Origin of the sequence: Pseudomonas sp. HMSC065H01 (genome assembly GCF_001815235.1) — a bacterium.
Classification (GTDB): Bacteria; Pseudomonadota; Gammaproteobacteria; order Pseudomonadales; family Pseudomonadaceae; genus Pseudomonas; species Pseudomonas aeruginosa.
The window spans coordinates 55,832-164,702 of sequence record NZ_KV819834.1 but is presented as its reverse complement, the minus strand read 5'-3'; the positions used below and the strand labels follow the sequence as shown (position 1 = coordinate 164,702).

The 108,871-nt window shown below is 65.9% G+C and carries 111 protein-coding genes (2 of these 111 cut by a window edge); 34 read left to right on the top strand and 77 right to left on the bottom strand.

All coding sequences use genetic code 11. The features are described from left to right. Both HMPREF3014_RS02890 and HMPREF3014_RS02885 read left to right on the top strand, forming a co-directional pair. Positions 1-409 carry the final stretch of an aldo/keto reductase gene (locus HMPREF3014_RS02890; RefSeq protein WP_003158224.1) on the top strand. 581 nt of this gene lie to the left of the window's left edge, so only the last 409 of its 990 coding nucleotides appear in the window; the start codon falls outside the window, past its left edge; the stop codon is at positions 407-409. Positions 410-502: 93 nt separating this feature from the next. Then, positions 503-1,090: a DUF4234 domain-containing protein gene (locus HMPREF3014_RS02885; RefSeq protein WP_003158223.1), complete on the top strand. Its 588-nt coding sequence runs from the start codon at positions 503-505 to the stop codon at positions 1,088-1,090. A 6-nt stretch (positions 1,091-1,096) separates the two neighbouring features. Here the strand turns inward: HMPREF3014_RS02885 and HMPREF3014_RS02880 are convergent, their stop codons facing one another. Together HMPREF3014_RS02880 and dgt are read right to left on the bottom strand one after the other, a co-directional pair. Further along, positions 1,097-1,849: an SIR2 family NAD-dependent protein deacylase gene (locus HMPREF3014_RS02880; protein WP_003112491.1), complete on the bottom strand. Its 753-nt coding sequence runs from the start codon at positions 1,847-1,849 to the stop codon at positions 1,097-1,099. Positions 1,850-1,862: 13 nt separating this feature from the next. Continuing rightward, positions 1,863-3,359: a dGTPase gene (dgt, locus tag HMPREF3014_RS02875; RefSeq protein WP_003112492.1), complete on the bottom strand. Its 1,497-nt coding sequence runs from the start codon at positions 3,357-3,359 to the stop codon at positions 1,863-1,865. A gap of 230 nt (positions 3,360-3,589) precedes the next feature. Here dgt and HMPREF3014_RS02870 point away from each other — a divergent pair, with 230 nt between their 5' ends. Both HMPREF3014_RS02870 and HMPREF3014_RS34980 read left to right on the top strand, forming a co-directional pair. Further along, the gene (locus tag HMPREF3014_RS02870) at positions 3,590-3,910 is read left to right on the top strand and encodes a DUF2025 family protein (RefSeq protein ID WP_003082265.1); all 321 of its coding nucleotides are present in this window, start codon (positions 3,590-3,592) and stop codon (positions 3,908-3,910) included. 132 nt (positions 3,911-4,042) lie between these two features. Next, positions 4,043-4,174 carry a hypothetical protein gene (locus HMPREF3014_RS34980; protein WP_003159768.1) on the top strand — a complete coding sequence of 44 codons (132 nt, stop codon included), beginning with the start codon at positions 4,043-4,045 and terminating at the stop codon, positions 4,172-4,174. A 33-nt stretch (positions 4,175-4,207) separates the two neighbouring features. Here the strand turns inward: HMPREF3014_RS34980 and def are convergent, their stop codons facing one another. Continuing rightward, complete coding sequence (def, locus tag HMPREF3014_RS02865) at positions 4,208-4,747, bottom strand: peptide deformylase (RefSeq protein WP_003112493.1); 540 nt, start codon at positions 4,745-4,747, stop codon at positions 4,208-4,210. A gap of 209 nt (positions 4,748-4,956) precedes the next feature. Here def and yfiR point away from each other — a divergent pair, with 209 nt between their 5' ends. The 5 genes from yfiR (at position 4,957) to HMPREF3014_RS02840 (ending at position 8,624) form a co-directional block, all read left to right on the top strand. Further along, entirely contained in the window at positions 4,957-5,529 is a 573-nt protein-coding gene (gene yfiR, locus HMPREF3014_RS02860; protein WP_003082257.1) for a small colony variant regulatory diguanylate cyclase inhibitor YfiR, read from the top strand. Further along, positions 5,529-6,836, top strand: a complete 1,308-nt coding sequence (gene tpbB, locus HMPREF3014_RS02855) for a small colony variant regulatory network diguanylate cyclase TpbB (protein WP_003082256.1) — start codon at positions 5,529-5,531, stop codon at positions 6,834-6,836. The genes yfiR and tpbB overlap by 1 nt, the downstream gene beginning before the upstream one ends. After that, on the top strand, positions 6,808-7,314 hold the full coding sequence (locus tag HMPREF3014_RS02850; RefSeq protein WP_003082254.1) for a small colony variant regulatory network protein YfiB: 507 nt from the start codon (positions 6,808-6,810) through the stop codon (positions 7,312-7,314). The genes tpbB and HMPREF3014_RS02850 overlap by 29 nt, the downstream gene beginning before the upstream one ends. A 274-nt stretch (positions 7,315-7,588) precedes the next feature. After that, positions 7,589-8,143 (top strand): magnesium transporter, encoded by a 555-nt coding sequence (locus tag HMPREF3014_RS02845; RefSeq protein ID WP_023087676.1) that lies wholly within the window; start codon positions 7,589-7,591, stop codon positions 8,141-8,143. Between the two features lie 106 nt (positions 8,144-8,249). Further along, on the top strand, positions 8,250-8,624 hold the full coding sequence (locus HMPREF3014_RS02840; protein WP_003082252.1) for a hypothetical protein: 375 nt from the start codon (positions 8,250-8,252) through the stop codon (positions 8,622-8,624). A 9-nt stretch (positions 8,625-8,633) separates the two neighbouring features. On the opposite strand, the gene HMPREF3014_RS02835 is transcribed toward HMPREF3014_RS02840, so the two are convergent. Continuing rightward, positions 8,634-9,473, bottom strand: coding sequence for a CvfB family protein (locus HMPREF3014_RS02835; protein WP_003082250.1), 840 nt, complete (start codon positions 9,471-9,473; stop codon positions 8,634-8,636). 254 nt (positions 9,474-9,727) lie between these two features. Here HMPREF3014_RS02835 and HMPREF3014_RS02830 point away from each other — a divergent pair, with 254 nt between their 5' ends. Together HMPREF3014_RS02830 and HMPREF3014_RS02825 are read left to right on the top strand one after the other, a co-directional pair. Then, positions 9,728-12,052 carry an LTA synthase family protein gene (locus tag HMPREF3014_RS02830; RefSeq protein WP_023087677.1) on the top strand — a complete coding sequence of 775 codons (2,325 nt, stop codon included), beginning with the start codon at positions 9,728-9,730 and terminating at the stop codon, positions 12,050-12,052. 103 nt (positions 12,053-12,155) lie between these two features. Beyond that, complete coding sequence (locus HMPREF3014_RS02825) at positions 12,156-12,491, top strand: lysozyme inhibitor LprI family protein (protein WP_003082246.1); 336 nt, start codon at positions 12,156-12,158, stop codon at positions 12,489-12,491. Between the two features lie 2 nt (positions 12,492-12,493). Here the strand turns inward: HMPREF3014_RS02825 and hcuC are convergent, their stop codons facing one another. After that, positions 12,494-14,260: a hydrophobic compound transporter HcuC gene (hcuC, locus tag HMPREF3014_RS02820; RefSeq protein WP_003145485.1), complete on the bottom strand. Its 1,767-nt coding sequence runs from the start codon at positions 14,258-14,260 to the stop codon at positions 12,494-12,496. Positions 14,261-14,732: 472 nt separating this feature from the next. On the opposite strand from hcuC, the gene HMPREF3014_RS02815 reads away from it, so the two are divergent. Both HMPREF3014_RS02815 and HMPREF3014_RS02810 read left to right on the top strand, forming a co-directional pair. Continuing rightward, positions 14,733-14,924, top strand: coding sequence for a hypothetical protein (locus tag HMPREF3014_RS02815; protein WP_003109112.1), 192 nt, complete (start codon positions 14,733-14,735; stop codon positions 14,922-14,924). Positions 14,925-15,024: 100 nt separating this feature from the next. After that, on the top strand, positions 15,025-15,246 hold the full coding sequence (locus HMPREF3014_RS02810; protein ID WP_003082243.1) for a VF530 family protein: 222 nt from the start codon (positions 15,025-15,027) through the stop codon (positions 15,244-15,246). 3 nt (positions 15,247-15,249) lie between these two features. Here HMPREF3014_RS02810 and hcuB read toward each other — a convergent pair whose 3' ends face one another. Continuing rightward, positions 15,250-16,398, bottom strand: a complete 1,149-nt coding sequence (gene hcuB, locus HMPREF3014_RS02805; RefSeq protein ID WP_003112500.1) for a hydrophobic compound transporter HcuB — start codon at positions 16,396-16,398, stop codon at positions 15,250-15,252. Positions 16,399-16,490: 92 nt separating this feature from the next. After that, on the bottom strand, positions 16,491-17,114 hold the full coding sequence (gene hcuA / locus HMPREF3014_RS02800) for a hydrophobic compound transporter HcuA (protein ID WP_003082239.1): 624 nt from the start codon (positions 17,112-17,114) through the stop codon (positions 16,491-16,493). A gap of 112 nt (positions 17,115-17,226) precedes the next feature. Here hcuA and HMPREF3014_RS02795 point away from each other — a divergent pair, with 112 nt between their 5' ends. Then, positions 17,227-17,937, top strand: a complete 711-nt coding sequence (locus HMPREF3014_RS02795; protein WP_003086466.1) for an rRNA pseudouridine synthase — start codon at positions 17,227-17,229, stop codon at positions 17,935-17,937. 4 nt (positions 17,938-17,941) lie between these two features. Here the strand turns inward: HMPREF3014_RS02795 and HMPREF3014_RS02790 are convergent, their stop codons facing one another. Continuing rightward, on the bottom strand, positions 17,942-18,721 hold the full coding sequence (locus HMPREF3014_RS02790) for an AraC family transcriptional regulator (RefSeq protein ID WP_003145488.1): 780 nt from the start codon (positions 18,719-18,721) through the stop codon (positions 17,942-17,944). An 89-nt stretch (positions 18,722-18,810) separates the two neighbouring features. On the opposite strand from HMPREF3014_RS02790, the gene HMPREF3014_RS02785 reads away from it, so the two are divergent. The 3 genes from HMPREF3014_RS02785 (at position 18,811) to HMPREF3014_RS02775 (ending at position 22,193) form a co-directional block, all read left to right on the top strand. Beyond that, the gene (locus HMPREF3014_RS02785; RefSeq protein ID WP_023087678.1) at positions 18,811-19,968 is read left to right on the top strand and encodes a multidrug effflux MFS transporter; all 1,158 of its coding nucleotides are present in this window, start codon (positions 18,811-18,813) and stop codon (positions 19,966-19,968) included. 116 nt (positions 19,969-20,084) lie between these two features. Next, positions 20,085-21,281, top strand: a complete 1,197-nt coding sequence (gene roeA, locus HMPREF3014_RS02780; protein WP_003082226.1) for a diguanylate cyclase RoeA — start codon at positions 20,085-20,087, stop codon at positions 21,279-21,281. Between the two features lie 198 nt (positions 21,282-21,479). Next, positions 21,480-22,193 (top strand): TorF family putative porin, encoded by a 714-nt coding sequence (locus HMPREF3014_RS02775; protein ID WP_003086461.1) that lies wholly within the window; start codon positions 21,480-21,482, stop codon positions 22,191-22,193. A gap of 4 nt (positions 22,194-22,197) precedes the next feature. On the opposite strand, the gene fliJ is transcribed toward HMPREF3014_RS02775, so the two are convergent. From fliJ to HMPREF3014_RS02565, 42 genes are all read right to left on the bottom strand, one after another. Further along, entirely contained in the window at positions 22,198-22,641 is a 444-nt protein-coding gene (fliJ, locus tag HMPREF3014_RS02770) for a flagellar export protein FliJ (RefSeq protein WP_003082220.1), read from the bottom strand. 13 nt (positions 22,642-22,654) lie between these two features. Continuing rightward, positions 22,655-24,010 (bottom strand): flagellar protein export ATPase FliI, encoded by a 1,356-nt coding sequence (gene fliI, locus HMPREF3014_RS02765; RefSeq protein ID WP_003086458.1) that lies wholly within the window; start codon positions 24,008-24,010, stop codon positions 22,655-22,657. Beyond that, positions 24,000-24,806 carry a flagellar assembly protein FliH gene (gene fliH / locus HMPREF3014_RS02760; RefSeq protein WP_003082217.1) on the bottom strand — a complete coding sequence of 269 codons (807 nt, stop codon included), beginning with the start codon at positions 24,804-24,806 and terminating at the stop codon, positions 24,000-24,002. The genes fliI and fliH overlap by 11 nt, the downstream gene beginning before the upstream one ends. 1 nt (position 24,807) lies before the next feature. Next, positions 24,808-25,824, bottom strand: a complete 1,017-nt coding sequence (gene fliG / locus HMPREF3014_RS02755) for a flagellar motor switch protein FliG (RefSeq protein WP_003082212.1) — start codon at positions 25,822-25,824, stop codon at positions 24,808-24,810. Positions 25,825-25,829: 5 nt separating this feature from the next. Next, on the bottom strand, positions 25,830-27,626 hold the full coding sequence (fliF, locus tag HMPREF3014_RS02750) for a flagellar basal-body MS-ring/collar protein FliF (protein WP_023087679.1): 1,797 nt from the start codon (positions 27,624-27,626) through the stop codon (positions 25,830-25,832). A 22-nt stretch (positions 27,627-27,648) separates the two neighbouring features. Next, complete coding sequence (gene fliE / locus HMPREF3014_RS02745; RefSeq protein WP_003082207.1) at positions 27,649-27,978, bottom strand: flagellar hook-basal body complex protein FliE; 330 nt, start codon at positions 27,976-27,978, stop codon at positions 27,649-27,651. Positions 27,979-28,224: 246 nt separating this feature from the next. Further along, positions 28,225-29,646: a sigma-54-dependent response regulator transcription factor FleR gene (fleR, locus tag HMPREF3014_RS02740; protein WP_003082202.1), complete on the bottom strand. Its 1,422-nt coding sequence runs from the start codon at positions 29,644-29,646 to the stop codon at positions 28,225-28,227. A gap of 4 nt (positions 29,647-29,650) precedes the next feature. Then, positions 29,651-30,859, bottom strand: coding sequence for a sensor histidine kinase FleS (gene fleS, locus HMPREF3014_RS02735; protein WP_003082199.1), 1,209 nt, complete (start codon positions 30,857-30,859; stop codon positions 29,651-29,653). 112 nt (positions 30,860-30,971) lie between these two features. After that, on the bottom strand, positions 30,972-32,444 hold the full coding sequence (gene fleQ, locus HMPREF3014_RS02730) for a transcriptional regulator FleQ (RefSeq protein ID WP_003086448.1): 1,473 nt from the start codon (positions 32,442-32,444) through the stop codon (positions 30,972-30,974). 281 nt (positions 32,445-32,725) lie between these two features. Continuing rightward, positions 32,726-33,019: a flagellar protein FliT gene (locus HMPREF3014_RS02725; protein WP_003086445.1), complete on the bottom strand. Its 294-nt coding sequence runs from the start codon at positions 33,017-33,019 to the stop codon at positions 32,726-32,728. A 25-nt stretch (positions 33,020-33,044) separates the two neighbouring features. After that, the gene (gene fliS / locus HMPREF3014_RS02720) at positions 33,045-33,425 is read right to left on the bottom strand and encodes a flagellar export chaperone FliS (RefSeq protein ID WP_003158217.1); all 381 of its coding nucleotides are present in this window, start codon (positions 33,423-33,425) and stop codon (positions 33,045-33,047) included. 58 nt (positions 33,426-33,483) lie between these two features. Then, positions 33,484-33,882: a flagellar export chaperone FliS gene (fliS, locus tag HMPREF3014_RS02715; RefSeq protein ID WP_003086441.1), complete on the bottom strand. Its 399-nt coding sequence runs from the start codon at positions 33,880-33,882 to the stop codon at positions 33,484-33,486. Continuing rightward, entirely contained in the window at positions 33,882-35,318 is a 1,437-nt protein-coding gene (gene fliD, locus HMPREF3014_RS02710) for a flagellar filament capping protein FliD (RefSeq protein WP_023087680.1), read from the bottom strand. The genes fliS (HMPREF3014_RS02715) and fliD overlap by 1 nt, the downstream gene beginning before the upstream one ends. A 77-nt stretch (positions 35,319-35,395) precedes the next feature. Further along, positions 35,396-35,782 carry a flagellar protein FlaG gene (locus tag HMPREF3014_RS02705; RefSeq protein WP_003086436.1) on the bottom strand — a complete coding sequence of 129 codons (387 nt, stop codon included), beginning with the start codon at positions 35,780-35,782 and terminating at the stop codon, positions 35,396-35,398. A gap of 79 nt (positions 35,783-35,861) precedes the next feature. Continuing rightward, positions 35,862-37,046 (bottom strand): flagellin, encoded by a 1,185-nt coding sequence (locus tag HMPREF3014_RS02700; protein WP_003158216.1) that lies wholly within the window; start codon positions 37,044-37,046, stop codon positions 35,862-35,864. Between the two features lie 224 nt (positions 37,047-37,270). Beyond that, complete coding sequence (locus tag HMPREF3014_RS02695) at positions 37,271-40,777, bottom strand: glycosyltransferase (RefSeq protein WP_031633405.1); 3,507 nt, start codon at positions 40,775-40,777, stop codon at positions 37,271-37,273. A 114-nt stretch (positions 40,778-40,891) separates the two neighbouring features. Beyond that, on the bottom strand, positions 40,892-42,508 hold the full coding sequence (locus HMPREF3014_RS02690) for an aldolase catalytic domain-containing protein (protein ID WP_003158214.1): 1,617 nt from the start codon (positions 42,506-42,508) through the stop codon (positions 40,892-40,894). Between the two features lie 3 nt (positions 42,509-42,511). Beyond that, positions 42,512-43,615 (bottom strand): class I SAM-dependent methyltransferase, encoded by a 1,104-nt coding sequence (locus HMPREF3014_RS02685; RefSeq protein ID WP_003158213.1) that lies wholly within the window; start codon positions 43,613-43,615, stop codon positions 42,512-42,514. Next, positions 43,612-44,112, bottom strand: a complete 501-nt coding sequence (locus tag HMPREF3014_RS02680) for a hypothetical protein (RefSeq protein ID WP_003158212.1) — start codon at positions 44,110-44,112, stop codon at positions 43,612-43,614. Before HMPREF3014_RS02680 ends, HMPREF3014_RS02685 begins: the two co-directional genes overlap by 4 nt. Beyond that, complete coding sequence (locus HMPREF3014_RS02675) at positions 44,102-44,869, bottom strand: 3-deoxy-manno-octulosonate cytidylyltransferase (protein WP_014603178.1); 768 nt, start codon at positions 44,867-44,869, stop codon at positions 44,102-44,104. Before HMPREF3014_RS02675 ends, HMPREF3014_RS02680 begins: the two co-directional genes overlap by 11 nt. A 44-nt stretch (positions 44,870-44,913) precedes the next feature. Continuing rightward, on the bottom strand, positions 44,914-46,188 hold the full coding sequence (locus HMPREF3014_RS02670) for a hypothetical protein (RefSeq protein ID WP_003158210.1): 1,275 nt from the start codon (positions 46,186-46,188) through the stop codon (positions 44,914-44,916). A gap of 127 nt (positions 46,189-46,315) precedes the next feature. Continuing rightward, positions 46,316-47,389, bottom strand: a complete 1,074-nt coding sequence (locus HMPREF3014_RS02665) for an FkbM family methyltransferase (RefSeq protein WP_014603180.1) — start codon at positions 47,387-47,389, stop codon at positions 46,316-46,318. A gap of 76 nt (positions 47,390-47,465) precedes the next feature. Then, a complete protein-coding gene (locus HMPREF3014_RS02660) occupies positions 47,466-48,086 on the bottom strand; it encodes an LbetaH domain-containing protein (protein WP_003158207.1) in 621 nt (206 codons plus the stop codon). Then, positions 48,083-49,213, bottom strand: coding sequence for an aromatic ring-hydroxylating oxygenase subunit alpha (locus HMPREF3014_RS02655; protein ID WP_003158206.1), 1,131 nt, complete (start codon positions 49,211-49,213; stop codon positions 48,083-48,085). Before HMPREF3014_RS02655 ends, HMPREF3014_RS02660 begins: the two co-directional genes overlap by 4 nt. A 17-nt stretch (positions 49,214-49,230) precedes the next feature. Continuing rightward, entirely contained in the window at positions 49,231-49,863 is a 633-nt protein-coding gene (locus HMPREF3014_RS02650; protein WP_003158205.1) for an acetyltransferase, read from the bottom strand. A gap of 10 nt (positions 49,864-49,873) precedes the next feature. Next, positions 49,874-50,641 (bottom strand): SDR family NAD(P)-dependent oxidoreductase, encoded by a 768-nt coding sequence (locus HMPREF3014_RS02645; RefSeq protein ID WP_003120610.1) that lies wholly within the window; start codon positions 50,639-50,641, stop codon positions 49,874-49,876. Positions 50,642-50,666: 25 nt separating this feature from the next. Continuing rightward, positions 50,667-51,707: a ketoacyl-ACP synthase III gene (locus HMPREF3014_RS02640; protein ID WP_003086420.1), complete on the bottom strand. Its 1,041-nt coding sequence runs from the start codon at positions 51,705-51,707 to the stop codon at positions 50,667-50,669. Between the two features lie 2 nt (positions 51,708-51,709). Then, the gene (locus tag HMPREF3014_RS02635) at positions 51,710-51,934 is read right to left on the bottom strand and encodes an acyl carrier protein (protein WP_003086419.1); all 225 of its coding nucleotides are present in this window, start codon (positions 51,932-51,934) and stop codon (positions 51,710-51,712) included. A 54-nt stretch (positions 51,935-51,988) separates the two neighbouring features. Beyond that, complete coding sequence (locus HMPREF3014_RS02630) at positions 51,989-53,125, bottom strand: DegT/DnrJ/EryC1/StrS family aminotransferase (protein ID WP_003123166.1); 1,137 nt, start codon at positions 53,123-53,125, stop codon at positions 51,989-51,991. Between the two features lie 288 nt (positions 53,126-53,413). Next, on the bottom strand, positions 53,414-54,715 hold the full coding sequence (flgL, locus tag HMPREF3014_RS02625) for a flagellar hook-associated protein FlgL (protein WP_003086414.1): 1,302 nt from the start codon (positions 54,713-54,715) through the stop codon (positions 53,414-53,416). A gap of 38 nt (positions 54,716-54,753) precedes the next feature. Further along, positions 54,754-56,802 (bottom strand): flagellar hook-associated protein FlgK, encoded by a 2,049-nt coding sequence (gene flgK, locus HMPREF3014_RS02620; RefSeq protein WP_003158204.1) that lies wholly within the window; start codon positions 56,800-56,802, stop codon positions 54,754-54,756. 18 nt (positions 56,803-56,820) lie between these two features. Next, on the bottom strand, positions 56,821-58,023 hold the full coding sequence (flgJ, locus tag HMPREF3014_RS02615) for a flagellar assembly peptidoglycan hydrolase FlgJ (RefSeq protein WP_003082172.1): 1,203 nt from the start codon (positions 58,021-58,023) through the stop codon (positions 56,821-56,823). A 10-nt stretch (positions 58,024-58,033) separates the two neighbouring features. Further along, a complete protein-coding gene (locus tag HMPREF3014_RS02610; protein WP_003082169.1) occupies positions 58,034-59,143 on the bottom strand; it encodes a flagellar basal body P-ring protein FlgI in 1,110 nt (369 codons plus the stop codon). Positions 59,144-59,154: 11 nt separating this feature from the next. Then, a complete protein-coding gene (flgH, locus tag HMPREF3014_RS02605; protein WP_003082166.1) occupies positions 59,155-59,850 on the bottom strand; it encodes a flagellar basal body L-ring protein FlgH in 696 nt (231 codons plus the stop codon). Positions 59,851-59,895: 45 nt separating this feature from the next. Continuing rightward, positions 59,896-60,681 carry a flagellar basal-body rod protein FlgG gene (flgG, locus tag HMPREF3014_RS02600; RefSeq protein ID WP_003082164.1) on the bottom strand — a complete coding sequence of 262 codons (786 nt, stop codon included), beginning with the start codon at positions 60,679-60,681 and terminating at the stop codon, positions 59,896-59,898. 46 nt (positions 60,682-60,727) lie between these two features. Beyond that, the gene (flgF, locus tag HMPREF3014_RS02595; protein WP_003082159.1) at positions 60,728-61,477 is read right to left on the bottom strand and encodes a flagellar basal-body rod protein FlgF; all 750 of its coding nucleotides are present in this window, start codon (positions 61,475-61,477) and stop codon (positions 60,728-60,730) included. A gap of 217 nt (positions 61,478-61,694) precedes the next feature. Continuing rightward, the gene (flgE, locus tag HMPREF3014_RS02590; protein ID WP_003082154.1) at positions 61,695-63,083 is read right to left on the bottom strand and encodes a flagellar hook protein FlgE; all 1,389 of its coding nucleotides are present in this window, start codon (positions 63,081-63,083) and stop codon (positions 61,695-61,697) included. A 27-nt stretch (positions 63,084-63,110) separates the two neighbouring features. Continuing rightward, the gene (gene flgD / locus HMPREF3014_RS02585) at positions 63,111-63,824 is read right to left on the bottom strand and encodes a flagellar hook assembly protein FlgD (protein WP_003082153.1); all 714 of its coding nucleotides are present in this window, start codon (positions 63,822-63,824) and stop codon (positions 63,111-63,113) included. A gap of 12 nt (positions 63,825-63,836) precedes the next feature. Further along, positions 63,837-64,277 carry a flagellar basal body rod protein FlgC gene (gene flgC / locus HMPREF3014_RS02580; RefSeq protein ID WP_003082150.1) on the bottom strand — a complete coding sequence of 147 codons (441 nt, stop codon included), beginning with the start codon at positions 64,275-64,277 and terminating at the stop codon, positions 63,837-63,839. 5 nt (positions 64,278-64,282) lie between these two features. Then, positions 64,283-64,690, bottom strand: a complete 408-nt coding sequence (flgB, locus tag HMPREF3014_RS02575) for a flagellar basal body rod protein FlgB (protein ID WP_003120614.1) — start codon at positions 64,688-64,690, stop codon at positions 64,283-64,285. Positions 64,691-64,942: 252 nt separating this feature from the next. Then, complete coding sequence (locus HMPREF3014_RS02570; protein ID WP_003082140.1) at positions 64,943-65,305, bottom strand: DUF5064 family protein; 363 nt, start codon at positions 65,303-65,305, stop codon at positions 64,943-64,945. Between the two features lie 66 nt (positions 65,306-65,371). After that, positions 65,372-65,689 carry a DUF2288 domain-containing protein gene (locus HMPREF3014_RS02565; RefSeq protein WP_003086400.1) on the bottom strand — a complete coding sequence of 106 codons (318 nt, stop codon included), beginning with the start codon at positions 65,687-65,689 and terminating at the stop codon, positions 65,372-65,374. Positions 65,690-65,987: 298 nt separating this feature from the next. Between HMPREF3014_RS02565 and HMPREF3014_RS02560 the strand changes: the two genes are divergently transcribed. The 5 genes from HMPREF3014_RS02560 to HMPREF3014_RS02540 all read left to right on the top strand — a co-directional run bounded on the left by HMPREF3014_RS02560 (position 65,988) and on the right by HMPREF3014_RS02540 (position 71,011). After that, positions 65,988-67,109 carry a branched-chain amino acid ABC transporter substrate-binding protein gene (locus tag HMPREF3014_RS02560; protein WP_003082136.1) on the top strand — a complete coding sequence of 374 codons (1,122 nt, stop codon included), beginning with the start codon at positions 65,988-65,990 and terminating at the stop codon, positions 67,107-67,109. A 260-nt stretch (positions 67,110-67,369) separates the two neighbouring features. Then, a complete protein-coding gene (gene livH / locus HMPREF3014_RS02555) occupies positions 67,370-68,293 on the top strand; it encodes a high-affinity branched-chain amino acid ABC transporter permease LivH (RefSeq protein WP_003086391.1) in 924 nt (307 codons plus the stop codon). Then, a complete protein-coding gene (locus HMPREF3014_RS02550; RefSeq protein ID WP_003082131.1) occupies positions 68,290-69,543 on the top strand; it encodes a high-affinity branched-chain amino acid ABC transporter permease LivM in 1,254 nt (417 codons plus the stop codon). The genes livH and HMPREF3014_RS02550 overlap by 4 nt, the downstream gene beginning before the upstream one ends. Then, positions 69,540-70,307, top strand: a complete 768-nt coding sequence (gene livG, locus HMPREF3014_RS02545) for a high-affinity branched-chain amino acid ABC transporter ATP-binding protein LivG (RefSeq protein ID WP_003082125.1) — start codon at positions 69,540-69,542, stop codon at positions 70,305-70,307. Before HMPREF3014_RS02550 ends, livG begins: the two co-directional genes overlap by 4 nt. Positions 70,308-70,309: 2 nt before the next feature. Beyond that, entirely contained in the window at positions 70,310-71,011 is a 702-nt protein-coding gene (locus HMPREF3014_RS02540; protein ID WP_003086389.1) for an ABC transporter ATP-binding protein, read from the top strand. Positions 71,012-71,086: 75 nt separating this feature from the next. Here the strand turns inward: HMPREF3014_RS02540 and HMPREF3014_RS02535 are convergent, their stop codons facing one another. The 3 genes from HMPREF3014_RS02535 to HMPREF3014_RS02525 all read right to left on the bottom strand — a co-directional run bounded on the left by HMPREF3014_RS02535 (position 71,087) and on the right by HMPREF3014_RS02525 (position 76,341). Further along, positions 71,087-73,381 (bottom strand): tetratricopeptide repeat protein, encoded by a 2,295-nt coding sequence (locus HMPREF3014_RS02535; protein WP_003082116.1) that lies wholly within the window; start codon positions 73,379-73,381, stop codon positions 71,087-71,089. Between the two features lie 36 nt (positions 73,382-73,417). Beyond that, positions 73,418-75,328 carry an ATP-binding protein gene (locus tag HMPREF3014_RS02530; protein ID WP_073647914.1) on the bottom strand — a complete coding sequence of 637 codons (1,911 nt, stop codon included), beginning with the start codon at positions 75,326-75,328 and terminating at the stop codon, positions 73,418-73,420. 98 nt (positions 75,329-75,426) lie between these two features. Continuing rightward, complete coding sequence (locus tag HMPREF3014_RS02525) at positions 75,427-76,341, bottom strand: LysR family transcriptional regulator (RefSeq protein WP_003116312.1); 915 nt, start codon at positions 76,339-76,341, stop codon at positions 75,427-75,429. A gap of 105 nt (positions 76,342-76,446) precedes the next feature. Here HMPREF3014_RS02525 and HMPREF3014_RS02520 point away from each other — a divergent pair, with 105 nt between their 5' ends. Beyond that, on the top strand, positions 76,447-77,046 hold the full coding sequence (locus tag HMPREF3014_RS02520; RefSeq protein WP_003112511.1) for a short chain dehydrogenase: 600 nt from the start codon (positions 76,447-76,449) through the stop codon (positions 77,044-77,046). Positions 77,047-77,056: 10 nt separating this feature from the next. Here the strand turns inward: HMPREF3014_RS02520 and HMPREF3014_RS02515 are convergent, their stop codons facing one another. After that, positions 77,057-77,455 (bottom strand): DUF488 domain-containing protein, encoded by a 399-nt coding sequence (locus HMPREF3014_RS02515; protein ID WP_003116310.1) that lies wholly within the window; start codon positions 77,453-77,455, stop codon positions 77,057-77,059. Between the two features lie 94 nt (positions 77,456-77,549). Between HMPREF3014_RS02515 and HMPREF3014_RS02510 the strand changes: the two genes are divergently transcribed. After that, on the top strand, positions 77,550-78,215 hold the full coding sequence (locus HMPREF3014_RS02510; RefSeq protein ID WP_003082099.1) for a COG3650 family protein: 666 nt from the start codon (positions 77,550-77,552) through the stop codon (positions 78,213-78,215). 28 nt (positions 78,216-78,243) lie between these two features. Here HMPREF3014_RS02510 and HMPREF3014_RS02505 read toward each other — a convergent pair whose 3' ends face one another. From HMPREF3014_RS02505 to HMPREF3014_RS02455, 11 genes are all read right to left on the bottom strand, one after another. Then, entirely contained in the window at positions 78,244-78,495 is a 252-nt protein-coding gene (locus tag HMPREF3014_RS02505; protein WP_003082096.1) for a hypothetical protein, read from the bottom strand. Beyond that, on the bottom strand, positions 78,492-79,013 hold the full coding sequence (locus HMPREF3014_RS02500) for a GNAT family N-acetyltransferase (protein WP_003082093.1): 522 nt from the start codon (positions 79,011-79,013) through the stop codon (positions 78,492-78,494). Before HMPREF3014_RS02500 ends, HMPREF3014_RS02505 begins: the two co-directional genes overlap by 4 nt. Before the next feature lie 10 nt (positions 79,014-79,023). Continuing rightward, positions 79,024-80,121: a PLP-dependent cysteine synthase family protein gene (locus tag HMPREF3014_RS02495; RefSeq protein WP_023087682.1), complete on the bottom strand. Its 1,098-nt coding sequence runs from the start codon at positions 80,119-80,121 to the stop codon at positions 79,024-79,026. Between the two features lie 10 nt (positions 80,122-80,131). Then, positions 80,132-81,037 (bottom strand): DMT family transporter, encoded by a 906-nt coding sequence (locus HMPREF3014_RS02490; RefSeq protein WP_003082086.1) that lies wholly within the window; start codon positions 81,035-81,037, stop codon positions 80,132-80,134. Positions 81,038-81,150: 113 nt separating this feature from the next. Next, complete coding sequence (locus HMPREF3014_RS02485; protein WP_003082083.1) at positions 81,151-81,498, bottom strand: Na+/H+ antiporter subunit G; 348 nt, start codon at positions 81,496-81,498, stop codon at positions 81,151-81,153. After that, the gene (locus tag HMPREF3014_RS02480) at positions 81,495-81,764 is read right to left on the bottom strand and encodes a K+/H+ antiporter subunit F (protein WP_003082079.1); all 270 of its coding nucleotides are present in this window, start codon (positions 81,762-81,764) and stop codon (positions 81,495-81,497) included. The genes HMPREF3014_RS02485 and HMPREF3014_RS02480 overlap by 4 nt, the downstream gene beginning before the upstream one ends. Beyond that, positions 81,749-82,273, bottom strand: a complete 525-nt coding sequence (locus HMPREF3014_RS02475; protein WP_003082074.1) for a Na+/H+ antiporter subunit E — start codon at positions 82,271-82,273, stop codon at positions 81,749-81,751. The genes HMPREF3014_RS02480 and HMPREF3014_RS02475 overlap by 16 nt, the downstream gene beginning before the upstream one ends. Beyond that, positions 82,270-83,769 (bottom strand): monovalent cation/H+ antiporter subunit D, encoded by a 1,500-nt coding sequence (locus tag HMPREF3014_RS02470; protein ID WP_003082071.1) that lies wholly within the window; start codon positions 83,767-83,769, stop codon positions 82,270-82,272. The genes HMPREF3014_RS02475 and HMPREF3014_RS02470 overlap by 4 nt, the downstream gene beginning before the upstream one ends. Beyond that, positions 83,766-84,104, bottom strand: coding sequence for a Na+/H+ antiporter subunit C (locus HMPREF3014_RS02465; protein WP_003082068.1), 339 nt, complete (start codon positions 84,102-84,104; stop codon positions 83,766-83,768). Before HMPREF3014_RS02465 ends, HMPREF3014_RS02470 begins: the two co-directional genes overlap by 4 nt. Further along, complete coding sequence (locus HMPREF3014_RS02460; protein WP_003082059.1) at positions 84,104-86,905, bottom strand: monovalent cation/H+ antiporter subunit A; 2,802 nt, start codon at positions 86,903-86,905, stop codon at positions 84,104-84,106. Before HMPREF3014_RS02460 ends, HMPREF3014_RS02465 begins: the two co-directional genes overlap by 1 nt. Positions 86,906-87,233: 328 nt before the next feature. Further along, entirely contained in the window at positions 87,234-87,698 is a 465-nt protein-coding gene (locus HMPREF3014_RS02455) for an outer membrane lipoprotein (RefSeq protein WP_003082056.1), read from the bottom strand. A 187-nt stretch (positions 87,699-87,885) separates the two neighbouring features. Between HMPREF3014_RS02455 and HMPREF3014_RS02450 the strand changes: the two genes are divergently transcribed. Further along, a complete protein-coding gene (locus HMPREF3014_RS02450) occupies positions 87,886-88,128 on the top strand; it encodes a hypothetical protein (RefSeq protein WP_003082053.1) in 243 nt (80 codons plus the stop codon). Here the strand turns inward: HMPREF3014_RS02450 and HMPREF3014_RS02445 are convergent. The 8 genes from HMPREF3014_RS02445 to dinG all read right to left on the bottom strand — a co-directional run bounded on the left by HMPREF3014_RS02445 (position 88,107) and on the right by dinG (position 99,515). Beyond that, on the bottom strand, positions 88,107-89,252 hold the full coding sequence (locus HMPREF3014_RS02445) for a glycerate kinase (protein ID WP_003082051.1): 1,146 nt from the start codon (positions 89,250-89,252) through the stop codon (positions 88,107-88,109). The two genes, HMPREF3014_RS02450 and HMPREF3014_RS02445, sit on opposite strands and share 22 nt — an antisense overlap. 41 nt (positions 89,253-89,293) lie before the next feature. Continuing rightward, entirely contained in the window at positions 89,294-90,652 is a 1,359-nt protein-coding gene (locus HMPREF3014_RS02440; RefSeq protein WP_003086363.1) for a GntP family permease, read from the bottom strand. Positions 90,653-90,810: 158 nt separating this feature from the next. Next, entirely contained in the window at positions 90,811-91,923 is a 1,113-nt protein-coding gene (locus tag HMPREF3014_RS02435; RefSeq protein WP_003112517.1) for a CdaR family transcriptional regulator, read from the bottom strand. A gap of 7 nt (positions 91,924-91,930) precedes the next feature. Continuing rightward, positions 91,931-92,578 carry a pyridoxamine 5'-phosphate oxidase gene (pdxH, locus tag HMPREF3014_RS02430; protein ID WP_003082041.1) on the bottom strand — a complete coding sequence of 216 codons (648 nt, stop codon included), beginning with the start codon at positions 92,576-92,578 and terminating at the stop codon, positions 91,931-91,933. Between the two features lie 98 nt (positions 92,579-92,676). Then, complete coding sequence (locus HMPREF3014_RS02425; protein WP_003082037.1) at positions 92,677-93,558, bottom strand: OmpA family protein; 882 nt, start codon at positions 93,556-93,558, stop codon at positions 92,677-92,679. 205 nt (positions 93,559-93,763) lie between these two features. Further along, a complete protein-coding gene (locus HMPREF3014_RS02420; RefSeq protein WP_014603184.1) occupies positions 93,764-94,909 on the bottom strand; it encodes an EstA family serine hydrolase in 1,146 nt (381 codons plus the stop codon). A gap of 109 nt (positions 94,910-95,018) precedes the next feature. After that, positions 95,019-97,292, bottom strand: coding sequence for a beta-agarase (locus HMPREF3014_RS02415; RefSeq protein ID WP_073647913.1), 2,274 nt, complete (start codon positions 97,290-97,292; stop codon positions 95,019-95,021). Positions 97,293-97,370: 78 nt separating this feature from the next. Next, complete coding sequence (gene dinG, locus HMPREF3014_RS02410; RefSeq protein WP_023087684.1) at positions 97,371-99,515, bottom strand: ATP-dependent DNA helicase DinG; 2,145 nt, start codon at positions 99,513-99,515, stop codon at positions 97,371-97,373. Positions 99,516-99,644: 129 nt separating this feature from the next. Here dinG and HMPREF3014_RS02405 point away from each other — a divergent pair, with 129 nt between their 5' ends. Continuing rightward, a complete protein-coding gene (locus tag HMPREF3014_RS02405) occupies positions 99,645-100,109 on the top strand; it encodes a CopD family protein (protein WP_003082024.1) in 465 nt (154 codons plus the stop codon). A gap of 38 nt (positions 100,110-100,147) precedes the next feature. On the opposite strand, the gene HMPREF3014_RS02400 is transcribed toward HMPREF3014_RS02405, so the two are convergent. The 3 genes from HMPREF3014_RS02400 to HMPREF3014_RS02390 form a co-directional block, all read right to left on the bottom strand. After that, positions 100,148-100,957 (bottom strand): hypothetical protein, encoded by an 810-nt coding sequence (locus HMPREF3014_RS02400; RefSeq protein WP_003112523.1) that lies wholly within the window; start codon positions 100,955-100,957, stop codon positions 100,148-100,150. Further along, positions 100,950-101,249 (bottom strand): DUF1145 domain-containing protein, encoded by a 300-nt coding sequence (locus HMPREF3014_RS02395; protein WP_003082018.1) that lies wholly within the window; start codon positions 101,247-101,249, stop codon positions 100,950-100,952. The genes HMPREF3014_RS02400 and HMPREF3014_RS02395 overlap by 8 nt, the downstream gene beginning before the upstream one ends. Positions 101,250-101,364: 115 nt before the next feature. Beyond that, complete coding sequence (locus HMPREF3014_RS02390) at positions 101,365-101,997, bottom strand: OmpA family protein (RefSeq protein ID WP_003082015.1); 633 nt, start codon at positions 101,995-101,997, stop codon at positions 101,365-101,367. Between the two features lie 130 nt (positions 101,998-102,127). On the opposite strand from HMPREF3014_RS02390, the gene HMPREF3014_RS02385 reads away from it, so the two are divergent. The 4 genes from HMPREF3014_RS02385 (at position 102,128) to HMPREF3014_RS02370 (ending at position 104,121) form a co-directional block, all read left to right on the top strand. Further along, positions 102,128-102,625 carry a DUF6231 family protein gene (locus HMPREF3014_RS02385; protein ID WP_003086343.1) on the top strand — a complete coding sequence of 166 codons (498 nt, stop codon included), beginning with the start codon at positions 102,128-102,130 and terminating at the stop codon, positions 102,623-102,625. A 2-nt stretch (positions 102,626-102,627) separates the two neighbouring features. Continuing rightward, on the top strand, positions 102,628-103,101 hold the full coding sequence (locus tag HMPREF3014_RS02380; RefSeq protein ID WP_023087685.1) for a YchJ family protein: 474 nt from the start codon (positions 102,628-102,630) through the stop codon (positions 103,099-103,101). Continuing rightward, positions 103,101-103,418 carry a hypothetical protein gene (locus HMPREF3014_RS02375; RefSeq protein WP_003082000.1) on the top strand — a complete coding sequence of 106 codons (318 nt, stop codon included), beginning with the start codon at positions 103,101-103,103 and terminating at the stop codon, positions 103,416-103,418. The genes HMPREF3014_RS02380 and HMPREF3014_RS02375 overlap by 1 nt, the downstream gene beginning before the upstream one ends. A gap of 82 nt (positions 103,419-103,500) precedes the next feature. Continuing rightward, positions 103,501-104,121, top strand: coding sequence for a trimeric intracellular cation channel family protein (locus HMPREF3014_RS02370; RefSeq protein ID WP_003081997.1), 621 nt, complete (start codon positions 103,501-103,503; stop codon positions 104,119-104,121). A gap of 119 nt (positions 104,122-104,240) precedes the next feature. Here the strand turns inward: HMPREF3014_RS02370 and HMPREF3014_RS02365 are convergent, their stop codons facing one another. Then, positions 104,241-104,801, bottom strand: a complete 561-nt coding sequence (locus HMPREF3014_RS02365) for a hypothetical protein (protein WP_003081987.1) — start codon at positions 104,799-104,801, stop codon at positions 104,241-104,243. 314 nt (positions 104,802-105,115) lie between these two features. Between HMPREF3014_RS02365 and HMPREF3014_RS02360 the strand changes: the two genes are divergently transcribed. From HMPREF3014_RS02360 to quiP, 4 genes are all read left to right on the top strand, one after another. After that, positions 105,116-105,610, top strand: a complete 495-nt coding sequence (locus HMPREF3014_RS02360; protein WP_023086511.1) for an LEA/WHy family protein — start codon at positions 105,116-105,118, stop codon at positions 105,608-105,610. Between the two features lie 7 nt (positions 105,611-105,617). Further along, entirely contained in the window at positions 105,618-105,818 is a 201-nt protein-coding gene (locus tag HMPREF3014_RS02355) for an SEC-C metal-binding domain-containing protein (RefSeq protein ID WP_003081984.1), read from the top strand. 166 nt (positions 105,819-105,984) lie between these two features. Then, on the top strand, positions 105,985-106,626 hold the full coding sequence (locus HMPREF3014_RS02350) for a glutathione binding-like protein (RefSeq protein ID WP_003112525.1): 642 nt from the start codon (positions 105,985-105,987) through the stop codon (positions 106,624-106,626). 122 nt (positions 106,627-106,748) lie between these two features. Further along, positions 106,749-108,871: the 5' portion of an acyl-homoserine-lactone acylase QuiP gene (gene quiP / locus HMPREF3014_RS02345; protein WP_003112526.1), read on the top strand. It continues 421 nt past the right edge of the window; the window shows 2,123 of its 2,544 coding nt (coding positions 1-2,123); the start codon lies at positions 106,749-106,751; its stop codon lies beyond the right edge, outside the window.

Genomic DNA, 108,871 nt, shown 5'->3' with positions numbered 1-108,871 from the left:
GCGTAACGGCATCGTCGTGCTGGCCTACGGAGCGCTGTGCCGCGGCCTGCTTTCCGGACGGATGAACGCCGAGACCCGCTTCGATGGCGACGACCTGCGCAAGTCCGACCCGAAGTTCCAGCAGCCCCGCTTCGCCCAGTACCTGGCAGCGGTCGCGCAACTGGAGGAACTGGCTCGCGAGCGCTATGGCAAGTCGGTGCTGGCCCTGGCCATCCGCTGGATTCTCGATCGCGGCCCTACGGTGGCGCTGTGGGGGGCGCGCAAGCCGGAGCAGTTGAACGGCATCGCCGACGCCTTCGGCTGGCGCCTGGACGACGAGGCCATGGCCCGCATCGAGTGGATCCTCGCCGAGACCATCCAGGATCCGGTCGGTCCCGAGTTCATGGCGCCGCCCAGCCGCAACGCCTGATCGGACGGCCGGGGCGGCACGCCCCTGGCCGCTGGCCTGACGGAGCGGCGGAAGGCAAAATGGCGGTTTTTCTCAAGGACTGCCGGATCAGTTATGGAAAACGTCTACAAGACCCCGGAAGCGCCCCTGGTGGAAACCCGCGGCGCAAAGCGGGCGCATTTCTTCGTCACCTCGCTGGGCAAGATGAGCGTGCTCTTCCTCCTCACCCTGGGGCTGTACGGCGTGTACTGGATGTACAAGCACTGGAAGGCCCAGCAACCGCAGATGGAGCGGCGGATCAGCCCGGTATGGCGGGCGATCTTCGGCATCTTCTTTTTCCACGCCCTCGCCCGGCGGATCCACCAGGCCCTGCCGGAAGAGCGCCAGGCACTATGGAGCCCGAGCGAGGATGCGACCTGGGCGGTGCTGCTGACGGTCGCGGCGAACCTGATCAGCCATCTCACCGACGTGGTCCCCGCGCTGGAGCCCTACTCGCTGCCCTCGCTCCTGCTGCTGCTCACGCCGCTGATCCCGATGCGCAACATCCAGCGCCAGGCCAACCTCGCCAGCGGCGACCCGCAGGGCACGGGCAACGCCGGCTATTCGGGCTACAACCTGCTGTTCATCGTGCTCGGCGCGCTCTACTGGCTGCTGATCCTGATCGGTTCCGCGGTGATCCTCTTCGGCTCGTCCCAGGGCTGAGCCGCCTCAGCCGGGAAACGCCCGGCGCAACAGTTCGGGCAGCACCTCGCCAGCCGGACCGACGAGACAGTGTTCGCGCGGATGGCGGGTGCGCACCGGTTGCGGGTTCACATGCACGACGCTGGCACCGTGCTCCAGCGCCAGTCCGGGTATCCGCGCCGCCGGCTGCACCACGCCGGAAGTGCCGACGCTGAGCAACAGGTCGCACTCGCAGGCCGCGGCGAAAGCCTCGCGCAGCGCCGCCTCGGGCAGCGCCTCGCCGAACCAGACCACGCCCGGCCGGACCTGTCCGCCGCAGGCCGGACAACGCGGCGGCTCGATCCGTCGTCCCTCTTCCGGCTCGACCGAATCGGGCAAGGCGTCCCGGTAGGCTGCCGCGCAGGTTGCGCAACGCGGCGCGTGCAGGCTGCCATGCAGGTGAAGGACGTCGCGGCTGCCGGCGCGTTCATGCAGGTCGTCGACGTTCTGGGTGACCAGCCGGGTGTTGGCGATTCGTCCGCTCAATGCGGCAATCGCCCGGTGCGCGGGATTCGGCTGGACACCCAGCACCTTCAGGCGGCGCCACTCGTACCAGCCCCAGACCAGCGCGGGATCGTCGGCGAAGGCCGCGGGCGTGGCCAGGGCCGCCGGATCGTAGCGCGCCCAGAGACCGCCAAGGGCATCGCGGAAGGTGGGAATCCCGCTTTCCGCCGACACCCCGGCGCCCGTGAAGATCACCAGGCGGCGGGCGCCGGCGAGCAGTTCGACGACAGCGCGCATCTCGCTCCTCCGCTTACAGCGCGGACAACGCGCGGTATTCGTCCTGGGCATGCTGGTCGGTCATGCCGCTGACGAAATCCTGGAGCATGCGGCAGCGGTGGTAGAACTCCCACTGCCGCTGCAACGGGTCCTCCGCCACACCTTTCATGGCCTCCAGGTAAGCCTTGATCTGCTGGCTCGGCAGGCGCCGAACCAGCAGTTGCGGATGCGGCGCGGCGGCCTGGCGACCTTCGGCGAGGGCCTGGAACTCCTCGGCCGGCAGGCGCAGCAGCGGCGCGTAGAAATCCAGCAACCCCTGAATGATGCGGTAGCCCTGCAATTCCAGGGTTTCCACCTCCGGATGGCAGAACACCCATTCCATGGCCACGTCCTTGAACGTCTGGACGATGGCGTGCGGCAGGCTGCCGTCCTCCATCAGCGCGCGGCCGAGGGTGCCGGCATGAACCGCTTCGAAGTTGTCGATGAACTGCTGGGCGGCGTGCTGGACCAGCGGGTGGATCATTTTCACCCGCAGGCGGATGAAGAATTCGCTGACCTTGTTGATCGGCTCCCGCTCGGCCTTTTCCAGCGAGTAGTCGACCATCCGCTGGAAGCTCATGTTGTCCGCGTCGCCGGGAATCGGCGCGTCCGGCGAATGGTGGACGGCAAACTTCTTCACCAGCAGATCCGCCAATTGACGGATGTCGAGGATGCCTTTTTCCACCGAGTCTTCGATATCGGCCAGGCAATAGGAGATATCGTCGGCCGCTTCCATGATGTAGGCCACAGGGTGGCGAGTGCCCGGGCGCATGCCGAGGACTCGGCGCAGTTCGTCGACGAAGGCTTCCTCGGAAAGATAGAAGCCCGGCTTCTTGTTCAGGTAGTGGTTCGCCGCCGCCTTGTCCGGCTTCGGCTCGTAGGCCGGACGCACGTACTTGAGCAGGCCGGCGGTCTGGGTGTAGGTGAGGTTCAGGCGCAGCAGCTTCACCACCAGGCGGATGGCCTGGGCGTTGCCTTCGAAATGCTTGAGGTCGGTGAGCATGCGCTGCTGCAACAGGCCGTCGCCCTGGCCCGGCGGTATGCGGCGCTCGAACAGGGCGTCGAGGTTGCGTTCGAACCAGTCGTTGATGGCGTACTCGCCGAAATGACCGAACGGCGGATTGCCGACGTCGTGCATCAGGCAGGCCATTTCCACCAGGCTTTCCAGCGCGCCTTCCAGCCCGTCCAGGCCGACCTCCGCGGCACGCGGGCCCAGTTGGCGGAACAGCGTGCGGACGATGAAACGCCCGGTCTGCTGCACTTCCAGGGAATGGGTCAGGCGGCTGCGCACCGCCGCGTTGCGCTCCAGCGGGAAGACCTGGGTCTTCTGCTGCAAGCGACGCACGGCGGCGGAATTGACGATGCGCCCGCGGTCGCTTTCCAACTGGTAGACGATGTCTTGCAGATCGGTATTCCCGGCATGTCCGTAGGTTTCCCTGTCGTGCGGACGCTGGCGGGATATCCGCTCCTTGAAATCCACGGCCCCTGGCATCTGGCGCTGTTCTCCACTCGGTCGGCTGCGAACCCCGAGCCTAGCGCGTGGCGGCGGTTTAACCAAGGTCGCGACAATCCGTCCCACTACCGTTCGCGATCCGTCCTCTTCCCCGGGCGGCGGCAACTGGCAGAATACCCCGCTCGGCACCAGCGACCCCCGCCGCAGAACGGGGGCGCCGCCGATCATGCGTGCGCCCAGAGAAACAGGAACGTTCAGGGAGGTTCCGCATGAGCATCACATCCACCGACATCTGCCAGGCCGCCGATGCCCTCAAGGGGTTCGTCGGTTTCAACCGCAAGACCGGCCGCTACATCGTGCGTTTCAGCGAAGACTCCTTCGGCATGGACGTCGCCGACGACAGCATCACGCCCACCAGCGAGTTCGTCTGGAGTTCGGTACGCGACGACGTCATGCGCCTGGGCCGCGAGCAGTTGCAGATCCTGCTGGAACAGAACATCAACGAACGACTGAACATCGGCGAGCCGCTACTGGTCTATCTGCGCCGCCAGGACCTGCCGGAAATCACCGCACAACGCCAGTTGCGCTGAGCGCCGTCGATCGCCGCCCGCGCCGGGCGCTGCGCCACGCATTATGCTGGAAGCGTCCGCCGCCGTCCGGCGCCGCGGACGCCATCGGCCATCCGGCGCGCCACGCAGGTGCTGCGTGGTGAGGTGAACGCCATGAGCAAGGGACTGAACGCGAAGAAGGAAACTCGTAGGAAACCGCTGAAAACCGCCCAGGAGAAACGCCTGGCGAAACGAGCGAAAAAACACGCTCCGGCGGTGCCGCTCGGCACCCCATCGCGGAGCTGAGCCAGGCCGGAGCAGAGCCGCAGGCGCAACCGCTCAATCGTCCGCGGCGGGGTCCAGGTCGGGGAACAGCACCTCGGTGAAGCCGAACTTGCTGAAGTCGGTGATTCGCGAGGGATACAGGCGGCCGATCAGGTGGTCGCACTCGTGCTGCACCACCCGCGCATGGAACCCTTCGACGCTGCGGTCGATCGGCTGTCCCTGCGGGTCCAGGCCCTGGTAGCGGATGCGCCGATGGCGCGATACCGCGCCGCGCAACCCCGGCACCGACAGGCAGCCCTCCCAGCCCTCTTCCATCTCGTCGTCCAGCGGGGTGACCCGCGGGTTCAGCAGGATGGTCGGCGGCACGGCCGGGGCGTCCGGATAGCGCTCGCTGCGCTCGAAACCGAAGATCACCAGCTGCAGGTCGACGCCGATCTGCGGCGCGGCCAGCCCTACCCCGCCGACGTGATGCATGGTTTCGAACATGTCGTCGATCAGCCGTTGCAGCTCCTCGCTGCCGAACAGTTCGGACGGCACCGGCTGCGCGATGCGCAACAGGCGCTCGTCACCCATCTTGAGGATTTCCCGGATCATGCCGCCCCCTGATAAAGGTCAGTAACGCCCTACATGCTCAGCCAGAAAACCAGACAGGACAAGACGCAAAGCGCTTCCATCTCCGGCAATTGCGCCATTGATTTGACACCGAACGGCTTTCTTTCCCGGCACATCCGGTAATATTCGCCGCACACCGACTACACTGGCCAGTCGTGCCACCCCGCTACGTTTTCCTGGAGGAAACCTTTTTGCCTTCGTTGCCCACCTTGCAGCCCCTCGACCTCTACAGGCGCACCCTGGCCTGCCTGGTCCTGGCGGTTTCCTGCCTGGGCGGCGGAGGCCTGTGGGCGGACGACGCACGGACGTCGGTCGAGCAACGCAGCAATGCGGTCAGCCAGGTTCTGCTGGGCATATTCAGCTACGTGCGCTGGCCGAAGGAGCCGGCGGTCCTGCAACTCTGCGTGGTCGGACCGACCGAGTACGCCGACGGCCTGCTCCGCGGCATGGTGCAGGCCAATGGCAGGCGCGTGCATGCGGAACGCCGCGCGGTGGACAACCCGGACCTCGGCACGCTCTGCAACGTGATCTACCTCGGAGTGGTCGACGAGCGCGAGCGCCAGCAGGTGTTCCGCAGCCTGGCCGGGCATCCGGTCCTGTCCATCAGCGAGCGTGGCACCGAATGCAGCGTCGGCAGCATGTTCTGCCTCAACGTCGGCGGCCCGCGCATCACCTTCGAGGCCAATCTCGACTCCATCGCCCGCAGCGGCGTACGCGTGCACCCGAGCGTATTGAAACTGGCAAGGCGGCAGGCCACTCCGTGATGAACCGTCGTCGTCGCTATACGGGTTCCAATCCATCGCTGCGCCGGGTGCTCTATCGCGCGCACCTGGGCGTGGCGCTGGTCGCGGTATTCACCGCCGGGCTGGCGGTGACCCTGGTCGGCCTGCTGACCCTGCGCGCCTATGCCGACCCCAACCAGCAACTGATCGCCCGTTCCATCAGCTATACCGTCGAAGCCGCGGTGGTCTTCGGCGATGCCCAGGCCGCCGAGGAGTCCCTGGCGCTGATCGCCTCCAGCGAAGAGGTCTCCAGCGCCATCGTCTACGACCGCCAGGGACAGACCCTGGCCAGTTGGCATCGGGAAAGCACCGGGCCGCTGCACCTGCTGGAACAGCAACTGGCGCACTGGCTGCTCAGCGCGCCGACCGAACAACCGATCCTGCACGACGGCCAGAAGATCGGTTCGGTGGAGGTGAAGGGCTCCGGCGGCAGCCTGCTGCGCTTCCTGCTCACCGGTTTCGCCGGCATGGTCCTGTGCCTGCTGCTTACCGCCCTGGGCGCCTTCTACCTGTCGCGGCGGCTGGTACGCGGTATCGTCGGCCCGCTCGACCAACTGGCGAAGGTCGCGCATACCGTGCGCCGCGAACGGGATTTCGAGAAGCGCGTACCGGAAGCCGGCATCGCCGAGCTGAGCCAACTGGGCGAGGACTTCAACGCCCTGCTCGACGAACTCGAATCCTGGCAGGCGCGCCTGCAGGACGAGAACGCCTCGCTGGCGCACCAGGCCCACCACGACAGCCTGACCAGCCTGCCCAACCGCGCCTTCTTCGAAGGCCGCCTGAGCCGGGCGCTGCGCGATGCCAACGAGCATCGCGAGCAATTGGCGGTGCTGTTCATCGACAGCGACCGCTTCAAGGAGATCAACGACCGCCTCGGCCATGCCGCCGGCGACACCGTGCTGGTCAACATCGCCATGCGCATCCGTGGGCAGTTGCGCGAAAGCGACCTGGTGGCGCGCCTGGGCGGCGACGAATTCGCCGTCCTGCTCGCACCGCTGGCGTCCGGCGCCGACGCCCTGCGCATCGCCGACAACATCATCGCCAGCATGCAGGCGCCGATCCGGCTCAGCGACGGCAGCACGGTGAGTACCTCGCTGACCATCGGCATCGCCCTCTATCCCGAGCATGCGGATACCCCGGCGGCGCTGCTCCACGACGCCGACATGGCGATGTACATCGCCAAGCGCCAGGCCCGCGGCAGCAGGCGCCTGGCGGAACTCAACGACCCCCGCATCCTTCAGGAAGAAAAGGAGATAGACAGTGCTACCCCAGAGGCTCCACCCAAGTAGATTGCTTGCCCTCGCCCTGTTCAGCCTTGTGCTGGGCCTGGCCGGTTGCCAGACCAAGCCGCCGCAGACCGGCCTGAGCGCCGAGCAGATCGCCGTGCTCCAGGAGCAGGGCTTCGAACTCCGCGACGAAGGCTGGGAGTTCGGCATGTCGAGCAAGGTGCTGTTCGGCAACAATCTAGACCGTCTCAATCCCGACAGCCGCAACACCCTGACCAAGATCGCCCGCGCCCTGCTCGCGGTAGACATCGACAAGGTCCGCCTGGAAGGCCACACCGACAACTACGGCGACGAAGGCTACAATCAAAAGCTCTCCGAACGGCGCGCCGAATCGGTGGCCGCGGTATTCCGCGAAGCCGGCATGCCGGCGGCCAACATCGAGGTCCGCGGCCTTGGCATGAGCAAGCCGGTGGCCGATAACAAGACCCGCGCCGGCCGCAGCGAGAACCGCCGCGTCGCCATCATCGTTCCCGCCGAGTAATCCTGCGCTCGCGGGCTGCGTACGGCCCACCCGTACCTGGCCCGTCCATCGCCCGGCCCCGCCACTACCCCGCTTCCGGCCTATGTTGAAGGAAGAAGCCAGCAGACCGGCGTACCGGCCGCCGCTGCCGCGGATGCTAGACTGAATGCTGCGCAAGAAACCGACAATCCCGGCCGACCTGCCGCTTGCGGGTGCTCCGGGATTCACCGACAGGGGGTATCGACCTTTGCCTGTTCGCCCAAGGAACAGGCCGTCAGACGATGGGAGGCATGCCATGAACCGGCATTACTACATCAGCGACAACCTCGACGAGCTGGAACGGCTCGAAGCCGAACTGGAAGCCAGCGGCATCGCCACCGAGCAGATCCACGTCCTCAGCGAAAAGGACGCGAAGACCGGCCAGCGCCATCTGCACGAAGTCTCTCCGTTCATGAAGAAGGATGTGGTCCGCTCCGGCCGTGTCGGCCTGCTGGTCGGCCTCGTCCTGGCCATCGTCGCCGTGGCCTTCGCCTATGCCAGCGGCTGGACGGAAACCGCCGCCGGCTGGATTCCGGTGATCTTCCTCGGCGCCGTGCTCTGCGCGTTCTGCCTGTGGGAAGGCAGCTTCTTCGGCCTGCAGCGCACCAACCGCGCCTTCCGCCCCTTCGAAGAACGCCTGCACCAGGGGCAGCACCTGTTCTTCGTCGATGTGAAGAACGCCCAGGAGCCGATCCTGGTCAACGTGGTCAGCCACCACCCGCGCCTGCAGGACGCCGGCACCGGCCCCGCGGTCTCTCCGCTGCTGCTGGGCTGGCAGCAACGCTGGCGGCAGTTCCGGCGGATGGTCTGAGCGGCGGGGCCTGCGCACCGCGCAGGTCCTGCGGCGTCCCTCCGGCTGCTAGAATATCCGGCTACCCGCCCGCCATCCCGGCCGGCGCGGCCCGTCAGGAAACTCCATGAAACTCGATAAAGCGGCAGCCATCGCACAGCTCAACCAGGCCTTGGGCATGTCCGTGCTGGATGCCGGCAACACCCTGCTCGCCCGCTTCAACAAGAGCAAGAACGTCTGGTGGTTCGATATTCCGCTCAGCCAACTGAAGGCCGGCAAGTTCCTCAACCTGCTGCTGGCGAACCCGGCCGGCGATGCAGTGGAGCACCTGAAGGTGCCCACCGGTTTCCTTCGCCAGCAGCAGGACAGCCTGGAACTGCGCGACAAGAACGCCCGCCGGCCGACCCTCAGCCTGGAGCTGAGCGCGGACCCCGGCAAGCGCCTGCGCGACGTCCGCCCCGGCGGCGCTGGCCTGGACTTCGCCCCGTTCCTCCAGCCCTGAGCGGAAACCTCAGCGCGGCAGTTCGATGCGTTCCGGGTGGATCAGGATCAGGCCTTTCTTGTAGAGGCCGCCGATGGCCTTCTTGAAGGTCCCCTTGCTGACCCCGAAGAGCCGGTGGATATCTTCCGGCGAACTCTTGTCGCTGAGCGGCAGGCTGCCGCCGGCCTCCAGCAGCCGGGCGAGAATCTGCTGGCTCAGCTCGACGGCGGCCTCGGCGCCGACCGGCTGCAGGCTCAGGGCGATCTTGCCGTCCGCGCGCAATTCCTTGATGTAGCCCTGTTCGCGCATGCCGCTGCGGAGGAACTTGAACGCCTCGTTCTTGTGGATCAGGCCCCAGTGCTTGCCCTCGATGATCGCCTTGAAGCCCATCTCGGTACGCTCCACCACCAGCAGGTCGACCGCCTGGCCGACGCTGTAGCGCGGCGGCAGGTTGTCCAGCTGGCGGTCCAGGCGTGCGGTGGCGGTGATGCGGTTGGTGCGCTTGTCCAGGTAGACGTAGACCACGCAGTAGTCGCCGACCTGCAACGGACGCTTCTCTTCCGAATGCGGCAGCAGCAGGTCCTTGGGCAGGCCCCAGTCGAGGAACAGGCCGATCCGGTTGATCTCCACGACCTTCAGGCTGGCGAAACCGCCGACCTGGACCTTGGGCGTCTGAGTGGTGGCGATCAGGCGGTCGTCGCTGTCCAGGTAGATGAACACGTTGAGCCAGTCGCCCACTTCGCTGGGCTGGTCCTTCGGCACATAGCGCTTGGGCAGGAGGATCTCGCCGTGCTGGGTACCGTCGAGATAGAGCCCGAACTCCGTGTGCTTGACCACCTGCAGTGAATTGAAACGCCCGATGACCGCCATGTTGTCTCCCCCTGTCGAAGGGGCGGCATTCTACCGGGCGCCACGCATGCGGGCGGAAGTTTTTGCCGGTACGCCGACGCCGCTCATCGCCTTGCCGGCCATTCGCGCCGAAACATCCTGAACCACGCGGACATTTCCCAAATGCCGACTGTCTACTGGCAGTAAGCACAACGATGTTTCAAAATCGTGAACCCTAAAGACTTTTTTGGAACATCCTTATCAAGGATTCTCGCTGCCGCTCATCAGGAGTTCCTGTGCGTCCACTCAGCCGTTGGCTCTCATCTTGCGGCTCGCTTCTGGCGCTGGCCGCGCTGTTCCTGGTCGTTCCCCTCGCCGGCCGCTACTGGCTCGGCTGGTCGACGCCGTTCGGCTATCTCTCGGACCTGGCCCTCGGCAGCCTGCTGGTGCTGCTCCTGCATCGACGCTCCCTGTGGTTCGCGCTCCCGGTCATGCTGCTCTGGTGCCTGTTCCTGATCGGCAATGCCGAACTGGTCGGCGCGGTCGGGCGCATGCCGGAACCTTCCGACCTCAAGTACCTGCTGGATCCGCAGTTCGTCAGCAGCTCCACCCAGGGCGGCGGCCTCGCCCACCTGCCACTGGCGCTCGGCCTCGGTGGCGCGACATTGCTTTGCGTGCTGCTCTGGCGTCGCCGCGGTCCGCGCCTGCCGCGCTATGCCTACGCGCTGCCGGCGGCGTTCCTGGCGGCGCATGTCGGCCTGCAATACCTGCGTCCGAGCGACGCCGACCAATGGCAGCAGTACAACCTGCCGCACAAGCTGCTGGCCAGCGCGCTCAGCAGTGGCCAACTGGCGGTCGAAGACTGGCTCGCCGACGACCGTCCGGACACCCCGCCGGACGTCGCCGGGCTCAACCAGCTCGACCTTTCCGGAACGCCGCTGCTGGCCGGCGGAGGGCGCGCGCGCAACGTCCTGATCGTGGCCATGGAGGGAATCCCCGGCGCGTATATCGCCGCCAACCGCGCCGCCATCAACAGCAGCTACCACGAAGCGCCGATGCCCAGACTGAGTGGCTGGGCCGAACGGGCGATGACCACCCCGGACTACGTGCTGCACAGCCACCAGACCATCCGCGGCCTCTACGCCATGTTCTGCGGCGACTACAGCAAGCTCGACTCGGGCACGCCGAAGGGCGTCGAGCTGCTCAACAACCCGGCCCGGGCCAGGGAGTGCTTGCCCGCCCAGCTGCGCCAGCACGGTTTCAGCACGCACTTCCTGCAGGGTGCCGGCCTGCGCTTCATGGCCAAGGACAAGGTCATGCCGCAGATGGGCTTCGACAAGACCCTCGGGCGCGACTGGTTCCGCAACACGTCCTACCTGGAGTTTCCCTGGGGCATGGACGACAAGGCCTTCTTCGAGGGCGCCGCGACCTACGTGAAGCAGCTGCGCCAGCAGAAGAAACCCTGGATGCTGACCCTGCTCACCGTCGGCACCCACCAGCCCTACTCGGCGCCTGCCGACTACCTGGCCCGCTACCCGAGCGCCAAGCAGGCCGCGGTGGCCTATCTCGACGACGCGATCGACGCCTTCCTCGCCGACCTGGAGAAACAGGGCGTGTTGCGCGACACCCTGGTGGTGCTCACTTCCGACGAATCCCACGGTGTCGACCAGGTGCGCCTCGCCTCGGCCTGGGGCTTCAACCTGGTACTGGCACCGGAACAGGCGGCGCTGCCGCCGATCAAGAGCGGCGTCTACGGCCACGTCGACCTCGCCGCGTCCGTCCTCGACTATTTCGGCTACCGCGTGCCGGCGGGGATTTCCGGGCGCTCGCTGTTCCGCGACTACGCCAGCGGCCGCGAAATGATGTCCTACACCAACGGCATGCTGCGCCACCACGACGGCAAGGACACCTTCGTCGAATGCGATTTCCAGCAGGTCTGCCGGCGCTACCGCAGCGAGGGCTTCATCGCCGACGAAGCCGAGTTCCTCGGTCGCTTCAGCGGTCGCCAGGCACGCCTGGTCAGCCAGCGCGCCGCCGTCCTCGACCACTCCGTGCAACAGGCCGGCCAGTTGGGCCAGGAGTTCCAGTTCGCCACCCACGAACGCATCCGCCTGAAGCCGGAAACCCACAACGACTGGACCGACAACCTGATCGGCGCGCAATACCTGGAGATGCCGAAGAACAGCAGGACCACGGTCACCCTGAAGATCCGCGCCTTGCAGATGGACCGCAACGGCGCCCGGGTGACGCTGAAGACCAAGGAGTTCGAACGCGACGTTCCCATACCGGTACCGGACATCCCGCGCCTGCTCAAAGGCAAGCCGCTGGACATGAGCTTCACCTTCGACAACCCGGAAGCGCGCAAGGCCTTCTCCTTCCACTTGCTCGCCGAGGGCCGCGGGATCATCGAGATCAGCGACTTCCACGTGGTCACGGCGGCCAACCCGGAACCCGTGGAAAGCCGCAGCCAGGTCGCCGAAGCGGCGAAGGAACAGCCGCTGCTGAGCACCCTGAAAAGCCTGTTCGCCAACCGCCCCGAAACCGAGGAAGCGGAACGCGCGGACGCCCCTCGGGAGCGCACCGTCATCCCCGAGCAGAAGGCCCTGATCCTTTCGCACTGACCGCGCCGGAGCGGCCCGCCCGGCCGCCGCGCGCTCCCCGCTGAACCCAGCGCCGTCGCGGGCGTCGAAGATTCGCAAGCAACCAGGCGAAACGGAGAACGGCATGAAGCACCTGGCATTCCTCGCCCTCGGCGGACTCCTGCTGGCGCCCCTGGCCGAAGCGGCCAGCTTCGATTGCGAAAAGGCTGAGCGAGCGGACGAAAAGGCCATCTGCGCGAACCGGGCGCTGAACGACAAGGACGTCGAGATGAGCGTCAAGTACCACTTCCTCCGCGGCCTGTTCGCCATGGGCGGCCGCGGCGCCATGCAGGACCGGCAGCAGGACTGGCTGCGCCAGCGCCGGCGCTGCGGTGGCGACACCGACTGCCTCTCCCGCGCCTACGCGCAGCGTATCGACGAGCTGGACAAGCAGTACGCGGGCATCGACAAGCCGCTCTGAAGCTAGCGTCCGCCGGCAGCGAACTGCAGTTCCGCCAGGCGCGCATAGAGCGGGTTCTCGGCGATCAGCCGGGCATGGCTACCAATGGCCACCAGCCGCCCCTGGTCGATCACCGCGATGCGGTCGGCGCTCTGTACCGTGGCCAGGCGATGGGCGATCACCAGGGTGGTACGTCCGCTCATCAGGCCTGGCAGGGCCTGCTGGATCAGGTGCTCGCTTTCCGCATCCAGGGCGCTGGTCGCCTCGTCGAGCAGCAGCACCGGCGCGTCTACCAGCAACGCCCGGGCGATCGCCAGGCGCTGGCGCTGGCCGCCGGACAGGCCGATGCCGCCCTCGCCCAGGTGGGTGGCGTAGCCCTGCGGCAGACCCAGGATGAACTCGTGGGCATGCGCGGCACGCGCTGCGGCCTCGACCTCGGCGGCGCTGGCATGCGGACGGCCGTAGCGGATGTTTTCCTCGACGCTGCCAAAGAACAGCGCGGGGTTCTGCGACACCAGGGCAAAGCTGCGGCGCAAGTCGGCCGGGTCCAGTTCGACGATCGGCTGCCCGTCCAGCAGCAGCCGTCCCTGCTGCGGATCGAAGAAACGCAGGAGCAGATCGAACAGGGTCGACTTGCCGGCGCCGGAAGGTCCGACCAGGGCCAGGGTTTCCCCCGGTTCGACGGCCAGGCTGATGTCGTCGATGGCCCAGTGTTCGGGACGGGTCGGATAGGCGAAGCGCACCGCCTGCAATTCGATCCTCCCGCTCACCCGTGCCGCCAGCTTGCGTGGTTGCGCTGGCGGGCGGATCTCGCTGCGCGCCCTGAGCAGCTCGGCGATGCGCTCTGCGGCGCCGGCGGCGCGCTGCAATTCGCCGATCACCTCACTGAGGGTGCCGAAGGCCATGCCGACGATCAGGCTGTAGAAGACGAACGCGGCCAGTTCGCCGGCCGAGATGCTGCCGGCGATCACGTCGCGGCCGCCGACCCAGAGCATGACGCCGACCGCGCCGAGCACCAGCACGATCACCACGGTGATCAGCCAGGCGCGCTGGGCGATGCGCTTGCGCGCGGTGTCGAAGGCGCGTTCGACGGTGCCGGCGAAGCGCTGGCGATCCTGCGCCTGGTGGTTGTAGGCCTGCACGGTCTTGATCTGACCGAGGGTTTCACCGACGTAGCTGCCGACGTCGGCCACCCGGTCCTGGCTTTCCCGCGACAGGCTGCGCACGCGGCGGCCGAACAGCAGGATCGGGGCGATCACCAGCGGCAACGCCAGCACCACGATGCTGGTCAGCTTGGCGTTGGTGACGAACATCAGCAGCACCCCGCCGACCAGCATCAGGGCATTGCGCAGGGCCATCGACAGCGAGGAACCGATCACCGTCTGCAGCAGCGTAGTGTCGGCGGTCAGGCGCGACTGGATCTCGGAGCTACGGTTGGTTTCGTAGAAACCGGGATGCAACTCGATCAGGTGGTCGAACACGCGCTTGCGGATATCGGCGACGAAGCGCTCGCCGATCCAGGACACCAGGTAGAAGCGCACGAAGGTGCCCACGGCCAGGCCGAGCACCAGCACGAAGAACAGCAGGATGTAGCGATTGAGCAATTCGGGCGAGGCGGTGAGGAACCCCTGGTCCACCAGCAGGCGGATGCCCTGGCCCAGGGACAGGGTGATCGCTGCGGTGAACAGCAACGCCACCAGGGCCCCGAGCATGCGCCAGCGGTAAGGCGCCATGAAGCGCCAGGCCAGGCGCAGGGCGATACGTTGGCGGGAGGAGAGAATGGCTGGCATGCGGCGCTCGCTCGGCGGCTGGGGTTCCGCAGGTTAGCACCGGGAACGCAGCGAGGCGATGCATGCCCCGGCCGGCAGCGCGATGATATCGACGTATATATCCGGGCAACTTAGCCGATAACTAATCGTGAACTTTTCATTATTCTCGATATAGGTGAGATAGAGGCCCGGAGAACTTTCTCGCATCAACTAATGCAAACATTGGAATTCATGCCGGGATGCGCGAAGGGAGTTATCCACCTGGCGGTATCCTGCGTCGCCCGGGGTCGGCGGAACATCCAGCCGCGGAGACCTCGAGCAGTTCACCGCCGGATCGCCAATGCCGCAGCGCCTCGCTCGGGTATTGCCTAACGGACTTTATAGAAAACAGCAGGTTACGTCCGAAATCTGATCGACAATATTCAAGATGAAATAAAACGCCGCTTCGGTTATAATGAACGGCCATATTTAATGCAGAGACAGGTCCCCGGATATGGCCATCATGAAGAAAACCGTCGCGCCGAAAGCCGCCAAGCCGGCTCCCGCGGTCGAAACCCGCGAGTCCATCGAAGCGCAGGTCGCCGCCTTCCTCCAGGCCGGCGGCGAGATCCAGAAGATCGCCAAGGGCGTCAGCGGCCAGGTCTACGGCCCGTCGCGGCAGATCACCATCAGCAAGAAGCGCTGAACGCCCGCCCCTCGCCGGGGACTACGAAGGGGATGGCAGGCCGGCACGCAGATGTGCCACGCTCCATCCCCTTTTTCATTGCCTGAATCCCGAGCCCTTCATGCCTGGCCATCCCGATCCACTGCACGGCGTCACCCTGGAAAAACTGCTCACCGAACTGGTCGCCCACCACGGCTGGGCGGAGCTTGGCAAACGGGTCGACATTCGTTGTTTCAGGAACGACCCGAGCATCAAGTCCAGCCTCGCCTTCCTGCGCAAGACGCCCTGGGCCCGGGAAAAGGTCGAGGCGCTCTACGTCCAGCTCAAGCGCAACCAAGGCTGAAGGCTAGCGCGCCAACCCCAGGCGCAGCAATTGCCCGTCCTTCTGGTCGGTGAGCAGGTAGAGATAGCCGTCCGGGCCCTGCCGCACGTCGCGGATGCGCACCCCGAGATCGCCCAGCAGGCGCTCTTCGTGGACGATCCGGTCGCCATCCAGTTGCAGGCGGATCAGTTCCTGCGTCGCCAGCGCGCCGATGAACAAATTATGCTGCCAGGCCGGGAAGCGCTGCGCATCGTAGAACGCCATGCCGCTGATCGCCGGCGACTTCTCCCAGACATGGTGCGGCGCCTCGGTACCTTCGACGGCCTTGCCCCTGGCTTCGGGGATCGGCAGCAGGGTGTAGTTGATTCCATGGGTCGCCAGCGGCCAGCCGTAGTTCCCGCCGGCCTGGGGTATGTTGATCTCGTCGCCGCCGCGCGGGCCGTGCTCGTGGGTCCAGAGCCGGCCGGTCCAGGGATTCAGCGCGGCGCCCTGCTGGTTGCGGTGGCCATAGCTCCAGATCTCCGGCCGCGCGTCGGCACGGCCGACGAAGGGATTGTCCTTGGGAACGCCGCCGTCCGGATACAGGCGGACGATCTTGCCCTGCAACTTGTCCAGGTCCTGCGAGGTGCTGCGCTGGTTGTTCTCGCCGAGGGCGATGAACAGGTGGCCCTTGCCGTCGAAGACCAGGCGCGAGCCGAAGTGATGGCCGCTGGAAAGCTTCGGCAACTGCCGGAAGATCACGTGGAAGCCCTCCAGCCGTCGCTTGTCCGCCGATAACCGGCCACGTCCCGCCGCCGTTCCGGCGCGGCCGTCCTCGCCGGCCTCGGCATAGGTCAGGTAGACCAGCCGGTCCTCGGCGAACCCCGGCGACAAGGCGACGTCGAGCAGTCCCCCCTGGCCGCTGGCGAAGACCCTGGGTACGCCTTCCAGCGGCGCCGACAACTGTCCCTCGGGACTGACGAAACGCAAGCTGCCGGGCCGCTCGGTGACCAATATGCCCTGGTTGTCCGGCAGGAAGGCGACGGCCCAGGGATAGGCCAGACCGCCAACCACCGGGGTGACCTCGACGGCGCCCAGCTCGCTGTCGTGGCGACCGGCGTCCACCGCCTCGACCGACGGAGCGAGCAGCGCGACGGCGCTCAGCAGGATGGCATTCAAAGACAGGCCCGGCATGCGTTCTCTCCTTCCCCAAGCGAAAAACACCACTCTAGTCGCAGATCCGCCGCGCCTGGCGGTCCGCACACGGGCTGTAACAAACCCGCCCCTCAAAGCAAGGCGACCATTTCCTTGAGAGTCACCGCCCAGGTGCCCTTGGCATTGATATAGCGATAGCCGAACCGGGAACCATGCGCCTCGCTGGTGATCACCGCGTTCCAGGCCTGCCCGCGCGGCAGGTCGTGGGCCGGGTCGAGGAGCAGGAAGGCGCGCTCGCTCATGCCGATGGCCAGGCCCCAGTGGCGGATATCGCTGCCCTTGCGGCCGTGGAAACCGAGCACTACCGGAAAGCCGGCCTCCAGGTATTCGCGGGTGTGCCGGACCAACCTGCGCCCCTCGCCCTTGAGGGCGAAATGCTCGGTATCGTTGATCTCGGCCAGCAGCTCCAGCAGGTCGACGCCGGTGGTGCCGACGCGCAGCAGCGGGCCGTGCTGGTCCAGCGCCTTCATCAGGCGCCCGTAGCGACTGCGACTGTCGACCCGCTCCAGGCCCTTGGCCTGGCGCCGGCGCAGTTGGCCGCGGACCAGCATCGCCATGACCAGGCAGTAGGGCCCGCAGGCGCCGTCCATGTCGCCCTGGCGCAGATGGACCTTGTCGCCATGGACGTTGCACAGGCCGCCGCTGCCATCCTCGTCCAGGTCCCATTCCAGGCCATCGATCAGGCGTGACTGCATGAGGGTCTCCTCTCCGGTTCCTTAAGTTGGGACCGAGCGGGCGCCGAATCATTCCTCGGCGCCCATCGCCACAACGAGTAAACTGGCGGTCTTTCATTCCAGTAGCCTCGCCATGACCGACCCGATCCGCCTGTCCAAACGCCTCGCCGAACTCACCGCCTGCTCGCGCCGCGAAGCCGAGCTGTACATCGAGGGCGGCTGGGTCAGCGTCGACGGCGAAGTGATCGAGGAGCCACAGTTCAAGGTGCTCGACCAGCGCGTGGAGCTGCTGCCGGGCGCCCGCGCGGAAACGATCGAACCGGCCACCCTGCTGTTGCACAAGCCGGCCGGCTGGCGCCACGACGATTTCGAAGGCCTGCTCGCTGCGGGGCGGCGCTGGAGCGATGACCCCAGTCCCTTGCGAGCGCTGAAAAAACACTTCGCCCGCCAGCGTCCCACCCTTGCGCTGGACAGCGAGGCTTCGGGGCTGGTGGTGTTCAGCCAGCAGCACGGCGTACTGCGCAAGCTGGTGGACGACGGTGCACGGCTGGAGCAGGAATACCTGGTCGAGGTCGCCGGCGACCTGGCCGCCGGCGGCCTCGAGCGCCTGCGCCACGGCCTCGCCTACCAGGGCCGCAGGCTATCGCCGTGCAAGGTCAGTTGGCAGAACGAAAGCCACCTGCGCTTCGCCCTCAAAGACGTGCTGCCCGGCCAGTTGCGCTTCATGTGCGAAAGCGAGGGGCTGGAAGTGCGGAGCATCCGCCGCCTGCGCATCGGCGCGCTGTCGCTGGCCAGGCTACCGCTCGGCGAATGGCGCTACCTCGGCCTCCACGAACGCTTCTGAGCGCTCATTCGAGGCCACGCAGGGCGCGCCCCGGCGACTGCCCGCAGACCCGCCGGTACATGGCGATGAACGCGCTGTCGCTGGCGTAGCCCAGGGCGTGGGCGACCTCGGTCACCGAGCGGCCTTCGGCCAGGCGCCTCCGCGCTTCGAACAAGCGCGCCTGGGTTCGCCAGCGGGAGAAACCCAGGCCGGTCTGCTCGGTGAACAGACGCGCCAGGGTCCGCCCGCTGGCGCCGACCTCACGTCCCCATGCCTCGATGCTCCAGTCCAGCGCGGGTTGCGCCAGCAGCGCCTCGGCCACCTTCAGCGCCCGCGCATCGCGCGGCATCGGCAGGCTCGCGGCGTGTGCCGGCGCGCTCGCCAGTTCATCGAACAGTGCGCGCAACAGCGTCAGGTGCGGCCCTTCCAATTGCAAGTCGGCTGCCCAGCCGGTCATGCGCAGGATCAGTTCGCGCATTAGCGGCCCGACTTCGAGGACCTGGACGCTGTCCGGCAGCTCGGCGAACGCCGAGGGTTCGAAGTACAGGCTACGGTAGGCGAAGCGGCCGTGCAGGACCGTGCGATGCGGCACGCCGGCCGGCAGCCAGGCGGCCTGGAGCGGCGTCAATTGGCAAATGCGCTCGGCGAAATACAGCGTGACGCTACCGGCCGCCATGTACAGCAACTGCGCGCGCCGGTGGCAATGCCAGTCGCTGCGGTGGCCGGTGCTGTCGACCTCGAGGCCGACCACCGGGCAGCGGGCGAAATCGGGATCCTCGACCCGTTCGTAGGGATAGCGCGGCACCTTGTCCTCTTCGCGATGTTTTCCGTCCTGACCGCAGCATTCTGCCAGGCGCAGGCGGCCTAGGCTTGGCTCTTTTTTCCGGAGCCATCATGCCTGACCGTCCTCGCCCTCCCCTGCTGCTGGTGCTCGCCCTGCTAGCCCTGCCGCAAGTCGCCGAAACCATCCTTTCCCCCGCGCTGCCGGCCCTGGCCAGCCACTGGCGACTGGACGACGCTACCAGCCAGTGGACCATGGCGCTGTTCTTCGTCGGTTTCGCCCCCGGCATCTGGCTCTGGGGCTTGCTGGCCGACCGCCTCGGCCGGCGCCCGGCTCTGCTCGGCGGGCTCGGCCTGGCGGCCCTGGCGACCTTCAGTGCCTGGGCCAGTACCGACTATTCCTACCTGCTTGCCTGTCGCCTGGTCCAGGGCCTCGGCCTGGCGACCTGCTCGGTGACGGTGCAGGCCAGCCTGCGCGATGTGCTGCAAGGCCCGGCGTTGATGAGCTATTTCGTCACGCTCGGCGCGGTGCTGGCCTGGTCGCCGGCAGTCGGCCCCCTCGGCGGCCAGTGGCTGGCCGACCTCGGCGGGCACCCGGCGGTGTTCGCCACCCTGGCGGTGCTGCTCGCCTCGCTGGCGGCGCTGGTCGTCCCGGCCTGGCCGGAAACCCGTCCGCTGCTGGCGGGCACGCCCGAGCCCGCGACCCTGGCGATCTTCCGACGGGTCCTGGCCGACCGCCCGCTACAAACGCGCGCACTGCTGGTGGCGGTGCTCAATGTGCTGGTGTTCTCCTTCTACGCCGCCGGGCCGTTCATGGTCGGCGACCTGCCCGGCCTGGGCTTCGGCTGGATCGGCCTGGCCATCGCCCTTGCCGGGAGCCTCGGCGCCTTGCTCAACCGACGCCTGCCGCGCACCTGGAACAGCGCTCGCCGGGTACGCCTGGGCCTAGCGCTGGCGGCCGCCGGCGCGACAGCGCAGACGCTGTTGGCCGCCGTCGGATACGCCGAAGGCCTGTACTGGGCGCTGCCAGCCCTGCCGATCTTCATCGGCTTCGGCGTGGCGATTCCCAACCTGCTGGGTCCGGCGCTGCACGCCTACGACGATTGCCGGGGACGCGCCGGAGCCCTGTTCGGGCTCGCCTACTACCTGCTGATCGGCCTCGGACTGGGCGCGTCCACCCTGCTACCGTTCGACCGTCCCTGGCCGCTGGCCGCGTACTGGAGCCTGCTGGGCCTGGTCGCACTGCTGCTGGCCAGGCGGCTGCCGGAATGAAAGCGGCGCCAGGTACGCCCGTGCAAACCGGACGACCGGCCCGGAAAGCCGGATAGGGCGGCCGTCGCGACGCTGCTATGCTGTGATGGCACAGCGCCCATGCGGACCCGCAGAACGTGGCCAGAACGACGCTCGAATCGATCCAGCACGCCATCGAGGTGAATTCGTCCCTGGCCCTTCCCATCGCCCTGGAGAATCTCTCGCGTCTGACCCACCTCGCGCTGCTGACCGTCCCCTTCAACCTGATCCACATCCTGGTGTTTTCCCTGAAGGACTTCCGCCCGGACCTCGGCCATCAGCTCTGGCGCCAGGAAATCATGTACGCCCATGGCGCCATGGCCCTGCTCTTCGGCGGCATCGGCCTGCTCGCGCTATGGCTGCGCCGCCAGCCGCCCAAGCTGTGGCGCATGCGCCTGCTGATCCTGCTGGGCGGCGCAGGGATCATAGGCTTCGGCGTCGCCATCGCCTGCATCGACCAGCGCATCACCAGCAACATCACGCCGCTGCTGCTGGCCTGTTTCGCCTGCGCCATGTTCATCCTGATCCGCCCGGCCTACGCGGTGCCCTTCTACGGTCTGGCGATGCTGGCCTTCGAGGTGGCGATGGACCACGCCCAGGCCGACCCGCAACTGCGCCTGTCGAACCAGGCCAACGGCCTCACCGCGTTCGGCCTCGGCCTGCTGCTGTCGCTGATCCTCTGGCACGGCCACGTGCGCAACCTGCGCCAGCAACGCAAGCTGGAGTTGCAGCGGCAGGAGCTGGAGGAGAAGAATCGCCAGTTGGAGTACCTGGCCGGTCACGACCCCCTGACCGGCCTGTTCAATCGTCGCGAGTTCGACCAGTTGGTGCTCATGGAGCTCGCGCGCATCGCTCGCCAACCGCAGCCGCTGAGCCTGCTGATGGTCGACCTGGATCACTTCAAGTACATCAACGACCGCTATGGGCACCCCTTCGGCGACGAGGTCATCCGCCATGCCGCCAACCTGCTGCGCGGCAATACCCGTAGCAGCGACAGCGTGGCGCGCCTGGGCGGGGAAGAATTCCTCCTGCTCCTGCCCGACACCGCCGAGCAGCAGGCTCGCAGCCTTGCGGAAAAACTCCGCGAACGCCTCGAAGGTACCCCGCTGGCGACGCAGGACGGCGTGCTCTGCCTGACCGCCAGCTTCGGCGTGGCCAGCCTCGACGGAGGCGGCCAGGCCAGCTACGAGCAGCTCTACAGCGCCGCCGACCAGGCTCTCTACCGGGCCAAGAGCAGCGGTCGCAACCGGGTGGAAGTGATTCGCCTGGCCAGCCTCGCGGAAAGCCTGCGGTAACAATTGATCGGCCGGCCCTGACGAGCGGTCGGTCAGCCGCCCGAACCTTGGTTAAGATGGTCCGTGGCGCTCTAGCTCGCCGCTCTTCCTGCCCTTCCGACCTGCCCGACCTCGCCCGGCCCCATGCCGCGGCCTTGCCGTTGGCGTCGTGCGGGAAGACCGGCGCAGCGCCGTTGTCCGCATTACCAGGGGAGAACCATGCTCAAGCACCTGCTCGTGCTCACCTGTGCCCTGCTCGCCAGCTCCTCGGCCCTGGCCCAGGTGATGGCCCGCGACCTGGGCGATTTCGAACTCAAGCTGGCCACCAGTCCGACCCGCAGCATGGCCCAGGGCCTGGTCACCCCGGGCAGCTCCGGCAGTTTCCACGGCGGCCTCGACCTAAGCCACGAAAGTGGCTGGTACATCGGCAACTGGACCTCCAACCTCGACCCCGGCAAGCCCACCGAGATCGACTCCTACGCCGGCTTCAAGCGCCCGCTGAACAACCGCCTGGGCTACGAAATGGGCCTGATCCGCTACAGCCGCCCGGAGCAGCCGGCCAACGACGCAGCCGAACTCTACGGCGGCCTGTCGATCTTCGGCAGCCGGCTCGGCGCGGCCCTGAGCAGCGACCCGGGGCGCAACGACACCACCCTGTTCGCCGACCTCGGGGTCAACCCGCCGTTCGGTTTCGACGTCACCCTGAAGTACGGCAACCATCGCCTGGACAACCCGGCGAGCCTCAGCGGCGGGGGCTACGTGAGCGTCTTCAACGACTGGTCGGTGAACCTCTCGCGGCCCTGGCTGGGCATCGACCTGAACCTGTCCTACAGCGGCACCAGCCTGACCGGCAGCGATTGCAGCGCCTACTCGGGACACAACAGCTACTGCGACACCACGTTCATGCTGAAGGCGTCGCGTCCGTTCTTCTGAGTCGTCAGTCGTCCTGGCGGCGGGTACGCTGGGCGAGTTCGTCGAGCTGTTTCTGCTCGCGCTTGTCCTCGGCCTGGCGCGCCTCTTCCAGGTAGCGCTCGACCAGCTTGCGCAGCCCTTCCAGGCGGGCGTATCTCTCCTGCCAGTTGAGCCGCGCCTTGTCCACCGCCTCGCGGTGCCAGGTCACGCTGTTGGCCTGCTGGGCGACGGCGGTCTCCAGTTGCGAGAGGAAGCGCTGGTAGTTCATCAGCCACTGGCCACTGACGCCCTTCTGGCCCTGGCTGATCCATTGCTGCTGGTAGTCGTTGCGGTAGCGTTCCAGCTCCGCCAGCTTCTGCTGTGCCGCGAGCAATTGCTGCTGGCACCTGCCCAGCTGGGTCGCGGCATCCCGCTCGGCCTTGCTGGCCATGTCCACCACCGGCGCCAGCCGCGCCGCGCGCTTCTCCATGCCTCAGGGCGCCTCAGGCCTGCCCGCCGGCGAGCAGGCTCGCCAGCCGCGCACGGCTTTCCGCCAGGCTTTCGCTTTCGTCGAGGCCCTGGCGCAGGAACTGGCGCATGACCGGGAAGCGCGCGATGGCCAGGTCGGTCTCGGGATCGCCGCCGGCCACGTAGGCACCGACGCTGATCAGGTCGCGACTCTGCTGGTAGCGCGACCAGAGCTGCTTGAAGCGCTGGGCGTCGCGCAGGTGCTCGGCCTCGACCACCTGCGGCATCACCCGGCTGATCGAAGCTTCGATATCGATGGCCGGATAGTGGCCTTCCTCGGCCAGCCGCCGGGACAATACGAAGTGCCCGTCGAGCACGCCGCGAGCGGCGTCGGCGATCGGGTCCTGCTGGTCGTCGCCCTCGGAGAGCACGGTGTAGAACGCGGTGATCGAGCCGCCACCGGCTTCGGCATTGCCGGCGCGTTCCACCAGCTTCGGCAGCTTGGCGAACACCGATGGCGGATACCCCTTGGTCGCCGGTGGCTCGCCGATGGCCAGGGCGATCTCGCGCTGGGCCTGGGCGTAGCGGGTCAGCGAGTCCATCAGCAGCAATACGTTCTTGCCCTTGTCGCGGAAGTACTCGGCGATCCGCGTGCAGTATTGCGCGGCACGCAGGCGCATCAGCGGCGCGTCGTCGGCCGGCGAGGCGACCACCACGGAGCGCTTGAGGCCTTCCTCGCCGAGGATCTCGTCGATGAACTCCTTCACCTCGCGGCCCCGCTCGCCGATCAGACCGACGACGATGATGTCGGCCCTGGTGAAGCGGGTCATCATCCCCAGCAGCACCGACTTGCCCACCCCGGTACCGGCGAACAGGCCGAGGCGCTGGCCGCGGCCGACCGTGAGCAGGCCATTGATCGAGCGGATGCCGACGTCGAGAGGTTCGCTGATCGGGTGGCGCTTGAGCGGGTTGATCGTCGGGCCGTCCATCGGCACCCAGTCTTCGGCGCGCATCCCGCCCTTGCCGTCGAGGGCGCGGCCGGCGCCGTCGAGCACGCGGCCGAGCATCGACATGCCCATCGGCAGGCGCCCGGTGTCCGGCAGCGGCACGACCCGCGCGCCGGGCGCGATGCCGGCGAGGCTGCCGACCGGCATCAGGTACACCTTGCTACCGGAAAAGCCCATCACTTCGGCCTCCACCTGCACCGGGTGGTAGCCGCTTTCGTTGATCACGTTGCAGCGGCTGCCGACCGCGGCCTGCAGGCCTTCGGCTTCGAGGGTCAGGCCGACCATGCGCAGCAGGCGGCCCTCGACCACCGGCTGCGCCGGCAGCGAGACAGCCTCGGTGTAGCCCTCCAGGCGCCTGGCGAAACTGGTTCGCTCAAGGCGCATCGACGTCTCCGGGGGCGTCGAGGTCGATCCGGATGTCGCTGGCCAGCGGATGGGTCGCCTGTTCGCGCTGTTGCTCGAACAGTTGCTTCACTGCCTGCGCCAGGCGCGTCTCGATGGTCGCGTCGATGCGACTGTGCTCGGTCTCGATGCGGCAGCCGCCGGGCAGCAACGAATCGTCCTCGAGAATCCGCCAGCTCTCTTCGTGGCGCTCGCGCAGCGCCTTGACCCGCTCGAAGTCCTGCGGGTTGACATGGATACGGATGTTCGCCGCGCCCATCGGCAGCAGCTTCAGAGCCTCGCGCAGGACCTGGCGGACATGGCTGGAGTCCATGTGCAGTTCGCGCTGGATCACTTGGCGGGCAACGTGGTTGACCAGGTTGACCATGCCCTGCTCGATCAGGGCGTCCTGCTCGGCGATGGGTTCCAGAAGCTGCGTCATCAGACGCTCGAGACTTTGCAGGCGCTCCTTCAGCGCCTCCTCGGCTTCCTGCCGCGCCTTCAACTGGCCGGCGTGGAAACCGTCGCGCTCGCCGGTGGCGAAGCCTTCGTTGTAGGCGTCCTGGCGGATCGCCTCGATCTCCTCCAGCGTCGGCGGCTTGACGGTCTCCAGCTCGACCTCTTCCACCGCCGGCGGCGCCGGCGCGGGTTCGGCGACCGCGGGCACCTGCGGCGCGGCAACGGCCGGCTCGTCGCGCGGCTCGTCGAAGCTCGGCAACGACCAGAGGCCGAAGGCCGCCACGTCCTTGCCGCGGATCAGTTCGCTGGGATTGTCTTTGTCCTTGTCGTGGGGGACCACCTCAGATCATCTCCTCGCCACCCTTGCCGCCCAGCACGATATCGCCGGACTCGGCCATGCGCCGGGCAATGGTGAGGATTTCCTTCTGCGCACCTTCCACTTCGCTGACCCGTACCGGCCCCTTGGCCTCCAGGTCGTCGCGCAGCAGCTCGGCGGCACGCTTGGACATGTTCTTGAAGACCTTCTCGCGGATCGCCTCGTCGGAGCCCTTGAGCGCCAGCACCAGTACGTCCGAGGAGACTTCCCGGAGCAGCGCCTGGATGCCACGGTCGTCGACGTCGGCGAGGTTGTCGAAGACGAACATCAGGTCCTCGATCTGTCCGGACAGGTCTTCGTCGACCTCGCGGATCGAATCCATCAGCTGGCCTTCGATGGAGCTGTCGAGGTAGTTCATGATGTCCGCCGCGCGCTTGACCCCGCCCATGGTGGTGCGGGTGGCGTTGGAATTGCCGGCGAACTGCTTCTCCAGGATCAGGTTGAGTTCCTTCAGCGCCGAGGGCTGCACGGTGTTCAGCGAGGAGACGCGCAGGACGATATCCAGGCGCACCTTGTGGTCGAAATGGCTGAGCACCTCGGCGGCCTGGTCGGGATCGAGGTAGGCGACCACGATGGCCTGGATCTGCGGGTGTTCGTAACGGATCACGTCGGCCACGGCACGCGGCTCCATCCACTTCAGGCTGTCCAGGCCGCTGGTGCTGCCGCCGAGGAGGATGCGGTCGATCAGGTTGTTGGCCTTGTCCTCGCCGAGGGCCTGGGTGAGCATCTTGCGGATGTAGCCGTCGGCACCGACGCCGAGGCTGGTCTGGTCGCCGACCACTTCGACGAACTCGCCCATCACCTGCTCGACCTGTTCGCGATGCACGTTGCGCATCGACGCCATGGCCACGCCGACCCGCTGCACCTCTTTCGGTCCCATGTGCCGCAGCACCTGCGCCGCGTCGGTCTCGCCGAGCGACAGGAGCAGGATGGCGGCCTTGTCGACCTTGGTCAGTTTGGCGGCGAGACGATTCTCACTCATGGCGCTTACTCATCGGCGTTGATCCACTCTTTCACGACCTGGGCGACGCGGCCCGGGTCCTGTGCGACCAGGTTCTTGATCGCGTTCAATTGCGCATCATACCCCTCCGTGGGGCTCGGCAGGAGGATGCTCGACGGCCCGCCGATGCTCACCCGGTCGTCGGCCAGCGAGCCTTCCAGGCCACTCTCGCCCAGCGCCAGGTCGCCGTCGCGACCGCCGCCGCCGGCCAGCGACTTGCCCTTGCCGCCGCCGGTGATGTTGCTCAGCACCGGACGCAGCACACCGAACACCAGGACCAGGATGAACAGCACGCCGAGCACCTGCTTGACGATGTCCCAGAACCACGGCTGCGAGTAGAACGGAATGCTGTCGATCTCTTCGGCCTGGGCCGGGGCGAACGGCGCGTTGATCACGCTGACGCTGTCGCCGCGGCTGGCGTCGTAGCCCACCGAATCCTGTACCAGGCGGGTGAAGCGCGCCAGTTCGTCGGCGCTCCAGGGCTGGTGGCTGACCTCGCCGGTCTTCGCGTCGACCTTCATCTGGTCGTCCAGCACCACCGCCACCGACAGTCGGCGCAAGCGCCCCTGCTGCTGCTTGGTGTAGCTGATCGAGCGGTCCAGTTCGTAGTTGCGGGTGGTCTGGTCGCGCTTGTCGGTCGGGTACGGCGCCAGCTCCGGCTTGCCGGTCTTCGGATCGATGATGGTCTGGCCGTTGGCGTCCTTCAGCGGCTGGCCCGGCGCGACGTAGTCGGCCGGCGCGCTGGCGGTGGCCTGCTGCGGCGCGCTGGCCGGGCCCGGCGGCTGGTTCGACAGCGCCCCCGGCACGCCCTGCGGGCCGGACGAATTCTGCCGTTCCTCGTTGTTGCGTTGCTCGCTGCGCAGGGCCGGCTGGTCCGGGTTGTACATCTCCGAGGTCGACTCGACCGCGCTGAAGTCAACGTCGGCGGACACCTCGGCCTTGTAGCGACCGTTGCCCAGCACCGGTTGCAGGATATTGTGCACGCGCTGGGTGAGCAGGCCTTCCATGCGCCGGGTAAAGTCGAACTGCTTGCCGGCCATGGTCAGCTCGGAGAGTTCCTGCTGGTCGGAGAGCAGGTTGCCCTTCTGGTCGACCACGGTGACCTGCGACTTGTCCAGCTCCGGCACACTGGTGGCGACCAGGTTGACGATCGCCATCACCTGGCTCGGCTCCAGGCTGCGACCCGGATACAGCTCGACCAGCACCGAGGCGCTGGGCTTGCGGTCGTCGCGGACGAACACCGAACTCTTCGGGATCGCCAGGTGCACGCGGGCGGCCTTGACGTTGTTCAGGCTCGACACGGTGCGCGCCAGCTCGCCTTCCAGGCCGCGGCGGTAGTTGGTGGCTTCCATGAACTGGCTGGTGCCCAGCGCCTGTTCCTTGTCGAGGATCTCGAAACCGACGTTGTTGTCGGTCGGCGCCACGCCGGCGGAGGCCACCTTCATGCGTGCCCGGCCGAGGTCGTCGGCCTTGACCAGCAGCGCGCCGGAGTTGGGTTCGACCTTGTAGGGAATGTCCGCCGCGGTCAGCGCTTCCACCACACGGTTCGCGTCGACCCCGTTGAGGCTGCCATAGAGCGGCTTGTAGTCCGGCTGCTGGGACCAGAGCACGACGGCGAAGCCGATCGCCACGCTGGCGGCGAGACCGACCAGCAGGCCGATCTGGCGCAGCATGGTCATCTCGGAAAGGTTGTCGAGGAACGACAGTCCCGGGAAGGATTTCTGCAGCATCCCGGCACCGCCGCTCTTGGCGGGAACCTGGCTGTCGATCAGTGCATCGGCCATGAACTAGTTATCCTCGCGCCGCTCAGACCGGCATCTGCATGATGTCTTGGTAGGCCTGGACCAGCTTGTTGCGCACCTGGGTCATGGCCTGGAACGACACGCTGGCCTTCTGGCTGGCGATCATCACGTCGGTCAGGTCGACGCCGCTCTGGCCGACCTCGAAGGCGTTGGCCATCGCGGTGGAGGCCTGCTGGGTCTCGTTCACCTTGTCCACGGCCTGGGAGAGCATTTCCGAAAAGCTCGGCGCCCCCGCTTCGGCCGGCGCCTGAGCCGGTTTGGCCTTGGCCATGGCTTCCATTTGCATGGAACGCATTTCCAGCATCAGACGATTGAACTCGACACCCTGACTCATGACTCTTCCTCCAACAGCCGCGGCTTTTTTGACGCCGCCCGGCACTTTGCAGAGGAGTTAGCAACAAGGGTGCCAAGTCGCCCCCAAGGCCCGGCATCGGCGTTCGCCGCCAATGCCCGCGACCGCAGCAGGGTCCGTCCCTGCTCCGGTTATCGGCAGGCGCGCACGCTCGAACAGCCCCGGGCGACGACCGGCGGCGGACGCAAAAGGCCCGCACGAGGCGGGCCTGGGGAACATGGCGAGCCCTCAGATGGCGTAGAGATAGGCCTCCACGTCCATCCCGGCGTCGCGCATCTGGGCGAGCTTGTAGCGCAGGGTCCGCGGGCTGATGCCAAGGCGCTCGGCGGCCTCCTTGCGGCGGCCGCGCTCGGTGCGCAGGGTATCGATGATCACCTGGAATTCGCGGCGGCGCAGGTCGTCGCCCAGCGCGCCGCTAGCGTCCTGGCCTGCGGCCGGCGACGGAATCTCGACGCTCGGCGGGGTGGCCGGTGGCATTGCCGGCATGGGCACCGGCACCGGGGCCGCGAGCGGCATGCCGATCGGCGCGGTGAGGCACAGGTCGGCGGGCTGGATCAGGCCGCCCTGTTGCAGGATCAATGCACGCTGGATGGCGTTGTCGAGTTCCCGTACGTTGCCCGGCCAGGCATGCCGGACCAGGCACTGGGCGGCCTCGGGGCCGAGCGCCACCGCGCCGAGGTTCATCTTGCGGCTGTGCTTGCGCAGCAGACGCTCGGCCAGCGGCAGGATGTCCGCAGGGCGTTCGCGCAGCGGCCGCCAGGCCAGCGGGAAGACCGACAGGCGATAGTAGAGGTCCTCGCGGAAACGCCCCGCCGCGACTTCCGCCGCGAGGTCGCGGTTGGTCGTGGCAAGCACGCGGATATCCAGGTTGATCGGTTTGCGCGCACCGACCCGCTCCACCTCGCGCTCCTGCAATACGCGCAACAGCTTGGCCTGCAGGCCGAGGGGCATTTCCGATATCTCGTCGAGAAGAATGGTGCCGCCGTCGGCCAGCTCGAACTTGCCGGGCTGGGCGGCAATGGCGCCGGTGAAGGAACCTTTCTCGTGGCCGAACAGGGTGGCCTCGAGCATGTTGTCCGGGATCGCCGCGCAGTTGATCGCAATGAACGGCTTGCCGGCACGCGGCGATTGCTGGTGGATATAGTTGGCCAGGACTTCCTTGCCGGTCCCGGACTCGCCGGAGATCAGCACGGTGGAATCGCTGCGCGCGACCCGCGCGGCCAGTTCCAGCAACTGCCGGCTGGCCGGCTCCAGGGCCACCGGACCATCCTCCTCGCTGCCCGGCAACTGGCCCAGCGCATGGCGTGCCACCAGGTCGAGCAGCGCCCGCGCCTCGAACGGCTTGACCAGGTAGTCGGCGGCGCCCTGGCGCATCGCCTCGACGGCGCGATCGACCGCGCCGTAGGCGGTCATCAGCAACACCGGCAGGTGCGGGTAGCGTGTACGGATCAGGCCGAGCAACTGGTGTCCGTCCATGCCCGGCATGTTCACGTCGCTGATCACCAGGCTGAAGGCTTCGCGGGCCAGGACCGGCAGCGCCGCCTCCGCCGAGTCCACGGCGACGAACTCGTGACCGCCCAGTAGCAGGGTGTCGCTGAGGGCTTCGCGTAGTGCGCGGTCGTCTTCGACCAGCAGGACTTTGGCTGCCATGGGGTTACTCCTGAATCGCAGAAAGAGGCGCCGCCGGAATCAGCGGCAGGATCAAGGTGGCGCAGGTGCCGCGCCCCGGCCGAGAGCGCAACTGCAATTGCCCCTGGTGGGCGCGCGCCACGGCCTTGACCACCGCCAGGCCGAGCCCGGTACCGGTGGTCTTGGTGGTGAAGAAGGGTTCGCCCAGGCGCGCCAGGGTCGCCGGGTCCATACCCGGTCCGTTGTCGCTGACGCTGAGGCGCAGGCTGTCGGCGCGGGCATAGAGATGCACCTTCAGGCGCAGTTCGGGCCCGCAGGCCTGGATCGCGTTCTCCACCAGGTTGAGCACGGTGCCCACCAGGGTGTCGCGATTGCACAGCAGCTCGCCGCCGCGCGCCTCGCACTGCCAACGCACCTGGAGCCCCTGGACATGGACTTCGGCCGCCGCGCGCAGGCTGTCGAACAGCGCCTTCGGCGCCACCCGGTCGGTCAGTGGCAGCTCGCCGCGGGCGAACACCAGCATGTCGCGTACCTGATGCTCCAGTTCGTGCAGGCGCTCCTTCAGGCGCCCGGCGAAGCGTTGCTGCTGGTCGGTCGGCAGCGCCTGCTCGCTGAGGTGCCCGGCATAGAGCAACGCCGCCGACAACGGCGTGCGGATCTGGTGGGCCAGCGAGGCGACCATCCGCCCCAGCGCCGACAGGCGCTCGTGGCGCGCCAGTTGCTCCTGGAGACGGCGGGTATCGGTGAGGTCGTTGAGCAGGATCAGTTGCCCCGGTTCGCCGTTCAGCGAGCGGGTGGCGATGGACAGGCGACGTCCGTCGCGCAGGGAAATCTCGTGACCGTCATCCTCGCGCGGAGCGAAGCAGCGGGCGATCACCTCACGCCAGAGCATGCCCACCAACGGCTCGCCAAGCAGGCCCAGGGCCGCCGGGTTGGCCTCGCGGACCACGCCATGGGCATCGATGACGATGACGCCGCCGGGAAGCAGGTCGAGCAGGCTCTGCAAGCGGTTCGCCAGGCGCTCCTTTTCCGCCAGCTCCTCCATGCGCTGCGCGCTGACCAGGGCCAGTTGCCCTTTCAGCTCGGTAACGCGCTCCTCCAGCAGGCTATAGGACTCGCTGAGCTGGCTGGACATCTGGTTGAACAGCGCGAAGGCCTGCTCGAGGCCGGCGCGGCTGGTGGCCTCGGCCGTATCGGCTGGCTGCTCGGGGAAGGCGTGGAGGGCTGGTTGCATTGCGTTTCTCTCGGTCGGCGCGACGTCATGGTTCTGTCGGTCGACGGAGATATAGCAATACCCGTGCCTAAATTTTTTTCATTTGAAAATCAAAGCGTTGCGAAACGACCTGTCAATCATCCGACAGGTCGTCGTCGCGCCGGCTCATGCCGTACTTGCGCATCTTCTCCACCAGCGTGGTGCGACGGATGCGCAGGCGTTCGGCGGCCCGCGCGACCACTCCGCCGGCGTCGTCGAGGGCCTGCTGGATCAGGCCCTGCTCGAGGTTGGCCAGGTAGTCCTTGAGGTCCAGGCCTTCGGCCGGCAGCATCGCCGGCGCGTCCATTCCCGGCAGCCCGGCGTTGATCGCCGCGCGCTCTTCCAGCTCTTCGCGCAGGCTGCTGGCGAGTTGCTCGTCCTCGTCGTCGACATGGCGGAATTTCTTCGGCAGTTCGCCGACCCCGATCACCCCGTAGGGATGCATGATCGCCAGGCGCTCCACCAGGTTCGCCAGTTCGCGGACGTTGCCCGGCCAGTCGTGGCGGCAGAGCGACATGATCGCTGCCGAGTTGAAGCGGATCGACCCGCGCTTCTCATGCTCCATCCGCGAGATCAGTTCGTTGAGCAGCAGGGCGATGTCTTCCACCCGCTCGCGCAGCGGCGCCATCTCGATGGGGAATACGTTGAGGCGGTAGTAGAGGTCTTCGCGGAAAGTGCCGTCCTCGATCATCTTCTCGAGGTTCTTGTGGGTCGCGGCGATGATCCGCACGTCGACGTTCTGCGTCTTGTTGCTGCCGACCCTTTCGAAGGTGCGCTCCTGCAGCACGCGCAGCAGCTTGACCTGCATCGGCAGCGGCATGTCGCCGATCTCGTCGAGGAACAGGGTGCCGCCGTTGGCCAGCTCGAAACGTCCGGCACGGCTGGTGATGGCACCGGTGAAGGCGCCCTTCTCGTGGCCGAACAGTTCGCTTTCCAGCAGTTCCGCCGGGATCGCCCCGCAGTTCACCGGGACGAAGGGCCCCTCGCGGCGCTTGGAATGGTAATGCAGGTTGCGCGCCACCACTTCCTTGCCGGTGCCGGACTCGCCGAGGATCAGCACGCTGGCATCGGTATCGGCGACCTGCTGCATCATCTGCCGCACCTGCTGGATCGCCCGGCTGGTGCCGACCAGGCTGCGGAACAGGTTCGGCTCGCGGGAACGGCCGCGCTCGCGGGCCTGGTCGTACATCTCGCGGTAGACCTGGGCGCGATGCAGGGAGTCGAGCAGCTTGTTGTAGCTGGGCGGCATCTCCAGGCTGGCGAGCACCCGGCGGCGCAGCTCTTCCGGCCAGTCGGCCGGGGCCGGCTCGCCGATCAGCAGGATCGGCAGGTACTCGTCCCAACTGGCCAGCTGCTTCAGCAGCTCTACCGCCCCGCCCTTCGACTCGACGCTACCGAGCAGCACGCACAGGGCTTCGCGACTGTTGCTCAGGCCCGCCGCTACCTCTCGCCAATCCTCGCTGTTGCAGGTCAGCTGATCTTCGCCGAGGAAGTTGAGAATGACTGCCAGGTCGCGACTGCGATCGAGATTGTCGTCAATCAGCAAGAGTTTGGTTTCGCGCCACATTTTGATCAGCTGCCTTGCATCGAATGGGTCTCGCTCGACCCGAAAGAGGGCTGGGACTAATGCCTATTTCTAATAAGCAGCCAGCATTTGGCCACTAGTTAAGTCAAATGTGAACGATTAGTCAATTTTATGGCGTGTTTTTTTTGCTGTTTCCGACAGGGAGAGGCAATAAAAAACCCCTACAGACCGCATGGAAAGCAGTACTGGCAGGGGTTTTGGGGGATATGTAAATTTTTCCGAAAAGCCTTGCGCCAAAGTAACGGCACAAAGCCATGAAAAACTTATCCGAACATCTGGTAGACCTTGGCGCCTTGCTTCGACTGGTTCAGCTGGATCAGATCGGTGGCCAGCTTGCGCTGCTCGCCCTGGCAGACATCGATCAGCTCGCGATACAGCGCCAGCAGCTCTTCCATCCGCGCCCGCAAGGTGGCTTCGTCCTGTACATCGAGCATCGCCTCGTCGACGGCCTGGCGGCAACGCTGGTCGAGTTCACCGATGGCCTCCCAGTTCTGGCTGGCCAGGGCAACGCGCAGGGCGCTACCGGTTTCTTCAAGGATCTGTACAGCTGCACTCATTGCTTGGTCCCTCTGGGGATGCCTCTCAGGGGGCAATCGCATCCCAACCGGATTTGATGTTGCGCAACAGCTCGGAAACTTCCTCGAGCTTGCCCGCGTCGTTCTTCAAGTTGGCTTCCGTCAGGCGCATCGACATGTAGGCGTAAAGGCGGTCGAGGTTGGCTGCCAGCTCGCCGCCCGCCTCGAAGTCGAGCCCTTCGCGCAGGCCACCGACGATGGCGATGGCCTTGCCGATCAGCTCGCCCTTCAGCGCCACTTCGCCGCGCTCCAGGGCTCCGCGGGCCTGCGCCATCCGGGTCAGGCCGCCTTCCATCAGCATCTGGATCAGGCGATGCGGGCTGGCATCGATAGCCTGAGCCTGGGTACTGACATTCTGGTATTGCCGCATGGCTGCCATTGCGTTCATCGACGGTTGCCTTGTTCGGTGACTGATACGCTCTATATCGGTCGGCTACCGCGATTCTTTAGCGCCGTTCGCTGTCTTCGCCCTGCGCTTCGGCGCTGCCAATGGCATCCCAGGCCTGCTTGATCTGGCCCAGCAGCGCCTCGACCTCGTCCAGCGGACGCGGTGTGTCGTCCAGCGCGACACCAGCCAGGCGGCGGGTCATGTAGTCGTACAACGCATCCAGATTGCCGGCTATCTCGCCGCCCTGCTGGTGATCGAGGCCAGCCTGCAAGGCGCCGATGATCGACAACGTGGTGCCTACCGCTTCGCCGCGCAGCGCCGGGTTGCGCTCCAGCACCGCGCGCCGGGCCAGGGCGATGCGTTCGAGCGCGCCGTCCAGCAGCAGCTTGACCACCTGGTAGGGCGGGACGTCCTGTGCGCTGCCTACCTGCCGGTAGGTATCGATAGGACGCGACATCAGCTTTTCTTCACAAGGCCAGGCAGGCTGCTAAGAGCCTGGGTCATGCGTCCGCTGGTCTGGTTGAGCTGGCCGATCAACTGGTCCATGGCGGTGAACTGCTTGAGCAAACGATCCTGCAACTGCTCGACCCGGCGATTGAGCGCTTCGCGCTGGGTATCCACCGACTTGATGGTGTCCTGCAATCCATCCAGGCGCTGCTGGAGCACACCGCCGGTCTGGGTGTAAGGCGTGAGCTTGTCGTCGAGACGCTTCATCAGGCCGGTATCGCCGGTGAACAGAGCGGAAACCGACTCGAACTTGTCCTTCAGAACCTTGTCGAGTTTCTTGTCGTCGATTTCCAGGGTGCCGTCTTTCTTGGTGGTGATACCCATGTCGGCGAGCATGCGAACATCGGTACCTTGCCCCGGCTGGACCATCTCGTTGCGCATGGTGGTGAGCAGGTTGCGCACGCTGCTGTCACCGACCAAGGCACCGACCACGGGAGCCTTGTCGTCGCCCACCTTGGTCACGCCGGTCAGTTCCGAAGTCACGCCGACCAGCTTGTTGTAGGCCTCGACGAACTTCTTGATGTTGTCCTTGACGCCGCCACGGTCCTGCTCGACCGAGATGGTGATCGGCTTGTTGGTGTCGGTGACCGTCTTCAGCTCGAAGGTGACGCCGTTGATGACCTTGTCGACCGTATTGGTCGGACTTTCCAGGGTCAGGCCGTCGATGCTGAACTTGGCATTCTTCGCCTGGGTGATATAGCCGCTGCTGCTGGAGGAGGTACCGTCCAACTGGGACAGGGTCAGCTTGCCATCGGCGCCGACGCTGCCGATGTTGAAGTTCTCCAGGCCGGAACTGCCCTGGACGAACACGTCCTTGCCGGCGCCGGAATCCTTGCCGGTGAAGACCAGTCGCGAGGTTCCGTCTCCAGGGTTGTTGACGATGTTGGCGGTGATGCCCTTGTCCTTCAGCTGCGCGTTGAGCGAGTCGCGCACTTCGGCGAGGGTCGCGCCCGCCGCGACGTTTACCGTGACACCGGCATCGTCGGCACCCTGCTTGATGGTCAGGGTTCCGCCGGAAGTGGTCTTGTAGCCATCGGCAAACGACGCGGTGGCCACCTTGCTGACGCTGGCCAGCTGGGTCACTTCGAGCTTGTAGATACCCGGCAGGGCGTCCTTGGTCGCGGTGGCGGTGGCGAACTTCTCGTCGCTGGTACTCGCCGAGCGCTTCTGGAACAGCTCGGGCTTGTTCAGTTCCTTGAGGATGGTCTGCAGGTCGGAGATCGCGCTCTTGAGCTGGCCGATGCCGGTGAACTTGGCGGTGGTGTCGCTTTCCAGACGCTTGAGCTGCGCCTCCTTCGGCGCCTTCTCGGCCGCCACCAGGGTGGAAACGATGTTCTTGATATCAAGGCCCGAGTTGTAGCCGTTGATCGTCGTACTGTTCGCCATCTTGCTTCACCTCGTCAGCTCATTGACGCTTTGTCCTTCCAATTCCAACAGACACTCAAAAGACGTGCCAATTCCGCTCAGGCTTCCGCCTTGAACAGCAGGCTGCGCGCTTCGTCCAGTCGCTCTGCCAGGCGCAGGGCCTCTTCGGAAGGGATTTGCCGGATGACTTCTCCGGAAGTCGAATCGGTCACCTTGACCACTACCCGCCCCGTGGAGTCGTCCAGGCTGAAACTCAGATCACGGCGGATGCTCTGGGTGAACTTCTCGATGGAGGAAACCGCCTCCTCGACCGCAGCGCGTTGCTCCTTGTCGCCCATCCTGACGTCGCCCGTCCGTTGCGCGCTTGCGCTGGCGGCCGCCTCGCCGGCCTGGCCGGCCGGGCGTGCGCCATCGGAAGAAGACGCCGAGCCGAACAGCCGGATTACCGGAGCAGCCGTCGAATTGTTGACATTGCTGACGTCCATCGTCGCTACCTCTCAATGAGATACGAGGGGAAGCGCGCCAGCGCTCCCCCTCGTGACTTCACCTTGACCTCGCCGAAGCTTAGCGCAGCAGGCTCAGAACCGACTGCGGCAGCTGGTTGGCCTGGGCCAGGATCGCGGTGCCGGCTTGTTGCAGCACTTGGTTCTTGGTCAGGTTGGCGGTTTCGGCTGCGAAGTCGGTGTCTTCGATCCGGCCGCGAGCAGCCGATACGTTCTCACCGATGTTCTTCAGGTTGTTGATGGTGTTGTCGAAGCGGTTCTGCACCGCACCGAGGTCGGCACGCTGGGCGTCGATCTGCTTGATCGCCTCGTCGATCACCAGCACGGCGGACTGAGCGCCCTTCGCGGTGGAGATGTCGATCTTGGCGACGGTGTCGTTGGTCTTGGCGAAAGCGGTAGCGGAAGGGGCTACGCCAGCCGCGGTGCCTACGCCGGTGCTGCCGGTGTCAGCGATGACAACGCCGGAAACCGCGCTAGTGATCGCACCGGAGCCATCCTTGCCAGCTTTGGAAACATAGCTGATGGTATCGCCGTCGCTGAAGGCACCGATGCCGACGTTGGCGTCGTTGACCGCTGCGGCGATCTTGGCAGCCGCCTGCTCGGCGGTTTCGTTGCCCTTCATGTCGACCTTGACGTTCACGGCGCTGCCGCCGGTGATGCCGATCGCGATGTCGACGGTGCCCGAAGCGGTTGCAGCAGTGACCGCGCCGCCGCCGTCAGCCTTGAAGTAGGTGCCGTTCAGCGACTCTGCGCTCATCTCGTCGATGCCGACGCTGATGATTTCGTTGGCGGCCGAACCCACCTGGAAGCTGGCGACGCCGAAGGAACCGTCGAGCAGCTTGCGGCCACCGAAGGTGGTGGTGTTGCTGATACGATCCAGTTCTTTCTGCAGTTGCTTCACTTCGCCGTTCAGAGCGGTACGCTCGGAGTCGCTGTTGGAGCCGTTGGCCGACTGCAGGGACAGGTCACGCATACGCTGCAGGATGTTGGTCGACTGCTGCAGGGCGCCTTCAGCGGTCTGCGCCAGGGAGATACCGTCGTTGGCGTTCTTGGTAGCCACGTTCAGGCCGTTGACCTGGCTGGTCAGACGGTTGGCGATCTGCAGGCCGGCGGCGTCGTCCTTGGCGCTGTTGATGCGCGAACCGGTGGACAGACGCTGCAGCGAAGTGTTCAGCGACGCGGAAGAGTTGTTCAGGTTCCGCTGAGTGTTCAGCGAAGCGATGTTGGTGTTGACGGTCAAGGCCATCTTGATGCCCTCCAAGGACGATATGTTTGCCTGAGCTTGCGACCTCGGGTGGGCATCGCCCAGGCACCCCTAAAGTTCGCATTCGTGATCTTTATCGGCGCTTCCCTGGGGAGCTTTAGGTTTTTTTTTGACCATCCTCGTTTTTCATGCATCGGCCCCGTCGGAGGGGTTCGCGCAAGGCCTCCCGAGCGCTGCGGACAGCGACGGAAAGCCCCGCCGGCCGCTCAGTCCGGCATCCAGGCACGATACCAGGCGCGCAAATGCTCGCCGTCGAGCATCCAATCCGCCAGCACCCGTTCGCGCAGGTTATCCCCTGCCCTGGCCGCGGCATCCAGGTCGCGGGTATGCATGCGGATCGCCTCCACCCAGTCGCGGAAACGGTTCTTCACCCGCGTCACCGGCAGATCGTCCTGGTAGCAGCGCACGTCGCTGCAGACCACCGGGAAACCGCAGGCGCCGTATTCCAGCAGGCGCAGATTGCTCTTGCACTCGTTGAACAGGTTCTGCTCCACCGGCGCCAGCGCCAGGTCGAGATCGAGAGCCGCCAATGCCCGCGGATAGCGTTCGATAGGCACCCCCGCATGCACTTCCCTGACGAAGGGACGGATGGACGGCGGGCACATGCCGAAGAACACCCAGTCGACTTCGTCGGCCAGTTCCCGGACCACATCGGCGATCAGTTCCAGATCGCCGGTATGGCTCGAGCCGCCCGCCCAACCGACACGTGGCCGCTCGCCGCGCCGCCGCTGCGCCCGCAGCCCCTGCCACCACCCCACCGGCAGGCGGTTCTCGATCACCCGGATATCCGGGTGGAGACCGGCGAAGGCCTCTGCCAGGGCCGGCGTCGACACCACGAAGCGGTCGACGTAACCCAGCCCGCGACGCAGCGTGCGCAAAATGTCCTTCGGCAGGTGCTGGCGATGGGCGCTCTTGAGGGGCACGTTGGGCAGATAGTCGTCCAGCTCGTAGACCTTGAAGGCCCGCGAGAACGCCTGCATCCGCCGCATGGCCTCGAGACGCTCCTCGCCGACCTGGCGCTGCAGCACCAGTACATCCGGGTCGTAGCGCTCCAGATCGGCCACGTGCATCAGGCCGATCGACAGCGCGCCATCGATGGATGCCGACTCGCGCAACGCGCTGAACGGCTGGATCACCCGGTAATGGCCGCAGCCGAACAGGTCGGCGGGGTGCGCCAGGACAGTGGGCAAGGGCCGCCACCCCTGCAACGGGCGCCAGGCCAGCTGCGGGTCGGCCAGCTTGAAACCGCCTTCGGCCTGCAACGAAAAGCCCGGGTTATAGGCGGGATCGCGTGCCAACAACGGTAGCCAGCGCGCGTACAGCGCATCTTCTTCCTCGACGCTCGCCGCCGTCGTGGCAGGCGCATCGAGCAACAGCCGCGCACGCGGCGTCCATACGTTCAGGTAGCCCGCCTGGACCGCCCGCAGGCAGATGTCGACATCGTCCCAGCGCGTCAGCGCCTCGTCGAAACCGCCCAATTCGAGAAACAACTCGCGGCGCATCAACAGGCATTCGCCAGCCACCGCCGAGTAGTTCTGGTCCACCTGCAGGCGCTGCAGGTAACCGGCGTCCTCGTGCGAACGCCCTTCGAAGGCCCGCCCGGCCGGTCCGCATAAGCCGAGCAGCCAGCCGGCGTGGCAGACCCGTCCGTCCGCCGCCAGGAGCTTGGCGCCTACCGCGCCGACTTCCGGACGCTGGCCATGGTTGAGCAACTGCTGCAGCCAGTCCTTGTCGAGGATGCCGCTGCCGGCATCGAGCCAGAGCAGGAATTCGCCACGCGCCCGGGACGCCGCCAGGTTGCGCAGAGCCCCACGGGATAACTGCCCATCGCCTCGCAGCACCCGCACCTGCTCGACACCCATGCCTTCGACGGCGAGCAGCCATTCGCGAACGTCGGCCGCTTCGCCACCCTGTTCCAGCAGAAGGATCTCGTAGTTGGGATAGGCGGTATTCTCCAGCACGGTTTCTACGCAACGCTGGAGCTGCGCCAGGCGCTCCCCGGCCAGCACCAGGATGCTGACCGGCGGTTGCCCGGCGTGGCCGTAGTCCAGCTCGTAGCGCCCCGGCAGCCGGCTTCCGACTGTCGCCTGCGCGTAGCCACGGGCACGCAGGTGGCCTTCGATCGCCGCACGCTCGGCGGTGCTGTCCTGCAGGCGCAGCGCTGGGCCAGACAGCAGTGGCTCGCTGATGTGTCCGATACAGCCCAGGCCCCGCTGCTCGACGAGACGCAACTGGTAGGCCAGCTCGAAAGCCTCGCCGGCGGTCTCGTCGAATCCGCCCGTGGCAAGCAGCGGCTCGCGGCGGAACAACCAGTGCCGGGACAGGCCGGCGGGGAAACTGAGCAGAAGGTCGAGATTCAGGTCCGGGCGCAACGCCGCGCCCAGCTCGCCGTCATCCAGGCGCATGAGTTCGTCGGCGTACACCGCCTGGCAGCTCTCCGGTGCCGCCAGCAGGTCCAGCGCCGCCACCAGCAGGCCGCTGACAGTGAATTCGACGCCCGCTTCGACCAGGAGCAACCAGTCGGTATCAAGCCGGGCAAGCGCCTGGTTGATCGTCGGTATCGGCCCCGCGGCAGGATCGAAGAGCATCGCTCCGTTCCGCGGACTCGTGCCCAGCGGCGCGAACAGGTGGCTCTCGACACGTGGATACGAATTGACGTGCTCCAGGCTCTGCAGGGTACGCTCCACGGCCTCGGTATCGCCGTGGGCATCGAGCACCAGCACCGCGAAGCGCGGCCCACCACCCTGCTCCTGCAGGAATCGATCGATCAGCACCTTCTGCACCGCATCCGGCCGCCGCGCCTCCAGCCAGGTCGACAGCGTGACGCTACCGAAGCCCGCCGCCCGCCTCAGCGCGGCGAGCAGGTTGACCGGCTTGAAGACACGGGCGTCCAGGCGGGTGATCGGTGCCACCCGGACGAAGCGGTTGTCGCCGGCCTGGCGATACCAACCCAGTTCGCGGATAGCCAGGCGGAAGTCGGCATGGCCCTGCTCGCCGATACCGGGCTGGTCGCGCCCGACCTGGCTGAACTGCTGGCGGGAGACGCGGAAACGGGTCAGCGGCCGCGACAGGAACGCCAGGTCGCCACGCTGTAGCAACTGCGCACACATGGCCAGGTCGCCGATCCAGTCGATGGCCCGGCCGTTGAGCATCATCAGGCGTTCGCAGATCTGCAGCAGCGCATCGCGCCGGGCCATCAGACAACTGGGTTCGCCGATGAAGTTGATGGTGTGGTCGGCGAGGAACGAGACCAGCTCGCGACCGTCGATCAGGACGTCGCCGGCGAACGGGAAGCAGGTCGCCAGGATGTCCGGCAGCGGCTGCCCTTCCTCGTCGATACGCAACCGCCGCGACGAGGCCAGGACCACGTTCGGCTCGCGCTCCATCGCTCCCACCAACGCCTCGACGCATTCGGGAAGCAACACGTCGTCGTCGTGGAGAAACTTGACGTACTCGCCCTCCGCCAGGCGGATGCCTTTCGCCGTGCTGCCCAGCTCGCCGAGGCGCGTCTCGTTGCGGAAGTAGCGGATCGGGAATGCCGCGGAGGCGCGCTTCTGCTCGACCAGCGTGGCGATCCGCTCGTCGCTGCTGTCGTCGCAGATGATCAGCTCCAGGGCCAGATAGGTCTGCCCGAGCACGCTGTCGAGGGCGTCCTCGAAGTACTCCAGCTTGTAGGTCGGCATGACGATGCTGACGAGAGCCTGTTCACCCATATTCATTGACCGTTGTCGAAATTGAAGAGCATCGATTCGCCAGGCTAGTCTCTGTCGGGCCTTGCCTTTGGGAATCATCCATAGCCGCGGGCTGCTGTCCGGGTGCGTGTGTCGCTACATGCCGTAAATACTCGTGCAAGGAATGTCATAAGCCGTCTCCGTGACGGAAACCATGCCGGGCACGCTTTGCCGCGCACAGAACAGATTGAACAGTTCCTGCATATCCTGGTTGCGCGAGTCTCCCGGCGGATAGCCATCGAAACCGGCCAGGAGAATTCGTCGCGCTCTGCCGCTGGCGGCCACCGCCAAGGCATAACCGATGACCAGTGAGTTCGGAGCGACGCAGCCCTGAGGGAACACTTCGAACCTGCCGGACCTCACTCCCAACCCGAAATCCAGAAGTTGCTTATCGTGCAACGACATCAGTAATTCGGTAGGCAGGCTCGAGACAGGGGTTATGAGAGGCTGCGGCAGGCGCGCATGGGTTTCGCAATCCGCAAGCAGGCGTACTGGATGGCAGGCTACGCGGAGATCAATCAGGCTGGCGTCGAGATCCGACTGGGTATTCAACGCGACTACCACTGGCCGGGTACGCCGGATATAGGACTCGAGGGCCTGGCGGTGCCTGACCACGCCTGCGCCAGCCCCCAGCAGCAATACTTCCCTGCCTTCCAGCCAGTCGCATGGGGACCAAATCCCTTTCGGCGTTTCATCATAGAGATGACGGGCACTGACGAGCATGTCGCGACGGAAGCTCTGTCCACCTTGCCGACGTAGATAGTCGATAGCGGCAAGCACGTCCTCTTCGCCATAGCGCGGGTCGCCCAGCATTTCCTGGACATAGGTCGGGTGGATGGCATGCTTCCCGGAAAGGTAGTAGAACGCGTTGGTCCCCCAGCCATGCCGCACCTTCAAAGGGGCGAAGTATTCTCCGATCAGGGCCAGCAAGGGGACCAGGTTGGCCCGCGGCTCGGCAAGCTCGATCAACAGTTCCTCGATGCGCACATTGCCGGGGCCGCGTCCCATTCCGGTGATGGTGGCATCCAACCATTCGACGCCCTCGGTCCGCGCGGTCAGGGTGTTCTGTAACGCCAGGCCCATGTTGTCGTGCGCATGAAAACCCAGCGCCCCCGACCAGCCTTCCCGCAGCCAGGCCACGGTCTCGCAGACATCCGCGGGCTTCATGCTGCCCGTGCTATCGGCGAAGTACAGCACGTCGACGGGCCAGTCACTGGCCGATGACGCAAGGCGACTCACCTCCTCACGGGTATGGCCGGCCATTTGCATCAGGTTGAAGCCAACGGCATAGCCTCGGCGCTTCAGCCAGTCGCACGCGGGCAATACACGCTCGAACTCGTGGAAGTGGCAGGCGATGCGCACCATCTTCAGCGCGCTGGTTTCCGCGCTCTCTGGAACCAGTTGTTGCAACGCTGCCTCCAGGCCCATCTCGCCCAAAAGGTCGGCGCCGTTGAGCATCACCGCCAGGGCCAACCCTTCGGGAATGGCAAGGCTGCGGATGAAGTGGTCGGTGGTGTAGGCACAGGCTCCCTTGAACCCTTCGTTGCGCAGAAACCGGAAACCCAGCTCCACGACGTCGACCCGCGCCGCACGCATCGCATCGAGATAACGCTCGATGATCGTGGTGGGGAAGTCCCAGGCGGTGTAGTAGCCACCATCACGGAGGGTACAGTCGAGCACCTTGCTGGTGATCGCCGACAATGGCTGGACCATCCATCAGCTCCTGAGCGTGCAACGCATGTGGCTGCTCGCACCTAGCACTTTCAGCCATTGTTGGAATATAGCCAGGTGCTCCCTGGGCAACTGGTGGATGTGTATAAAAGGAGAGTCCATGGCGTCCTTCGGCAACCAGTTGGCAACCATGTCGACATCGAAATTTCCAGGAGTGTCCATCTGAACGATGCTGTAGCCCGAACGCATGGCGAAATGCCCGATATTTTGCGGAGTGAAAGCCTGCAAATGCATCGGCGGAAAAATACCATGGGCCAGCGCACGAAAGCTGTTGTAACCCAGTGCCTGGTTGTCCATACCGAGCGCGTTAGGTGTATGGAAATGATGGAGCCCTCCATCGCTCATGAGCTTCTTCGTGGCGACCATAAAACCGTGAGGATCGAACAGATGCTCGATCAGCTCGAAATGGATGATCAGGTCGAAGACCCCGCCACTACCGGCAGCAAACTCCTCGGCACTGGCAGCATGGAGCGTGAGGTCGCGGTCTTCGTTCCTAGCGATGGCCGAAGCGTCGATATCAATGCCGGTCAACTCGCATCGGTGCAGGAGATCGCTGGCGTGAAGGGCAGCCTTCAACTCGGATAACAAGCCGCCCGAATTGCAGCCGACCTCAAGGATGCGTATCCGCGCCCGGCCCAGCAGATACTCATCGATCAGAGTGAGGAGAAAGCGCACCCGATCGGAAATTATCCGGTCGCCTGAGCGCTGACGCGCCTTCAACAGGTCGCCGAGCATGCCGTTGCAGCGGCACTGGCTGTAATAATGACCAAGTACCGCCGGCGGCGGGCAAGGCGTTACATACGCGGTGGTGCAGCGCATGCATTTGGCGACACAATAGATACCCTGGAAAGGTTCGAGGTCGGCGCGCTCCTGCGCTCCGCAACAAGGACAACACCTTTCCACGAATGCATGAGAAAACTCCGTGTAAATCGCCAACGCATCGGCGATACGCTGCTCATAGATCGCCAACGCCTGTTCCCGGGTCCGGTTCTGCTGCAGGAAGCTGACATAGGCGGGCACGGAATAGAGCCCCATGCTGCTTTCAACTACCCCCTCTGCAGCCGAGTGGACGTAAGGAGATTCGCTCATGAGTCGCTCCGCCTATAGACCAACTCGTCCCAATCGGTAGGCAGCCTCTTGGGACTTTTCGATAGATTGGCGATATCCCACAACGCGAAGCCGATATCATCCATCTGCTGGAAGGCCTTCGCGGAGATATCACTCCTGCCGCAGAAACCGAAGAGAGACGCTTCGATGGCTATGTAATCGACTTGCCCAGGGGAGACAGCCTCCATCTCCTGGCACTCGTAGCCGTGCATGTCGATGTGGGCGTTACGCAGACACTCGCAATCCTCAACGCTATCGAGACCTGACTCGAGAGAATCCAGTCTGCACCCCAGGTCAACAAGCTTGGAAAACCACAACGACTCGCCAGGCTGTGCGTCGATGCCAAGTATGGTCGGAGCAATCGAGGACGCCAATTGCTCACAGAAGCGCCGAGGCAAATAGGTCCGAGCATAGTCGGCATCGCACCACTCGAAAGTACCGCAGCGAGACGAGTAGGCCGCCGAGTCGTCACGGGGCATGCTGGTCACCTCCAACGCTAGCGGTTCGCGGCTTGCGCTGGAGGATTGCGTCCAACACCCGCTCCACATCCTCGAGGTTATCCACTGAGATGGACTGGTCGCTCATTTCGATCATCTTGACTTCCCAACCCAATTCGAGAAAGCGCAGAATCTCGATGTCCTCGACCTCCTCCAGTGAAGTTTTCGTCGGCCTGGCTGCGAACGCTCGCAGCGCCTCACGCGGAAAGGCGTAGGCACACACCTGACGCCAGGCCCGACTAAACTCGCCTTGTTTGGTCGTCGGAATGGCTGCCCGCGACATGTAGAGCAAGCGTCCATCCGGACGAAAGACCACCTTAGGGACCGATGGGTTGCGAAACGTCGTTTCGTCAGCGATGCCACAGTAGCCATTGATAATCGCTTCCGGGCTCGCCTGGGCTGCATCGATCAGCTTGCGCAGATCGTCAGGATTGAACAGCGGCTCATCGCCCTGAACATTGATGAAGATTTCCGCTGAGACCCGTCCGGCCACTTCGGCGACCCGGTCGGTTCCGGTCAGGCAACGGCTCGAGGTCATGAACGTGCGAATCCCCTCGCCTTCGCAGACTGCGCGGATGCGTTCGTCGTCGGTGGCAACCAGCACATGCTCGGCGTCCACCGCCTGGATGCATTGCCTGTAGGTCCTGACGATCATCGGCACGCCGCATAAGTCGAGCAAGGGCTTGCCTGGCAAGCGTGTCGACGCATGGCGTGCGGGAATGACAACGGCGTACTTCATGGAGTCCCTCATCCGATGGGCGGAAACTGCGTTTTCCGCGACATTTAACCGACCCTACCCCGCCAGAAATCCCGCGAGTTCATGGCAAGTCGGCTGGCGGCCTCCGCCCGCAGCAGAGCTCCATCGCTATCGGAAAACAGGCGGTTCCAGCTTTCAGCGGAAAACGAATAGAACGTGTCACGCTCCAGGTTGAACAGCGCGGTGAACTTCAACGAGTACCAGCTCATATACGGCTCAAGGGCCAGGAGGCGCGCCTGTGCAAAACGGTAAGAGTCGGCCAGGGACTCCACAGGAAAGCCCAGACGCCGGGCATAATCTCGCCAGAGCGCAGATTCGAAGGTGTACTGAGACAGCTCCTGGTAATGCCGCTCCGGCGACAGTTCCAGCCGATCGGACAGCTCGTCGGCGGCCCAGTCTGCCGGACGCGGATCCTCGGGCAGGGACCAGAGCGCCAGCATATCCTCGGTTCTTGCAATCATCGCTTTCTCCGAGAAGTGGAACGGCATGTACTGCCAGGAAGCACCCAGCGAAACCGCGATCTTCCCGGCATTGCGGCCATGCGAGAAGAGTCCGTTGAGCGCCTGGTGAAGCGAACCATGAAGAATGTTGTCGCTGCGGCAACGAACAGCGAACTCGATCCCCTTGTCCGCCAGGCGCTGTACACCCAAGCGTGCCGAACGCAGGATCACATTGCGGTTCATCAAGCCGAGATTCTCCGGCTGTGGAACCAATATCAACTCATCCAGCCAGGGGCGGCAGCGCTCGAGCAATTCGCTGGACTGATGGTCCCAGGTCACCATGCACTGGTAGGCGGACGGGAAATGCGAGCGGTTCCAGGCCAGCACCAGCGGCGTGAAGTCGAACGCCAGGCCCTGGACGAAAATACCCATCCGACTGGAAGGCAGATCGCGCCTCATCGTCAGACTTGGGAGCAGCTCGGCGACGTCCTGCATTTCATCGAGCAGCGCCACGTTGCCCGGATCGAAATCGATAGCGCGTACCGTGCGGAACCTGCCATGAAACTGACTGATCTGGTTCATCACTTCGGGGAAGTGGTTGGCCATGACCACGATCACGGTGTGCTCCAGCGATTCCTGTTCGAGTGCAGACGGCGCCCGAACTTCCACGCCGTGGATGCGCTTCCCCTGATTTTCGGGATAGGGACAGATAGTGTATTGCAGGTTCAGGTACTCGCTCACACACGGGTAGAAATCCTGGAAAAACTGCCCCGCCCCCCATCCGACTAGGCGAACCTTGGAGAGGTCCAGGTCAGGGTACTTGAGGCGTGCACGCAGCAAGGTTCCGGTAACGATAGACATGTTCAAGACTCTTCAGATTACGAGACGAGCATTCGACGTCCACGACGACATTCATCCGCTGGAAGGTCATGTCTTACCCTCCGGGCCATGGAACGGAAGCCATAGGTGTCGATAGGGAGACGGCCTTTCATGCGGAATACTCCGGCCAGTCGACATACAGAATGGTGTCGTAGAAAAACATCGAATAGTGCCGTAGCCGCAACCGAGCCCCCGGGGCGATCTCATCGATCGCAGCGACAATCTCCAGCAGGTCCGCCACGTGGTGATAACAGGTAATGGCCATGCGCGGCCGGCATTCGCCGATCAGGCGCGCTGCGCCGCGGAGGACCCGCGCTTCGTGGCCCTCCACATCCATTTTGAGCAGGCTCATACGGTCCAGGACGTCGTCCAGGCGCACACAACGCACTTGAACCGCACCATCCGCCTGGACCCGACTGCCCATGGTGCCGTGCGCAGCGAACGCAAGATAGCCCTCATCGTCGGACACGGCCAGGTTGTGCAGCTTCAGCCTGGCATGTCCGTTTAGGGCCGCGTGCATGCGCTGGTAGTTCGCTGGGTCGGGCTCGAAGGCGTGGATCGAGGCGTATCGATGACGGGCTGCCAGCATGAATTTCTTCACCGTATCACCGTCGAAGGCGCCGATATCCACGTAGTGCTCGTCGGTTCGCAGGTCGATCGGATGTCCGGCGCCGCGGTATAGGGAAAAGTATTCCTGCTCTCCCGGACACACGACATCCAGCAGAGCGGAACGGTTTCCATCCAGGCGCAAGCGCATGATGGCATCCAGGGTCTTGCGGCTTGGCTCGTCGGCCAGACGCTCGCGCAGCGAGACGAACTCGGCATGATATTTCACGGCCAGCTCGCGAGTCAGCGCACCGGTCTGGTAGACCAGCGGAATATCCAGCAGATAGAGGAGTTCAGGTAAGTCGAGGGTGGCGCATTTCGCGGCGCTTGAGAGACGGTCCAGCGTCAGCCATGCAGACAGCGAATAGGCGCAGTTCACCGCCGGCCTCCCGGCATGACGGGGATCGCTCAGGTGAGCAGTGGGGATCACTTCGTCGAAGCCATCGACAGTAGTGCCTTCCCTGAAGAGCACATCATCGACGGCGACCAGGCGCACATCAGGCAGGCGCCTGGCCAGGCCGGACGCGATATGGGGTCGATAGATACGCCCGAGATAGGAGCTAGGCACCAGCAACATGAGATATCCACTCTGTTCGCAACGCGCTAGAAAATCCGCTTGTGCAATGCTGCCACCATCCACCATCGACCACCCCTCAATTGTTCAGGATGCGCGCCCCATCGGGCATGAGTTCATCGTAAAAGGAGTAATTGGGCAGCTCCCGGGGAAGCCTGCCCGGCAACAACCATTCGCAGTGTCGCCCCACCCGGGTGTCGGCGAGCGCGACGCTGCCCGCACCCAGCGTGCTGCCCTGGCCGATCTCCACTCGCCGTCCCAACTGCACGCCAGCGAGCAGCGTGCTACAGGTTCCGACCCGGCAGTCCTCCTCCACCAGGACCTGCAGCTCCAGCCAACTGCCAGTGCCGATGCGGGCACGACCGGCGAGCACGCAACCGGCGCCGACGAACACGTTGCCCAGCAGTCGCACGCCTTCGCCGACGATGGCCTGAGGCGAGACGATATCGAATAGCCGGTAGCCCGCCAGGCGGATGTCCGCGATGAGCTTGTGGCGGGCGTAGTTCACCGCCCGCTCGTCCAGCGCCACGAATACTTCGCTTTCCGCAGCGGGGTAGCGTTCGAGCAGAGGCGCAATATCGAAGTTGTGTCGATCCGCAGCATTCAGCTCCAGGACCCGGTGTTCCAGTCCCCGTTCCCGCGCGGTACTGTCCGCCCGTTCGAGCGCGCGCCCTTCCCCGACGATGATCGCTTGCTTCATGCCCTCTCCCCCAGTACCTGCGCGCGATACCACAGGTGCTGGCGCACCAACTGCACCTCGTAGTCGCCGTGCATGAACGGCGGCGAATGTGCACCCAGTCCCTCCTGGAGGCGTTCCAGGACCAGGGTGTCCTCGCCGATCACGTTACGCTCGCCGCGAATCAGGGTGCTCAGCAAAGCGCTGAAATCGGTCTTCGGATCCTTGCGCCGGGCAGTCATCATCCACAGGTGGTAGTCGGTCTCGCCGGGTGCCACCGGATCGTACTGCTGGAGCAGGAAGTGCTCGCCACGGACGCTGCAGAAGTTCACGTTCGGGTAGATGAACCAGTTGTAGTAGGCGTGCTCGTCGCCGTAGCCCTCGCAGAGGTCGGAGAACCAGCTCTTGTAGGGCTGGATCGGCGCCTTGGTGGGGAAGCTCAGCGAACGCAGCTCCGGCGTTTCGCCTTCCTGCAGCAGGCGCAGCACCTCGGACGGCACCGCAGCCTCGCGTGCCAAACCGCGCACCGGAGCGGTCATCACCGGGAGGAAGGTCTTCGGATGGACGAAAGGAACGTGGTTGTAGTCTTTCACGTTCTCCATGTTCAGCTTCCAGTTGTAGCGCACCTTGTGGCAGCTGTAGATCAGCCGCGTATCCAGGTGCGAGGAGACCTCCCGCAAGGTTTCCAGGAATCCATCATCGAACTGCTCGCGCAGCGGCAACGGGTCGTCCGCCAGGTTGACGAACAGCAGTTGCCCCACCTCTTCCAGGTGCAGCTTGCGCAAGCCGATCCGCGCCCGCTCCTCGGCGCTGAACTGGTACAGGCTGGAGTTCGGAATGCCCTGTAGCTGCCCCTCGGCACCGAACGACCAGGCATGGTACGGGCAGACCAGCGGTCGCTGGCCGGTGCATTCGGTCTGGATCGCCGACAGACGATGCGGACACTGGTTGAGAAAGGCCCGAATGCCGGACTCGGTACGCTGCACCACGACCGGCACGCCGGCGATCTTGCGGGTGAAGAACTGGTTGCGCTCGCGCACCATCGAACTGAAGCCGACGAAGATCCAGAGCCTGCCGAACAGCCTTTCGCGCTCCAGCGCGAGCGTCTGCGGCTCGGTGTAGTGCGCTGCGTCCAGCGCATGGCGAGTCATGTCCACATCCACAACCTTCACTTGCTGAAAATAACCCGGGCCGGATTGCCGACCACGGTCTGTCCGGCCGCCACGTCCTTGAACACCACCGCGCCCATGCCCACCACGGCGTCTTCGCCGATACTGACGTCGCGGGCGATCATCGCCCCGGAGTTGATCACCGCGCGATCGCCCACCTTCACGTAGCCAGCCAGCAGGCAGCGCGGGCCGATGTGTACATAGTCGCCGATGACCACGTCGTGGCCGAGCATGGTTTGCTGGTCGATGAAACCGTAGGCGCCGATACGGCAGTCCACGCCGCTGCTCACGTCGTAGCCGAAGAAGGTCGGGCCGTAGCTGGTCCGCACGCCAAGGGTGCAGCGGGTGCGGATAGCGACGAACTCGGCGCCCTTCGCCAGCAGGCATGCGACCTGCTTCTGGCGACTGAGCGGATCGCCGACCGCGGCGACGAACAGTTGGTCAGGCTCGGCGACGAAGCTCTCCGGATACCCGAGCCACGGATAGTAGAGCGACTCCGCGACCGCTTCGGGGCCGCGCTCGTCGAGAAACCCGCCGATCACCCAGTCGATGCCGTGACCGTAGTCGACCTGCAGCTGGGCCAACACCTGACGCCCCAACCCACCGGCGCCGAGGATGATGATCCTCTTCATTGCATCGTCCTCAACTGATGGTCAGGCCGCCGTCCATCACCAGGGTCGTGCCGGTCACCCAGCGGCTGGCATCGGAAAGCATGAAGATAGCGGCGTTGGCGATATCCTCGGGCTTGCCGAAGCCCAGCGGATAATTGTTGCGCTCGGTGTCCATGGAACCCACGACCTGGGCCGTAGCTTCCAGCAGCGGTGTTTCCACCAGCGCCGGCGACAGGCAATTGACCCGGATCCGCCGTTTCACCACTTCCATGGCCAGGCAGCGGGACATGGCGATCAGAGCGGCCTTGGTTCCCGAGTATGCGCCCACTCCGGCAACCCCGATGTGGGCGGCGATGGAAGCGATGAACAGGATCGAGCCGCCGGCCGCGATCAGGTTGCGCTTCAGCAGCGCCTGGGTAAGCAGCATCGGCGAGTCGACATTGATCGACTGAACCTCGCGCAGGTGCGCTTCGCTCATCATACGGACCGGACATAGACGGGAGATCCCCGCGCTATGCACTACCCCATGGATTTCGCCATCGAGCGCCGCGACCAAGGCGGCACGCTGCTCGGCGACCGTGAGATCGACCTGGATCGCCTGGTGCGACAAATCGGAAATCGCCTGCAACGCTTCCAGGCTGGCGCCCAGGCGCTGTGGGTCGCGACCGCTGACGATCAATTCGGCGCCCATCCGCGCGCAGCTCTGCGCGATGGCCAGGCCCAGGCCGGAACTGGCGCCGGTGACCAGGATGCGCCTGCCCGACAGGCTGAAGGGATTGAAGGAAGTCTCGTCGTTCACTTGGCTGATTCCGCGTTCAAGGCACTCAGGATTCGATCAGATCGGGGAACTTCGCCCCTTCGATATCCACCAGGCAGGTACCCCAGGACAGGCCGATACCGAAGCCGCAGAGCAACACGCGATTGCGGCCGGCCTCGAGTTCCCGGTTGATCCGCGCGGTCATGGTCACCGGCAGCGAGGCGCCGCTGGTGTTGCCGAAGTCGCGCAGGGTCGAAGGCACCTTCTCTACCGGCAGGCCGAGCTTCTTGCGGATGGTCTCGTTGATCATCCGGTTGGCCTGGTGGAAAACGAAGTAGTCCACTTCGTCCTTGCTCGCACCGGCATAGTCGAGCAGCTTTTCCACCGCCGGCGGTACGCGCTGGGTGGAGAAGCTGAGTACGGCGGTGCCGTCGAGCTGCAGGTCGATGGCACGGTGCCAATGGTCGTTCTCGTCCTCGCGGAACGGCATCAGGTGCTGCACGCCGACCGGTTCGCGATGGCCGCCCACCGGCAGGATGATGGCCTTGTAGCCGCTGCCGTCGCTGTTCAGGTCGAAGTGCATCGGCGGCGCGCCTTCGCAGAACTCCAGCGCCGTCGCGGTGCCCGCGTCGGAGAAGATCGGATCGTTGACACTGGCGCCGCGGTCGCCGACCAGCACAAGGCCCTTCTTCACCCCGCCGGCGGCAATCAGCGAACCCAGCAGGTTGAGGGCGAACGGATAGGCCGAGCAACCCAGGTTGACGTCGAAGGCCACGGTGGAATGCGGCAGCCCCAGGCGGTCCTGGAGGATGATCGCGGTAGCCGGCGCCAGGTAGTCGGGAGACTGGGTCACGACGATCAGCGCATCGACCTCCTCGCGCTTCCACTCCAGGCTTTCCAGCAGGCGCTCGGCGGCGTCGAAGGCCAGGTCGGAGAAGCACTGCCACTCCTGCGCCATGCGCCGCGTCTCGATGCCGATGTTGCGCACCAGGCGTTCGCGCTCGGCGCGCAACTGCGGCTTGCAGTCGGTCAGGTTGGAGATAACGCGCTTGGGGACGCAGGTCGCCATCCCGGCGAAACGGACGTTCTTCAGCGTGGAGGTGGCCATGGTCAGAGTCCGAGCATCTGGTAGAGGTCGCCCACCGTGCGAGCCTTGATCAGGTCTTCGCCGGTGATGGTCTTGCCGTATTCCATGTCGAACATGACGATGACCCCGAGCGCGGCCAGCGAGTCCCATTCCGGCAGGTCTTCGAGCTGGGTGTCCATGCTGACCTCGACGGGATTCTGGAAATCGGTGGCGGAAAGGAAGTCTTCGATGAATTTTGCTTGGCTCATTTATTGTCTACCTGAGTGAGGCGGTTGTTCATTCTGTTATCGGTCGCGACGGGCTCAACTTGATGCTCGCCGCCGCGGCATGGCGGCGGAAGCGATCAGGCCGGCGACGAACTCGACGTCTGCGGCGGCCAGCCCGGGATAGATCGGCAGGCACAGCACCCGCGAGGAAATCGACCGCGCCACCGGAAGATTGGCGGGCGCCGCCGAGGGCAGCGAATGGTACATGGGGAAGTCGCTGATGAGTGGGTAGAAGTAGCGCCGCACCAGCACATCCCTGTCGCGCAGGCGCTGGTACAGCTCGTCACGCGAAAGCGGAAAATCGACTTCCACCAGGATCGGGAAATAGGCGTTGTTGGCGAAGGTCTGGGTACCAGGCCGGAGGCACTGGATGCCAGGGACGCCGGCCAGCAGGCGCCGATAGCGCTCGGCGATCTCCCTGCGCTGCTCCAGGGCCTGGTCGACGTGCTTGAGTTGCAGCAGCCCGAAGGCAGCGCCGACCTCGTTGAGCTTGCCGTTGATGCCGGGCATGACCACCGTGACCTCGTCGACGAAGCCGAAATTCTTAAGGTGGTTGAGGCGTTGCCGGGTGTTTTCGTCCGAGCAGATGATCGCACCGCCCTCGAAGGTGTTGAACACCTTGGTGGCATGGAAGCTGAGGATGCTCAGGTCGCCGTGGCGCAGCACGCTGCCGCCGGCGTCGCGCACGGCGAAGGCATGCGCGGCATCGTAGATGACCTTCAGGTGGTGGATATCGGCGATCCGCTGGATCGCCTCGACATCGCAGGGGTTGCCGTAGCAATGCACCGGCAGGATCGCGGTGGTCTGCGGGGTGATCGCCGCCTCGATCCGCGACGGGTCGAGATTCATGGAGTCCTGATCGATGTCCACGAAGATCGGCTTGAGCCCGTTCCACAGCAGCGCGTGGCTGGTGGCGACGAAGGAGTACGGCGTGGTGATCACCTCGCCGGTCACCCGCAATGCCTGCAGCGCGGTGATGAGCGCCAGGGTGGCGTTGGCGAAGAGCACGATGTGCTTCACCCCCAGGTATTCGCACAGGGCCTCTTCCAACGCATGGTGCATGTCGCCCCCGTTGGTCAGGAAGCGGCTCTCCCAGATCTTTTCCAGGTAGGGGATGAACTCTTCCAGGGGCGGCAGCAGCGGGCTGGTGACCGGGATCGTCTTGTTGTTCATGTAGGGCCCTGATGAATGGATACTCAGGCGAGTAAAGGGCGAAAAACCCGAGCACGCCACTCTATGCAAGGCCCGTACCCAAAGAGCCTGATGCAGGTCAAAGCCCCTGGTCGCGCGGCCCCTGGCTGTTCCACAGGCGCTGCGGCGCGAATCGGCAGTCAAACTTCTGACAAATTCTCCCGTGTTTCCGTAGACCTTGCGGAACATACCCTCCAGCGACACAGGTCCAGTCCCTGCGAACGAAAAGGCCCATGACGGAGTCATGGGCCCTGTTTCACAGAGGGACTGTCACTTCAGGTAGTTGAACAGGCTCAACCCCTGGATCTTCACGTAGCTCTGCTGCGCGGCATCCATGATGGTGGACTGCAACGACAGCCGCGACAACGCCTCGGCGTAGTCCAGGTCCTGGATCTGCGACATCACCGACGCATTCACCAGCTTCACATCGTCGATGAAGGTCTCGGTGCTTTCCACGGTATTCAGGCGCGCGCCGATCTTGCCCTGGCCGCCATCCACGGCGGCAGCCACGGCGGAGAGGTTGGTCAGGGCCACCGCCGTCGCATCGCGGATGGCGTCGTTGCCGGCCTGGTTGTCGGTGGAGCTTTCCAGGGCCTTGCGCAGGTCCGACACCACGTTCAGCAGGCTGCGCTTCTCGCTGCCCGGCTTGTAGTTGACGTTGAACTCGTCGCCCGCCTTCGGCGTGCCGTCGATCGTCACGCTGACGCCGGCGTAGAGCACCTTGTCGATGGTCTTCGGGTCGTCGTCGATGGCGCCCTTGGACAATTGCCAGGCCGGCGGCGAATTCGGATCGTAGGTGGTCCAGTCATAGCCCGGAGGCAGGCTCTTCGGATCGTAGACCACATACTCCTTGTCGCTGACGAAGTGGATGTTGAAGCCGTCGGTTGCCGCAGGCGGATTGCTCGCCGGGAACTGGCTGTCGAAGGCCAGCTCGTCCTCGACCAGGCCGACCGAGATGCGACCGTCGCCGGTATTGCCAGCCGCCGCCTTGGTATCGAGACGAGCGGCATTGACGATGTCCTCGAACAGTACCTTGCCGCTGTCGCTGACCGGAATCCGCGTGCTGCTGGCGATCTGCACCTCGCGCTGGCTCTCGTCGCCCATGTAGCTGTAGGTGCCGTCCTCGTTGCGCACGAACGGCTGCACCGAGCCCTGGGACCCGGAAAACAGGTATTTGCCACTCGCGTCGCGGCTGTTGAGCAGGTTCAGCAACTCGTCCTCGCGCTGGCGCAACTCGCTGGCCAGCGACTTCTTGTCGTTGGAGTCCAGTGCGCCGTCGCCGGCCTGGCCGGCGATCTCACGGATGCGCTGGAGGACGTTGCCAACCGAACGGAGGATGGTTTCTTCCTGGCTCAGGCTGTTCTTCGCCTCGGTCATGCCGGTCTTGTACTGCTCGTTCAACCCCTGCTCCTGGTCCAGGCGCAACAGGCGTACCGAACCGACCGGGTCGTCCGCCGGTGTCAGGATGCGCTTGCCGGTGCTGATCTGCTCGAAGGTACGGTTCAGGTCCGCGTAGTTGCGGGAAATCCCGTTGACCGAGTTGTTGAAGGCCTGGATGGTGGAAATGCGCATGGTGGCGGTCTCGCTGGCTTAGGCCCCGTCGAGAGAACTCAACGGAACGCTCCAATCAGGGTATCGAACAGAGTGCGGGCAACTTGAATCACCTGGGCCGAGGCACCGTAGTACTGCTGGAACTGGATCAGGTTGGCCGCCTCTTCGTCGAGGCTCACCCCGGACAACGAATCGCGGCTGTCCTGGGCCTGCTTCAGCACCGTGGCGCTGGCCTCGCTGCTGGCACGCACCTGGGCGGTCAGGGTGCCGACCCGCTCGACCAGGCCACCATAGGCCTCGTTATAGGTGGAACCGGTGTTGTCGGTGCCGCCGACGGTCGGCTTGGTCTGCAAGGCCAGCAGGTTGAGAGCGTTGCGGTTGTCGGAAATACCCTTGTCGTTGAAGCCCAGCTTGAAGCTGTCGGAGTTCTGCGGTACGCCGCTGAGCTCGAATTCGTAGCTGTATTTCTGCCCGCTCGGGTCGGTGAACGCCATGCGCACGGTATTGGTATTGCCGCTGGTCAGCGTCGGGCTGCCGGTCAGGGCGTTACCGTCCTTGTCGACGTAGCTCCAGCCGGCCGGCAACGGCGAGGACAGGGTATAGGTCTTGCCGTCGGCGCTGAGCGTCGCGCCCAGGCTGATCCCGTTGGGCCCGAACGCGCCCTGTAGCACAGTCGGATCCACCGGCGACGGACCGCTGGTGAGGGTCGGCGCGCCGATCTTGCCGGTGCCGCGGTTTTCGGTGGTCGACTCGGTACGCGCGGTACCGGCGAACGCCAGTTGCGAGGCATTCTTCAGCGTCGCCTCGATATCCGCCGCGCCACGCCGGGTCGGCTGCAGGGTGAAGCGGTCGCCGGCAGCCGGGAGCTGGTCGAGGGTCAGGTTGAAGCCCTGGTCGACGCCGTTGGCATCCTTGAACGAGAGGGTGTAGGGACCGGTACCGCTGACCGTGACCTGCATGCTTGCGTCGTCGCCCAGGCGCCGCGCGGTAAAACTGGTGCCGTCGAAGTCCAGGCGGAAATCGCTGGAATTCAGCTTGCTGGTATCGGTGATGTTCAGGTTGGCGTGGACATTACCGGTGTTGCCATTCTTCGCCAGGACCCGCAGCGCGGTGATGTCCGGATCGTTGATGTCGCCGAACAGGTTGGCGCCGGCCTTGCCGGCTAGGTCGAGGCCCTGCCCCAGCTGCTTGTTGATGGTATCGGCGAGGGTGATCGCCAACTGCCCGAGCTTGTTGTAGCTGCTGTCCAGGGCGCTGTTGCGGTAGGCCAGCAAGCCACCCATCTCGCCGCCGGACACCAGGCCGGTGACGTTCTGTATGGAGTTGCCGTTGCTCAGTTGCACCTGGTAGCGGGTAGGGTCATCCAGCCCGGGCACCACGCTCAGGGTCGACACGGTATTGCCCACCACCAGCGGCTGGCCGCTACCGATGAACAGGCTGACGCTGTTGTCGTCCTGGGTGACCGCGGTCACCCCGATCATCTCGGACAGCTTGCGCACGGCTTCGTCGCGCGCATCCATCAGGTCGTTGGGCACCGCGCCCGCCGACTTGGCCTTGGCGATGGCATCGTTGTAGCTGGCCACGCTCTGCGACAGATGGTTGACCTGCGAAGCCAGCGCGCCCAGTTGCTGGTTGATCAGGCTGTTCTGCTTGTCCAACTGGTCGTAGAGGGTATTGAAGGTCTTGCCCAGCCCCTCGGCCTGGGCAAGCACTGCCTCGCGCGCTTCGGTCGAGGAGGGATTGTTGGCGGCGGCCTGCAGTGCGGCGAAGAAGCGCTGCATGGCCGGGCTGACGCCGGTGGTGGTGTTGGACAACAGGCCGTCGAGCTGCTCGATCTGGCTACGGAATGCGCTCAACTCGCTGTTCTGGCTGGTGGCGTTGCGCAACTGGCCGGTGAGGAAGTCGCTGGCCAGGCGGCGCACGTCGACGATCTGGCTGCCCGAGCCCATGTAGCCGGCACCGCTGAACTGCGGGACCTGGGTCTGCTGGATGGCATCCTGGCGACTGTAGCCCGGCGTCTTGACGTTGGTGATGTTGTGCCCGGTGATGGTCAGCCAGGTCTGGCTGGTGCCGAGGCCGGACAGGCCTATCGAGAGTAGGTCGGACATGGGTCAGTTCCTCCTTGCTCAACCCAGAGGCGGCGTGCCGGCGGCGGCGACGGCCTGGTAGGTCTGCATCTGTCTGGCGATCTGCGCCACCTTGCGGGCGTACTGCGGATCGGTGGCGTAGCCGGCGCGCTGCAGTTCCTGCATGAAGCGCTCGGGGTTGGCGGCGCTGTCCAGGGCGTTCTGGTAGCGGTCGTTGCCCTGGAGGAAGCTGACGTAGTCGTGGAAGCTCTGCTCGAACGACGAGTAGGAGCGGAACGCCGCGACTTCCTTGACCGCCTTGCCGCCTTCGTATTCGGTGGTGAGAGCGCGCGCCGAGGCACCATCCCAGCGGCTGCCGGTCTTGATGCCGAACAGGTTGTGGCTGCTGCCGCCATCCTGCTGGCGGATGATCGATTTGCCCCAGCCGGTCTCCAGCGCGGCCTGGGCCACCAGGTAGCGGGCATCGACGCCGATCCGCTCGGCGGCCTTCTGGGCCATCGGCAGCATGGTGGCGATGAACTCGTCGGCCGAGGCGAACATCGACTTGCCCCTGGCCAGCGGCGGCTGGGCGATGCGCCGGCTGCCCTGGCTGTCGACGCCATCGGTGGAGAAACCGCGGCGGCTCGCCGCCGGGTAGCTCTGCGCCGGCAGGTAGCTGTCCTGGCCCAGGCTCTGCATCTGGCTGGCGGCCGGCGAGGCGGAGGGAACGATGCCGGCGAGCATGCGCTCGGTCAGCTTGCCCGGCAGCGCCAGGCGCCTCTGGTTGAGCAGCTTCGAGTCGTCGCGGCCGGCTTCCGGCATCGGCAGGGCCTTGCCGGCCTGCGCGCTGGGGTTGCTCGGCCAGCGACCGGCGCCGTTCTCGGCGACCCGGGCGAACGGGTTTTCGCCGTTGCCCCTGGAGCCTTGCTTCATCTTCGACAACTGGCGCACCAGCACGTCGGCCAGGCCGATGCCGCCGGCATTCTTCGACAGGCTCACCGACAGTTGCTGGTCGTACATGTCCTGGTACTGCTTGGTGGTCTGGCTGTTCATGAAATTGCCGTCGCCCAGCGCTTCGTTGGCCGAACGCATGGATTTGAGCATCTCGTTGAGGAACAGCGATTCGAATTCCTGGGCGACCTTGCGGATGTTCGCCTCGCCGTCGCGGTCCTTGCCGACCTTGAGCTGGTTGAGGCGGTTGAGATCGGTATAGGAGCCGCTGTCGGGGCCTGCGCCGATACCGCTGAGCAAACGGGAATCCATGGCGTCGTCCTCAGATCACGATCAAGTCGGCCTGCAACGCGCCGGCCTGCTTCAGGGCTTCGAGGATCGCCATCAGGTCGCTCGGCGCGGCGCCGACCTGGTTCACCGCGCGGACGATGTCGTCCAGGGTGGTGCCGGGACCGAACTTGAACATCGGCTTGGTCTCCTCCTCGGCGTTCACCCGCGAGCGTGGCACCACCGCAGTCTGGCCGTTGGAGAAGGCACCGGGCTGGCTGACGATCGGGTCCTCGGTGATGCTCACGGTCAGGCTGCCGTGGGTGACGGCGGCCGGCGATACCTTGACGTTCTGGCCGATGACGATGGTGCCGGTGCGCGAATTGATGATGACCTTGGCCACCGCCTCGCCCGGCTGCACGTCGAGGTTCTCCAGGATCGACAGGTAGTCGACCCGCTGGTTCGGGTCGAGCGGCGCGCTGACCCGCACCGAGCCGCCGTCCACCGCATGGGCGACGCCCGGACCGAGCAGTTCGTTGATGCGGTCGACGATGCGCTTGGCAGTGGTGAAGTCCGGGCGGTTGAGGTTCAGCGTCAGGCTGTTGCCCTGGTCGAAGCCGCTCGGCACCGCGCGTTCGACGGTGGCGCCGGCCGGGATACGTCCGGCGGACGGTACGTTGACGGTGATCTTCGAGCCGTCGCGGCCTTCGGCGTCGAAGCCGCCGACCACCAGGTTGCCCTGGGCGACCGCGTAGACCTGGCCGTCGATACCTTTCAGCGGAGTCATCAGCAGGCTGCCGCCGCGCAGGCTCTTGGCGTTGCCGATGGACGACACGGTGACGTCGATCGGCTGGCCCGGCTTGGCGAACGGCGGCAGGTCGGCATGCACCGATACCGCGGCGACGTTCTTCAACTGCACGTTGCCGACGTTGGCCGGCACCTTGATGCCGAACTGCGCCAGCATGTTGTTGAAGGTCTGCAGGGTGAACGGCGTCTGCGTGGTCTGGTCGCCGCTGCCGCTCAGGCCGACCACCAGGCCATAGCCGATCAACTGGTTGGTCCGCACGCCCTGGATGCTGGCGATATCCTTCAACCGCTCGGCCTGGGCCGCGCCGGCGGCCAGGAGCAGCGCGGCGAGGGCCAGCAGGTGCTTGAACTTGGTCATCGCGAGCGTCCTCAGAACGGCCACAGCGGGCTGAGGAAGAAGCGGTCCAGCCAGCCCGGCTGACTGGCATCGGCGAAGGCGCCGGTGCCGGAGTAGGTGATCCGGGCGTCGGCCACGCGGGTCGAGGACACGGTGTTGTCGGTGGCGATATCGTCGGCGCGGACCAGGCCGGCGATGCGCACCAGCTCGTTGCCGGTGTTCAGGGTCATCCACTTCTCGCCGCGCACGGAGAGGATGCCGTTGGGCAGCACCTCGGCCACGGTCACGGTGATCGAGCCGGTCAGGCTGTTGCTCTGCCCCGCCTGGCTATCGCCCTTGGCGTCGCGCGAGCCGCCGTATTCGGCGCTGAGGCTGAGGTCGCCGCCGCCGATCGGGTTGTTGGTGGTCATGCCGCTGCCGAACAGCGAGGTCAGCCCCATCTTGGTCTTGCTGTCCTTCTGGATATCGGAGTTGGCTTTCTTGCTCGCCTGGGTCTTCTCGTTGAGGGTGATGGTGATGATGTCGCCCACGCGGAAGGCCTTGCGGTCGTCGTAGAGGTTCTGCTCGAAGCCGGCCTGGTAGATCGCGCCGTTGTTCTGCGCGGCGGGCAGCGGGGTGCGCGGCAGCACCGGCGCGTAGTACGGATCGTTCGGCTTCGGCGGTGGATTGACGCAACCGCCCAGGGCGGTGGCGATGCCAAGCAGGGAGACGATCATCAGCCGGTTCATATCAAGCTACCTCGCGGCGTACAGCCAGGGCCCGGTCAGGGCCCGTCAAAGATTCTGGGTGACGAAGGACAACATCTGGTCGGCGGTGGAGATGACCTTGGAGTTCATCTCGTAGGCGCGCTGGGTGGTGATCATGTTCACCAGTTCCTCGACCACGTTGACGTTGGAGTTTTCCAGGGTGTTCTGGGCAACCGTGCCGAGGCCGTTGAGACCCGGCGTACCGACCTGGGGCGCGCCGCTGGAGCCGGTTTCCAGGAACAGGTTGTTGCCGATGGCCTGCAGGCCGGCCGGGTTGATGAAGTCGGCGGTCTGGATGTTGCCGATCACCTGCGGCTGGGCGTTGCCGGTGGTGGTCACCGAGACGGTGCCGTCCTGGCCGACGGTGAAGGTCTGGGTCTCGTTGGGCACCACGATCGCTGGCTCCAGGGCGAAGCCGTTGGAGGTGACGATCTGCCCGTCGGAGTTCAGGTGGAAGCTGCCGTCGCGGGTGTAGGACACGGTGCCGTCCGGCAGCAGGACCTGGAAGAAGCCGCGCCCGTTGACCGCCATGTCCAGCGGCTGCTCGGTGGTCTGCAGGCTGCCCGGGGTGAAGATCTTCTGGGTGCCGACGACGCGCACACCGGTACCCAGTTGCAGGCCCGAAGGCAGCTCGCTGTCCTGGGTCGACTGGCCGCCCGGCTGGCGCCGGATCTGGTACAGCAGGTCCTGGAACTCCGCGCGGTCGCGCTTGAAGCCGGTGGTGGATACGTTGGCCAGGTTGTTGGAAATGGTGGTCAGGTTCATGTCCTGGGCGGACAGACCGGTCTTGCTGACCCACAGTGCCGATAACATCGTCGTGCTCCTCGGGTGCCGGTTTTATGGCACCACGCTCAAGTGATTAGCTGATTTGCAAAACCCGCGCCATGGCCGCCGAATCGTCCTCGGCGGTGCGCATCATCTTCACGTGCAGCTCGAATTGACGGGACAGCGAGAGGATCGCGGTCATCTCTTCCACCGCGTTCACGTTGCTGCTTTCCAGGAAACCGGAGACCACCTTCACGTTGGCGTCGGCCAGCGGCGCCTGCTCGCCCGGCTGCGGCTTGTAGTGCAGCAGGCCGTCGGTACCCTTCTCCATCTGCTTCAGGTTCGGGTTGACCAGTTTGATCCGGTCCACCACGGCGACCACGTTGGGGTTCTCGCCAAGGGCGCGGATGCTGATGGTGCCGTCCTGGCCGATCTCCACCTTTTCCTCCGGCGGCACGGCGATCGGCCCACCGTTGCCGAGCACCGGCAAGCCGTCGCCGGTGCGCAGCATGCCGAGGGCGTCGATATGCATGCCGGCGGTACGCACGTAGGCCTCGCTGCCATCCGGCGCCTGGACCGCGACGAAGCCGTCGCCGTCGATGGCGATGTCCAGCTCGTTGCCGGTTTCCTGGAGGCTGCCATGGCTGAAATCGGTACCGGGCCGCTCGCTCATGGCGAATACCCGCGCCGGGAAGCTGTCGCCGAACACCTGCATCGAACGCGCCTGCTCGAAGTCGCGACGAAAGCCGCTGGTCGAGATGTTCGCCAGGTTGTTGGCATGAGCACGCATCGCCAGGGTGTTCTGGCTGGCCCCGCTCATGGAGACGTACAGCATCTTGTCCATCGAATCCTCCAGGCACCGGCACAATCCGCCGGGCTTTCTTGCAGGTTATCCAGCAAGCACCGTGCCAGAATTCGAAAAAACAATTAATACATTGATTTAAAAGGATTTTATAAAACAGAAAGCCTCCTTTCGGAGGCTTCGGGGGCAACCCCTGGCCAGGGGTTGCCGCTGGCGGCAAGGGCCTTGCCGGTGCCCGGACGGCACCGGCACGCCGTCATCAGCGCAGGTTGATGATGGTCTGGGTCACCGCATCCTCGGTCTGGATGGTCTTGGCATTGGCCTGGTAGTTGCGCTGGTGGACGATGAGGTTCACCAGTTCGTTGGAGATGTCCACGTTGGACGCTTCCAGCGCGCCGGATTGCAACGCCCCCAGGGTGCCCGAGCGCGGCGCGCCGACCGCCGGCTCGCCGGACTCCGAGGACTGCACCCAGGAGGTCTTGCCGATCGGCGTCAGGCCCTGGATGTTGGCGAAGTTGGCCAGCACCACCTGGCCCTGCACCTTGGACTGGCCGTTGGTGTAGCGGGCGAAGATCACCCCGGTGTCGTCGATTTCCAGGCCTGCCAGCTGACCGGTGGTGTAGCCGTCCTGGATCGGGTTGCTCTGGGCGAACGCGGTGGAGTACTGGGTGGTCTTGCGCATGTCGAAGGAGATGCCGCTGGCGGCACCGGTCGCGCCATTCCAGGCGTAGGTCGGCGGGGTCTTGCCGTCCGAGGCCGCCGGAATCCAGCCGGTGCCGGGAGTCGGCGGATTGCCGGTGGCCGGGCTGAACTGGATCACGTTGGTGGTCGCGTCGATGCTGAAGCCCGGCCCGCTGGTGCTGCCGTCCGGAGCCCGTACCGAGGTCATCTGGCCGCTGGCGTCGAAGGTGACGTTGAAGCTCATCGGCGTCTTGTTCGACGGGTCGAGCGGATTGACCCCGTCGATCAGCACTTTCATGGTCCAGCTGTTCTCCGGAATCGGCGGGGTCGCATTCGGATCCGGCTCGTTCTTGATGAAGAACTGGCTCATGGTGTGGGAGTTGCCCTGGCTGTCATAGATGCCCAGCGAAGAGGACGAGTTGTAGGTAGCGGCGTCGGACGGATCGAACGGCGTCACGGTCGGCGGCTTCAGCGTCGAGTTGAGGTTGTACGACTGCTGGATGCTCGAGGTGGCCTGCGGCGCCTGATTGGCGCGCTCGACCTTGAGGTCGGTGACCACGCCGTTCTGCAACTGGCCGTTCGGCCCGACGGCATAGCCCTGCAGGCGGTAGCCGTTGTTGTCGACGATGAAATCCTGCTTGTCGGTATTGAAGTAGCCGGCGCGGGTGTAGCTGATCGCCCCGTTGTTGCTGGTGACGAAGAAGCCGTTGCCGTTGATGGCCAGGTCCAGCACGCTGTTGGTCGAGTCGATGTTGCCCTGCTTGAACATCTGCGAGACGTCCGAGAGCAGCACGCCGCTGCCCTGCGGGTTGCTGCCCGAACCCAGCACCGAGGCGGCGTAGACGTCGGCGAACTCCGCGCGGGATTGCTTGAAGCCTACGGTGCCGGCGTTGGCGATGTTGTTGCCGGTGACGTTCAGGCCGCTGGAGGCCGCCTGGATGCCGCTCAGGCCGATGTTGAAACTCATGGATAGCTCCTTGCCGGAAACGCCGGCTTACTGGCCGATGATCTGTACTTTGGACAGCGCGATGCTGCCCAGGCCTGCGAGGTTGAGCATCAGCTCGCCGCCGTTCTGCCCCAGGGTGACGCTGTCGACGTTGGCCGGCAGGTAGGTCTGGAGCCCGTAGGTCTTGCCGTCGATCGAGGTCTGCGCCTCGAACTTGTAGGTGCCCGGCGGCATGATGTTGCCGCTGCTGTCCTTGCCGTCCCACATGAAGCTGACGCTGCCGGCAGCCTGCTGGCCGAGGTTGATGCGATTGACCACGGTGCCCTTGTCGTCGTAGACGTTGACCCATACGTTGCTGCTGGAGACCGGCAGGTTGAGGGACGCCTTGAAGGTGTCCTTGGTGTCCACCACCGACTTGTCGGTCGCCACGATGACCTTGCGCCCCACCAGCGACGAGGCTTGCAGGGCCTGCGACGACTGGTAGTTGGAGAGAATGCTCTCCATGCTCTTGTTCAGCGACTGCACGCCTTCCACGGTGCTGAACTGGGCCAGTTGGGCGATGAACTCGCCGTTCTGCTGCGGCGACATCGGGTCCTGGTTCTTCAACTGGGCCACCAGCAGCTTGAGGAATTCGTCCTTGCCAAGGTTGCTGCTGCCCTTGACGCTCTGCCCGGTCTCGGTGGCGCCGCTGCCGGCGGCACGCTTGCTGCCGTTGACGTTGCCGGTGTTGCTGCTGGTGCCGCTGACGTTATCGATGCTCATGCTCTACTCCGCTCACTGACCCAGGGTCAGGACCTTCTGCATCATCTGTTTGGCGGTATTCATCATTTCCGCGTTGGTCTGGAAGGCACGGCTGGCGGAAATCATGTCGGCCATTTCCTCGACCACGTTCACATTGGGGTAATACACGTAGCCGTTGGCATCCGCGGCCGGATGGTTCGGCTCGTAGCGCGGCATCAGCGAACTCTGGTCCTCGACGATGCCCAGCACCTGCACGCCGGCGCCGGAGCTGTCCTGGTCGGCGAACAGCGAGCCGCTGTCGCCCTGGGCCTGCTGGAACATGGTGGAGAACACCGGATGGCGGGCGCGGTAGGTCTTGTCGACGCTGGAGGAAACCGTCTCGGCGTTGGCGATGTTGCTGGCCACGGTGTTCAGGCGGGTGCTCTGGGCGCTCATGCCGCTACCGGCAATGTTGAAGACACTGGCGAGGGACATGGCGGTTACTCTCCACGCAGGGCGCTGACCAGCCCTTTGAATTTGCTGTTGAGGAAGGTGAAGGACGCCTGGAAGTGCATGGCGTTCTCGGCGTAGTTGGCCTGCTCGATCTGGGCGTCGACAGTGTTCTGGTCGATCGACGGCTGGACCGGGATGCGGTACTGCAGGCTGCCCTCGCCCATGCCGAAACCTTCGGCGGCGATATGCCGCTCGTTGGTGGTGCGGATGGCGAAGGTACCCTTGGCGGCCTTGTCCTTCTGCTCGGCGAGAACCGCGGCGAAGTCCAGGTCGCGAGCCTTGTAGTTCGGGGTATCGGCGTTGGCCAGGTTGTTGGCCAGCACTTCGGCGCGCTGGGCGCGGAAGCTGAGGGCCTGCTGGTGGATACCGAGTGCTCTGTCGAAACTGATGCTCATGGCTGCGAACCTGTTTGCCGGTGTGGCTTTCGTCGCCAACACTTCAGCAAGGCCCGTGCCAAATTATTAAAAACCTTTATATTCAATAACTTGAGTTTATTTAAGAGCAACCCGGAAGCGGCAAGCGGCAAGCCGTTTCCGCTTGCCGGCAAGGGTGGCAAGCCCCTGGAACGGCCTCTCCGGCAAACGAAAAAAGGCCCGATATCGTCGATATCGGGCCTTTCCCATGCTTCCGGCCGCCGGGGACACGGCTCACTCGTGGCGAATGATCCGCTCGAGATCCACCGGTTCGCCGGGATGGGCATGCAGCTTGGCGCGAATATCCTCGAACATCGCATCGTATTCCTTGTGCACCCGGGTGATCGCGCCGAACTTCGGGTGCAGGCCGTGCTTCTGGGCGACCCGCGTGGCATCGCTGGCGAAGTTGAAGGCGGTATCGCGCGGCAGCTCGAAGGAGTCGCTGAACGGCTTGCCGTCGATCTCGCCGTCCATGTCGAAGTGCACATAGGCGCCGGATTCGGCGTTCTGCCGCACCTCGTAGCGGATATGGATATTGATGTCCTGCTGGTCGAGGCCGGGCAGGCTGACCAGATGGAGGTGGCCTGGTTCGAACATGACGAATCTCCTGGTGGGAATCGGAATCAGTCTAGCCAGGGTCGAGCGAAAGAAAACCGCCCTGGATCAGTGCAACGTCGCTTTTTCCGCGCGTTCCTGAATGACCACCCAGGGCGCCACCACCACCGCCCAGAGGGTCGGGTCGCGTTCGAGGAAGTCCTTGGCCGCATCCTCCCCGACCTTGCTCAGGCCGCCGCCGGAAAGCCAGGCGGCGACCTTCTCGCGGTCGTCCCCGGCCAGGGCCTCGGCGACTTCCACCAGGTCCAGCGCGGCATCGACCTGGAGCAAGGCGCCACGGGCGAAAAACGGTTGCAGCTCGGCCCAGGAAATGACCGCGGTCTCGCCGAGCAGCTTGGCATAGAGGGTGCTAGTTTGTTCTGTCATGGGATCTACCTGGATTGCATGGGCGCCATGATAACGCCCGCCGGTAGCCCACGACAGCCGAAGGGAAACCGGGCCCAGGGAGGTGAGGCAGGTCCGCGCCGTTTTTCTATACGTTTATGTCAACCAGGCGACACGACTCACGGGAGCTCGCCGTGCCGTGCTTTTCAAGCGACGAAGCGCCGCTCTACACTGTACCGGTACAGTTCCCGGGGTCCGTCCATGACGATCACCCGGTCTCCTCCGGCCCCCGCGGCCGCGAGACTACAACAATGACAACACACAAGAAGAGTGGAGCACTATGAAGAAGGGTACTCAGCGTCTATCCCGCCTGTTCGCCGCGATGGCCATTGCCGGGTTCGCCAGCTACTCCATGGCCGCCGACACCATCAAGATCGCCCTGGCTGGCCCGGTCACCGGTCCGGTAGCCCAGTACGGCGACATGCAGCGCGCCGGTGCGCTGATGGCAATCGAACAGATCAACAAGGCAGGCGGCGTGAACGGCGCGCAACTCGAAGGCGTGATCTACGACGACGCCTGCGATCCCAAGCAGGCCGTGGCGGTCGCCAACAAGGTGGTCAACGACGGCGTCAAGTTCGTGGTCGGCCATGTCTGCTCCAGCTCCACCCAACCCGCCACCGACATCTACGAAGACGAAGGCGTGCTGATGATCACCCCGTCGGCCACCGCCCCGGAAATCACCTCGCGCGGCTACAAGCTGATCTTCCGCACCATCGGCCTGGACAACATGCAGGGCCCGGTGGCCGGCAAGTTCATCGCCGAACGCTACAAGGACAAGACCATCGCGGTACTGCACGACAAGCAGCAGTACGGCGAAGGCATCGCCACCGAGGTGAAGAAGACCGTGGAAGACGCCGGCATCAAGGTTGCCGTCTTCGAAGGCCTGAACGCCGGCGACAAGGACTTCAACGCGCTGATCAGCAAGCTGAAGAAAGCCGGCGTGCAGTTCGTCTACTTCGGCGGCTACCACCCAGAAATGGGCCTGCTGCTGCGCCAGGCCAAGCAGGCCGGGCTGGACGCGCGCTTCATGGGCCCGGAAGGGGTCGGCAACAGCGAAATCACCGCGATCGCCGGCGACGCTTCGGAAGGCATGCTGGCGACCCTGCCGCGCGCCTTCGAGCAGGATCCGAAGAACAAGGCCCTGATCGACGCCTTCAAGGCGAAGAACCAGGATCCGAGCGGCATCTTCGTCCTGCCCGCCTACTCCGCGGTCACAGTGATCGCCAAGGGCATCGAGAAAGCCGGCGAGGCCGATCCGGAGAAGGTCGCCGAGGCCCTGCGCGCCAACACCTTCGAGACTCCCACCGGGAACCTCGGGTTCGACGAGAAGGGCGACCTGAAGAACTTCGACTTCACCGTCTACGAGTGGCACAAGGACGCCACCCGGACCGAGGTCAAGTAAGCATCGTTGCAGTACGGAGCCCACGTCACCCACCGTGGGCTTTGTTTTAGTACCCGCATGATTCCGCGAGCGGCGGCCCGGCAAGGGCAGGCGAAGACCGGCAGCGTTCACTCCTGGTGGACGGGAGCGCGGCTTTCCCCTGCCTCCCGCCGGCCCGCCGCGCGCCGGATCGTGACGGGTCTCAGCAGCGTTCCGGCCCCACACCCGCGAGCCGAACGTCTACCTGCCGTACAACGGCGGGCGTTTAGCGAGAGAGTCCCATGCCCGAGATTTATCATTACCTACAACAATTGGTTAACGGCCTGACCGTCGGCAGCACCTATGCGCTGATCGCGATCGGCTACACCATGGTCTACGGCATCATCGGCATGATCAACTTCGCCCACGGCGAGGTGTACATGATCGGCTCGTACATCGCCTTCATCGCCATCACCCTGCTGGCGATGATGGGGCTGGACAGCGTTCCGCTGATGATGCTCGCCGCATTCGCCGCCAGCATCATCGTCACCAGTGCCTTCGGCTACAGCATCGAGCGGGTCGCCTACCGCCCGTTGCGCGGCGGCAACCGCCTGATCCCGCTGATCTCCGCGATCGGCATGTCGATCTTCCTGCAGAACGCCGTGATGCTCTCGCAGGACTCCAAGGAAAAGGCCATCCCGACCCTGCTGCCCGGCAACTTCGTGTTCGGCGAAAGCAGCATGAACGGCGTGGTGATCTCCTATATGCAGATCCTGATCTTCGTCGTCACCTTCCTGGTGATGTTCGGCCTCACCCTGTTCATCTCCCGCTCCCGCCTGGGCCGCGCCTGCCGCGCCTGCGCCGAGGACCTGAAGATGACCAACCTGCTGGGTATCAACAGCAACAACATCATCGCCCTCACCTTCGTCATCGGCGCCGCCCTGGCCGCCGTCGCCGCGGTGCTGCTGGGCATGCAGTACGGCGTGATCAACCCCGGGATCGGCTTCCTCGCCGGGATCAAGGCGTTCACCGCCGCGGTGCTCGGCGGCATCGGTAGCATCCCCGGCGCCATGCTCGGCGGCCTGCTGCTGGGCGTCGCCGAAGCCTTCGGCGCCGACGTGTTCGGCGACCAGTACAAGGACGTGGTGGCCTTCGGCCTGCTGATCCTGGTGCTGCTGTTCCGACCTACCGGCATCCTCGGTCGTCCGGAGGTGGAAAAAGTATGAGCCAGTCCCTCAAGCGCGCGCTGTTCAGCGCCCTCCTCGTGATCCTGGTGTCCTATCCGATCCTAGGCCTGAAGCTGCGCACCGTCGGCATCAAGCTCGAGGTCCTCGGCGCCGATGCGCAGACCCTCTGGACCATCGCCGCGGCCGCCCTGGCCATGTTCGTCTGGCAGCTGTTCCGCGACCGCATCCCGCTCAAGCTGGGTCGCGGCGTCGGCTACAAGGTCAACGGCAGCGGCCTGAAGAACTTCCTCAGCCTGCCATCGACCCAGCGCTGGGCGGTCCTCGCCCTGGTCGTGGTGGCTTTCGTCTGGCCGTTCTTCGCCTCGCGCGGGGCGGTGGACATCGCCACTCTGATCCTGATCTACGTGATGCTCGGCATCGGCCTGAACATCGTGGTCGGCCTGGCCGGCCTGCTCGATCTCGGCTACGTCGGCTTCTACGCGGTAGGTGCCTACACCTACGCGCTGCTCGCCGAGTACGCCGGGTTCGGCTTCTGGACCGCCCTGCCGATCGCCGGGATGATGGCCGCGCTGTTCGGCTTCCTCCTCGGCTTCCCGGTGCTGCGCCTGCGCGGCGACTACCTGGCGATCGTGACCCTCGGCTTCGGCGAGATCATCCGCATCCTGCTGCGCAACATGACCGAGATCACCGGCGGCCCCAACGGCATCGGCTCGATCCCCAAGCCGACCCTGTTCGGCCTGACCTTCGAACGCCGCGCGCCGGAAGGCATGCAGACCTTCCACGAGTTCTTCGGCATCGCCTACAACACCAACTACAAGGTCATCCTGCTCTACGTGGTGGCCCTGCTGCTGGTGCTGCTGGCCCTGTTCGTGATCAACCGGCTGATGCGCATGCCGATCGGTCGCGCCTGGGAAGCGCTGCGCGAGGACGAAGTGGCCTGCCGCGCTCTCGGTCTCAACCCGACCATCGTCAAGCTCTCCGCCTTCACCATCGGCGCCAGCTTCGCCGGTTTCGCCGGCAGCTTCTTCGCCGCCCGCCAGGGCCTGGTGACGCCTGAGTCCTTCACCTTCATCGAGTCGGCGATGATCCTTGCGATCGTCGTACTCGGCGGCATGGGTTCGCAGCTCGGCGTGATCCTCGCCGCGGTGGTGATGGTGCTGCTCCAGGAAATGCGCGGGTTCAACGAATACCGCATGTTGATCTTCGGCCTGACCATGATCGTGATGATGATCTGGCGTCCCCAGGGACTGCTGCCGATGCAACGCCCGCACCTGGAGCTGAAGCCATGAGCCGACCGATTCTCGAAGTGAGCGGCCTGACCATGCGCTTCGGCGGCCTGCTGGCCGTCAACGGCGTCAACCTGAAGGTCGAGGAAAAGCAGGTGGTCTCGATGATCGGCCCGAACGGCGCCGGCAAGACCACCGTGTTCAACTGCCTGACCGGCTTCTACCAGCCCACCGGCGGCCTGATCCGCCTCGACGGCGAGGAGATCCAGGGCCTGCCCGGTCACAAGATCGCTCGCAAGGGCGTGGTGCGGACCTTCCAGAACGTCCGCCTGTTCAAGGAAATGACCGCGGTGGAGAACCTGCTGGTCGCCCAGCACCGCCACCTCAACACCAACTTCCTCGCCGGCCTGTTCAAGACCCCGGCATTCCGCCGCAGCGAGCGCGAGGCCATGGAGTACGCCGCGCACTGGCTGGAGGAAGTCAACCTTACCGAGTTCGCCAACCGCAGCGCCGGCACCCTCGCCTATGGCCAGCAGCGACGCCTGGAGATCGCCCGCTGCATGATGACCCGCCCGCGGATCCTCATGCTCGACGAGCCGGCCGCCGGCCTCAACCCGAAGGAGACCGACGACCTCAAGGCGCTGATCGCCAAGCTGCGCAGCGAGCACAACGTGACGGTATTGCTGATCGAGCACGACATGAAGCTGGTGATGAGCATTTCCGACCATATCGTGGTGATCAACCAGGGCGCCCCCCTGGCCGACGGGACGCCGGAGCAGATCCGCGACAACCCGGACGTGATCAAGGCTTATCTGGGGGAAGCGTGAGCATGCTGAGTTTCGACAAGGTTTCCACCTACTACGGCAAGATCCAGGCGCTGCACGACGTCAGCGTGGAAGTGAAGAAGGGCGAGATCGTCACCCTGATCGGCGCCAACGGCGCCGGCAAGTCGACCCTGCTGATGACGCTCTGCGGCTCGCCGCAGGCGGCCAGCGGCAGCATCCGCTACGAAGGCGAGGAACTGGTCGGCCTGCCCTCCTCCACCATCATGCGCAAGAGCATCGCGGTGGTCCCGGAAGGCCGCCGGGTCTTCTCCCGCCTGACGGTGGAAGAAAACCTGGCGATGGGCGGCTTCTTCACCGACAAGGACGACTACCAGGTGCAGATGGACAAGGTGCTGGAACTCTTCCCGCGCCTGAAGGAACGCTACGAACAGCGCGCCGGGACCATGTCCGGCGGCGAACAGCAGATGCTCGCCATCGGCCGCGCGCTGATGAGCAAGCCAAAGCTGTTGCTGTTGGACGAACCTTCGCTCGGCCTGGCGCCGATCATCATCCAGCAGATCTTCGAGATCATCGAACAGTTGCGTCGCGAAGGCGTCACCGTGTTCCTCGTCGAGCAGAACGCCAACCAGGCGTTGAAGCTCGCCGATCGCGCCTACGTGCTGGAGAACGGCCGGATCGTCATGCACGACACCGGCGCCGCCCTGCTGACCAACCCGAAGGTGCGCGACGCCTACCTCGGCGGCTGAGCACCGTCCCGCCGGAGACTTCAGCGCATACGAAAACGGCCCTCACGGGCCGTTTTTTATGCCGAGGCGTACCGGCTACAGGCCGTAGCGCTCGATAGCGTCCAGGTGCGGCTGGGTGTCGACCTCCGCCGCTTCCGCCAGGCGCAGCCAGCACATGCGGTGCGGCCATTGCCCGGTGGCCTCCTGCAACGCCTGGTGCAGGTCGCGCGGCGCCTGCTGCGCGGGTGTCGCGACGGTGAAGTAGATCGCCCGCAGTTCCTCGCCGCTGCTGGCATCGGTGACCTGGTAGTCGCGGTTGCTGTGCACCCAGACCTTCCAGCCGCGCGCGTCGAGCGTTTCGCGGAAGGCGTCGAAGGCCTCGTCGCCCGGATAGACGCCGTCCACCAGCCAGCTCGGCGAGTAACCACCGCTCTCGAGGACGTGCACCACCGCATAGGTGGGAACGAAACGCTTGCGTTCCTCCTCATCTTCCGGAGCCGGATAGATCAGGCCGGCGTCGAACACCACCCAGTCACCGACCCGCTGGCTGCGGTTGCCCGGCGCGTTCTCGAGGACCCGCGCGGTCACCGGGCCGGTGCGCCGGGCGTAGTAGTCGAGCGCTTCGCCATCCTCGATGTAGCGGACGATCACCCAGCCCCAGTCTTCCTCGATCGGTCCGTCGCCGGCGGCGAACTCCATGCCCATGCCGGCAGCGACCTCGCGCAGCATCGTCCAGTCGCGCGCGGCGCTGGCGGCGGTCATCTGGTCCCACTGCACCGACTGCGGCTCCTCCAGCTTGCCGGCCAGACGCTGGTAGGCCAGCGCCGCCTCGGCGAAGCGATCCTGCTCCATCAGCGCCTTACCCAGCAGGCTGTGGGCTCCCAGCGAGCCGGGAGAAATTTCCAGCACCGATTGGCAGGCGCGCTCCAGCTCCGGCCAGTCGTTGAGTTTCTCGGCCAGCTTGACTTCGCTCCACAGCGCGATCAGCGGCACGCTGTCGGCGTAGAGCCGGCCGAGGCGCTTGACCTGGTCGTACTCGCCGCGGGCCAGCAAGGCATTGAGCAGGTAGTAGGCCAGTTGCTGCTCCTCGTCGGTGTGGCGCTCGACGTACTCCCAGAGCAGGTCGATGGCCTCGTCGTCGGCGGAGCAGGCCTGTAGCGCCGAGGCGGCCACTTCGCGCAAGGCGGTGTCGTCGGGCCGCTCGGCCAGCGCCTGGAGCAGCCACTGCACTTCTTTCTCCGGGTTGCGCGGCGCGTCTTCGCTGCCCTGCGCAGCCAGCCAGTCGAGCAACTCCGCAGCCGGCACCGGCAGCTCCTGCTGCTGCGGCGCGGCATCGATCTCCTCCCTCAACCCGGCGAGCAACTGGCTGGCGCCCCGATCGCGCTGCAACTGTTGAGCATGCTGTTCGGCCAGCGCCAGGTGGCGCCTGGCGCTCCATACCGAACCGCGTTGCAACGCGAGGCGGATGGCCTGGCTGGCAACATCGATGACCACCCGGTGCGCGCCCTTCTGCGAGTAGTGTTCGAGCATCTGCTGCAGGCGCCCGCCGAAGTCCCAGGTGTTGCGCTCAGGGGTCCGTTGCAGCAGCAGGTAGACGGCGCGCAGCCAGATCGTACGATAGCGCGGGGCAATCTCGGAGAACGGCAGCAGCGCCTCCAGGGCCTCCTCGTCGCGCCCCAGCAACGCCAGGCCGTGGGCCTTGTACAGACGCCGCGGCTGGCTGATGTTGTTCCACTCCGCGCCCTCGACCTTCTCCTCCATCTCGCCGATCAGGGCCAGCGCCTGTTCCGCGCGCCCCAGGTTCAGCAGGATCGCCACGCGCATCTCCAGGAGGCTGTCGAATACCTCCTCGCCGGCGGCGAGGATCTTCTTCTCCTGTTCGGCCAGGAAGGCCAGGGCATCTTCGCCGCGCCCGTCGTCGAGCAGCGCCTCGGCCTTCTCGTTGCTCAGACAGTGGAAGCAGGCCCAGGTCGGGTCGATCCGCGCCAGGGTCTCGTCGCACACCTCGATGCGTTCCTCCACCCAGCCCGGGCCGTCGACGTTGGCGTAGCACGACGCCAGGTCCTGGGTCACGCAGACCGACTGCGGGCAGGCCTGGGTGTCGTCGCGGTTGGCCAGTTCGAACAGGGAAACGGCGTCGGCCAGGGCGGTCTCACCCTCCAGTTGGTTGCCGACCCGGTTACGCATTTCCCAGTGGCGGACGAAGATTTCCAGCCACGGGTTGTTCAACGTCCGGCTCAGCGCCTTGACCTCCGGCAACAGCGCCTCGGCGCGCTCCACCTCGAGGTCGCAGACGTACGCGGTGAGTTCGTCGATCAGCCGCGCACTCTGCTCCTGGCCGGCCTCACGCAGGTCGGCGCGGAGCTTCTCCACCCAGTTCCAGATATCCATATGCTTCAGTCTCCATCAGGCGTGTTGCGAATTTTCTTATTGCCCCAGCAGGCGCTTCACCGAATCGGCGAGTCCGGCCAGGGCCTGGTTCAGCGAGGTCGCGGGCTGGCCGCGTCCCTGTCCGGCGATGATCACTTTGAACGAGCGCAGCAGCAACGCCGCATGGGCCGCTTCGTCGCGTTCCTCGCCGACGGCCGCGAGCAGCGCCTGCACCGCCGGATTGTCGAGGTTGACGTAGAGCCGGCTCGGCTGGCAATTGTCGAGCTTGCGGGTGAACTGCCGGGCCAGGCGCAACGCCGCGGTGGAAATACGCTTGTCGGCCTCGTCGTCCTCCAGTCGCCGCTTGAGTTCGGCGTCGCGGTCAGGCACCACCACAAGCGGCAATTCCTCGGGGCTGAAGCGGGCGATCACCAGCTGCTCCTCGGCGCCGCCCAGGTGTTCGGCCAGCCAGCCGGTCTCGCGCTCGGGCAGTCGGTCGAGGCGGAACAACTGGCGGTTGCCCTGCTCGGTGCCCAGCTCCACCAGGCGCATCCCCTTGGCCTGCGCCCAGCGACGGAGGAAGGGTACTACCGCATAGCGATTGCCATGGGCCACCGGTACGCCCATGGCACGGAACAGCATTTCCTCGAAGCCGCTGTCGTTGTCCAGCAGCACATGCACCGCTCCGCGCGAAAGGAGTTCGGAAGCCGGGAGGTCGCCCTGGGAGGTGGGTACGCGCAGGCTGTCCATCATCAGCGCGAACAGACGCTCGTCGCACAACGCCGCTCCCAGCAGGGCCTCGTTGTGCCGCAGCAGGACCCGCCGCCAGGCCTCCGGCTGCTGCCGCGCCACCTCGCCGAGCCCGGCGATCAGCGCCTCGGCCAGCGCATGCTGGATCGCCGCGTAATGGTCGTCACGCTGCAGGTCCTCGCGGCTGGCGGTGGGCGTCAGGCGGTTCGATTCGATCACCCCGCCGACGAACCCGGCCCAGGACGGCAGCAGGTCGCGGGCGTCATCGTCGAGCAGCATGCCGCGAAGGAATACCGAGAGATTGCGGTTGTCGCTGGTGCCATAGGTGCCGCCGTCCTGAATCCACAGCAGGCCCTGCACGTCGACCCGCTCGTCCGGGCGCACCGGCAGGCAGCAGATCGGCTCGAAGTCGTGCTCGAAGCGTGCGGCGAACTCCAGGTCGCGGCGCTGCCGTTGCAGCGGGTGCAGCGCGGCGTCGGCGGCCAGCCGCCACGGCGGCGGCTCCGGGTTGATCGACTGGGCGTCGCCGCCGACGTGGATCGGCTCGCGCAGCAGCACGCAGTAGCGTTCGAGGATCTCGCGCAGGCGCGCGGCCTGGGTCAGCGCACTGTATTCGTCCTGCATTTCGAGGGTGATCTCGGTACCCACCGGGCGCGCCGGCATCGGCGTCACGCTGTATTGCTCGGCGTTGCTGGAGACGTAGCAGAAGCCCAGTTCCGGCTGCTGGTAGGACGTGGTCCGCACGCTGACCCGGCGGGCCAGGACGAAAGCGGAGAGGAAGCCCAGGCCGAACATGCCGATCAGCCCGCTGTCCTCGTGGCCGGACTGGCGCAGTCCGCGGGTGTAGCCGACGCCGACGGTGGCCAGGTAGGCGTGGATTTCGTGCTCGGTGAGCCCGGCGCCGGTGTCGACGATGCGCACGGTGTTGCTGGCACTGTCGCCGATCACCTCGATTCGCGACGGCCCTTGCCAGTCGGGCTGCTCCAGGCGGCGACGGAGGATCGAGTCGTGGGCGTTCTGCACCAGCTCGCGCAACGCCACGGTGGGCGTGGAATAGAGGTGCTTGCTGAGCACCGACATCACGCCGTTGAGGTCGACTCCAGCGCGACGGATCTGGGGAGTGTTCGATTGCGGAAAGCTGCTTTGCATGTCCCTATCCAAGCGTTCGATGAATGGCGTCCGCTCGCACGCGAGCGGTCCGGTGCGGGATTCTGCCACGTTCCGTCACGTTCCTTGTGCAACGACGTGCCCGCGATGAGCTTCAGGCCGCATGGAAGCGGCCCGGAGTGCAATAGAGCCGCGTCGCGGCGAAATGTTCAACCCTCCAGGCCGATCAATTGTCGCCGGCTGCGCTCGAACCAGTCGAGCAGGTAATCGGCGAGTACCTGGGTGCGCCGCGGCAGGCCGCCCTGGAACGGATGGACGAGGAACATCGGCGTGCTGCGCGTCTGGTAGTCGCGCAGCAACCAGGCCAGGCGGCCGTCGCCCAGTTCGTCGTGGACCATGTATGACGGCAGCCGGGCGATGCCGGTGCCGGCCAGCGCGGCCTTCTTCAACAGGCTGTAGTGGTTGCTGGCGAGAAAGCCGGAAACCCGTACCCGCTCCAGCCGATGGCGGCGGTGATAGAGCCACTCCTCGTGGCCGCTGTAGTGCGAGTTCAGCAGGCACTCGCGCTCGGCCAGCTCGGCCGGGCGTTGCGGCTCGCCGTGTCGCGCCAGGTAGGCGGGACTGGCGCAGGTGATTTCCTGCAGGACGAACAGCGGCCGCGCCACCAGCCGGGCGTCCTGCTCGACCCCAGAGCGGATCGCCAGGTCGAAGCCCTCGCCAACCAGGTCGCGCAGGCCGTTGTACAGGTCCAGCTCGACACGCAGCAGCGGATGGCGCTCCTGGAAGTCCTCCAGCAGTGCATCGAACAGGGTCTCACCCAGCGAGACCGGGAGGGTCACCCGCACCCGTCCTTCCGCTCGCTCCTGCAAGCGCGCCACCGCCTGCCGCGCGCGCTCGGCCTGCACCAGCAAGGCCTGCGCCTCGGGCAGCAGCGCGGCGCCGGCGGCGGTCAGCGAAAGACGGCGGGTGGTGCGGTGCAAGAGGGTCACGCCGAGCTTCTGCTCGAGGACGCCAATGCGCTTCGACAGTTGGCCCTTGCTGCAACCGAGGCGCTCGGCGGCGCGGGTGAAACTGCCCAGGTCGTGGAGTACGGCGAAGGCGGCGAGATCGTCCAGGTCCTTCACGATTGTTTCCCTATGAAAACGGTAGGTTGTCGATTGACAGGATTATCCATGGCAAAAGCGACTCTACACTGGAAACCACTCACCTTCACTCAACGAGAGGCCTGTATGAAAATCATCCTGATCGGCGCCAGCGGCACCCTTGGCAAGGGTATCGACAAAGAACTCGGCGAGCGCCACGAGATCGTCCGGGTAGGCCACAGCAGCGGCGATTTCCAGGTCGACATCAGCGACTCAGACTCCATTCGCGCCCTGTTCGAGAAAACCGGTCGCTTCGACGCGCTGGTCGCCGCGGTCGGCAAGGTGCACTTCGGCGCCCTGGAGGAAATGGGCGAGGCGCAATACCAGCTCGGCCTGCGCGACAAGCTGATGGGCCAGGTCAACCTGGTACTGCTCGGCCGCGAGTACGCCAACGACGGGGGCTCCTTCACCCTCACCAGCGGCGTGCTCGCCGAGCAGCCGATCCGCTTCGGCAGTTCGGCGAGCATGGTCAACTGCGCCGTCGAGGGCTTCGTCCGCGGCGCAGCCCTGGAGTTGCCGCGCGGCCTGCGCATCAACGCCGTCAGCCCGACCGTGGTCAGCGAGGCGCTGCCCGGCTACGCGCCCTACTTCCGTGGCTTCAAGCCGGTTCCGGCGGCGGACGCCGCGCTGGGTTACGCACGCAGCGTGGAAGGCGCGCAGACCGGCCAGGTGTACCGCATCTGGTAAGCGATATTTCTCAGGAGAGGCGGTCGGCGTAGCAGGTCGGCGAACTACCCGGCTGCTGGCGGTCCAGCTCCTCCTCGAGGAACTCGGCCAGCACCACGGCATTGTTGTGCTGCTGGTCGTGGGCGCCGTAGAGCAGCGTCAGGGTGCCCTCGCGAGCGCTGTCGAGCAGGCCCCACCAATGTTCCGGGTGCGCCTGCAACTCGGCGCGGTAGTGTTCGCGGAAGCTGTCGAAGAGTGCCGGATCGTGGCAGAACTGCTTGCGCACCTCGTTGGAGGGCGCCACGTCCTTCAGCCAGTCGTCCATGGCCAGGGCTTCCTTGCGGATGCCGCGCGGCCACAGCCGGTCCACCAGTACGCGCCGGCCATCGGCGGGCGACGCCGGTTCGTATACACGCTTGCATTGGATCATCGATCGACTCCCTGGTTGCGATGAAGTCCGATCCGGACTTGAGCTAGGCCCGGACGCTCGGTAACGTGGGCGCATTTTCGATGGAGTCTTCCCTATGCGCCCTGCCCGTCTGCTGGTCTACAGCCTGCTCCCCTTGTTCGCCGCCTGCCAGGTGTGGAAGCCCGAATCGCCGAGCACCAGTGTAGACACCCGCTTCCAGGGCGAACTGGTGAAGATCAACGGCGCGCTGCAATTCCGCCCCTGTACCGAGAAGCGCCTGTTCAGCATCGAGGACGTGGCCAATACCGGCCTGCGCCGCGAAGCCGACAGCCTGTTCGACGACGGCGCCCAGGGCCTGTTCGTCGACCTGCGCGGCACCATGGGACCGGCCAAGGTCCGCGGTACCGACGGCAAGCTGGAGGTCAGCCGACTGTACCGCGTGCAGAACGAGGGCCCCGGCTGCGACGACCCGAACTTCAAGCTGCTGACCTTCGCCGCCAACGGCAACGAACCCTTCTGGAGCGCCAGGGTGAACAACCAGGGCCTGCGCCTGGACCGCCCCGAACACGAGACCCTGGCCTTGCCTTACGTCGCCGAGGAACTGCCGAACGGCAGCACCAGCTATTCCAGCGAGGCGAACGGCAAGAAGGTCGAATTGTGGATCGCCCCGTCGTCCTGCACCGACAGCATGAGCGGCGCCTTCAGCAGCTACTCCGCCGAACTGCGCATCGATGGCGAGACGCTGCGCGGCTGCGCCTATCCGGGCGCACTGGGCAAGTGAAGCGAGGGGCCGCGCGACGGCCCTTTCCCTACAAGAGCAATCCGGCCTGCTCCAGGCGCCGCCGCAGCGCCGTCAGGCCGCCCTCGTACTCCCAGTAGGCGACGCGCCCGTGGGAGGCGCTGACCAGCAGGTATTTCTCGCTGATCGACTGGATCCGTTCGATGCGCAGCAGTTTCTCGACGAAGCGTTCCTCGCCGATCTGCTCGACGATTTCCCGGTTGTCCGCGTCGTAGCCGTGGACCATGAAGGCGGCGCGCACCTTGAGGCGGATGAAACTCATCGCACGGCTCTGCGCTGGAGGGAAAGATTGCGATGGCACACTGTCGAGCGCCCCGAGCCGTTCGGTCGCCGCGCCGGATCGGCGTAGGTTTCCAGCTCGACGAAGCCGGCCTTGCGCATCATTCCCGCCGACGCCAGGTTCTCTTCGTGACGATCGATATAGACGTCCTCGATGCCTTCGTCGGCCAGTTGGGCCAGCACCGCCTCCAGCAACGCGCTGCCGAGCCCCTGGCCGGCCGCCGCCGGATGCACTACCGCCTCGCAGATGTAGGCCCGCGGCGCATCGGCACGCTGCGGCTGGTAATGGGCGAAATCCTCGGTGCGACGGAAGCTGGCGAACCCCAGCAGCCGATCGTCGCGCTCGGCCAGGACGGCACGTACCTCGCCGTCGGCGATGGCTCGCAGATGCGCACGCACCCCCTCCTCCGGCAAATGGTTCCAGGGATTCGGCCCGTGGCGCAGCAACAGGTCGGTCATGGCCTCGATATCGCCGGTTTCGGCAGCTCGCAAACGGTGCATATCCACTCCTTCAAAGTCCAGCCACCAGCAGCCCGTCGGGCAACGCCACGCCCCGCTCGATGCAGGCAGCCAGCGCCTCGACCAGGGGTTCCAGCGCATAGCCCTGCCTGGCCAGCCAGACCGGATCGTAATAGGTGGTCACATAGCGTTCGCCGCCGTCGCAGAGAATCGCCACCAGCGAACCCTTCTCGCCGGCCGCGACCATTTGCCGTGCGGCCACCAGGGCGCCGATCAGGTTGGTTCCGCTGGAGCCGCCGACCCGCCGCCCCAGGCGTCGGGCCAGGTAATGCATGGCCGCCAGCGACCAGGCGTCCGGCACCTTGACCATCGCGTCGATCACTTCCGGCAGGAAGGACGCCTCGACCCGCGGCCGGCCGATGCCCTCGATCCGCGAACCGCAATCCAGGGTCAGGCCACGGTCGCCGCTGACATAGGCGTCGAAGAACACCGAACGCTCGGCGTCGGCGCAGAGTACCCGGGTGCAGTGCTGGCGATAGCGCACGTAGCGGCCGAGGGTCGCCAGGGTGCCGCCGGTACCGGGGCTGGAGATCAGCCAGGTCGGGGTCGGGTACGGCTCGTGGCGCATCTGCTGGAAGATCGATTCGGCGATGTTGTTGTTCGCCCGCCAGTCGGTGGCGCGCTCGGCATAGGTGAACTGGTCCATGAAATGGCCACCGCTCTCCCGCGCCAGGCGTTCGGACTCGGCGTAAATCTGGGTGGGGTCCTCCACCAGGTGGCTCTGGCCGCCGTAGAAGGCGATCTGGGCGATCTTTTCCTTCGAGGTGCTGGCCGGCATCACGGCGATGAAGGGCAGGCCCAGCAGGCGTGCGAAATAGGCTTCGGAAATCGCCGTGGAACCGCTCGATGCCTCGATCACCGGCGCGGCCGGCCTGAGCCAGCCGTTGCACAGCGCATAGAGGAACAGCGAGCGCGCCAGGCGATGCTTGAGGCTGCCGGTGGGGTGGCTGGACTCGTCCTTGAAGTACAGTTCGACGCCAGGCAGGCCGGGAGTCTCCAGGGGGATCAAATGGGTATCGGCGCTGCGCTGGAAATCCGCTTCGATGATGCGGATCGCCTCGCGGGCCCATTGGCGGTGGTCGACGGTCATGGAAACTCCTTCAGTTCAGGACGCCGGCCGGAGGCGGCGGCGGAGCGCTGCGCCACTGGCTGATGGCGACGCCGATGAAGACCAGGCCGGCAGCGAGCATCTGCGGGCCGTTGAGGGTTTCGCCGAGGAACAGCGCGGCGAATACCAGGGTGAAGACCGGGATCAGGTTGATGAAGCCCGAGGCCTGGCTGGCCGGCAGTCGACCGACGCCGAAGTTGTACAGGCCGTAGGCGCCCACCGTGACCACCACGCCGAGATACACCACCGCCTGGATCCCCAGCGCGCTGGGCTGGCTCGGCAGGTCGGCGCTGGCCAGCGCCAGCGGCAGGAAGAACAGCGTGCCGACGAAGGCCTGCATGGCGGTCAGGGCGAATGCCGAGTAGCGCGCCGAAAGGTGCTTCAGCAACAGGGTATAGCCGGTGGCGCAGAGCATCGCGAGAAGTTCGAAGAAGTTGCCCAGCAGCGGCTGCGGCGCGTGCAGGTCGGGCTCGCCGGCGAGGCTCAGCCAGATCGAACCGAGCACCGCCAGGCCAAAGCCGATCCAGGTCATCCGGCCGATCCGTTCGTGCAGCAGCAACCAGGCCCCCACCGCCACCAGCAACGGCAGCAGCGCGGTGATCATCCCGGCCTGGGCCGCGCTGGTGTATTGCAGGGCGAAGGATTCGCAGAGGAAGTACAGGCAGGGTTCGCAGACGGCCAGGCCGAGCAGGTACTTCCAGTCGCCCGGGCGGTAGTCGATGCGTCCGCGCCAGCGCCAGGCAACGAGGAACACCAGGCTGCCGAGGGCCATGCGACCGAAGATCACCCAGAGCGGCGGCAGTTCGCGGAAAGCGACCTTCAGCACCACGTACGAACTGCCCCACAGCGCCATCGCCAGGATCAGGCAGGCCAGGGCGAACCAGCGCGTCCGAGTCAAGGGAATCTCCACCACGGGCGCCGCCGCGGCGCCGGAAAAAGGACTCCCAGTATAGGCAGCCGGCTAGCTGCGCCGACAGGCACAGAAAGCGGGCAAAACTGTTGCGCCGGGCCTCACTGCTCCCAGGGCTTGCCGCGAGTCTTCTTCTCCAGCGGCAACTGCTGCAGCACCGCGGCCTTGGCCAGCATGTAGGCGCTGACCGGGGCGCTGATGAAGAGGAACAGGCTGATCAGCAATTCGTGCAGGCTGATGCCCGCCTGGCGGTTGGAGAAATAGATCAGCGAGGCGACGATCACCCCGCCGACCCCGAGGGTGGTGGCCTTGGTCGGCCCGTGCAGGCGCATGAAGAAGTCCGGCAGGCGGTACAGGCCGATCGCGCCGATCAGGACGAAGGCGCTGCCCAGCAGGAGGAACGCCGAGACGATGATTTCCAGCCACAGGCTCAGGGGTTCGCCAGTCATTCGATGATGTCTCCGCGCAGCATGTATTTGGCCACCGCCACCGTACCGACGAAGCCGAGCACCGCGATCAGCAGCGCCGCCTCGAAGAACAGGTCGCTGTCGCGCCAGATGCCGTACAGCACCAGCAGCGCGATGGCGTTCACGTAGAGGGTGTCCAGCGCCAGCGCCCGGTCCGGCAGGCACGGCCCCTTGACCAGGCGCGCCAGGGTCAGCAACAGGGCCAGGCCGAGCAGCGCCAGGCACAGCGGGATCACGTAAGCGAGCATGGGAAGATCTCCTTCAGCGGCGCTTCGTAGCGTTGCTTGATCTCGGCGATCAGCGCCGCCTTGTCCGGCACGTCGAGGCCGTGCACCAGCAAGGTCTTGCGGTCGTCGCTGAGGTCCGACGACACCGACCCCGGGGTCAGCGAGACGATGCTCACCAGCACGCTGATGGCGAGGTCGTTCTCCAGCTCGATCGGCACCTCGACGAAGGCCGGACGCAAGCGCTCGATCGGTCCGAGGGTCAGGCGGGCGACCTGGATGTTGGCGACGAGGATGTCCCACATCACCAGCGCCAGCAGCTTCAGCAGCAGCAACGGATGCCACTCCTGGCTGCGCCCGACCAGCAGGCGGTTGGTCAGCAGCGGAATGCACACGCCGAGGAAGGCGCCGAGCAGCCAGTGGCCGATGGCGAAGGAATCCACCAGCAGCAACCAGACCAGCAACAGCAGGACACTAAGCACGGGATGAGGCAGTACGCGAAGAAGCGGACGCGGCAACGAGCGGCTGATCATGCGGCACCTCCGCGGGTGATGATCTGGCGATACAGGTCGAGGTCGTGCAACTGCGCCGCGGTGGCCTGGACGTAGGCCAGCAGCGGCTTCGCGGCGAACACCAGCAACGGGCCGGCGGAGAGCAACAGGATGCAGGCGAACAAGCGGCCGTGGTCCAGTTCGGCGCTACCGAGCACGGTATGCCCGGTGCGCCAGAACAGCGTGCTGCCGGCCCGGCTCAACGCCACCAGCGCCACCAGGCCGCTGCCCAGTACCACGCTCCATAGGGCCAGCGCCTGGCTGCCGGGAGCGACCGACTGCAAAAGCATGACCTTGCCGAAGAACCCCGACAATGGCGGCAGACCGGCAACGGCGATGGCGCCGATGAAGAAAGCCCCGCCGAGCAACCGAGGATTCTGCAACGCCGGGCCCTGGACTAGGTCGCCGGCCTTGTCGCCGCGCTGGCGGGCGACCAGGTCGGCGAGCAGGAACAGGCCACCGGCGATCCAGGTACTGTGCAGCAGGTAGTACAGCGACGCCGCCAGCGCCCGCTCGCTGCCCAACGCCACGCCAGCCAGGAGGGTTCCGGCGGAGACCACCACCAGGTAGGCCAGCAGGCCTTGCAGGGTCCGCGCCGCCAAGGCACCGATCGCGCCCAGGCCGAGGGTCGCCAGGGCCAGCGGCCAGAGCCAGGCCTGCGCCAGGTTGGCCAGCTCGCCGGCGGCATCGCCGAAGACCAGCGTGTAGACCCGCAGGATCGAGTAGATGCCGACCTTGGTCATGATCGCGAACAGCGCCGCCACCGGCGCGCTGGCCGCGGCATAGGCGCGCGGCAGCCAGAAGTACAGCGGCAACAGCGCCGCCTTCAGGGCGAACACCACCAGCAGCAGGAGCCCGGCTGCCGCCAGCAGCGGCGCGCGCTCGGCATCTGCCATGGCGATCTTCTGCGCCATGTCGGCCATGTTCAGGGTGCCGGTGAGGCCATACAGGGTACCCACGGCGATCAGGAAGAACGCCGAGCCGACCAGGTTTAGGATCACGTAGTGCAAGCCCGAGCGTACCCGCTCCGCGCCGCCGCCATGCAGGAGCAACGCGTAGGAGGCGATCAGGAGTATCTCGAAGAACACGAACAGGTTGAACAGGTCGCCGGTCAGGAAGGCGCCGTTGATACCGAGCAGCTGGAACTGGAACAACGCGTGGAAATGCTTGCCCAGGCGGTCGTCGCCACGCAGCGCGTAGATCAGCGCGGCGCTGCCGAGCACCGCGGTGGCCAGCAGCATCAGGGCGGCGAGACGATCGAGCATGAGCACGATGCCGAACGGCGCGGCCCAGTTGCCCAGGGCATAGACGCTCAGGTCGCCGCTGGCGGCCGTACGTATCAGCAGCAGGCTCAGGGGGATCAGCGCCAGCGCCGCGAGCAACGACAGGCCGCGCTGCCAGCGCTCGGCCAGCGGTAACAGCAGCAGGCTGCCGGCAAACAGGGGGAGCAGGATCGGCAGGATCAGCCAATGGCTCATGGGCGCGGCTCCTCCTCGTCCGGGCGTCCATCTACGTGGTCGCTGCCGAGGTCACCGAGGCCACGCAGGGCCAGGACCACGACAAAGGCGGTCATGGCGAAGCCGATGACGATGGCGGTCAGCACCAGCGCCTGCGGCAACGGATCACCATACTCCCCGGGAGTGCCGATCACCGCGACGCTGCCGCCGAGCCGGCCCATGGCGAACAGGAACAGGTTGACCGCGTAGGAGATCAGCGTGAGACCGAGCACCACCGGGAAAGTCCTCGCCCGCAGCAGCAGGTAGACGCCGCTGGCGGTGAGCAGGCCGAGGGTGATGGCGAACAGGGCTTCCATCAGAGCGCCTCCTCTTGTGCGACGGGTTCAGGCATCAGGCTGAGCTTGCCGAGGTAGGACAGGATCAGCAGCGCGGCACCGACCACGGTGAGGTACACGCCGAGGTCGAACAGCATCGCCGTGGCCAGCTCGATCTCGCCGATCAGCGGCAACTCGAAGTGGCCGAACGCGGAAGTCAGGAACGGATAGCCGAACAGCCAGCTGCCGAGCCCGGTGAGCCCGGCGATCAGCACTCCGGCGCCAGCCATGGCCGCATAGTTCAGCGGCAGGCGCTGCTCGACCCACTGCGAGCCGCTGGCGATGTATTGCAGCACCAGGGCGATGGCAGTCACCAGGCCGGCGATGAAACCTCCGCCCGGCAGGTTGTGGCCGCGCAGGAAGATGAACACCGAGATCAGCAACGCCAGCGGCAGCAGCACCCGCGACAGGGTTTCCAGGATCAGCGGGTGCTTGGCGTGGGCCCAGTTGCGACCCTGCGGGTCGCAGGTCGGCTTGTGCAGGGCGAAACCGGCGAGCATCGCGTAGATGCCGACGCCGGCGATCGCCAGCACGCTGATCTCGCCGAGGGTATCGAAACCACGGAAGTCCACCAGGATGACGTTGACCACGTTGTAGCCGCCGCCCCCGGAGACGCTGTTCTCGACGAAGAATCCGGCGATGCTCTCGTAGGGCCGGGTCAGCACCGCGTAGGCCAGCAGCGCCACCAGCATGCCGACCCCGCCGGCCAGCGCCACGTCGCGCAAGCCGCGCAGGCTGGAGGACTCCGCCGGAGTGCGCGAGGGCAGGAAATACAGCGCCAGCATCAGCAGGACCATGGTCACCACTTCCACCGACAACTGGGTCAGCGCCAGGTCCGGGGCCGAGAAGCGAGCGAAGGCCAGGGCCACCAGCAGGCCGGCGACGCTGAGGATCAATAGCGCGACCAGGCGCATACGATGGAACAGCGCCGTGGCCAGGCCGCTGAAGGCCAGCACCAGCATGCCCAGGGCGGTGATACCGTCCAGCGGGGTCAGGCCGCGCGAGCCGGTCAGCCTCGCCAGCGGTGCCAGCTCGACCGCCACCACGACCAGCGCCGCGCCCAGCAGCCAGGCCAGGTAGCGCTGCAGTGACCCGTTCTCCAGCCAGGCGGTCAGGCGCGCGGCCAGGGCCACCACACGTTGCACCTGCTGCTCGAAGACCAGCTTGGCGTCCACCTCCGGTAACCCGGCGTACCAGTTGAACAGCGGCTTGCGCAGGACATAGACCAGCACACCGCCAACCAGCGCCACCACGCTCATCAGCAATGGCAGGTTGAAACCGTGCCAGATCGCCAGGCTGTATTCCGGCAGTTGCCCGCCAAGGCTGGCACTGGCGGCGGCGGCCAGCAGCGGCGCCACGGTGTAGGCCGGCAGCATGCCGACCAACAGGCAGAGGAACACCAGGATCTCCACCGGTACCTTCATGTAGCGCGGCGGCTCGTGGGGCGGGAACTTCGGCAACCGGGCCGGCTCGCCGTTGAAGAACACGTCGTGGATGAAACGCAGCGAATAGGCCACCGAGAACACGCCGGCCAGGGTCGCCACCGCCGGCACCAGCCAGTTGAAGCTGCCCAGCAGGTTCTGGCTGAGGGTTTCGCCGAAGAACATCTCCTTGCTGAGGAAGCCGTTCAGCAGCGGCACCCCGGCCATCGCCAGGGAGGCGACGATGGCCAGCACCGCGGTATGCGGCAGGTACTTCCACATCCCGTTGATCAGGCGCATGTCGCGGCTGCCGGTCTCGTGGTCGATGATCCCGGCGGCCATGAACAGCGAGGCCTTGAAGGTCGCGTGGTTGATGATGTGGAACACCGCGGCGACGTTCGACAGCGGGGAGTCGAGGCCGAACAGCAGGGTGATCAGGCCCAGGTGGCTGATCGTCGAGTAGGCCAGCAGCCCCTTCAGGTCATGCTGGAACAGTGCCATGCCGGCCCCCAGCAACAGCGTCACCAGGCCGCTCAGGCTGACCAGGTAGAAGAACCACTCGGTGCCGGCCAGCGCCGGATACAGCCGGGCCAGCAGGAATACGCCGGCCTTGACCATGGTCGCCGAGTGCAGGTACGCGGAAACCGGGGTCGGCGCCGCCATCGCGTGGGGCAGCCAGAAATGGAAGGGAAACTGCGCCGACTTGGTGAACACGCCGAGCAGGATCAGTATCAGCACCAGCGGATACAGAGCGTGGGCGCGGATCAGCTCGCCAGCCGCGAGGACCTCGGTGAGTTCGAAGCTGCCGGCGATGTGGCCGAGCAGCAGCACCCCGGCCAGCAGCGCCAGGCCGCCCCCTCCGGTAACGGTCAGGGCCATCCTCGCACCCTTGCGGGCGTCGGAACGGCTGCCCCAGAAGCCGATGAGCAGGAACGAGGACAGGCTGGTCAGCTCCCAGAAGAGCATCATCAGCAAGAGATTTTCCGCGAGCACCACGCCGAGCATGGAGCCCATGAACAGCAGCAGGAAAGCGAAGAAACGCCCCATCGGCTCCTGTTCGGAGAGGTAGTAGCGGGCGTAGAGGATCACCAGCAGGCCGATGCCGAGGATCAGCAGGGCGAAGAGGAAACCGAGGCCGTCCAGGCGCAGGCTGAGGTTGATGCCGATTTCCGGCAGCCAGGAATAGCTGGCGGTCAGGGTCTGCCCGGCGAACACCGTGCCGCGCTGTCCGAGCAACAGGATCAGGCCGATCAGCGGCGCCACGCCGGCGGACGCCGCGCACAAGGTGCGGCCGCCACGCTCGGCAAGCAGGGGCAACAACGCCCCCATGAACGGCAGCGCGATGATCAGCGCCAGAATCATGGGCTACTCCTCTTCGATGGCGGAGCCCCCGGCATGCCTGGCCGGCGGTGCTTCCCCGCGGTTGTCGGTGCGCGGCCGGATCGCCAGCAGCTCGAAGCCCCATCGGCCACCGGCAGGCGCGGCGCGACGGAACTACGATTATCGCAATCTATCGAACGAACGTCATGGATTGAATTATTACAAAATTCAGGCGTTCCGACTGCCGGAAAGCCGAAAAAAACTCTGCAACGGCAACGACTTGAAGCTTAGCAAGACAACGCCGGCAGTGGTTCGGCGCTACAACGAAAACGGCCGGCGAAATGCCGGCCGCGGGATAACGTGGGAAGAATCAGTGGGCGACGCGGCTGGTGCCGTTGACGGTCAGGATGCGCACGCGCTCGCCGACGCGGAAGATCTGGCCCTGGTCGACCTGCTGGACATAGGCGCGGGTGCTGCCGTCGTCTTCGCGCACGGTGATCTCGACGCCCTGGGTGCGCGTCAGGCCTTCTTCGGTAGCCGCGCCCAGCAGGCCGCCAGCGACCGCGCCGATGATGGCCGCGACGTAGCTGCCCTTGCCGCCGCCCACCGCGCTGCCGGCGACACCGCCGACGCCGGCACCGGCGATGGAACCGATCGGGGTCTTGGTGCCTTCGATCTTGACCGGGCGCAAGGCCTGGATGGTGCCCATGCGTACAGTCTGCACGGTACGGGCTTCCTCACGGCTGTAGGTATCGCCGGTGAGGCTGGATTGGCAGCCGCCAAGAGCCAGGGCCATGGCGGTGAAGGAAGCAACGATCAAGGCAGACTTGCGCATAACGGCATCTCCGAAAGGGATAACTGACGAATATTAGACTCTCCCGCAGCCGCTCCTGTCACCTGGCCGGCGCGAGATAATCGAATCGATTCAGCAATGGTACAGGTTCGTTCAGTTTCGACCGAACCCTCCCGCTTTCATCGGCGGGACCGATCGGCTAGGGTGAGCGCCCGCAGAAGGAACAGCCATGGACTATTTCATCATCGTCGTCACCACCGCCGCCGGCCTGTATTTCCACTGGTGGATCTACTGGCGCATCCGCCGCTGGATGGACCGCGACCTGGCGCTGTCATTCGCCGGCGACGACCCGCAAAAGCGTGACTATCTGTTACAGCGACTGGCCGAGGCCAAGGCCAGCAAGGTGAAGCGGCGCGACCTGCCGGCCTGGCTGGAGCGCGCCGCCGCCGACTACCCTTCCCGCGAAGCCTGAGCCAGGCGCCAGAGCCGGGCGATCTGCTCGGCGCGCGCCTCCAGTTCCGCCGCCGCTCCGGCACAGGCCTGCTCCAGGCTGATCGGTCCCGGCGCCAGGCTGAACGCCGCATCGATGCCGGCGTCGTGCAGGCGCTGGTAGCCGTCGCCCAGGCTGCCGGCCAGGGCTACCACGGGAACGCCGGCCTGGCGCGCGATCCGCGCCACGCCCACCGGGGTCTTGCCGTGCAGGCTCTGCGCATCCAGACGGCCCTCGCCGGTCAGCACCAGGTCGGCACCGACCAGCGCATCGGCCAGCCCGGCCAGCTCCGCCACCAGTTCGATGCCTGGGCGGAAACGCGCGCGGAGGAATGCCCTCGCGGCGAAACCCAGGCCGCCGGCGGCGCCGACGCCCGGCACCCGGCTGAAGTCCTCGCCAAGGGTCGCCGCGACCACCTTGGCGAAGTGCGCCAGGGCGGCATCCAGTTGCGCCACCTGTTCGGCGCTGGCGCCCTTCTGCGGACCGAACACCGCCGACGCGCCGCGCGGCCCGCATAGCGGGTTGTCGACGTCTGCGGCGACTTCCACCGCGACATCCACCAGGCGCGGATCCAGCCCGCCCAGGTCGAGACTGTGCAGGCCAGCCAGCGCGGCGCCGCCGGGCGCCAGTTCCTCGCCGTCGGCAGCCAGGAAACGCACGCCGAGCGCGCCCAGCAGGCCGGCGCCGGCATCGTTGGTAGCGCTGCCGCCGAGGCCGAGGATAATCTTCCGCGCCCCGGCGTCCAGCGCCGCACGGATCAGCTCGCCAGTGCCACGGCTGCTGCTGCGCGTGGCGTCGCGGCGGTCGCGCGGGACCAGGTGCAAGCCGCTGGCGGAAGCCATTTCGATCACTGCGGTGGCGTCGTCCAGCCAGCCCCAGTGCGCCAGGGTCGGCTCACCGAGCGGGCCTTCGACACGGCATTCGCGACGTTCGCCGGCGGTGGCGGCGAGTACCGCATCGACCGTGCCTTCGCCGCCGTCCGCCAGTGGCCGCAGCAACACCTCGGCCTGCGGGAAGACTCGCCGCCAGCCGCGGGCGATAGCCTCGGCGACGTCGGGCGCGGACAGGCTTTCCTTGAACGAATCAGGAGCAATCACGATTTTCATCAGTCACCTCGCAGGGCCGGGAGTCCCCGGCCCCGCTTCAATCAGAGCAGCACAAGGCTGAGCAGCCATACCGCGAGCATACCGGCGATACCCTGGACCAGGGTCGCCAGGGTCTGGGCGCGATAGGCAGTGGATACGGTCATGCGGCTGAACTGTGTGACCACCCAGAAGAAGCTGTCATTGGCGTGGGACACCGTCATCGCTCCGGCACCGATCGCCATGACCGTCAGCACCCGGCCCATCTCGCTGTCCAGGCCGAGCTGCGGCAGCAGCGGAGCGACCAGCGCCGAGGTGGTGACCAGCGCCACGGTGGTCGAGCCCTGTGCGGTCTTCAGCGCGGCCGCCACCACGAACGGCATGAACAGGCCGATGCCCAACGCTGACAGGGTGCTGCCCAGGTAGTCGCCGAGCGGAGTGATCTTCAGCATCGCACCGAAGGCGCCGCCGGCGCCGGTGATCAGCAGGATCGGCGCGGCCGACTGGATGCCTTCCACCACGCGCTCATGGAATTCCTCGCGCTTGCTCTGGCCCTTGAGCAGGGTGCAGGCCAGCGCCAGGCCGACCAGCAGGGCGATCACCGGTTGACCGAGGAAGTTCAGGCAGGCGAACAGTACGCCCTCGCCCAGCGGCTTGCTCGGGAATACCGCGACCGAGCCAAGGCAGATCAACAGGATCGGTACGAAGATCGGCGCGAACGCCTGGGTCGCGCTGGGCAGCTTGCCGTAGCGGGCACGCAGCTCGCTGAAGTCCTCTTCGGTCTGGACGACCTGGCCGTCGTCGACCAGGGGAATGTCCTTGCCGACGAAGCGATTGGCCCACCACATGCCGGCCATCGCGGTGACGAAGGCGACCACCAGGCCGACCACGATCACCAGGCCAAGGCTGGCGTCCAGGCCGAGGTTGCCGGCCGCGGCGATCGGTCCCGGGGTCGGCGGCACGAAGGTGTGGGTGGCGTAAAGACCGGTGGCCAGGGCCACGCTCATGGCGATGGTGGATATCTTCATCCGCGCCGCCAGGGCGTTCTTCAGCGAGTTGAGGATGACGAAGCCGGAATCGCAGAACACCGGGATCGACACCAGGTAGCCGATGATCGACATGGTCAGGGTCGGGAAGCGTTCGCCGAGCAGGCGGATCACGCTTTCCGCCATGGTGATCGCCGCACCGCTGCGCTCGAGGATCACCCCGATGATGGTGCCGAGCACGATGACGATGCCGATGTAGCCGAGGATGCTGCCGAAGCCGCCGGTAACGGTCTTGACGATTTCCGCCGTGGGTACCTGGTAGGCGAAGCCGGCGATCAGCGCGGCCGCCAGCAGGGCGAGGAACGGGTGCAGCTTGAGTCGCGTGGTGGACAGGACGATAAAGGCGATCAACGCCAGCAGGATCAGGACCAGGGTCATGAGCCGCCTCCTTGTTGTTATGGGTGTGGGATGGGCGCCCAGGGGCGGGTCATTTTCGCTCCGTCGGGACCGGACACGCCTTGTGCAACGGCCAGAGGAAGACGGCGCTGGAAGGGGAACATTTTGTGCGACTGCACAGTGAATCGATTGATCGCCCGTTACCCGCGGCGCGGAACGAGCAATTGCAGCCCCAGCAATAATTGCTGGCGGTGCTCCAGGCGAGCGAGATCGAGCCCGCTGATCGAAGCGATGCGCTCCAGTCGGTAGCGCAGGCTGTTGCGATGGATTCCCAGCGCCTGGGCACAGGCCTGGGCGTGCCCGTCATGGGCGCACCAGGACTCCAGGGTAGCGGCCAGCGAACCTTGCGGATCGTGGTCGAGCAACCGCTGCAAGGGCGCCAGCAGCTGCCGCACCTGCCAACTGTCGCGCTGGCTGAACAGCAGGCTGGCGAGGCGGTGTCCGTCCAGGGTCACGACCCGCCGACCGGGCAACCGGCTGCGCGCATAGTCCAGCAGGTCGCGCGCGGCGCAGGCCGAGGCGCGCAGCTCGGCCAGGTCATGCGCCGGGTCGCCGGCACACAGGCGCGCCACGCCCCAGCCGCGCGCGTCGGCGCGCTCCAGCCAGTGCTCGAGCGTATCTGCGTGGGCTACCGGCCGGCACCAGAACACCAGGCGCTCGCCCAGCGCCGCGCTCCAGTGCTCCGCCCGGCCGCCGAGTGCCGCCAGCAGGCGAGCCTGGCAAGGCAGCGGATCGGCATGCTCGGGCAGCTCCAGGAAGACCGCCTGGCGCGGCCAGTGCATGGCCAGCCCCAGGTGTTCGGCATCGGCCGCCAGCGCCCCGAGGCCGTGGCCGGGATCGAGCAACTGGCGCAGCCAGGCTTCGTGACGCTGGCGTTGCCAGTGTCGCTCGTCCTGCATCTGGCGCTGTTCCATGAGCATTTCCGCTGCCATCCGCACCAGCTCGGCATAGGGCCGGACCACCTCCGGCGCGCCGGTGATGCCGAGCACGCCGACCAGCCGCTCGGCGTGCAGCAACGGCAGGTTCACCCCTGGCCGCACCCCGCGCAGGCAGGCGGCGGCCTGCTCGTCGATTTCCACCACCCGCCGGTTGGCCAGCACCAGTTGCGCCCCTTCGTGGCGGGTATGCAGGCGCGATGGATCGCCGCTGCCGATGATCATGCCCTGGGCATCCATCACATTGATGTTGTGCGGCAGGATCGCCATCGCCCGATCGACGATGTGCTGCGCCAGCGTCGAATCCAGTTCGAACATGGAGGACTCAGGGCGCCAGGCGTTCGCGCGACCAGCCGCCGTCCTGGCGTCGATAGTCGAGACGGTCGTGCAGGCGGCTCGGCCGCCCCTGCCAGAACTCGATGCGCTGCGGCAGGAGACGGTAGCCGCCCCAATGCTCGGGACAGCTCGGCGGCTGGTCGGCGAAACGCCGCTCGGTTTCCGCGAGCAGCCGTTCCAGCTCGGCGCGATCGGCGATGACCCGGCTCTGCGGCGAGGCCCAGGCGCCCAGGCGACTGCCCAGCGGACGCACCTGGTAGTAGGCGTCGGATTCCTCGGGAGTGACCTTCTCGACGCTGCCTTCGATGCGCACCTGGCGCTCCAGCGCCGGCCAGAAGAAGGTCATGGCCGCCCGCGGATTGGCCGCCAGTTGCCGGCCCTTGGCGCTTTCGTAGTTGGTGAAGAAGGTGAAGCCGCGCTCGTCGAGGCCCTTGAGCAGGAGGATACGGCAATGCGGATAGCCGTCGGCGTCGACGGTGGCCAGGGTCATGGCGTTGGGTTCGACCGGCAGGCGCTCGGTCTTCACCGCGTCGTCGAACCACTGGCGGAACAGGCTGAAGGGATCGCTAGGGGCGTTGGCCTCGCTGAGGCCATCGCGGGTGTACTCGCGGCGCATATCGGCCAGGGACTGGGTCATGGCGCATCTCCAGGGGGAAATGCGCCATAGCTTAACCGCAGACTCCGCCTCGCGCTTGATCCGGGACAATGGCGCCAAGCGCCCTGCCCCGGTTCGGCTCAGTTGCCCTGGGCCAGGGACAGCAGGCTGGCGCGCTGGGTATAGAGCACTTCGACGCGACGGTTCTGGGCGCGGCCGGCAGCGCTGGCGTTGTCCGCGCGCGGCATGTCGGAACCGACCCCCTTCAGGCGCAATTGGTCGCCTTTCAGGCCGCTGAGGCGGAAGATCGCCGCCACCGACTGGGCACGCTCGAAGCTCAGCTTGTCGTTGACCGCCTTGCTGCCGGTGCTGTCGGTATGGCCGAGTACCAGGATACCGCTCTGCGGATCGGCCTGGGCCATCTTGGCGACCTTGCCCAGCGGGTTGAGGGTGATCGGCATCAGCATGGTGTGGCGCTTGGGATTGAACGAGTAGTCGGCGGGGGCGATGACGATCAATGCGTTGTCGCGGCGTTCGAGGGTAAACTCGCTACCGGCGATCGCTTCGCGCAGGGCTTTCTCATGGGCATCCAGCCACTCCTTGGTGACCTTCTGCTGGACCAGTGCCGGCTTGCCCGACGCCTTGCTCGCCGAGCTGGCGCCGAACGGCCACCACCAGGGGTTGGCGGCCTTCGGCTCGGCTGCGGCGGCGACTTCTTTCTTCGCCGCGGCGATCTCGGCCTTCTGCTCCGCAGCCTTGGCGGCTACGTCCCGACCGCCTTCGTCCTTGCCGAACGGCCACCACCAGTGGCTGGAGCCGACATGCTCGGCTTCGGCCTTCTGTTCCGTGGCCTGCTTGGCGACGGTCTGTCCGTCGTCCTTGCCGAACGGCCACCATGAATGGCTGGAAGCCTGCTCGGCCGGAGCCTTGGCTGGCTGCGAGGAAGCGTCCTGGGTCTGGAAATAGCTGCAGCCGGAGGCGGTCATGCAGAGAAGAAGCGTCGAGGTCTTAAGCAGTTTCATACGTCGGGGTCCGTTGGAAGTGAAAGAAGGCGAGCCCGATGGAACATTCGGCTCAACCGCCGGTCACATCGCAGCGATGCCGGAGTCGATCCACTGCCCCGGCAACGCCCTATCTCATACGACGCTTTAGATTGTGTCGCTAAGCCATTATTTGGCAATGAAATTTAGCGTCGAGCCGACAAGCGGTTAAAAGTTAACCAACGGATTACAGACACTCCCCCGCGACACGCGCCAGCTGCTGCGCCCGCGGATCCATCAGCACATACGGCCCCAAGGCGTTGCTGACAAAGGAAAAAGCCAGGTCGCGCTCGGGATCGGCGAAGCCGATCGAGCCACCCGCCCCAGGGTGGCCGAAGGCCTTGGGGCCGAGTCCGTAGGTCGCATTGGCCACGCCCGGTTGGTCGAGCATGGTGCCGAGGCCGAAGCGGGTCCGGGTCAGCAAGGTCCGATCCTCGCCTACCGCGTGTTCGTGGGCCAACTGGCCCAGCAGTTCATCTTCCAGCAAACGTCCCCGCAACAGGCCGCTATAGAAGCCGGCGAGCGCGCGCGCGTTGCCATGGCCATTGGCGGCCGGCTGCTGCATGCGTCGCCATTCCGGCTTGTTGGTGCTGGTGAGGATCGACGGCGGATTGGTGAAGGCACGGGTGGTCAGCGCCAATGGCTCGCTCATCATGGTCTTCAGCATGCGCTGGGCGGCAGCGTCGCCGAGGCTGCCCTTGCTCCGTGCCATGTGGGCGACGCGGCCGAACTGGCTGTCGTCCAGGCCGACATGGAAATCCAGGCCCAGCGGTGCCGCGGTGCGCGCCACGATGGCCTCGCCCGGCTCGCGGCCGTCGACCCGGCGGATCACCTCGCCGAGCAGCCAGCCATAGGTAATCGGTGCATAGCCGTGCGCTTCACCAGGCGTCCACCAGGGCTCCTCGGCGGCCAGTGCCGTGGTCATCGCCTGCCAGTCGTAGAGTGCCTCGGGCGGCATCTGCTCGCGCAGCGCCGGCAGGCCGGCGCGATGGCAGAGCAACTGGCGCACGCTGATCGCTGCCTTGCCGGCCGCGGCGAACTCGGGCCAGTAGCGTGCCACCGGCGCGTCCAGTTCGAGCTTGCCCTCGGCCACCAGTTGCAGCACGGCAACGGCGGTGAAGGTCTTGGTGCAGGAGAACAGATTGAGGATGGTGTCGCGCTGCCAGGGCTGCTCGCCGTCCTTGTCCGCGACGCCGCCCCAGAGGTCGACCACCGTCTCGCCACCGACCTCCAGGCACAACGCCGCGCCGCGCTCCTGCGGATTGTCGAAAAGCCGGGCGAAGGCCTCGGCAAGCGGGGCGAAACGGCTGTCACAGTGGCCTTGGGGCGTCATGGGCAAGTTCCGGTGGGAAAGTGGTCGGGGCATTCTTCCAGCCCTCGGCGGCCTTGTGAACCCTGACATAAGAGGGGTTCGCCGCAAGCGGGCGGCGGTGAATGCGCGCTCATGAACCGGCTGAATCCTCGCGCGGCGGCAGAGGCTCGACGGCAGGCATGGACCTGGCCATCGCCGACAGTCGCGACAGGACGGCAAGGTTGCTTCGGCGCACCGTGTCGACGAAGCCGGCGAACGGCAAGCCCGTGATCCCGACCAGGCCTATATGGCCGTTCTCGCCGTCCAGCAGACGCCCGCTGGCCGGTTGGTCGAGGTACTGGAACCAGTGGGCGCCGACGATATACGGACTCTTCAGCGCCGCCTCCAGGAACGTTCGGTAGGAGTCGCCGCGCGCCCGCTCATTGGCCGCCTCGCTGACACCACCCCAGAACGGACCGCGATCCCGCGAGCCGAAGTGGAACTCGCTGATCAGCACCGGCTTGTCCAGCCGCGCCAGCAGGGAGTCGTCCAGGCCCTGCCCGGGCAACGGCGTATAGAGGTTGAAACTGAGGAGGTCGCAATACCGGGCGCAGGAGGTGATCGCCTCGGGAGTGCTGACGGCGAAGCGGCCGCCGAGCAGGAGGTGGTTCGGTGCGTGCCATTGCAGGGCGTCGCGCAGGGTCTTGAAGTAAGCGTCGGCATACAGCCGGAGGAAGGCGCTGTAGTCCTCGGCGATGGCCGGATGCCCCTCGCCCGGCAGCGGAGCCGCGTAGCCCGGCGCCTCCAGGGCCTCCCAGGCGGCCAGCTCGATGCCCCAGGCCTCGGCCAATGCCTCATGGCCCAGGTACTTGGCTTTCAATTGCTTGACGAAGGCGCGCTTCGCCGGACTGTCCATGGACAGCGTCAAGGCTCCGAAAGCGAGGCCGTAGCGCGCCTGGGCCGAGCCGTCGCGCCCGGCCCAGGCCAGTTCGTTGTCGGCGTAGTAGCCGAGCAGCCAGGGATCGTCGCGGTGGTCGCGAGCAGCGATGGCGATGACGCGCTCGGCGGCCATGGCGAAGCGCGGGTCGAAGGGATCGGGCATGGCTCCCCACCAGTCGAAACCGCTGCTGACCGTGGCGTAGTCGCCGGCGATCGACAGCGGCAGGCTGTAGGGCATCCGCGTCTGTGCGGCGAGCGCCGGATCGCTCCAGTTGCCGAGGCTGTTGAAACCCCATGCCGAGAGGCGCTCCAGGGTGCGCTGGCGCCATTCGCCGGCGAGCTGGTCGGCACTCGCCTGGGGAGCGATGCGCTGGCGATTGGCACCGAGGAAATCGAACCAGCGACCATGCCCGAAGCGCCGCCCGGCCTGCGCGGCGACGCCGCGGCGGTCGTCGCCCTCACCGAAGAATGCGGCCAGCGGCTCACCCTCCGCCGGCAGTTCGGCGAACATCGGCTCGCGTCCTTCGACGTAGGTCCGGCTGCCGTCGGCGGTCACCGCATTAACGCCCAGCGACCAGAACGGATGTCCTTCCGGAGTAACCAGCCACCAGCGCCCGCCACGTTTTTCCGTGCGGAAGAAACCGCTGGCTTCGAACACCGGCCCACCCAGCAGGCCGCCGAAACGGTCGCGCGCCGGTGTCTGCCGTTCCCAGTCGCGGAGCTGTGCGGCCTCGGCCGCATAGGCGCTGCGCAACTGTTCGTCGGAACGAATCTTTTCCGGCCAGTCGGCGCGGCTGTACTGGCCATAGCGATCGATCAGGCCGGTCAGGATGCTCCGCTCCACCGCTCTCCCTGCGCGTATGCCGAAACGTCCGAGCAGGATGCTCTGGGGAGCTTGCGGCGAGCGCAGGGACAGGCTCAGCGCCCCGACCCTGGCGCGGTCCAGCGAGCCCTCCACGCGTGGCGCCAGCAGCACCCGCTGGCCTTCGACCATCTGCGGCATCGGCGGCCCCGCACGCATGCCCAGAGCCTCTGGCGAAACCGCCCGCAACGGCACCAGCAGGGTCTGCGGCGGGCCTGCCGGAAGCTCGATGGATGCCTGCAACCCCGGCGCGCCCTGCTCGCCCTCGATCGCGACCTCCAGGGTCATGTCCCAGCTCATCGCGTTCTGGATGCGCAGGCTCACGTAGTCCGCTGCGGACCAGTCCCAACGGCCCTGCGCCGGACTCATGCGCAAGGTGGGCCGTTGCGCCGGGCTGAAGGTGACGCGACGGAGAATGTCGCCCTCCGGGGTGGCCTCCGCCGTCACGCTGGGCAGGTCGGCATCCTCCAGGGTGATGCCGACCACGGCCATTGGCTTGACGAAGTTGAACAGCACCTGCTGGGTGTCGTTCGCCGCCAGCGGCGCGGCCACCGCGAGCAGGCCGAGAAGCAGGGGAAGATGCCAACGCGAACGGATCATGAAGCCTGTTTTCCTTAACTCCATCCCGGCATGGACAAATGCCGGGAATTTCCCGATGCGGCTCGGACGTGAAGGCTGGCGCCCTCCGCGCAGATCAGCGCGTCAGGCGATTTCCCGGCGGAACGGCGGCAATGCATTGAGGATAGCCTTGCCGTAGCGCTGGGTGACCACGCGGCGATCCAGCAGGGTGATGGTGCCGCGGTCCTGCTCGGTGCGCAGCAGCCGCCCGCAGGCCTGGACCAACCGCAGCGAGGCGTCTGGCACGGCGATCTCCATGAACGGATTGCCGCCGCGCGCCTCGATCCACTCGGCCAGCGCCGCCTCCACCGGGTCGTCGGGTACCGCGAAGGGAATCTTGGCGATCACCACGTGTTCGCAATAGGCCCCCGGCAGGTCCACGCCTTCGGCGAAGCTGGCGAGGCCGAAGAGCACGCTGTCCTCGCCGTCGTCGACTCGCGACTTGTGCTTGTTCAGGGTTTCCTGCTTGGACAGGTTGCCCTGGATGAACACCCGCTTGCGCCAGTCGCGGTCGAGACCGTCGAAGACTTCCTGCATCTGCTTGCGCGAGGAGAACAGCACCAGGCTGCCGCGCGCGCCCTTCACCAGTTCCGGCAGCTCGCGAATGATCGCCGCGGTGTGCTCGGCGGCGTTGCGCGGATCCGCCTTGAGGTCGGGGACCCGCAATACCCCGGCCTCGGCATGGTGGAAGGGGCTCGGCACCACCGCGGTGACCGCGTTGCGCGGCAGGCCCGCGCGCATGCGGTAGCGGTCGAAGGTGCCCAACGCGGTCAGGGTCGCCGAGGTCACCAGCACGCCATAGGCGACGTTCCACAGGTTGCGGCGCAGGGTCTCGGCGGCGAGGATCGGGCTGGCGTTGGCTTCGATGTCGTAGAAGCTGCCGCTCTCGGCGAGGGTCAGCCAGCGCGCCATCGGCGGGCTGTCCTGCGGGTCCTCGCAGGTGAAGGCGGTCCACAGTTCCCAGTTGCCCTGGGCGCGCGCCAAAAGACTACCGAACAGCGGGTACCACTCCTCCGCCTGGTGGCTGGCGATGCCGCCGGCGCCTTCGCCGTCCATCGCCTCCTTGAGGATATCGGTGAGGCGGGTGAACAGGTCGGTCAGCTTGGAGAAGCCTTTCTTCAGCTCGATGCCCATCTCGCGGATATGCTCGGGGACCACCCCGCCGACGAAACGGTGACGCGGCCGCTCGCGACCCTCCATGTCCTCGCCGGCGCGGAAATCGCCGATCTCTTCGCAGGCGGTGAACATGAACTGCTGCTGGGTCTTGATCTCCCGGGCCAGCTCCGGCACCTGTTCGATCAGGCGGCCGAGGTCGCCCGGCAGCGGGTGCTGGGCGAGCAGCTTGGTGAGGTTCTTGGCGACCTGCTCCAGCCAGTCGGCGGTAGCGCGCAGGCGGGTGAAATGGGCGAAATGGCCAATCGCCTTGTCCGGCAGGTGATGGCCCTCGTCGAACACGTAGAGGGTCTCGCGCGGATCGGGCAGGATGGCGCCGCCGCCCAGGGCCAGGTCAGCCAGGACCAGGTCGTGGTTGGTGACGATCACGTCGACCTTGGTCATCCCTTCGCGCGCCTTGTAGAAGGCGCACTGCTGGAAGTTCGGGCAATGTCGGTTGGTGCACTGGCTGTGATCGGTGGTGAGCTGCGCCCAATGCGCGTCGTCGATCGCCTCCGGCCAGCTGTCGCGGTCGCCGTCCCAGCGGTTGCCGGCCAGGCGTTCGATCATCTGGTTGAACAGCTTGCTGCTGGTCTCGTCGACATCGATGTTGAAACCGTCGTCGGCGAACAGTTGCGCCGTCGCGCTCTGCGCCTGGCCTTCCTGCAGCAGCACGTCGAGCTTGGACAGGCACAGGTAGCGCCCGCGGCCCTTGGCCAGGGCGAAGCTGAAGGCCAGCCCGCTGTTGCGCAGCAGGTCGGGAAGATCCTTGTGGACGATCTGCTCCTGCAGGGCGACGGTCGCGGTGGCTATCACCAGGCGCTTGCCACTGGCCTTGGCGCAGGCGATCGCCGCCAGGCTGTAGGCCACGGTCTTGCCGGTACCGGTTCCGGCCTCCACCGCGACCACCGCCGGCTCGCCCTCGCGGTGCCCCTCCTCGTCCTCCTTGATCACGCCGAGGGCCTTGGCCACTTCGGCGATCATCAGGCGCTGGCCATAGCGAGGCTTCAGCTCCTTGGCTTCGAGAAAGCGGGTGTAGGCACCCTGGATCTGGGACTTGAGTTCGGCGCTGAGCATGGAATTCCTGGGCCCGGCGCGCAGCGGAAGGCGAATCCGCCGGCGCGCCATAGCTGGATAAATTTTCAGTGGTTCGACAGGGCGGCTATGATAACGCGCTTCGTCACAACCGCCAGCGGAGATCGCCGAATGACCCCCTACGCCCTCGTCTACGCCCTGCATGTCCTGGCCGCCCTGGTCTGGGTCGGAGGCATGTTCTTCGCCTGGACGATACTTCGTCCGGCGGCCGTCGCCGCGCTGGAGGCCCCAGCCCGCCTGGGCCTGTGGCTGGAGGTGTTCCGCCGTTTCTTCCATTGGGTCTGGGCGGCGGTGATCCTGCTGCCGATCAGCGGCGTCGGCATGCTGCACCTGAGCTTCAACGGTTTCGCCGGCGCGCCGCGCTACGTACAGGTAATGATGGGGCTCTACGTCGCCATGCTGGCACTGTTCCTGCGGGTGCAGGCGCTGCAAGTGCCGGAACTGCGCCGCGCGGTGCAGGCCCAGGACTGGCCGGCAGGCGGGCAGGCGCTGGGGAAGATCCGCCGCACCGTCGGCTTCAACCTGCTCCTCGGCCTGTTGCTGATAGCCCTGGTAGCGGCACGCCCGAGCCTCTGAACCGGCGATGCGCCGGAAGCCGTGCTGCCGGCCTCTCCTCAGAAGCGCACGACGTCCAGGCTGCCGTCGCTGCCGTTGGTGCCGTTCGCGCCGTCCTCTCCGCTGCGCCCCGCACGACCGGCATCCACCGAGTAGATCCAGCAACCGGTGGCGTTATCCGCCGCACCCGGTTTGCCGGCCTTGCCTCCAGCGCCGCCGACGCCGCCTTGCAGACGGGTTTGCAAGCGCTCCAGAGGAAAATCGCCCGGCACTTCCAGACGAATCCGACCGCCCGCCCCGCCCGGACCGCCGTCGCTTCCGGATTGGCCGTCGCCACCTTTCAGCGCGCTGCCCCAGAGGCAGCCGGAGGCCTTGCCGGAAGCCCCGTCCAGGCCATCGTAGCCTGGAGCGCCGACGCCACCGCGGGCGTCCAGCAGCAGGCTTTCCACCTCCACCGCCTGCAGGCGCAAGGTCAGGTCGCGGCCGTTACCGGCGCTTTGCCGGAAGGTGCCGGTCGCGCCGGGCGCGGAAATGATGCTGCCATCGGCCAGGCGGCCGCTGACGACTTCGATGCTGATTCGCTCCTCGCCTGGCGCCACGCCGATCCGGGCGTTCTTCGCCATGTGCAGTTCCTCGATGCGCAGGACGCTGACCTCCAGCGGAATCAGCAGGGCGGCATCCTCGCCGATCTCCACTCTGCGCAGGCGCAGCTCCTGGGCCCGCTTGGGCAGGCGCATCACCGAGTTCGCCTGCACCTTCACGGTTCCGCCGATACCCTGCTGGCGTGCCGGCGGCGCCTCGGCCGAAAACACGGCGCCAGCCCAGGCCAGGGGAACGACCAGGAACAATCCGAGCATGGCCTTACGCATGATCGTCCTCCTTGTCCTGCGGTAACTCGCTGGCCGGGCTCAACGCCGGCAACGCAAGCATGTGGAAGACCCCGAACAGCAAGACCTGGAGACGATCCAGCCAGGGATGCGCGCGCGCTTTCAGGCGTCCTCCGAGGACGAGAATCTCGATCAGGTGGATCAACAGGATCAGGCCGCCGGCTATCGACAACAGCCAGTTCAGCGGATAGGCGAACGGATGCAGCAGATTGACCAGCACCGCGCCCCAGAACACCAGGGTCACGAGCTTGCCCAGCCCGAGAAACGCTTTCATGGAACTCCCCCCAAGACATCGTGTGCGGGGGAACATACTCGCCAGCCCGCCGCGGCGCCAGCCATGAACGAAAACGGGGGCTTCGACGCCCCCGTTCTGCTCCGCGCCGCCTGCGTCATTCGCGCTTGATGAGGATTTCCACCCGGCGATTCTCGGCCCGCCCTTCGCGAGTCTTGTTGTCGGCGACCGGCTGGCTTTCGCCCAATCCCTGCACGCCGACGATGATGCTCGAAGGCACCCCGGCATCGATCAGATAGTTCGCAACGGCATTCGCGCGCCGTTCCGACAGCTTCTGGTTGTAGGCATCGGAACCGACGCTGTCGGTATGCCCGGTGATACTCAGGCGCGTACTGGCCGCCTCGCCTTTCAGGCGTTCGGCGATGCCGTTGAGCTTCTCGCTGTCGGCGGCGTCCACCTTCGACGAATCGAAGGCGAAGTGCAGGTCGCGCACGACAATGGTTTCTTCCTTGACGACGGGAGGCGGCGGCGCGACTTCCTCGACCGGCTGCGGAGGCGGCGGCGCGACCTGTTCGCCGGCACCGTGCACCCAGCAATAGGCGGCACCGACGCCACCGCCGATCAGGGCGCCCCAGCCGGCCCAGCTGCTGCTTTCGATCGCGCCCAGGCCGGCGCCGGTAACACCACCGACCGCCGCACAGGTCGGCCAGTCGCTTTTCTGCAACCCTGCGCAACCGGTCAGCAAGCCGCTGACCAGAATCAGGGGTAAAGCGGTCCTCGTGATGCTCATTGGAACTCTCCTCGTGGATCGGTTGTAACCGACAAATAGGGAGTAAAGACCCCAGCCGAAAAAAGCGCCAGCACTAGGCCATGCAGGCGCTTCAGGCTAGTCTTGGCGAATCCCAGGAGAGTGTTTTCCCATGAGCGAACCGATTTCTCCCCGCACCCCGCAGCAGGCCCTGGCCGCGTTGCTCGCCCGCTACGCGCCGAAGCGCTTGCTGCTGGTCGGCGCCAGCCGGCTGCCGGCGGTGGAGGCCTTCATCCACAACCATCCCCAGTGCCAACTGGCGCACAGCCCGGCGGCGGCATTGCCCGCCGAACTGGCCGGCCAGCGCTTCGACCTGGCGCTGTTCGTCGATTGCCTGGAACACCTGCCGCAGCGCACCGGTCTGCAGTTGCTCGCGGGCGTGCGCAACCTGAACGCCAGCCGGGTCGCCGTACTGGTCGACCTCGAGGCCAGCGACTGGCAGGAAACCGACTTCTTCGCCCTCGCCATGCAGAACAGCGAACGCTTCCAGCGCGAAGGCCAGACGCTGACCCTGTACACCTACGACCTGTACGAATACAAGCAGGTCCCCGATTGGCTGAACGCCAAGTTCTGGGCCAACCCGGAAAACTTCGGCAAGTACTGGTGGTAACCATGACCCAACCCTCCTGCCCCTGCGGCAGCGGCGCCCCGCTCGACGATTGCTGCGGCCGCTATCACCAGGGACATCCCGCGCCTACCGCGGAAGCCCTGATGCGCTCGCGCTACAGCGCCTACGCCCTCGGACTGGTGGACTATCTGCGCGACACCACGCTGCCGGCGCAACAGGCCGGCCTCGATCTCGACGGCATCCGCGCCTGGAGCCACGGCAGCACCTGGCTCGGTCTGGAGGTGGAAAACCACGAGGTGCTCGGCGGCCAGCCGGAGCATGCGCGAGTCACCTTCGTCGCGCGCTGGCACGACGCCGACGGGGAACATGCCCATCGCGAATGTTCCGGCTTCGTCCAGCGCAACGGTCGCTGGTACTTCCTCGATCCGACCGTGGCCCTGAAACTCGGCCGCAACGATCCCTGCCCCTGCGGCGCCGGCGGCAAGCTGAAGAAATGCTGCGGTCCGTGGATCACCTGATGCATTCGCTCGCCAGCTATATCCGCGCCATCCATGCCCTGCCCTCGCCGGTCTCGATAAGCGATGCGCAGGTCGAAGAGCAACAGCGCTGCGAGGACGGCGTCGAGATCCACAGCTGCGAAGCGCTCTACCGTTTCGACAACGGCGTGCGCCTGCGCCAGCACTGCGAGCGCGACCTCCTGCCGAGCAGCGGGGCCTGCGAGGAATGCTGGATCGGCTACGAAGTGCTGGATTCCGCCGGGCAGGAAATCAGCCCACGCTACAAGCACTTCGTCAACGCCTGCCAGGAACGCTTCTGGTTGCGCATGCACGCCTGAGATGCTGCGCCAGGCTGCGCGGTTTGGGCGTTGACGAGCGCTCGGGTAGAATGCGCAGCCTTTTCATCCGGGCCCCATCCCCATGCTGCTGACCGTGCTCTACATCATCGCCATCACCGCCGAAGCCATGACCGGCGCGCTGTCGGCCGGCCGGCGCAGCATGGACCTGTTCGGCGTGGTGCTGATCGCCTGCGTCACCGCCCTGGGCGGCGGCTCGGTACGCGACATGCTGCTGGGCCATTACCCGCTGACCTGGGTCCGTCACCCGGAATACCTGGCGCTGACCGCAGTCGCCGCGCTGGTGACAGTGTTCATCGCGCCGCTGATGCGCCACCTGCGCTCGCTGTTCCTGGTACTCGACGCGGTTGGCCTGGTGGCCTTCACCCTGATCGGCTGCCAGGTCAGCCTGGAAATGGGCCACAGCCTGCTGATCGCGGCGATCAGCGGGGTGATCACCGGGGTGTTCGGCGGCATTCTCCGCGACATCCTGTGCAACGACGTACCCTTGATATTCCGCCGCGAACTCTATGCCAGCGTGTCCTTCGCCAGCGCCTGGTGCTACCTGATCTGCGTGGAGCTGGAACTGCCTTCCGAGCAGGCGATGCTGATCACCCTGTTCAGCGGCTTCCTGTTCCGCCTGCTGGCCATCCGCTTCCACTGGGAAATGCCCAAGTTCGTCTACCAGGACGATTTCGACCACTGAAGCAAGCGCCTGCCCCCTGGCCGACGCGTTCCTCCAACCCCTCGCCTGTCCCCGATGCCACGGCCTCGCGACGCGGTTATCCGCCCCACGCCCTGGCTTGTCGCAGGCCGCTGCCCGCCTCAGTCCTGCAGGCGCAGGTGGCTGGTGTCCGGAGCCGGAGCCGCTGGCTCGGAGCGTGCCTGGCCCATGTCGCTACCGACCGGGGCGACGCTGAAGCGGCTCAGGTCGAGTTTCGGCGCCTCGGCTTCGGCCTTGGCGTCCTGTAGGTCGGCGCCTACCGGAGCCAGGCCGAAATCCGGCGCATCGACCTCGGCGAACGCCGCCATGTAGCCGTCCCGCGGCGCTACCTGCAAGCGTCCGGCGGGCGCGCTGGTACCAGTAGCGGCGCGGGTCTGCGGGGCCTCCACGGGAGTCGTCTGCGCAGGCGGCGGCGCCATGACCACCTCCTCGACCTCCATCTCGGCGACCACGGCGATCGCTCCCGCTCGCTCCAGCACGCTGCGGTATTTTTCCGCGGAGGCGGCATCGAGGTTGTTCTTGATCACCACCCGGCGGCCGGAGAACAGCAGTTCGATACGCTGCGCGTCGGCCTGGAACAGCTTGGCCAGGTTGGCCTTGACCACCTCGGGACGGGCGCCGGCGACCAACTGGCCGGAAAAGGCGATTTCAAAGCGGCTCATTGGCATCTCTCCGAGTGAAGGGCCGCTCGGCATGGCGGCCCTGGCGTTTCGTCGAGCGATTGTACCCATCGACAGCCACGCGTGGAGTGACTGGGTCCGGCAAATCGGCCGGCGGGTCCGTTCAGGTTAGCCGAGCCGGTCACGCCAGCCGACGGGAAGACTTGCACGGGCGTACGCGCTTCTCCATGCTCCCCCGACTGCGCTATGGGAAACATATGGACACAGGCCTGTACCTGAAACATCTTTCCTCTATACAACAATAAGTTGCAGCACAATCACTGCTTGTTAAACTGGGGCGTCTCGGGGGGAATAGCATGAATTACCAGGCGCAAATGATAAGAATTATCAGCCTAATAATGGCGTGGGGAGTTCTCTCCCATCTCTCGGGCTGCAGCTGGATGACCGGCAGCTTCGAAGACCCCGACGTCAAGCTGCTGAAGGTGGAAGTGGTCAAGGCACGCTTGCTGGAACAGGAGTTCGTGATGCGCTTCCGCATCGACAACCCCAACGATTTCAGCCTGCCGGTACGCGGCCTGCAGTACACCGTGCAACTGAACGACATCCAGCTCGCAGAAGGCGAGTCCGGCCAGTGGTTCACGGTTCCCGCCCACGGCCACGAGGTATTCGACGTGCCGGTGCGAACCAATCTCTGGCGCCACATGAAATACATCGTCAAGCTCCTTGAGCGTCCCGAGGAGCCGATCCGCTACCGCCTGCAGGGCGAAGTGAAGACCGGACTGATGTTCGGCCGCAGCGTGCACCTGAGACGAAATGGCGAGATAATTCCCGGCGATTTCATCCCAGAATAGGTCCACCATGAGTCAGGAACCCCACGTACACGGCCCGAACTGCAACCACGACCACGATCATCATCACGATCATGGCCATGGTCATGTCCATGGTCCGCACTGCAACCACAGCCACGAGCCGGTGCGCAATCCGCTCAAGGCCGTAGGCCGCAACGATCCCTGCCCCTGCGGCAGCGAGAAGAAATTCAAGAAGTGCCACGGCGCCTGACCCTTCGCACGCGCCGGCATCCGAAGGCCCGCTGAGCAGCGGGCCTTTTCGTTGGCGCGCCACCAGCCCCGCCGGGGCGTCATGCGCGACAGCGGTTTGCATCGAACCTAGGTTCCTGGCGTAGAGTCTTCCGTTCGTAGCCCATCGACGAGCCGGAGACGCACCGATGATCGACCTGTACTACTGGACCACCCCGAACGGCCACAAGATTACTCTTTTCCTGGAAGAAACCGGCCTGCCCTACGCCATCCATCCGATCAACATCAGCCAGGGCGACCAGTTCCAGGCGGATTTCCTGAAGGTGTCGCCGAACAACAAGATTCCCGCCATCGTCGATCGCCAACCGGCCGACGGCGGCGCTCCCCTGTCGCTGTTCGAGTCCGGCGCCATCCTGCTCTATCTCGCGGAAAAGACCGGACGCTTCCTCGCCAAGGACCTGCGCGCGCGCCAGGAAACCCTGCAGTGGCTGTTCTGGCAGATGGGCGGGCTGGGGCCGATGGCCGGGCAGAACCACCATTTCAACCGCTTCGCCCCGGAGAAGATTCCCTACGCCATCGACCGGTACGTCAAGGAAACCGCGCGCCTGTACGGCGTTCTCGACCAGCGCCTGGCGGACCGCGCCTTCGTCGCCGGCGACGACTACAGCATCGCCGACATGGCCATCTATCCGTGGATCGTCCCGCACCAGTGGCAGGAGCAGGATCTCGCCGACTTCCCGCACCTGCAGCGCTGGTTCGAGAGCATTCGCCAGCGTCCGGCGACGCAACGCGCCTATGCTTTGGTGGAGCGCATCAATCCGCCGAAGTAGCGAGTCCCGAGCCGGCCTGCGGACGTCCTCGCGGACGACCGCAGGCGGAGCTTGCGCAGCCCTGCGCTCCTCACTAACGTAGCGCCTCTCGACGCGACCACTCCCGCAGGAGCCCCCACCCCATGGCCTCGCCAGCCTTCATGCGTTTTCTTCCCCGTTGCGGCGCCGCCGCGGCCTTCGGCACCCTCCTGGGCCTGGCCGGTTGCCAGTCCTGGCTCGACGATCGCTACGCCGACAGCCTGCCGCCGACCTCCGGCGTACAACCGATCAAGGGCCTGGCGCAAAACGTATCGATCCGGCGCAACGCGCTGGGCATGCCACTGATCGAAACCGGCACCTTCCATGACGCGCTGTTCGCCCTGGGCTACGTACACGCCTCCGACCGCCTGAGCCAGATGGTCAGCCTGCGCCTGCTGGCCCAGGGACGGCTGGCCGAGATGGTCGGCCCCGGCGCGCTGGAGATCGACCGTTTCATGCGTACCGTGAACCTGCGCCAGGCTGCGGAGATCCAGTACAGGAACGCCTCGCCGCGCCTGCAACGCTTCTTCGAGGTCTACGCGCGCGGGGTCAACGCCTACCTGTATCGCTATCGCGACAAGCTGCCGATGGACCTGGCCCAGTCCGGCTACCGTCCGGAATACTGGAAGCCCGAGGACTCGGCGCTGGTCTTCGCCCTGCTCAACTTCGGCCTGGCGGTGAACCTGCAGGAAGAAATCGCCTCGCTGACGCTCGCGCAGAAGGTCGGCAGCGACAAGCTGGCCTGGCTGACGCCGACCTATCCCGACGAAAACCTGCCGTTCGACGAGGCGGAAAAGCTCAAGGGCCTGCGCCTGGACGGGCAGGTTCCCGGCCTCGCGGGCGTCGAGGGCGCGGCGCGGCAGGTCGCAGCGCTGAGCATGCTCGGGGTCGCCGCCTCGAACAACTGGGCTATCGCGCCGCAACGCAGCCGCAGCGGCAAGAGCCTGATGGCCAACGACACCCACCTGCCGCTGAGCATGCCGTCGGTGTGGAACTACGTGCAGATCCGCTCGCCCAAGTACCAGGCCGCGGGCGTTTCCATTGCCGGTCTGCCGGGCGTGGTGGCGGGCTTCAACGGCAAGCTGGCCTGGGGCATGACCATGGTCCTGGGCGACAATCAGGATCTCTACCTGGAACAGTTGCGACGCCAGGGCAACCGGCTCTATTACCTGGCCGACGGCAAGTGGCAGCCAACCCGCGAACGCCAGGAAACCTTCTTCATCAAGGGCCAGCGGCCGATCCGCGAGGTCATCCACGAAACCCGCCATGGCCCGCTGCTCAACAGCGCCCTGGGCGAGCGCAAGAACATCCTCCAGCCGCTGCCGCTGAAGAGCGGCTACGGACTGGCCTACCGGAGCATCCAGCAGGAAGCCGACAAGACCCTGGACGGCTTCTTCGACCTGTCGCGGGCCAAGACCATCGAGCAGGCCTTCGACGCCACCCGCGAGATTCGCGCGATGCCGCTGAACATCGTGTTCGCCGACGAAAAGCACATCGGCTGGCAGGTCACCGGACGCTATCCGAACCGCAAGGAGGGTCGCGGCCTGCTGCCCTCCCCTGGCTGGGACGGCCGCTACGACTGGGATGGCTATGCCGACCCGATCCTCCACCCCTCCGACCAGGACCCGCAGCAGGGCTGGCTGGGTACCGCCAACCACCGCACCGTGCAACCCGGCTACGGCGCCCAGTTGTCCAACTCCTGGTACTACCCGGAGCGCGCCGAGCGCATCGCCCAGCTCGCCGGTGCCAGCAAGAGCCACGACACCCAGAGCATGATCCGCATGCAGTACGACCAGACCTCGCTGTTCGTCGCCAAGCTGCAAGCCATGTTCGACAATCCCGGCATGGCGCTGCCGCTGCGCCAGGCCATCGACGCCTTGCCGGAGGCGCAACGCAGCCGGGCGCGGGAGGCCTACGACCGGCTGATGGCGTTCGACGGCAAGCTGACAGCCAGCTCCAGCGACGCCGCGCTGTACGGCGCCTTCCTCCACGAGAGCGCCAGGCAGATATTCCTCGACGAGCTAGGACCGGAGGACGGCCCTGCCTGGAAAGCCTTCGTCGAGACCGCCAACCTCTCCTACTCGGCGCAAGCCGACCACCTGCTCGGGCGCGACGACAGTCCGTTCTGGGACGATACCCGCACTCCGCAGAAGGAGGACAAGCCGGCAATCCTCGCGCGCAGCCTCGCCGCCGCCGTGGAGTTCTGCGAACAGCGACTGGGGAGCGA

Excerpts from the sequence above, each read along its gene's own strand:
- HMPREF3014_RS02885 (WP_003158223.1), top strand. The coding sequence starts at position 503 with ATGGAAAACGTCTACAAGACCCCGGAAGCGCCCCTGGTGGAAACCCGC.
- HMPREF3014_RS02880 (WP_003112491.1), bottom strand. The coding sequence starts at position 1,849 with ATGCGCGCTGTCGTCGAACTGCTCGCCGGCGCCCGCCGCCTGGTGATC.
- dgt (WP_003112492.1), bottom strand. The coding sequence starts at position 3,359 with ATGCCAGGGGCCGTGGATTTCAAGGAGCGGATATCCCGCCAGCGTCCG.
- HMPREF3014_RS02870 (WP_003082265.1), top strand. The coding sequence starts at position 3,590 with ATGAGCATCACATCCACCGACATCTGCCAGGCCGCCGATGCCCTCAAG.
- HMPREF3014_RS34980 (WP_003159768.1), top strand. The coding sequence starts at position 4,043 with ATGAGCAAGGGACTGAACGCGAAGAAGGAAACTCGTAGGAAACCGCTG.
- def (WP_003112493.1), bottom strand. The coding sequence starts at position 4,747 with ATGATCCGGGAAATCCTCAAGATGGGTGACGAGCGCCTGTTGCGCATC.
- tpbB (WP_003082256.1), top strand. The coding sequence starts at position 5,529 with ATGAACCGTCGTCGTCGCTATACGGGTTCCAATCCATCGCTGCGCCGG.
- HMPREF3014_RS02845 (WP_023087676.1), top strand. The coding sequence starts at position 7,589 with ATGAACCGGCATTACTACATCAGCGACAACCTCGACGAGCTGGAACGG.
- HMPREF3014_RS02840 (WP_003082252.1), top strand. The coding sequence starts at position 8,250 with ATGAAACTCGATAAAGCGGCAGCCATCGCACAGCTCAACCAGGCCTTG.
- HMPREF3014_RS02835 (WP_003082250.1), bottom strand. The coding sequence starts at position 9,473 with ATGGCGGTCATCGGGCGTTTCAATTCACTGCAGGTGGTCAAGCACACG.
- HMPREF3014_RS02825 (WP_003082246.1), top strand. The coding sequence starts at position 12,156 with ATGAAGCACCTGGCATTCCTCGCCCTCGGCGGACTCCTGCTGGCGCCC.
- hcuC (WP_003145485.1), bottom strand. The coding sequence starts at position 14,260 with ATGCCAGCCATTCTCTCCTCCCGCCAACGTATCGCCCTGCGCCTGGCC.
- HMPREF3014_RS02815 (WP_003109112.1), top strand. The coding sequence starts at position 14,733 with ATGGCCATCATGAAGAAAACCGTCGCGCCGAAAGCCGCCAAGCCGGCT.
- HMPREF3014_RS02810 (WP_003082243.1), top strand. The coding sequence starts at position 15,025 with ATGCCTGGCCATCCCGATCCACTGCACGGCGTCACCCTGGAAAAACTG.
- hcuB (WP_003112500.1), bottom strand. The coding sequence starts at position 16,398 with ATGCCGGGCCTGTCTTTGAATGCCATCCTGCTGAGCGCCGTCGCGCTG.
- hcuA (WP_003082239.1), bottom strand. The coding sequence starts at position 17,114 with ATGCAGTCACGCCTGATCGATGGCCTGGAATGGGACCTGGACGAGGAT.
- HMPREF3014_RS02795 (WP_003086466.1), top strand. The coding sequence starts at position 17,227 with ATGACCGACCCGATCCGCCTGTCCAAACGCCTCGCCGAACTCACCGCC.
- HMPREF3014_RS02785 (WP_023087678.1), top strand. The coding sequence starts at position 18,811 with ATGCCTGACCGTCCTCGCCCTCCCCTGCTGCTGGTGCTCGCCCTGCTA.
- HMPREF3014_RS02775 (WP_003086461.1), top strand. The coding sequence starts at position 21,480 with ATGCTCAAGCACCTGCTCGTGCTCACCTGTGCCCTGCTCGCCAGCTCC.
- fliJ (WP_003082220.1), bottom strand. The coding sequence starts at position 22,641 with ATGGAGAAGCGCGCGGCGCGGCTGGCGCCGGTGGTGGACATGGCCAGC.
- fliI (WP_003086458.1), bottom strand. The coding sequence starts at position 24,010 with ATGCGCCTTGAGCGAACCAGTTTCGCCAGGCGCCTGGAGGGCTACACC.
- fliG (WP_003082212.1), bottom strand. The coding sequence starts at position 25,824 with ATGAGTGAGAATCGTCTCGCCGCCAAACTGACCAAGGTCGACAAGGCC.
- fliF (WP_023087679.1), bottom strand. The coding sequence starts at position 27,626 with ATGGCCGATGCACTGATCGACAGCCAGGTTCCCGCCAAGAGCGGCGGT.
- fliE (WP_003082207.1), bottom strand. The coding sequence starts at position 27,978 with ATGAGTCAGGGTGTCGAGTTCAATCGTCTGATGCTGGAAATGCGTTCC.
- fleR (WP_003082202.1), bottom strand. The coding sequence starts at position 29,646 with ATGGCAGCCAAAGTCCTGCTGGTCGAAGACGACCGCGCACTACGCGAA.
- fleS (WP_003082199.1), bottom strand. The coding sequence starts at position 30,859 with ATGCAACCAGCCCTCCACGCCTTCCCCGAGCAGCCAGCCGATACGGCC.
- fleQ (WP_003086448.1), bottom strand. The coding sequence starts at position 32,444 with ATGTGGCGCGAAACCAAACTCTTGCTGATTGACGACAATCTCGATCGC.
- HMPREF3014_RS02725 (WP_003086445.1), bottom strand. The coding sequence starts at position 33,019 with ATGAGTGCAGCTGTACAGATCCTTGAAGAAACCGGTAGCGCCCTGCGC.
- fliS (WP_003158217.1), bottom strand. The coding sequence starts at position 33,425 with ATGAACGCAATGGCAGCCATGCGGCAATACCAGAATGTCAGTACCCAG.
- fliS (WP_003086441.1), bottom strand. The coding sequence starts at position 33,882 with ATGTCGCGTCCTATCGATACCTACCGGCAGGTAGGCAGCGCACAGGAC.
- fliD (WP_023087680.1), bottom strand. The coding sequence starts at position 35,318 with ATGGCGAACAGTACGACGATCAACGGCTACAACTCGGGCCTTGATATC.
- HMPREF3014_RS02705 (WP_003086436.1), bottom strand. The coding sequence starts at position 35,782 with ATGGACGTCAGCAATGTCAACAATTCGACGGCTGCTCCGGTAATCCGG.
- HMPREF3014_RS02700 (WP_003158216.1), bottom strand. The coding sequence starts at position 37,046 with ATGGCCTTGACCGTCAACACCAACATCGCTTCGCTGAACACTCAGCGG.
- HMPREF3014_RS02695 (WP_031633405.1), bottom strand. The coding sequence starts at position 40,777 with ATGGGTGAACAGGCTCTCGTCAGCATCGTCATGCCGACCTACAAGCTG.
- HMPREF3014_RS02690 (WP_003158214.1), bottom strand. The coding sequence starts at position 42,508 with ATGGTCCAGCCATTGTCGGCGATCACCAGCAAGGTGCTCGACTGTACC.
- HMPREF3014_RS02685 (WP_003158213.1), bottom strand. The coding sequence starts at position 43,615 with ATGAGCGAATCTCCTTACGTCCACTCGGCTGCAGAGGGGGTAGTTGAA.
- HMPREF3014_RS02680 (WP_003158212.1), bottom strand. The coding sequence starts at position 44,112 with ATGCCCCGTGACGACTCGGCGGCCTACTCGTCTCGCTGCGGTACTTTC.
- HMPREF3014_RS02675 (WP_014603178.1), bottom strand. The coding sequence starts at position 44,869 with ATGAAGTACGCCGTTGTCATTCCCGCACGCCATGCGTCGACACGCTTG.
- HMPREF3014_RS02670 (WP_003158210.1), bottom strand. The coding sequence starts at position 46,188 with ATGTCTATCGTTACCGGAACCTTGCTGCGTGCACGCCTCAAGTACCCT.
- HMPREF3014_RS02665 (WP_014603180.1), bottom strand. The coding sequence starts at position 47,389 with ATGTTGCTGGTGCCTAGCTCCTATCTCGGGCGTATCTATCGACCCCAT.
- HMPREF3014_RS02660 (WP_003158207.1), bottom strand. The coding sequence starts at position 48,086 with ATGAAGCAAGCGATCATCGTCGGGGAAGGGCGCGCGCTCGAACGGGCG.
- HMPREF3014_RS02655 (WP_003158206.1), bottom strand. The coding sequence starts at position 49,213 with ATGACTCGCCATGCGCTGGACGCAGCGCACTACACCGAGCCGCAGACG.
- HMPREF3014_RS02650 (WP_003158205.1), bottom strand. The coding sequence starts at position 49,863 with ATGAAGAGGATCATCATCCTCGGCGCCGGTGGGTTGGGGCGTCAGGTG.
- HMPREF3014_RS02640 (WP_003086420.1), bottom strand. The coding sequence starts at position 51,707 with ATGGCCACCTCCACGCTGAAGAACGTCCGTTTCGCCGGGATGGCGACC.
- HMPREF3014_RS02635 (WP_003086419.1), bottom strand. The coding sequence starts at position 51,934 with ATGAGCCAAGCAAAATTCATCGAAGACTTCCTTTCCGCCACCGATTTC.
- HMPREF3014_RS02630 (WP_003123166.1), bottom strand. The coding sequence starts at position 53,125 with ATGAACAACAAGACGATCCCGGTCACCAGCCCGCTGCTGCCGCCCCTG.
- flgL (WP_003086414.1), bottom strand. The coding sequence starts at position 54,715 with ATGCGCATTTCCACCATCCAGGCCTTCAACAACTCGGTCAACGGGATT.
- flgK (WP_003158204.1), bottom strand. The coding sequence starts at position 56,802 with ATGTCCGACCTACTCTCGATAGGCCTGTCCGGCCTCGGCACCAGCCAG.
- flgJ (WP_003082172.1), bottom strand. The coding sequence starts at position 58,023 with ATGGATTCCCGTTTGCTCAGCGGTATCGGCGCAGGCCCCGACAGCGGC.
- HMPREF3014_RS02610 (WP_003082169.1), bottom strand. The coding sequence starts at position 59,143 with ATGACCAAGTTCAAGCACCTGCTGGCCCTCGCCGCGCTGCTCCTGGCC.
- flgH (WP_003082166.1), bottom strand. The coding sequence starts at position 59,850 with ATGAACCGGCTGATGATCGTCTCCCTGCTTGGCATCGCCACCGCCCTG.
- flgG (WP_003082164.1), bottom strand. The coding sequence starts at position 60,681 with ATGTTATCGGCACTGTGGGTCAGCAAGACCGGTCTGTCCGCCCAGGAC.
- flgF (WP_003082159.1), bottom strand. The coding sequence starts at position 61,477 with ATGGACAAGATGCTGTACGTCTCCATGAGCGGGGCCAGCCAGAACACC.
- flgE (WP_003082154.1), bottom strand. The coding sequence starts at position 63,083 with ATGAGTTTCAACATCGGCCTGAGCGGCATCCAGGCGGCCTCCAGCGGC.
- flgD (WP_003082153.1), bottom strand. The coding sequence starts at position 63,824 with ATGAGCATCGATAACGTCAGCGGCACCAGCAGCAACACCGGCAACGTC.
- flgC (WP_003082150.1), bottom strand. The coding sequence starts at position 64,277 with ATGTCCCTCGCCAGTGTCTTCAACATTGCCGGTAGCGGCATGAGCGCC.
- flgB (WP_003120614.1), bottom strand. The coding sequence starts at position 64,690 with ATGAGCATCAGTTTCGACAGAGCACTCGGTATCCACCAGCAGGCCCTC.
- HMPREF3014_RS02570 (WP_003082140.1), bottom strand. The coding sequence starts at position 65,305 with ATGTTCGAACCAGGCCACCTCCATCTGGTCAGCCTGCCCGGCCTCGAC.
- HMPREF3014_RS02565 (WP_003086400.1), bottom strand. The coding sequence starts at position 65,689 with ATGACAGAACAAACTAGCACCCTCTATGCCAAGCTGCTCGGCGAGACC.
- HMPREF3014_RS02560 (WP_003082136.1), top strand. The coding sequence starts at position 65,988 with ATGAAGAAGGGTACTCAGCGTCTATCCCGCCTGTTCGCCGCGATGGCC.
- livH (WP_003086391.1), top strand. The coding sequence starts at position 67,370 with ATGCCCGAGATTTATCATTACCTACAACAATTGGTTAACGGCCTGACC.
- HMPREF3014_RS02550 (WP_003082131.1), top strand. The coding sequence starts at position 68,290 with ATGAGCCAGTCCCTCAAGCGCGCGCTGTTCAGCGCCCTCCTCGTGATC.
- livG (WP_003082125.1), top strand. The coding sequence starts at position 69,540 with ATGAGCCGACCGATTCTCGAAGTGAGCGGCCTGACCATGCGCTTCGGC.
- HMPREF3014_RS02540 (WP_003086389.1), top strand. The coding sequence starts at position 70,310 with ATGCTGAGTTTCGACAAGGTTTCCACCTACTACGGCAAGATCCAGGCG.
- HMPREF3014_RS02535 (WP_003082116.1), bottom strand. The coding sequence starts at position 73,381 with ATGGATATCTGGAACTGGGTGGAGAAGCTCCGCGCCGACCTGCGTGAG.
- HMPREF3014_RS02520 (WP_003112511.1), top strand. The coding sequence starts at position 76,447 with ATGAAAATCATCCTGATCGGCGCCAGCGGCACCCTTGGCAAGGGTATC.
- HMPREF3014_RS02515 (WP_003116310.1), bottom strand. The coding sequence starts at position 77,455 with ATGATCCAATGCAAGCGTGTATACGAACCGGCGTCGCCCGCCGATGGC.
- HMPREF3014_RS02510 (WP_003082099.1), top strand. The coding sequence starts at position 77,550 with ATGCGCCCTGCCCGTCTGCTGGTCTACAGCCTGCTCCCCTTGTTCGCC.
- HMPREF3014_RS02505 (WP_003082096.1), bottom strand. The coding sequence starts at position 78,495 with ATGAGTTTCATCCGCCTCAAGGTGCGCGCCGCCTTCATGGTCCACGGC.
- HMPREF3014_RS02500 (WP_003082093.1), bottom strand. The coding sequence starts at position 79,013 with ATGCACCGTTTGCGAGCTGCCGAAACCGGCGATATCGAGGCCATGACC.
- HMPREF3014_RS02495 (WP_023087682.1), bottom strand. The coding sequence starts at position 80,121 with ATGACCGTCGACCACCGCCAATGGGCCCGCGAGGCGATCCGCATCATC.
- HMPREF3014_RS02485 (WP_003082083.1), bottom strand. The coding sequence starts at position 81,498 with ATGACTGGCGAACCCCTGAGCCTGTGGCTGGAAATCATCGTCTCGGCG.
- HMPREF3014_RS02480 (WP_003082079.1), bottom strand. The coding sequence starts at position 81,764 with ATGCTCGCTTACGTGATCCCGCTGTGCCTGGCGCTGCTCGGCCTGGCC.
- HMPREF3014_RS02475 (WP_003082074.1), bottom strand. The coding sequence starts at position 82,273 with ATGATCAGCCGCTCGTTGCCGCGTCCGCTTCTTCGCGTACTGCCTCAT.
- HMPREF3014_RS02470 (WP_003082071.1), bottom strand. The coding sequence starts at position 83,769 with ATGAGCCATTGGCTGATCCTGCCGATCCTGCTCCCCCTGTTTGCCGGC.
- HMPREF3014_RS02465 (WP_003082068.1), bottom strand. The coding sequence starts at position 84,104 with ATGGAAGCCCTGTTCGCCATCACCCTCGGCCTGCTCACCGCCAGCGGC.
- HMPREF3014_RS02460 (WP_003082059.1), bottom strand. The coding sequence starts at position 86,905 with ATGATTCTGGCGCTGATCATCGCGCTGCCGTTCATGGGGGCGTTGTTG.
- HMPREF3014_RS02455 (WP_003082056.1), bottom strand. The coding sequence starts at position 87,698 with ATGCGCAAGTCTGCCTTGATCGTTGCTTCCTTCACCGCCATGGCCCTG.
- HMPREF3014_RS02450 (WP_003082053.1), top strand. The coding sequence starts at position 87,886 with ATGGACTATTTCATCATCGTCGTCACCACCGCCGCCGGCCTGTATTTC.
- HMPREF3014_RS02445 (WP_003082051.1), bottom strand. The coding sequence starts at position 89,252 with ATGAAAATCGTGATTGCTCCTGATTCGTTCAAGGAAAGCCTGTCCGCG.
- HMPREF3014_RS02440 (WP_003086363.1), bottom strand. The coding sequence starts at position 90,652 with ATGACCCTGGTCCTGATCCTGCTGGCGTTGATCGCCTTTATCGTCCTG.
- HMPREF3014_RS02435 (WP_003112517.1), bottom strand. The coding sequence starts at position 91,923 with ATGTTCGAACTGGATTCGACGCTGGCGCAGCACATCGTCGATCGGGCG.
- pdxH (WP_003082041.1), bottom strand. The coding sequence starts at position 92,578 with ATGACCCAGTCCCTGGCCGATATGCGCCGCGAGTACACCCGCGATGGC.
- HMPREF3014_RS02425 (WP_003082037.1), bottom strand. The coding sequence starts at position 93,558 with ATGAAACTGCTTAAGACCTCGACGCTTCTTCTCTGCATGACCGCCTCC.
- HMPREF3014_RS02420 (WP_014603184.1), bottom strand. The coding sequence starts at position 94,909 with ATGACGCCCCAAGGCCACTGTGACAGCCGTTTCGCCCCGCTTGCCGAG.
- HMPREF3014_RS02415 (WP_073647913.1), bottom strand. The coding sequence starts at position 97,292 with ATGGAGTTAAGGAAAACAGGCTTCATGATCCGTTCGCGTTGGCATCTT.
- dinG (WP_023087684.1), bottom strand. The coding sequence starts at position 99,515 with ATGCTCAGCGCCGAACTCAAGTCCCAGATCCAGGGTGCCTACACCCGC.
- HMPREF3014_RS02405 (WP_003082024.1), top strand. The coding sequence starts at position 99,645 with ATGACCCCCTACGCCCTCGTCTACGCCCTGCATGTCCTGGCCGCCCTG.
- HMPREF3014_RS02400 (WP_003112523.1), bottom strand. The coding sequence starts at position 100,957 with ATGCGTAAGGCCATGCTCGGATTGTTCCTGGTCGTTCCCCTGGCCTGG.
- HMPREF3014_RS02395 (WP_003082018.1), bottom strand. The coding sequence starts at position 101,249 with ATGAAAGCGTTTCTCGGGCTGGGCAAGCTCGTGACCCTGGTGTTCTGG.
- HMPREF3014_RS02390 (WP_003082015.1), bottom strand. The coding sequence starts at position 101,997 with ATGAGCATCACGAGGACCGCTTTACCCCTGATTCTGGTCAGCGGCTTG.
- HMPREF3014_RS02385 (WP_003086343.1), top strand. The coding sequence starts at position 102,128 with ATGAGCGAACCGATTTCTCCCCGCACCCCGCAGCAGGCCCTGGCCGCG.
- HMPREF3014_RS02380 (WP_023087685.1), top strand. The coding sequence starts at position 102,628 with ATGACCCAACCCTCCTGCCCCTGCGGCAGCGGCGCCCCGCTCGACGAT.
- HMPREF3014_RS02375 (WP_003082000.1), top strand. The coding sequence starts at position 103,101 with ATGCATTCGCTCGCCAGCTATATCCGCGCCATCCATGCCCTGCCCTCG.
- HMPREF3014_RS02370 (WP_003081997.1), top strand. The coding sequence starts at position 103,501 with ATGCTGCTGACCGTGCTCTACATCATCGCCATCACCGCCGAAGCCATG.
- HMPREF3014_RS02365 (WP_003081987.1), bottom strand. The coding sequence starts at position 104,801 with ATGAGCCGCTTTGAAATCGCCTTTTCCGGCCAGTTGGTCGCCGGCGCC.
- HMPREF3014_RS02360 (WP_023086511.1), top strand. The coding sequence starts at position 105,116 with ATGAATTACCAGGCGCAAATGATAAGAATTATCAGCCTAATAATGGCG.
- HMPREF3014_RS02355 (WP_003081984.1), top strand. The coding sequence starts at position 105,618 with ATGAGTCAGGAACCCCACGTACACGGCCCGAACTGCAACCACGACCAC.
- HMPREF3014_RS02350 (WP_003112525.1), top strand. The coding sequence starts at position 105,985 with ATGATCGACCTGTACTACTGGACCACCCCGAACGGCCACAAGATTACT.